81 protein-coding genes, 2 tRNA genes, 1 rRNA gene, 1 other RNA gene and 2 other annotated features (1 of these 87 only partly in view) are annotated in these 94,630 nt (G+C 36.4%); of the genes, 52 read left to right on the top strand and 33 right to left on the bottom strand.

From position 1 onward, the window contains the following. The 11 genes from BM121_RS08300 to tadA all read right to left on the bottom strand — a co-directional run. Positions 1–195 (bottom strand): 16S ribosomal RNA (locus BM121_RS08300); the annotation flags it as partial. Positions 196–515: 320 nt separating this feature from the next. Further along, positions 516–2,489: a hypothetical protein gene (locus tag BM121_RS08295; RefSeq protein WP_091483153.1), complete on the bottom strand. Its 1,974-nt coding sequence runs from the start codon at positions 2,487–2,489 to the stop codon at positions 516–518. An 18-nt stretch (positions 2,490–2,507) separates the two neighbouring features. Further along, positions 2,508–3,851: an ATP-grasp domain-containing protein gene (locus tag BM121_RS08290; protein WP_091483152.1), complete on the bottom strand. Its 1,344-nt coding sequence runs from the start codon at positions 3,849–3,851 to the stop codon at positions 2,508–2,510. 46 nt (positions 3,852–3,897) lie between these two features. After that, positions 3,898–4,746 carry a putative beta-lysine N-acetyltransferase gene (gene ablB, locus BM121_RS08285; protein WP_091483151.1) on the bottom strand — a complete coding sequence of 283 codons (849 nt, stop codon included), beginning with the start codon at positions 4,744–4,746 and terminating at the stop codon, positions 3,898–3,900. Between the two features lie 474 nt (positions 4,747–5,220). After that, a complete protein-coding gene (locus BM121_RS08280; RefSeq protein WP_091483150.1) occupies positions 5,221–5,481 on the bottom strand; it encodes a pro-sigmaK processing inhibitor BofA family protein in 261 nt (86 codons plus the stop codon). 72 nt (positions 5,482–5,553) lie between these two features. Continuing rightward, entirely contained in the window at positions 5,554–5,769 is a 216-nt protein-coding gene (locus tag BM121_RS08275) for a YaaL family protein (RefSeq protein ID WP_091483149.1), read from the bottom strand. 15 nt (positions 5,770–5,784) lie between these two features. Further along, positions 5,785–6,381, bottom strand: a complete 597-nt coding sequence (gene recR / locus BM121_RS08270; RefSeq protein ID WP_091483148.1) for a recombination mediator RecR — start codon at positions 6,379–6,381, stop codon at positions 5,785–5,787. Between the two features lie 10 nt (positions 6,382–6,391). Continuing rightward, positions 6,392–6,715: a YbaB/EbfC family nucleoid-associated protein gene (locus tag BM121_RS08265; RefSeq protein ID WP_091483147.1), complete on the bottom strand. Its 324-nt coding sequence runs from the start codon at positions 6,713–6,715 to the stop codon at positions 6,392–6,394. A 27-nt stretch (positions 6,716–6,742) separates the two neighbouring features. Continuing rightward, positions 6,743–8,449: a DNA polymerase III subunit gamma/tau gene (gene dnaX / locus BM121_RS08260; protein WP_091483146.1), complete on the bottom strand. Its 1,707-nt coding sequence runs from the start codon at positions 8,447–8,449 to the stop codon at positions 6,743–6,745. A 279-nt stretch (positions 8,450–8,728) separates the two neighbouring features. Continuing rightward, positions 8,729–8,995, bottom strand: an RNA gene (ffs, locus tag BM121_RS08255) — signal recognition particle sRNA large type. An 80-nt stretch (positions 8,996–9,075) separates the two neighbouring features. Then, complete coding sequence (tadA, locus tag BM121_RS08250) at positions 9,076–9,570, bottom strand: tRNA adenosine(34) deaminase TadA (protein WP_091483145.1); 495 nt, start codon at positions 9,568–9,570, stop codon at positions 9,076–9,078. 126 nt (positions 9,571–9,696) lie between these two features. Between tadA and BM121_RS08245 the strand changes: the two genes are divergently transcribed. Further along, the gene (locus tag BM121_RS08245; protein WP_091483144.1) at positions 9,697–10,218 is read left to right on the top strand and encodes a cysteine hydrolase family protein; all 522 of its coding nucleotides are present in this window, start codon (positions 9,697–9,699) and stop codon (positions 10,216–10,218) included. Between the two features lie 86 nt (positions 10,219–10,304). Beyond that, a complete protein-coding gene (locus tag BM121_RS08240; RefSeq protein ID WP_091483143.1) occupies positions 10,305–11,594 on the top strand; it encodes a glycoside hydrolase family 18 protein in 1,290 nt (429 codons plus the stop codon). Between the two features lie 99 nt (positions 11,595–11,693). Here the strand turns inward: BM121_RS08240 and BM121_RS08235 are convergent, their stop codons facing one another. Next, the gene (locus tag BM121_RS08235; RefSeq protein WP_091483142.1) at positions 11,694–12,137 is read right to left on the bottom strand and encodes an RrF2 family transcriptional regulator; all 444 of its coding nucleotides are present in this window, start codon (positions 12,135–12,137) and stop codon (positions 11,694–11,696) included. A 164-nt stretch (positions 12,138–12,301) separates the two neighbouring features. Between BM121_RS08235 and hmpA the strand changes: the two genes are divergently transcribed. Further along, entirely contained in the window at positions 12,302–13,528 is a 1,227-nt protein-coding gene (gene hmpA, locus BM121_RS08230) for an NO-inducible flavohemoprotein (RefSeq protein ID WP_091483141.1), read from the top strand. A gap of 190 nt (positions 13,529–13,718) precedes the next feature. Here hmpA and acsA read toward each other — a convergent pair whose 3' ends face one another. Continuing rightward, positions 13,719–15,437: an acetate--CoA ligase gene (gene acsA / locus BM121_RS08225; RefSeq protein WP_091483140.1), complete on the bottom strand. Its 1,719-nt coding sequence runs from the start codon at positions 15,435–15,437 to the stop codon at positions 13,719–13,721. 178 nt (positions 15,438–15,615) lie between these two features. Between acsA and BM121_RS08220 the strand changes: the two genes are divergently transcribed. From BM121_RS08220 to BM121_RS08210, 3 genes are read left to right on the top strand one after another with little or no spacing between them, the layout of a single operon-like run. Then, positions 15,616–17,103 carry a spore germination protein gene (locus BM121_RS08220; RefSeq protein ID WP_091483139.1) on the top strand — a complete coding sequence of 496 codons (1,488 nt, stop codon included), beginning with the start codon at positions 15,616–15,618 and terminating at the stop codon, positions 17,101–17,103. Positions 17,104–17,124: 21 nt separating this feature from the next. Then, positions 17,125–18,213 (top strand): GerAB/ArcD/ProY family transporter, encoded by a 1,089-nt coding sequence (locus BM121_RS08215; RefSeq protein WP_091483138.1) that lies wholly within the window; start codon positions 17,125–17,127, stop codon positions 18,211–18,213. Then, the gene (locus BM121_RS08210; RefSeq protein ID WP_091483137.1) at positions 18,210–19,457 is read left to right on the top strand and encodes a Ger(x)C family spore germination protein; all 1,248 of its coding nucleotides are present in this window, start codon (positions 18,210–18,212) and stop codon (positions 19,455–19,457) included. Before BM121_RS08215 ends, BM121_RS08210 begins: the two co-directional genes overlap by 4 nt. 209 nt (positions 19,458–19,666) lie before the next feature. Here the strand turns inward: BM121_RS08210 and BM121_RS08205 are convergent. The 17 genes from BM121_RS08205 to dnaA form a co-directional block, all read right to left on the bottom strand. After that, positions 19,667–19,740: transfer RNA gene (locus tag BM121_RS08205), tRNA-Arg, on the bottom strand. A 90-nt stretch (positions 19,741–19,830) separates the two neighbouring features. Then, a complete protein-coding gene (gene proC / locus BM121_RS08200) occupies positions 19,831–20,661 on the bottom strand; it encodes a pyrroline-5-carboxylate reductase (RefSeq protein WP_091483136.1) in 831 nt (276 codons plus the stop codon). Positions 20,662–20,821: 160 nt separating this feature from the next. Further along, positions 20,822–20,914: transfer RNA gene (locus tag BM121_RS08195), tRNA-Ser, on the bottom strand. Between the two features lie 100 nt (positions 20,915–21,014). Next, positions 21,015–22,289 (bottom strand): serine--tRNA ligase, encoded by a 1,275-nt coding sequence (serS, locus tag BM121_RS08190; protein ID WP_091483135.1) that lies wholly within the window; start codon positions 22,287–22,289, stop codon positions 21,015–21,017. Positions 22,290–22,942: 653 nt separating this feature from the next. Then, positions 22,943–23,156: a binding site (T-box leader), on the bottom strand. A 51-nt stretch (positions 23,157–23,207) separates the two neighbouring features. After that, positions 23,208–23,777: a pyridoxal 5'-phosphate synthase glutaminase subunit PdxT gene (gene pdxT, locus BM121_RS08180; protein ID WP_091483133.1), complete on the bottom strand. Its 570-nt coding sequence runs from the start codon at positions 23,775–23,777 to the stop codon at positions 23,208–23,210. Positions 23,778–23,797: 20 nt separating this feature from the next. Next, complete coding sequence (pdxS, locus tag BM121_RS08175) at positions 23,798–24,682, bottom strand: pyridoxal 5'-phosphate synthase lyase subunit PdxS (RefSeq protein ID WP_091483132.1); 885 nt, start codon at positions 24,680–24,682, stop codon at positions 23,798–23,800. Positions 24,683–24,785: 103 nt separating this feature from the next. Continuing rightward, positions 24,786–26,126, bottom strand: a complete 1,341-nt coding sequence (locus BM121_RS08170) for a D-alanyl-D-alanine carboxypeptidase family protein (RefSeq protein WP_091483131.1) — start codon at positions 26,124–26,126, stop codon at positions 24,786–24,788. Positions 26,127–26,276: 150 nt separating this feature from the next. Continuing rightward, positions 26,277–27,749 carry an IMP dehydrogenase gene (gene guaB, locus BM121_RS08165; protein WP_091483130.1) on the bottom strand — a complete coding sequence of 491 codons (1,473 nt, stop codon included), beginning with the start codon at positions 27,747–27,749 and terminating at the stop codon, positions 26,277–26,279. Between the two features lie 305 nt (positions 27,750–28,054). Then, a complete protein-coding gene (locus BM121_RS22015; RefSeq protein ID WP_175495366.1) occupies positions 28,055–28,195 on the bottom strand; it encodes a hypothetical protein in 141 nt (46 codons plus the stop codon). A 438-nt stretch (positions 28,196–28,633) separates the two neighbouring features. Then, positions 28,634–29,719 (bottom strand): HD-GYP domain-containing protein, encoded by a 1,086-nt coding sequence (locus BM121_RS08155; protein ID WP_245780768.1) that lies wholly within the window; start codon positions 29,717–29,719, stop codon positions 28,634–28,636. A gap of 23 nt (positions 29,720–29,742) precedes the next feature. Further along, entirely contained in the window at positions 29,743–32,217 is a 2,475-nt protein-coding gene (gene gyrA / locus BM121_RS08150) for a DNA gyrase subunit A (protein ID WP_091483127.1), read from the bottom strand. 62 nt (positions 32,218–32,279) lie between these two features. Further along, on the bottom strand, positions 32,280–34,187 hold the full coding sequence (gene gyrB, locus BM121_RS08145) for a DNA topoisomerase (ATP-hydrolyzing) subunit B (protein WP_425432216.1): 1,908 nt from the start codon (positions 34,185–34,187) through the stop codon (positions 32,280–32,282). Positions 34,188–34,229: 42 nt separating this feature from the next. Further along, entirely contained in the window at positions 34,230–34,523 is a 294-nt protein-coding gene (remB, locus tag BM121_RS08140) for an extracellular matrix regulator RemB (protein WP_091483126.1), read from the bottom strand. A gap of 14 nt (positions 34,524–34,537) precedes the next feature. Continuing rightward, entirely contained in the window at positions 34,538–35,650 is a 1,113-nt protein-coding gene (recF, locus tag BM121_RS08135; RefSeq protein WP_091483124.1) for a DNA replication/repair protein RecF, read from the bottom strand. A gap of 25 nt (positions 35,651–35,675) precedes the next feature. Further along, complete coding sequence (gene yaaA / locus BM121_RS08130) at positions 35,676–35,900, bottom strand: S4 domain-containing protein YaaA (protein ID WP_091483122.1); 225 nt, start codon at positions 35,898–35,900, stop codon at positions 35,676–35,678. Between the two features lie 261 nt (positions 35,901–36,161). Beyond that, positions 36,162–37,304 carry a DNA polymerase III subunit beta gene (gene dnaN, locus BM121_RS08125; RefSeq protein WP_091483120.1) on the bottom strand — a complete coding sequence of 381 codons (1,143 nt, stop codon included), beginning with the start codon at positions 37,302–37,304 and terminating at the stop codon, positions 36,162–36,164. 193 nt (positions 37,305–37,497) lie between these two features. Beyond that, positions 37,498–38,850 (bottom strand): chromosomal replication initiator protein DnaA, encoded by a 1,353-nt coding sequence (gene dnaA / locus BM121_RS08120; RefSeq protein WP_091483118.1) that lies wholly within the window; start codon positions 38,848–38,850, stop codon positions 37,498–37,500. A 621-nt stretch (positions 38,851–39,471) separates the two neighbouring features. Between dnaA and rpmH the strand changes: the two genes are divergently transcribed. From rpmH to serA, 18 genes are all read left to right on the top strand, one after another. Next, positions 39,472–39,606, top strand: coding sequence for a 50S ribosomal protein L34 (gene rpmH, locus BM121_RS08115; RefSeq protein WP_091483116.1), 135 nt, complete (start codon positions 39,472–39,474; stop codon positions 39,604–39,606). Between the two features lie 86 nt (positions 39,607–39,692). Beyond that, positions 39,693–40,037, top strand: a complete 345-nt coding sequence (gene rnpA, locus BM121_RS08110) for a ribonuclease P protein component (protein WP_091483114.1) — start codon at positions 39,693–39,695, stop codon at positions 40,035–40,037. A 115-nt stretch (positions 40,038–40,152) separates the two neighbouring features. Then, positions 40,153–40,941, top strand: coding sequence for a YidC family membrane integrase SpoIIIJ (gene spoIIIJ, locus BM121_RS08105; protein ID WP_091483113.1), 789 nt, complete (start codon positions 40,153–40,155; stop codon positions 40,939–40,941). Further along, positions 40,941–41,603, top strand: a complete 663-nt coding sequence (jag, locus tag BM121_RS08100) for an RNA-binding cell elongation regulator Jag/EloR (protein ID WP_091483111.1) — start codon at positions 40,941–40,943, stop codon at positions 41,601–41,603. The genes spoIIIJ and jag overlap by 1 nt, the downstream gene beginning before the upstream one ends. A 567-nt stretch (positions 41,604–42,170) precedes the next feature. After that, positions 42,171–43,547 (top strand): tRNA uridine-5-carboxymethylaminomethyl(34) synthesis GTPase MnmE, encoded by a 1,377-nt coding sequence (mnmE, locus tag BM121_RS08095; RefSeq protein WP_091483108.1) that lies wholly within the window; start codon positions 42,171–42,173, stop codon positions 43,545–43,547. A gap of 27 nt (positions 43,548–43,574) precedes the next feature. Then, complete coding sequence (mnmG, locus tag BM121_RS08090) at positions 43,575–45,467, top strand: tRNA uridine-5-carboxymethylaminomethyl(34) synthesis enzyme MnmG (RefSeq protein WP_091483106.1); 1,893 nt, start codon at positions 43,575–43,577, stop codon at positions 45,465–45,467. Positions 45,468–45,479: 12 nt separating this feature from the next. Continuing rightward, positions 45,480–46,193 carry a 16S rRNA (guanine(527)-N(7))-methyltransferase RsmG gene (gene rsmG, locus BM121_RS08085; protein WP_091483104.1) on the top strand — a complete coding sequence of 238 codons (714 nt, stop codon included), beginning with the start codon at positions 45,480–45,482 and terminating at the stop codon, positions 46,191–46,193. A 248-nt stretch (positions 46,194–46,441) separates the two neighbouring features. Then, the gene (gene noc, locus BM121_RS08080; protein WP_091483102.1) at positions 46,442–47,302 is read left to right on the top strand and encodes a nucleoid occlusion protein; all 861 of its coding nucleotides are present in this window, start codon (positions 46,442–46,444) and stop codon (positions 47,300–47,302) included. A gap of 217 nt (positions 47,303–47,519) precedes the next feature. Continuing rightward, the gene (locus BM121_RS08075) at positions 47,520–48,281 is read left to right on the top strand and encodes a ParA family protein (protein ID WP_091483177.1); all 762 of its coding nucleotides are present in this window, start codon (positions 47,520–47,522) and stop codon (positions 48,279–48,281) included. Further along, a complete protein-coding gene (locus BM121_RS08070) occupies positions 48,274–49,107 on the top strand; it encodes a ParB/RepB/Spo0J family partition protein (RefSeq protein WP_091483100.1) in 834 nt (277 codons plus the stop codon). Before BM121_RS08075 ends, BM121_RS08070 begins: the two co-directional genes overlap by 8 nt. A 75-nt stretch (positions 49,108–49,182) precedes the next feature. Next, a complete protein-coding gene (locus tag BM121_RS08065) occupies positions 49,183–49,887 on the top strand; it encodes a DUF554 domain-containing protein (protein ID WP_091483098.1) in 705 nt (234 codons plus the stop codon). A gap of 79 nt (positions 49,888–49,966) precedes the next feature. Further along, positions 49,967–50,977 (top strand): YkvI family membrane protein, encoded by a 1,011-nt coding sequence (locus tag BM121_RS08060; RefSeq protein WP_091483096.1) that lies wholly within the window; start codon positions 49,967–49,969, stop codon positions 50,975–50,977. A 42-nt stretch (positions 50,978–51,019) separates the two neighbouring features. Next, positions 51,020–51,214, top strand: a complete 195-nt coding sequence (locus BM121_RS08055; protein WP_091483094.1) for a DUF951 domain-containing protein — start codon at positions 51,020–51,022, stop codon at positions 51,212–51,214. A gap of 219 nt (positions 51,215–51,433) precedes the next feature. Then, positions 51,434–52,534: a redox-regulated ATPase YchF gene (gene ychF, locus BM121_RS08050; RefSeq protein WP_091483092.1), complete on the top strand. Its 1,101-nt coding sequence runs from the start codon at positions 51,434–51,436 to the stop codon at positions 52,532–52,534. A gap of 148 nt (positions 52,535–52,682) precedes the next feature. Further along, a complete protein-coding gene (gene rpsF, locus BM121_RS08045) occupies positions 52,683–52,973 on the top strand; it encodes a 30S ribosomal protein S6 (protein WP_091483090.1) in 291 nt (96 codons plus the stop codon). Between the two features lie 15 nt (positions 52,974–52,988). Beyond that, positions 52,989–53,522 carry a single-stranded DNA-binding protein gene (gene ssb, locus BM121_RS08040; protein WP_091483088.1) on the top strand — a complete coding sequence of 178 codons (534 nt, stop codon included), beginning with the start codon at positions 52,989–52,991 and terminating at the stop codon, positions 53,520–53,522. A 20-nt stretch (positions 53,523–53,542) separates the two neighbouring features. Further along, on the top strand, positions 53,543–53,773 hold the full coding sequence (gene rpsR, locus BM121_RS08035; RefSeq protein WP_091483086.1) for a 30S ribosomal protein S18: 231 nt from the start codon (positions 53,543–53,545) through the stop codon (positions 53,771–53,773). A gap of 772 nt (positions 53,774–54,545) precedes the next feature. After that, the gene (gene serA, locus BM121_RS08030) at positions 54,546–56,132 is read left to right on the top strand and encodes a phosphoglycerate dehydrogenase (protein ID WP_091483084.1); all 1,587 of its coding nucleotides are present in this window, start codon (positions 54,546–54,548) and stop codon (positions 56,130–56,132) included. Positions 56,133–56,200: 68 nt separating this feature from the next. Here the strand turns inward: serA and BM121_RS08025 are convergent, their stop codons facing one another. Continuing rightward, positions 56,201–56,974, bottom strand: a complete 774-nt coding sequence (locus tag BM121_RS08025) for an HAD family hydrolase (RefSeq protein ID WP_091483082.1) — start codon at positions 56,972–56,974, stop codon at positions 56,201–56,203. A gap of 278 nt (positions 56,975–57,252) precedes the next feature. Here BM121_RS08025 and BM121_RS08020 point away from each other — a divergent pair, with 278 nt between their 5' ends. The 13 genes from BM121_RS08020 (at position 57,253) to manA (ending at position 74,522) form a co-directional block, all read left to right on the top strand. After that, complete coding sequence (locus tag BM121_RS08020; protein ID WP_091483080.1) at positions 57,253–58,185, top strand: YybS family protein; 933 nt, start codon at positions 57,253–57,255, stop codon at positions 58,183–58,185. Between the two features lie 27 nt (positions 58,186–58,212). Continuing rightward, positions 58,213–60,192: a DHH family phosphoesterase gene (locus BM121_RS08015; RefSeq protein ID WP_091483078.1), complete on the top strand. Its 1,980-nt coding sequence runs from the start codon at positions 58,213–58,215 to the stop codon at positions 60,190–60,192. After that, positions 60,189–60,635, top strand: coding sequence for a 50S ribosomal protein L9 (gene rplI, locus BM121_RS08010; protein ID WP_091483076.1), 447 nt, complete (start codon positions 60,189–60,191; stop codon positions 60,633–60,635). The genes BM121_RS08015 and rplI overlap by 4 nt, the downstream gene beginning before the upstream one ends. Positions 60,636–60,722: 87 nt before the next feature. Beyond that, positions 60,723–62,084: a replicative DNA helicase gene (gene dnaB, locus BM121_RS08005; protein WP_091483074.1), complete on the top strand. Its 1,362-nt coding sequence runs from the start codon at positions 60,723–60,725 to the stop codon at positions 62,082–62,084. 607 nt (positions 62,085–62,691) lie between these two features. After that, positions 62,692–63,981 (top strand): adenylosuccinate synthase, encoded by a 1,290-nt coding sequence (locus tag BM121_RS08000; protein ID WP_091483072.1) that lies wholly within the window; start codon positions 62,692–62,694, stop codon positions 63,979–63,981. A gap of 766 nt (positions 63,982–64,747) precedes the next feature. Further along, a complete protein-coding gene (locus BM121_RS07995) occupies positions 64,748–66,154 on the top strand; it encodes a peptidoglycan DD-metalloendopeptidase family protein (RefSeq protein WP_091483070.1) in 1,407 nt (468 codons plus the stop codon). A gap of 183 nt (positions 66,155–66,337) precedes the next feature. Continuing rightward, positions 66,338–67,042 (top strand): response regulator YycF, encoded by a 705-nt coding sequence (yycF, locus tag BM121_RS07990; protein WP_091483069.1) that lies wholly within the window; start codon positions 66,338–66,340, stop codon positions 67,040–67,042. A 6-nt stretch (positions 67,043–67,048) separates the two neighbouring features. Further along, positions 67,049–68,878: a cell wall metabolism sensor histidine kinase WalK gene (walK, locus tag BM121_RS07985; protein ID WP_091483067.1), complete on the top strand. Its 1,830-nt coding sequence runs from the start codon at positions 67,049–67,051 to the stop codon at positions 68,876–68,878. Next, a complete protein-coding gene (gene yycH / locus BM121_RS07980; RefSeq protein ID WP_091483065.1) occupies positions 68,875–70,245 on the top strand; it encodes a two-component system activity regulator YycH in 1,371 nt (456 codons plus the stop codon). Before walK ends, yycH begins: the two co-directional genes overlap by 4 nt. Then, the gene (locus BM121_RS07975) at positions 70,226–71,185 is read left to right on the top strand and encodes a two-component system regulatory protein YycI (RefSeq protein WP_091483063.1); all 960 of its coding nucleotides are present in this window, start codon (positions 70,226–70,228) and stop codon (positions 71,183–71,185) included. Before yycH ends, BM121_RS07975 begins: the two co-directional genes overlap by 20 nt. A gap of 3 nt (positions 71,186–71,188) precedes the next feature. Further along, on the top strand, positions 71,189–71,986 hold the full coding sequence (locus BM121_RS07970; protein ID WP_091483061.1) for an MBL fold metallo-hydrolase: 798 nt from the start codon (positions 71,189–71,191) through the stop codon (positions 71,984–71,986). Positions 71,987–72,007: 21 nt separating this feature from the next. Beyond that, positions 72,008–73,240, top strand: a complete 1,233-nt coding sequence (locus tag BM121_RS07965; protein WP_091483059.1) for a S1C family serine protease — start codon at positions 72,008–72,010, stop codon at positions 73,238–73,240. 322 nt (positions 73,241–73,562) lie between these two features. Next, positions 73,563–74,522: a mannose-6-phosphate isomerase, class I gene (manA, locus tag BM121_RS07960; RefSeq protein ID WP_091483057.1), complete on the top strand. Its 960-nt coding sequence runs from the start codon at positions 73,563–73,565 to the stop codon at positions 74,520–74,522. Positions 74,523–74,579: 57 nt separating this feature from the next. On the opposite strand, the gene mgrA is transcribed toward manA, so the two are convergent. Beyond that, positions 74,580–75,572 carry an L-glyceraldehyde 3-phosphate reductase gene (gene mgrA / locus BM121_RS07955; protein WP_091483055.1) on the bottom strand — a complete coding sequence of 331 codons (993 nt, stop codon included), beginning with the start codon at positions 75,570–75,572 and terminating at the stop codon, positions 74,580–74,582. A 21-nt stretch (positions 75,573–75,593) separates the two neighbouring features. After that, complete coding sequence (locus BM121_RS07950) at positions 75,594–75,953, bottom strand: Lin0512 family protein (RefSeq protein ID WP_091483053.1); 360 nt, start codon at positions 75,951–75,953, stop codon at positions 75,594–75,596. 159 nt (positions 75,954–76,112) lie between these two features. Between BM121_RS07950 and rlmH the strand changes: the two genes are divergently transcribed. The 15 genes from rlmH to BM121_RS07870 form a co-directional block, all read left to right on the top strand. Then, entirely contained in the window at positions 76,113–76,592 is a 480-nt protein-coding gene (rlmH, locus tag BM121_RS07945; RefSeq protein ID WP_091483051.1) for a 23S rRNA (pseudouridine(1915)-N(3))-methyltransferase RlmH, read from the top strand. A gap of 153 nt (positions 76,593–76,745) precedes the next feature. Then, positions 76,746–78,344, top strand: coding sequence for an ATP-binding protein (locus BM121_RS07940; protein ID WP_091483049.1), 1,599 nt, complete (start codon positions 76,746–76,748; stop codon positions 78,342–78,344). Beyond that, positions 78,344–79,018, top strand: coding sequence for a response regulator (locus BM121_RS07935; protein ID WP_091483047.1), 675 nt, complete (start codon positions 78,344–78,346; stop codon positions 79,016–79,018). The genes BM121_RS07940 and BM121_RS07935 overlap by 1 nt, the downstream gene beginning before the upstream one ends. A 364-nt stretch (positions 79,019–79,382) precedes the next feature. Then, positions 79,383–80,429: a tripartite tricarboxylate transporter substrate binding protein gene (locus tag BM121_RS07930; RefSeq protein WP_091483046.1), complete on the top strand. Its 1,047-nt coding sequence runs from the start codon at positions 79,383–79,385 to the stop codon at positions 80,427–80,429. Between the two features lie 108 nt (positions 80,430–80,537). Then, positions 80,538–80,996, top strand: coding sequence for a tripartite tricarboxylate transporter TctB family protein (locus BM121_RS07925; RefSeq protein ID WP_091483044.1), 459 nt, complete (start codon positions 80,538–80,540; stop codon positions 80,994–80,996). 15 nt (positions 80,997–81,011) lie between these two features. Beyond that, positions 81,012–82,505: a tripartite tricarboxylate transporter permease gene (locus tag BM121_RS07920; RefSeq protein WP_091483042.1), complete on the top strand. Its 1,494-nt coding sequence runs from the start codon at positions 81,012–81,014 to the stop codon at positions 82,503–82,505. Positions 82,506–82,805: 300 nt separating this feature from the next. Then, complete coding sequence (gene pckA, locus BM121_RS07915) at positions 82,806–84,377, top strand: phosphoenolpyruvate carboxykinase (ATP) (protein ID WP_091483040.1); 1,572 nt, start codon at positions 82,806–82,808, stop codon at positions 84,375–84,377. Positions 84,378–85,112: 735 nt separating this feature from the next. Then, on the top strand, positions 85,113–86,081 hold the full coding sequence (locus tag BM121_RS07910; protein WP_091483038.1) for a LacI family DNA-binding transcriptional regulator: 969 nt from the start codon (positions 85,113–85,115) through the stop codon (positions 86,079–86,081). Positions 86,082–86,195: 114 nt separating this feature from the next. After that, complete coding sequence (locus tag BM121_RS07905; RefSeq protein ID WP_091483036.1) at positions 86,196–87,479, top strand: ABC transporter substrate-binding protein; 1,284 nt, start codon at positions 86,196–86,198, stop codon at positions 87,477–87,479. Positions 87,480–87,538: 59 nt separating this feature from the next. Then, entirely contained in the window at positions 87,539–88,414 is an 876-nt protein-coding gene (locus BM121_RS07900) for a carbohydrate ABC transporter permease (protein ID WP_091483034.1), read from the top strand. Then, positions 88,414–89,256, top strand: a complete 843-nt coding sequence (locus BM121_RS07895; RefSeq protein WP_091483032.1) for a carbohydrate ABC transporter permease — start codon at positions 88,414–88,416, stop codon at positions 89,254–89,256. Before BM121_RS07900 ends, BM121_RS07895 begins: the two co-directional genes overlap by 1 nt. A 25-nt stretch (positions 89,257–89,281) precedes the next feature. Beyond that, positions 89,282–90,763 carry a glycoside hydrolase family 32 protein gene (locus BM121_RS07890; RefSeq protein WP_091483031.1) on the top strand — a complete coding sequence of 494 codons (1,482 nt, stop codon included), beginning with the start codon at positions 89,282–89,284 and terminating at the stop codon, positions 90,761–90,763. Between the two features lie 2 nt (positions 90,764–90,765). Further along, positions 90,766–91,728, top strand: coding sequence for a carbohydrate kinase family protein (locus BM121_RS07885; protein ID WP_091483029.1), 963 nt, complete (start codon positions 90,766–90,768; stop codon positions 91,726–91,728). A gap of 514 nt (positions 91,729–92,242) precedes the next feature. Beyond that, complete coding sequence (locus tag BM121_RS07880; RefSeq protein WP_091483176.1) at positions 92,243–92,863, top strand: DUF3298 and DUF4163 domain-containing protein; 621 nt, start codon at positions 92,243–92,245, stop codon at positions 92,861–92,863. Between the two features lie 487 nt (positions 92,864–93,350). Beyond that, positions 93,351–93,619, top strand: a binding site (T-box leader). A 57-nt stretch (positions 93,620–93,676) separates the two neighbouring features. Further along, positions 93,677–94,630, top strand: the 5' portion of a protein-coding gene (locus tag BM121_RS07870) for a 2-isopropylmalate synthase (protein WP_091483025.1). It continues 708 nt past the right edge of the window; only the first 954 of its 1,662 coding nucleotides appear in the window; the start codon lies at positions 93,677–93,679; its stop codon lies off the right edge, out of view.

The following is a 94,630-nucleotide window of genomic DNA, read 5'->3' as shown; positions in this document are numbered from 1 at the left end:
GTTATCCGGTATTAGCCCCGGTTTCCCGGAGTTATCCCAGTCTTATAGGTAGGTTGCCCACGTGTTACTCACCCGTCCGCCGCTCGTTCCACTCGCTTCACTCCGAAGAGATCAGACAAGCTTCCCGCGCTCGACTTGCATGTATTAGGCACGCCGCCAGCGTTCGTCCTGAGCCAAGATCAAACTCTCAATAAAGTTGTCTTGCGCTCGCTTCTAAAAGCTAGCTTGTTTCATGTTTAAAATCATACTGGTTGTTTTGTTCAGTTTTCAAAGATCAATGTGTTGGCTGTTTTTTTCTTTTTCGACAGCTTATATATCATACCATCTCATTCATTTCATGTCAACAACTTTTTTTACTTTAAATTCTTGCTTGTTGTCGAAAGATGATATTTTTTGTCATGTCGTTTTCAGCGACAATTAATACTATAACACGATAAATATTCACTTTGCAAGAGTTTTTTTAAAAAAGTATATTCCAAGGAGAAAAGTGAATAAATCTCCTTGGAATAATGGAATTAAAGTTGCACCCACGTGTATTTCTGTCCCCAGCTTTCTCTTGCTAACTTCTCCACTTTTTCTACATATTTATTGTCTACAGCATATGCATCGCCTTGTTCATATGGATTATAATGAAAAGCATACAGCCTAGCTATAAACTCATGAAAGGGCAATGAAGACTCTCCAGGAAACTCTCCATGTCCTTTTACCGTTGGAGTAATCCCTTGTCCCCAGACTTGTGCACTATCATTATTTGGATTATAAAAATAGATGCGATATTTACCATCAGAGTTACGAGCAACACGTTGTATCGAAACAGCATGTAATCCTAATAGGTTTCCAAATGAATTCGTAATAAAGATCCCTACTGGATTTGGATAAATTAATTCATAACCATTATTGTAATCTGGATGATGTGTCGCATAAAATAGACGGACGAATCCGGGATAATCTGCAACTGAACCAGTTAATGGGTCAATAGTTGAGCTGAAACCTCTCGAGATCCAATCCCCATAAAAGGCTGGATTAACCCATTTATGAACGTCATCCCCTCTAAATTCAGATCTTCTAACAAGTTCACCATATATCCGATCAAGATGAGGCACTAAAATAAGTGAAACAGGATCTAGCTCTTCATGTAAATCTTGCACTAATCCTTGATGAAGATTTTTAGAATGGATAGTCTGCCCTTCAAATTGCACGTCGATATCGCCATCTCTTGCTGCTCGAGGAATTAATTCCAACAGATAACCAGGGGCATGCAAGGACCACAAGCTAATACCACGAGCTGTTTGACAAGTAGGATTCATTCCTTGACCAATTCCAAGTGGTTGCCCAAGTACACTAATCACGCCTGCAATCATAATATCATTAGCTGTTATTCCTTCATTATCGTTAATCGAATTTAATAATACTTTTCTAACTTCTGGTTTCAAATCAAGTTCTATCAACCTTTTCAAACCTGGTATAACTGGTGTCGAGGACAATACCCCTCTCTCCAGCATACAAGCAAGTCCATATAAAGATTGTCGCATTGGCAGATGAATAGCTACGGTAATTAAATCACTAACAATGTCGATATGTTCTTCTAAGTTCGCGTTACCTTTTTTATTCAATTGCATAGCGACAGGTAATAGCTTCTGATTATGTCGGTTTAAATAACGGGTAAGGACAGCATGATGCTTGGAGACGAGTCCAGTTTCCCGCATGCATTTGGCAAATGTTTTTGCTTCTTCTTCCAATTCCTGATCTGACATTTCCTTTAGTTGTTTTCGATATTCACATGGTTCCTGATATTTTTTGCTTTTCTTAGTTGGGCCTGACAAAGCATTTACATAACGCTTAATCGCCCGTTTCTCTTGCTCTTCAATAGTTTGTTTCAACAACTTCTTGGCATCCTTAATCATACTCACAATACGGTTAACCATAATCGGATGTTGAGCGACAAGGTCGTCAATTTCTTCTAATATCTTGCCTGAAATGGATGCTAGCGATAATTTATCCGCTAAGAACTGAAAAAGTTTTTCTGCTCTATTTTTTTCTTTTTGCTTTCCTTCGATTCTTGCTGCTTCTGTTTCTTCCGGAAATAGTATGTCTACATTCAAAGCCATCACTTCATCCAAAAAGTGTTTGGCAGCATCCTGTGTTACCACTTCATGCTTGTACTTCCCTTTTGCAATAGCCGCCATACGAAGTTCACTTAAGATTTCCACGATCGATGTCATACCACTATCCATTAAAGAACCGGTAACCAGTCGTGGTTCCAAGTGCGAAGGTTCTGCCCATGGCCCTCCTTCGAAAATCCCAGCCTTATCAAACCTGTCCGCATGTTGATAAAGCATTGCCATGCCATCCTGCTCATCCATCAATCGTGCGGCAGCCTGTAAAACATCTGCCTGATACATTTTTTTCGCATAGGGAACTGCATCTTCCATAACTTGCAATGCTTGCTTAAAAGATTCTGTTTGATTTGTTTCCACTTCTGTAGTCATTTAAGACTCACTCCTCCTTTACATAAAAAAATCATGTTCGACATAATCGGCTAATGGTTGCTTTACTTGTTGGTAATCTTCATGGTGGAAAAATACAGTCCCCAAATGATTACCATATCCCTCTTGATCTTGTACTTTTACTTGCATGGGCTTAAATAACGTATGTTTATCAAATCCCGGATGCTCTTCCAACTCATCAGGAATATTGATACCTTGCACCGTGTTTTTCTTCGGATAAACCAAGAAACTGCCGGCATGTCCATTCATTTGATCTTCCTTAGGGAAAAAACCTTTCACTTCTTCCGCTGGTGTATTCGGATCACTACAAAGAATATGTCCTTCATATGGATTAAAACCATATGTTTTCTGCATAAGATCAAAAATATGACCCCCTGGAATCCGATATGCTACTTCACCAAAATATAATTCTTCATCATCTGTAATAAAAAATTCAGGATGAATAATGCCGTATGATATATCAAATGAATCGACTAACTTTTGTACTTCTGCATGAATAGCTGGGCGATATTTTTCTATTTCTGGTGAAGGAGGTACCATCATTGAGTAGCCAAATACTATATATTCAGTAATGTTTAAAAACAATACATTTCCTTCATGAATAAAGGCTTCACAGGATACTTCAATTCCTTTTAAATGACTTTCCACTAAGCAAGGGAAATTATCATCGGCAAGTTTCGTATCAATGTCTCCCTCTGACCGAATCATTCGGTGACCAGCAGCTCCCGCTTTATTCAAAGCCTTCACATGAATCGGATCATAATCTTCTTCATGGTGACGTAATAAAGATGCATTAACTCTTCGGAAAAACTGATGAACTTGATCTTTATTGGTTGCTTCTTCAAATACTCCAACCTTAAGTCCACCCATATGAGCTCTACGCTTCATCATCGCTTTATCACGAAATAGAATGGAATGATGAAAAATTTTAGGTTCTTGTCTAAAATAGGCATTTAAAGCACCAGCCCACTCCACTGTTTCTTCAAATAATGGAATGGCATGATCAACATCAAGTTGCTGTAATGCTTTAAAAAGGGGATCAGCTTTCTGATATACTTGCTCATAATCGATATCCTTATCAAATTGCCAAGCATAAAAAGGAATTTCATGTTTATCTGCATAATCTTGAAATTCTGGCAAACTCACGACAATATATGGCCTCTGGATACGATCCATCGCCTCCATTGTTGGAATACTCCAACCGATAAGTGCTATTTTCTTTCCTTTTGCTGGTTTATCATGTTTTATTTTTATTGGTCCTGTTTGTTTTTGTTGAATCATTTTGCGATCCTTTTGATCATTTACTTTGAATGAAGTATCTTGAAATGGTAATTCAAATGTCATGTTTAACCCTTTCCTTTCTGTTCTATTCTATGATGAGTGTTTGATATTAAAGTGTTTTGTACCAAATGTTCATATTCTCCATGCTTCCGGCAATGTTACTATTTCGAATCATTTTCCCTCCATATTGAAATCCATGTTTCACATTTACCAGATTCATTCCAACTGAAACGGAACGTGAATACGAAAATAATACATTGATTCCCATCTGCTTTATTCTTGGTATCAAACGAGACACTTGATAAGATAACAATTGTTTACCACGATGATTCGGATAAGTGGCGCAATCAGATAACTCAGCCGCTTGATATTCAGACAATACATCTGCTGAGCAGGCACTAACGACAGAACCCTCTTTCTCGATAATGGAGAAATAGACCTGATTTTGCATCATCTCTTTAATAAATTCAGGATCGTTCATAGGAGTTGGGTAAGATTTGAATACCGTTTTATACAATAGAGCCATTTGAGGAGCATCTTTTTTCTCTGCCCATCTCATTGAATACCCTTCTGCCAAATCAAAAGTTAAACCTTCTTTCATTCGTTCTTTTATGTTTTGCATGACTTGTTTCTCTGCTTCTGAATCCTCTGATTGTTTACGATCAGAGTTTAGAAAAATAGCGTAAATGAGGGCTGTTTCACCGTAAAAAAAACCTTGAATCATACCTTCATAATCAGCATCATAAGACTTCATTACCTCTTGTTGGTTAGGTGATATATAAAAAATTAATTTATCACAATTAGTTTCCCTAGCGAGTTTTTCCAAACGATTCATAAAAGTATCCATATTGTTTTCTGTGGGTAGTTGATATACCTTTATTCGTTTGCTTGTAGGTTCTACTGTTATATGTTGACCAAAAAAGGTAAGATCATAAGCTGATTTTTGTAGCACTTTCATAAATAATTTGTACCTCCTTTGTGTTATTATGGCTACTCTAAAACCTAAGACTTAGTGTATTAATTTTAACCATAGATATACGTATCAAAATTTTTTATTTTTTATGTATAAAACCCGTCACTTCCTATTTTGTTTGATCAGATTCAAGTACTAGTGAAAATCTTTTGGGGTGATGGATTAAATTTTAATCAAGAGAAGAATGGAGGAAGTAAATCTTACAGGAGAATTACTACGCTGTTTATATTTCGATAAGAAAAGCGCAAAGCGCCCGTTTAAAAACGTAGTGACTGGAGCGAAACAACTGAGATAAAGGAATCACGGTGAGTTTACGAACCGATGATGACTTATCGCAGGGTGATTCGTGAAGTCGCCTAGTTTTTGGCGCTTGGAGCTAGACATCTCCGTTTATACTTTCTTACAAGACCAAAAAATGACCCTTCCTAAATAGAAGAGTCATTTTATAAAAAGATATAATTAAATTACAAAAACACTGATAGCAGTCAAACAAGCGATGCCTGGGATACCTAACATCCCAACCATTATCGCTGTAAATACATTGATGGGTATGTGCAACCCAAAAGAAGCTCCAAACAAGTTAAAGAAAAACAGAAATAAAATACCCACTGTAACCTTCATCACAACTTGTCCACTACCTTTGACCAAATTCAAAGGTATCCCTTTCGTTAGCAAAAGGACGATTAATACTGCTATTCCTGCTATAATCCACCAATTCATATACTTGTCCCCTTTAACATAAAATAATATTACTCTATTTATATGAAAAGGAAACAAGAAATAGAAGAAAAACTATTTAATAGCAGATAATCTTCGCACTTTAGCTTCTCTCAGCAAATAAAAATACTTTGCCTTTTTAATCGCCAGATCAAATTGCCCAGATTCACTCGGCTCAATGCTTCGATTCAAAATATCATCTAAATAATTCCATTCTTTCTTCAATTGAAATATTTTATCTAAACATTCTTGATCCAGTTCTGCTTTTTTTACCTTTTTGGAACGAAACATACTCTTCACCTACTATTACACTTCTCTTCTGCCTTCTAATGCTTTGGAGAGCGTTACCTCATCGGCATACTCTAAATCTCCTCCCATTGGCAGACCGTGAGCAATTCGTGTAGTTTTTATCCCTGAAGGCCTTACCAATCTAGAGATGTACATTGCAGTTGCTTCGCCTTCAATATTGGGGTTTGTTGCTAAAATTAATTCTTTTATTCCTTCATCTTTTAAACGGTTTATTAATGATGGTACATTAATATCTTCCGGGCCAATCCCATCCATCGGAGATATTGCGCCATGTAAGACATGATACTTGCCGTTGAATTCTTTCATTTTTTCCATTGCAATAACATCTTTTGGATCTTGCACAACACATATTAACGACTGATCACGCATGTCATCCTGGCAAATGGCACATGGGTCCTGATCAGTAATATGTCCACATATACTGCAATGTGTCAATTCGCGTTTTGCGTTGGCAAGTGCCTTCGCAAAGTCCAGCACATCATCTTCTTTCATATTTAAAACAAAAAAAGCCAGGCGAACGGCAGTTTTTGGACCGATCCCTGGCAATTTAGTAAAGCTGTCAATCAGCTTTGATATCGGTTCGGGATAATACATGTGAACCCTCCTAGAACATTCCTCCAGGTAAATTTAATCCTTTTGTAAATTTGCCCATCGTATCATTTGTTTTTTCCTCTACTTCTTTAAGTACTTCATTTGTAGCTGCTAAAACAAGGTCTTGTAGCATTTCGATATCATCTGGATCTACTACTTCTTCATTGATTTGAATATCTGTAATTTCTTTTTTTCCACTCGCTACTACTTTTACCATTCCACCACCAGCGGTAGCTTCAAACGTCATATCCTGTAATTCTTCTTGAGCTTTCTCCATATCCTTTTGCATTTTTTGCATTTGCTTCATCATTTTGTTCATATTTCCTCCACCACGCATGGAAAACCCTCCTACATAAAATTTATTTTAATCATGTATTTCTAATAAGTCATCACCGACTAGCTTTCTGGCAGCATCTACAACAGGATCCTCTTCTTCCTGAGATGAGGAAGTATCCGGTTCATCCACACCCTCATCTTGTTGTTTCTGTTTACGAACATATTCTTCACGTAAACTAGTCCATTCAGCTTCTGGGATCGGAATAAAAGTTATATTCTGCCCGATAGTCTCGGCTAACATTAATTCTATCGTTTGTTTATGTTCTAATGCAAGTGAACAGTGTATTTCATATCGAAAAGCAATAATAATAATATCTTCAGACGCTGCACTAGGCTTACTATTCTGAATGGTCGCATGTGCTGGGGCACTTTGTTTCTTTAAAGCATCCATAAAAGTTGGCCACTGTGCTCTAACTTTTTGAATCGCCGCCTTAGAAGCATCATTAAGAACATGTCTGATCCGATCATAAGGTACTTTAAAGCTGTTACGATTCGTTGGGGCACTTCGCTTTGGTGCAGGCTGCTGTTTTTCAGTTTGTGCACCTTGACTCGGCTGATTCTGAATATTCGTTAGTTGCTGTTCCAATTTTTGAATTTTATCATTTAACTGTTCAACAGCAGGCATGGAAGCAACATCTGCTTTGGCACCTGTACCTTGATTACAAATTTTTAATACTGCAACCTCAATAAAAACCTTTGGACTATTGGTCCATTTGATTTCCTGCTGGCATTGATTTAATTCTTTGATTGCCATTTGAATCCATTCTGCATCCAGCTTCTCTGCTAATTCTTTAAATGCATCGTCCACTATTGCCCGTTCCAGCACATTTTCAAGAGATGGAGCCGTCTGATATAGCAATATATCACGTAAATAATATATAAGATCAAATACAAAACGTCCAGGATCTTTTCCTTCTTGGATCATCCCATCAATCTCCAGTAACGTTTCCTTCACTTCATTTGTATTCATCGTACTGACTACTTTTGCCAGTTTAGCTTGGGAAACGGAGCCAGTTACAGCAAGCACGTCTTCAATCTCTACTTGATCTTCACTATAAGAAATAGCCTGATCTAATAAACTTAATGCATCACGCATACCACCTTCTGCGGATAATGCAACTGCCTCTAACGCTTTATCCGTCACGGCAATTTCCTCTACTTCGATAATCTTCTTCATACGATCAACCATAGCCGATTGGGAGATTCGTTTAAAATCGAATCGTTGACACCTGGAGATAATCGTTAGCGGAATTTTGTGTGGTTCTGTTGTTGCTAATACAAAGATAACATGTTTAGGCGGCTCTTCTAATGTTTTTAACAATGCATTAAACGCACCAATTGATAACATATGAACTTCATCAATAATATACACTTTATACTTCGCCGCACTTGGTGCATATTTTACTTTGTCACGAATATCCCGGATTTGTTCAACACCATTATTAGATGCCGCATCAATTTCTACCACATCTGGAATCGAACCATCTTGAATTCCAATACATGCACCACAATGGCCACATGGCTCTAGAGACGGACCGTTTTGACAGTTTACTGCTTTGGCAAAAATTTTAGCCGCACTTGTTTTTCCTGTGCCTCGGGGACCTGAAAAAAGGTAGGCATGGGTAAACTTATCTTGCATGATCGCATTTTGCAAGGTGCGTGTAATATGTACTTGTCCTACTACATCTTCGAAATTCTTTGGACGCCAGACGCGATATAATGCTTGATATGCCATAACTGATCCCCTTTACTAATCATCGTTATCTTCCTCATTTTATTGTAGCAAATCCCAGCACGAATGACGAGTAATAATTTGAGCAGGACATTGCCCTTTCTCTGTTACCTCAACTTATCGACACTTTGCTTAGATTTTGCTACTAGGATTGGTTCTTATAGACACTTTATTTGGATATTGCCATTTCTGTTCATATATAAAAACGGTTATTAGGGGCACTTCCTAATATAACAAAAACCTCTTGTATTCATACAAGAGGTTGAAACATTTTATTTAACGCCGTGCACCAAGCTTCGATGACATTACCTAAAGCGTTACTCAAGTTGATAGCTCGACCCAGGCTTCCCTGCGGCACACAGGAGAATTCGCTTAATGCTGCTTCCTTCCGGACCTGACATGGTTCACGAGTTCCTGTTGCGCAGGACCCGAGTGTCAACACTACTCCCTTAAGGCAGACCCTAAAGTAATGGCACCTCAGCAAGGTAATTCAGCCTCGCTATAGCGGATTGCGAGTACAGGGCACCGCTACCTCCCCACCTAGCACGGCAAATTTACTAACATATTCAATTGCACTCAATTAAAAGCGCAAATATTAGTATAACCCTTTTTAATAAAAAATGCAATTGTTAATCTATGGAATCCTCATTCAACTGTTTTTTAAGTTGTTTTTTCTTCTCACGCAACATCCTAAAAAAATCTGACAGCAATTGACTGGATGCCTCTTCCATGACACCAGAAACCACTTCTACCTGATGATTAAAGCGATCATCTTCTAATAAATTGAGCAGCGATCCGGCACAACCAGCTTTGCTATCTTGTGCCCCATATACAACACGAGGTATCCTTGATTGTAGGATCGCACCTGCACACATTGGACACGGTTCTAGTGTCACATATAATGTACAATCTTCTAATCGCCAACTTCCCATTACTTGATTTGCTTTATCTATTGCTAGCATTTCCGCGTGTGAGTTGGTTGTCTGCAATTTTTCACGTAAATTAAAGGCGGTTGCAATCACTTGCTCTTGATTGACGATTATAGCACCAATCGGTACTTCTCCCAGTACTTCTGCTTTTTTTGCTTCTTCCAACGCCATTAACATATATTCCTGATCCGTCATTATCATCCCACACTTTTTGTATTTATTACTATATTGCAGAAAAATCAGCTAAAATTCAAGTAACAGATGCATGATCTTAAGATATATAGGGTACCTTGTCAACAGAAGCAAAAATGAGGTGAAAAAATGAGAAAAACAGCTCTATTAATCATTGATTTAATTAACGACTTTACATTTCATGAAGGAGATTTACTTTTAGACCATACACGAAAGGTTTTACCGAACATTAAGAAGTTAAAACAATATGCAAGAGAACAAAATTACCCCATTATCTACGTGAATGACCATTATGATACATGGGAAACAGACTTTAAACAAATAGCCCAAGCATGTATATCTCCTAAAAATGAAGACATTATTGAACAGGGTATGCCTGATAAAGAAGATTTCTTTATTATGAAGCCTCAAATGTCAGGTTTTTTCCGTACCCCTTTGCGCTCTATATTAGAACAATTAGACATTCAACATTTAATGATCGCAGGTATTGCAGGAAATATTTGTGTGCTTTTTACTGCCAATGATGCCCATATGCGTGGTTACACACTACATATACCAGAAAATTGTGTTGCATCCAATACGGAAAGACATAACCAGGAGGCAATTAAACTAATGGCAGAAGTATTTAACGCCGAAACTAAACCTATCTAAATAATCAATAGCTCCCTGTTCTATTTCTCCTTTCTTATCATAAAGTAAAAAAGAGAACATCTTTTTATTAGAAAGGAGAACTTTTCGTGCAGATTTATGTGGTAAAACAAGGGGATAGTTTATACCAGATCTCCAATCAATTTGGAACATCTTATCAATCAATTGCAAATGCAAATGAAATAGATTCCGAACAGACATTAGTTGTAGGCCAAGCACTTGTTATTCCGATTTATGGAAGGTTTTATGTCGTTAGACCAGGAGATAGCTTATATACCATTGGGCAGAGATTCGGCATATCTGCTGCTGAACTTGCCAGCATTAATCAAATCAATATGTATCAGCCACTCTCTATCGGGATGACATTATATATACCAGAACCCGCTAAACCTACGATAGAAGTCAATGCATATGTTGAACCTTCTGGAGGGACGGTATCGGAAACACTGGAAAATGCAGCAAGGAAACATGCAAATAACTTAACCTATTTAGCTCCTTTCTCCTACCAAGTAGATCGGCAAGGCAACTTAATTGCTCCTCCATTGAATCAATTTGCCTCCATTGCTAATGAACACAATGCTACTCTCATGCTTGGCGTTACAAATCTCGAAGAAGGTGCTTTCAGTGCAGAATTAGGCCGAATCATTCTAACCAATGAAACGGTCCAAGATAATATGCTAAATCAAATTATTCAAACAGCTCAGGAAATTGGATATGGAGATATTCATTTTGATTTTGAATTCCTCCCACCTGAGAATCGCGAGGACTACCGTAGCTTTTTGGAAAAGGCAACCAATCGATTACATCAAGCAGGGCTATTAGTATCTACTGCACTTGCACCTAAAACAAGTGCTGAACAACAAGGAGCATGGTATGAGGCTCATGATTATGGAGCACATGGAAAAATTGTTGATTTTGTTGTATTAATGACCTATGAATGGGGATACAGTGGTGGTCCTCCAATGGCTGTTTCACCAATTGGTCCTGTCCGTGACGTGATTAATTATGCCTTAACGGAAATGCCGCCTGAGAAAATTTTGTTAGGCCAAAATTTATATGGTTATGACTGGACACTTCCTTACGAGCCTGGTGGTGATATTGCTCAAGCTCTCAGTCCTCAGCAAGCAATCCAATTAGCAAGGGAAAACAATCAGGCGATTTTGTTTGATGAAGAAGCTCAAGCACCTTATTTCAACTATTTTGATCAAAACGGAGATGAACATGAAGTCTGGTTCGAAGATGCCCGCTCAATTCAAGCTAAATTTGATCTAATTAAAGAGAAAAATTTACGAGGAATAAGCTATTGGAAACTAGGTCTAGCCTTTCCACAGAATTGGTTGTTACTTGAAGATCAATTTACAATACAAAAAAGAGGATAAGTAACTAACAATCCAGCACTTAAAACTGTTCCACGCAGTCTTAAGTGCTGGATTGTTCAATATGTCTCGCAAATAGTACGAAACAGAGGAGTAATCCATTTATGATTGCTCCTCTGTTATATCCATCAATGCTCGCAAATCATCTTTATTCTCAATCAAATCTGCTAAAGTATATTGATTTAATACTTCAAAAAATGCACGCATCGCTTCCCCAACTACTGATCGTAATTTACAAGCAGGTGTAATCACACATTGATTGTGATCCCCATCAAAACATTCCACTAAATAGAAGTCGTTTTCCATTAAACGAATAACTTCCCCTATATTTATCTCAATCGGATCGTTCATTAACAAAATACCGCCATTTCGTCCCCGCGTTGTATTTATATATCCTTGCACACTTAATTGGTGAACTACTTTACGTATGTGCTCGGTCGATATATAAAAAGTATCTGATATTTCTTTTATGCTTACTTTCCGTTCACTTGTTCCGGTATAAATTAAAACCCGCAAAGCAAAGTCTGTATATTTTTTTAAACGCATTGTATACTCCCTTTCTCTATCTTCATTTTACCCGAAAAGGATAAGTACCGCATCCCGTATTAACAAAATTGTCATATATATCACCAATAGACTATTGAAATACTTTCCAGACTACTTATATAATTAAACATGTATTTAAAATACATGTTTAGGGAGTGTTAGTTATGTCCAAATCTACTCAAGTGCTTGATGCAAAAACAATTGAAACAGTTAAAGCAACCGTACCCGTACTGGCTGAGCATGGTACAGCCATCACTTCACGGTTTTATCAATTACTTTTTAACAACCACCCCGAATTGAAAAATATTTTTAACCAGACAAATCAAAAAAAAGGGGAACAACCTCAAGCACTAGCAAACGCAGTCTATGCAGCGGCAGCACATATTGATCAATTAGAAAACATTTTTCCTGTTGTAAATAAAATAGCTCATAAACATCGGAGCCTGAACATTAAACCAGAGCACTATCCAATTGTTGGTGATAATCTATTAAAGGCAATGAAAGATGTCTTGAAAGAAACAGCAACAGATGAAATTATGGTAGCTTGGGCAGAAGCGTATGGTGTTATTGCTGATGCCTTTATCCAAGTTGAAAAAGTAATGTATGAGAAAACCGAACAGAAACCAGGTGGCTGGGTCGGATATCGTGACTTTCGTGTCATTCAAAAGGTCAAGGAAAGTGATGTGATCACCTCTTTCTATTTAAAACCAGCAGACAGTGGTCTTCTACCAGATTTTAAAGCTGGCCAATATATAACAGTGAAAGTCAATGTTCCTTCCATTCCATACACCTGTCAGCGTCAATACAGTTTGTCCTGCAAACCAAATAAGGAATTTTTCCGTATTAGTGTTAAAAGAGAAGATAGTATTGGTGATAGTCCTGACGGAGTAGTATCTACATATCTCCATGAGTCAGTAAATGAAGGGAATATTATAGAACTTAGTGCACCATCAGGAGATTTTGTGCTCAATCAGGAGAAAAAGCCCTTAGTATTAATCAGTGGTGGTGTTGGTTTAACACCATTAACAAGTATGTTGGAAACAGTAGTAACACAACAACCTAATCGTGAAGTATATTATATTCATGCAGCACAAAACGAAGGTGTACATGGTTTAAAGGATACTGTAAAACAAATTGCGGATCAGAATGACCATGTCCATACTTTTACCATTTATGAAAAGCCAGAAGATGTTAATGCTTGTGATAAGATAGGTTTTGTTGATTTAGCATGGTTACAGACTGTTTTACCAACAAATGAAGCCTCTTTCTACTTTTGTGGTCCTAAACCATTTATGAAGGTAATCTATAAGGCATTAAAGGATTGGCAAGTGAACGCAGAAGATATACATTATGAATTCTTCGGACCACAAGGGGATTTAGAGGCATGGTAAGAAAAAATGGATAAGCTCTCATCTACGAAGGAATGGAAGAAAGCAAATCTCAAATCTACGCAAAAGTTACTAAACAGTTTATATTTGGGTACATAATTATATATTCTTATCTTATTAAAAAGCTGATAGAGGAAATTTCTTCTTTCTCCACAAGCTAAAAGGCTAGCATCATTTATGCTAGCCTTCCTATTTATTCTTCTAATGTTGAGGTGTCGCCTGTTGGCAGGCCTAATTCCCATGATTTTAACAGTCTGCGCATAATTTTACCGCTTCGTGTCTTAGGAATACTATCCTTAATTTCAATTTCACGAGGAGCAGCATGGGCGCTTAAGCCTGTTTTCACAAACTGACGAATATCTTCTAATAATTCATCAGAAGACTCATAACCCGGATTTAGTGTAATAAATGCTTTAATAATTTCCCCACGTTCCGGATCTGGTTTACCAATAACACCAGCTTCTGCTACTGCTTTGTGCTCAATTAATTTACTTTCCACTTCAAATGGTCCGACTCGTTCACCAGACGTATTAATAACATCATCTAACCGACCTTGGAACCAGAAGTAACCATCTTCATCCATATAGGCACTATCTCCCGATACGTACCAACCGTTAATAAAATAACTCTCAAATTTACCCGGGTTCTTCCAGATTGCACGCATCATCGATGGCCAACCTTTTTTAATTGCTAAATTCCCCATTTGATTAGGTGGTAACTCATTGCCTTCATTATCAACAATGGCTGCTTCCACCCCTGGAATAGGTCTTCCCATTGAACCTGGGCGAATTTCCATACTTGGCAAGTTAACAATTAACATGGCACCTGTTTCTGTCATCCACCACGTATCATGGATGCGTAAATCAAGTACACGCAATGCCCATGTAATAACCTCTGGATTTAAAGGTTCACCTACACTCATGACATGGCGTAAACTTGATAAATCGTATTGTTTGACCACTTCATCACCAGCACTTACAAATTTACGTAAAGCGGTGGGCGCTGTATACCAAATCGTTACATTATGTTTATCTAAAGTTTCATACCAAGATTCAGGTGAAAAACGGCCACCTCTTATTACATTGGTCACACCATTTAACCATGGAGCAAAAATCCCATAACTTGTACCTGTTACCCAGCCAGGATCAGCTGTACACCAGTAAATATCGTCATCCTTAAAATCAATTACCCATTTACCTGTTGCGTAATGTTGAATCATCGCATTATGAACATGATAAACACCTTTTGGCTTACCAGTTGAGCCGGATGTATAATGAATAAGCATTCCATCTTCTCTATCTACCCATTCAATATCAAAGTTTTCAGATGCTTCTGCCATTTCTTCTTCAAAATTAATATAGTTATCACCTTCTGTATCACCATTAGCGCCTACTAAGACTATTTGTTTTAAATTCGGTAGATCACTGACAGGTACACGGCTTAATAATTCAGGTGTTGTAATTAACATCGTTGCTTCACTATCTTCCAAACGATCTCGAACCGCTTGTTCCATAAAAGCCTCAAACAATGGTCCAGCAATCGCACCTACTTTTAGAATACCAAAAAAGTTTGCATAAAACTCCGGACTCCTTGGCATGAATAAGAAAACACGATCCCCTTTTTGAATCCCATACTTTTTAAATATATTTGCGGTTTTATTACTTTGTTTGCTTAATTGATCAAATGTGATACTTTCTTCTCGGTCTGGTGCGGAATATAACAATGCCACTTGGTCTTTTTTATTAGGATTTTCTGCATGACGGTCAATTGCTTCATAAGCAGCATTCACCTTACCTGTTTTATACCAGCTAAAGTCTTTCTTCATTTCCTCCCAGTCGAAACCTTCTCTTAGTACATCAAGATCTTCTACATTATGCTTTCCTGATCTTGGCTGAACTTTTGTCATATCCATCCTATCACCTCTTCAAAAATTGTAATGTTTACCAACAAATGATTGAAACCCCTTACAATATATTGTAACGAATTCAGCTGAGAACGCAAGTAATACCATATTAATATTGGTAACCACATAATTTGGTTAAGTTTGCACATATTAACCTCTAGAAAGTTGTATAAATGAGGTGCTTAATGTGGTTCGATCTTTCAAACAATCAAAGAAGTCTCAGACACCATCAAAACACAAAAAAATATCTACTTCACTACAAGACAATATTCAAGAATCCAAACAATTATTCTCTTACGGAGTCAATAAAGATTTTGCAATGCGCACTATTCAAATACATTTTAATAAAAAGGACGCTTGTCTTTTTTATTACAGTTCGATAGTAAATGGACCAATGATTAACTTACATGTGATAAAACCTTTACTTGAAAGAAGCGGAGAATCGGTAAACAATGTTGTCTCGATTGAAAATATTGAAGAAGTGGATAACTTTGAAAAAATCATTCAAAACATCAATAGTGGGAAAATTATACTTCTTATCGATGGAGATGATACTGCTTATGCAATGGATGTCGCCGATTTTGCGCATCGAAACATATCAATTACCGAGAATGAAAACACCATTAAAGGACCACAAGAGGCTTTTACGGAATCATTAAATAGTAATATTTCTTTAATTCGCAAACAACTCCATAATAATCATTTGATTAATGAGGGAGTTCAAACCGGTGAACGATCGAAAAATGAAGTAAATTTAGTCTATATTAAAGATTTAGTAAATGAAGACATTCTAGAAAATGTAAGGTCACGACTGGAACAGATTGCAACGGATAACGTACGCAATATTGAAATTTTGGAACAATATATTGAAGAGCGTCCATACTCTCTAATTCCTACCGTGTTGTACACAGAAAAACCTGATAAAGCCAGTTCCTATCTGGAAGACGGGTTTATCATTTTATTAATGGATAGTTCGTCTGCCTGTTTAATTGTACCAGTCACCTTTTGGTCTTTCTTTCATTCACCTGAAGACCGTTATTTACGGTTTTTTTATGGGAATTTCACCAGAGCAATTCGACTATTTTGTTTTTATTTAACTTTATTAATATCTGCTAGCTATGTGGCAATTTCCAATTTCCACAGTGAAATGATTCCACCTGATCTATTATTAGCGATTACCGCCTCTAGGGAACGGGTTCCTTTTCCCTTAATAGTTGAAGTATTAATTATGGAGATTGCCTTTGAGCTCATTCGTGAAGCAGGTCTTCGTATCCCTAACCCATTAGGCCCAACCATCGGTATTGTAGGGGCTTTAATTTTAGGACAAGCAGCGGTACAAGCAAATATTATTAGTCCAATCATTGTAATTGTTGCCGCACTATCAGGTTTATCATCGTTTGCTTTAGCAGATATAAACATTAATTTTACCGTTCGACTTATGCGTTTTATATTCATTCTGGCAGCTGGGGCATTCGGAATGCTCGCATTAACAGGAGCCTTTTTACTATTTTTTATGTATGCTGCATCCATTAAATCATTTGGCATTCCTTTCTTTTCACCGATGTCTCCACATTTTTTATCATCTGAGGACACGGTTTTTCGTAAGCCAATAAAAAAAGAAATTTTCCGCCCGAATTATTTACATCCAAAAGATGTACAAAAAAAGTCTAAATAATACTTAAGCAGGTGAAACAGGATGCAAAACAAGGGATTTTTACGATTAAAAGAAATATTAGCAATGACCCTTATTTTAGTTGGAATTAAATTATCAGATTCAACTCCAGCTTTAATGGCTCAAAAAGCACAAAATGGATTTTGGTTGATCCCTTTACTTTCTTTTATCTGTATTTTACCTAGCTTTCTTATCATGCTTTACCTGCTTAAAAAGTATCAAGATAAAAATATTGTAGAGTTACTGGAGTCTTTAACAGGCAAATGGATAGGTAAATGCGTTGGTATCCTGTTATTTATATTTGCTTTTTTGACACTGACACTAGACAGCCGTAACTATATTGAACAAATCAAGTTACTGTATTTCCCTGAGTCTCCAACTGATTTGATTTATTTTGTATTTATTGCTGTTGTCTTTATCGGAGCCAAAAAAGGGATTGAAGTAATTGGATTTACATCTTGGATTACTCTTTTCACCATTAAGGCAGCATTCGTCCTAGTGCTCATACTTATTTACGGAGACATCGTTGTTCAACGTATCTTTCCTATTTTTGGTGCCAGTCTTCCAGTTGTTTTATCAGAAGGAGTTAAAAAGGCAGGCATTTTTGCGGAATTGTTTTTCCTATTAATTGCGTATCAATCTGCGAAAAGAACCTCCATGTTTCGAAAAGGGATTTTGCTAGCCAGTATTATTGTCCTCTTGGAAATTACTATATTTTATTTTGTCTATGCTTCTGTGTTTGACTATAATTCGATTAAAAAAATCCAATTTCCTTTTCATGACATTACTCAATATATTAATCTCGGTAATTTTTTAACTAATATTGAAACAATCTTTATGATTTTCTGGTTATTTGCAGCTTTTATAAAGTTCATTATCTTTATCTATATTACTACATGGATTTTTGGTGAGATATTTGCAATTCGTAATTTTGAACCTCTGCTTTTACCATTCAGTTTTTTAGTTATAATAATTGGTCTCTCACCATTTAATTCGGTTATAAACGAGTTAGTTTTTCGAGAAACTTTACTAACGATTATGTCACCCTTTTTTATTATTTTTCCATTTGTACTATGGATAATCGCATGGGGCAAAGGAGACTTAAAACAATGAAAAAAAAACTATTGATTGTATTAGGTTTTGTCATCCTGCTAGCAGGTTGTAATGATCGAATTGAATTAGAGCAACAATCTTATGTTATTGCAATTGGTATTGACAACACAGATCAAAAGGGAGTATATGCCTTTACTTATCAAATTGCCAACCCTGAAGTGGGTTCCTCTGCCATTCAAAGTGGGCCTGATGAACCACCGACTGAAATAGTAACGGTTAACGGAGCAGATATTTTAACTGCAACGTACACAGCAAATTCATTTGTTTCGAAAAAAATCACGTTAGATCATACAAGAATTATTATTGCTTCAGAAGAAGCAGCCCGATCCGAAGATTTCCTTCGTGTTATTCAGTCTGCTTCTAGAACACCTCAAATACGAAGAGGGGTTCAACTGGTTATATCTAAAGAATCAGCAACTGATTTTATTAATAACAATGAACCAATCATGGAAAAAAGACCACATAAATATTATCAATTTATGCTGAGCCGTGCGAACCAAACAGGTATCATTCCTCGAGCAACTTTACACCGTTTTTTTCAAATTACAGAAGGAGATGCAGATCTTTTCTTAGCTATTTATGCCACCACCGATCAATCGGATGAGAAAAAAAATGAGAGAGGTTTTGAAGATCAATATATTGCTGGAGAAATTCCACAAATCGGTGGTTCTCCGACACAATTTATGGGTTCAGCCGTCTTTAAAGAAGGACAAATGATAGATATTTTGAATGGAGAAGAAAGCAGGATTGCACAAACGTTAGATAACACATTAGAGATGGGGGATTATCTTGCTACGATTCCCGATCCTTTAATGCCCGAATACCGTATTTCATATGAATATTCGCAAAAACAAAAACCATCTATTAATATAAACTATCATAAAGATAAACCAACAGAAATTGACGTAAAAGTTCATTTTCAGGCGGAAATTATAGCTATCCCCAGTCTAATTGGATACACGCAAAACAAAGATAAACAAAAAGTTTTGGAAGAATCCATCATTCAACGATTAGAGGAAAAGACAAATACCTTAATTAAAAAATCACAAGAAGAATATCGGTCAGATCCTTTTTATTGGTCTTTATATATTCGCAAGCATTTTAAAGATGTTAAATCCTATGAAAAAGCAGACTGGCATAAAAAAATATATCCCAACGCAAAAATTAATGTCACTTACTATATAGACAAGTTAGAATTCGGAAAGATGTTAGATGATTCTCATTTAGATGAGGTGAGGGATTAAATTGTGGAATATCATGATAATATTAATAACCATTTTCATATGCTATCGGATGATCATTCATAGCAAAGAGACATTTCAAGAAGGAAATAAGACAGGCGGTATCGCTATCGTAATCCTCATGCCGATCGTAGCCTTCTTCTCCATCTGGTTCCTATTATTCAAATAAAAGTGGAACATAGGGATAAGGTTATTCATCTTTCTGAAAATAACGACCCCGAGAGGATTCGAACCTCCGACACCTTCTTTAGGAGAGAAGTGCTCTATCCTACTGAGCTACGGGGTCATGATACAAAATTGATCAAAGGAACAAGGGAAATGTCCCTTTATATCTTAATAAAACATAAGACAAAAGGCAAGACTTCCCTATCCTAATTTATTTTTCAAACATTTCTCTTAACTCTTTGGATCTTTCTGTTGTCCGCTCTAAACAAGCAATTACCGCTTGTTGAAATTCGTGTTGTGCTAATGTATTAATTCCTGCTTCTGTCGTACCACCAGGGCTTGTAATGTTTCCTCGTAATGTTCCCGGTGTATCATCCGATATGGCTAACATCTCCCCAACACCTTTAATCGTTTGTGTCATTAAAGGCATGGCTGTTTCTTTATTTAAACCTTGTTCTTCGACAAACTTCTCCATTGCTTCCACCATGTAATAATAAAAAGCAGGTGCACTGCCCGCTAAAGCAGTATAAGCATCCATTTCCTCTTCTTGTATCAATGTTGTGGTACCAATGGATGTCATAAGATTTTTTATTAATCCAACAGTTGGAAAGTCAACATACTGACCTCCAGTTATCGTCGAAGCTGATTGTCCGATCATTGCTGATGTATTGGGCATGACACGGACAACAGCATTGTTGGTTCCTAGTAATTGTTCAATATATTGCGTAGAGATCCCTGCCAATAATGACACAACAATTTTACTGTCACTTAAAAAATCTTTCATTTCAGCAATTCCAGATTGAATATCTTTCGGCTTCATCGCTAAAATGATGATATCACTTTGGCTCACCACATCCTCTCTGGATTGTGATGTTCGAATACCATATTTATTTTCTAATACTGCTAAACGCTTTTTATTGGAATGATTAGTTGCAATAATTCGGTCAGCAGATACCATTTCTTTAGCCGTCATTCCTGCAATAATAGCCTCTGCCATGGAACCCGCTCCTAAAAATGCAATCGTGTAATCTTTAATACTCATAAAAACCACCTTTTATATGTATGCTCTTCTACTATTATAAATCATTATCGGATGTGAGAACAGGAGAAAGACCCGCTTTTAAAGATCCAAATAAAAAAACCGCTATCTAATGATAACGATTTTTTATGTATATAATCTCTAATTTTGTGTTTAATTATAATGGCGGAGGAGGAGGGATTCGAACCCCCGCGGGCGGTAAAGCCCCTGGCGGTTTTCAAGACCGCTCCCTTCAGCCGAACTTGGGTACTCCTCCGTATTTGATGACGACAAGTAATAATATAGCATATTACATAAATAGAGTCAACAGTTTTTTTACCGTCTATCTTAAAAAAGTTAAGATAGACGGTAAGCTGTTATTTTATTTCTGTTTTTCCACCCATATATGGTACCAAAATTTCCGGCATTTTTACAGTGCCATCTTCTAGTTGATAATTTTCAATGATAGCAGAAACAGTACGACCTACTGCTAAACCAGATCCATTTAACGTATGGACAAATTCCGGTTTTTCTTTTTCCTCACGACGAAATCTGATACTAGCACGTCTTGCCTGAAAATCTTCAAAATTAGAACAAGAAGAAATTTCACGATACGTATCATTACTTGGCATCCATACTTCGATATCGTATTTTTTGGCCGCTGTAAATCCTAAGTCAGCCGTACACATACTCATCACACGATAAGGTAATTTTAAAAGTTGTAATACTTTTTCGGCATGACCTGTTAATTCTTCCAATACATCGTAAGAGTCTTCTGGCTTCACAAATTGCACTAATTCCACTTTATTAAATTGGTGCTGGCGAATCAAGCCTCTGGTATCTCTTCCAGCAGATCCTGCCTCAGAACGGAAACTGCTACTAAAAGCAGCAAATTTTTGAGGTAAATCTTCTGTTTTTAAAATTTCCTCACGATAATAATTAGTTACCGGTACCTCAGCTGTCGGTACTAAGAAATAATCCCAATCTTCCACTTTGAAGGCATCTTCTTCAAATTTGGGTAATTGGCCAGTTCCAGTCATACTTGTGCGATTAACCATGTATGGCGGTAGCATTTCCTGATAACCATGCTCATCTGCATGTAAGTCCATCATAAAGTTGATTAAAGCACGTTCTAAACGAGCGCCTAAACCTTTGTAAAAAACAAAGCGGCTTCCTGTTACTTTTGCTGCTCTTTCAAAGTCTAAAATATCCAGTTTCGTTGCTATATCCCAATGTGCTTTTCCTTCAAAGTTAAAGTTTGGGACTTCTCCCCATTTACGCACTTCTAGATTATCTTCCTCTGAATCGCCTACTGGTGTTGACTCATGCGGAATATTCGGAATAGACAGCATTAATTTTTCGAGATCTTCCTCTACTTGACGAAGTTCTTGATCAATAGTTTTGATTCGGTCTCCTACTTCACGCATTTCGACAATCATATCATCAGCATTTTTCTTTTCCTTTTTTAATAAAGAAATTTGCTTGGATACGTCATTACGTTTTGCCTTTAATTGTTCCGTTTCAGCGATCAGTTCCCTTCTTTTTTCGTCCAAATCACCGAAGCGATCCAAATCTGCTAAATCTTCTCCCCGTTGTGATAATTTCTCTTTTACTTCGGCAAAATTTTTGCGTAATATTTTCATGTCTAACATAGCTATTACCTCCTAGAAATTTGTTAAATTATATATTAAAAAATCATTTCACATACATTATTACTTTAAACCAGCACATTTAACATAAACTGCGAAATGACTCTTATATGGATTTGCTTTCTTGCATTCTGAATTTTGATGAGTGTTCTCATACACTCCGGCAGAATACTGCGCTTTCCATGGGCACGGCCTCAGCCTCCTCGCTCGTACCTCGCTGTGGGGTCTTCGGACACGTGCTGTTCCCATAGGAGTCTCCGTATTCTACCTCCGCTCATTTCAGTGTCCTGATTATTGGGAATATAGAATTCATGAAACTATAATATTGGATTTCCTGTCTTTTTAACAGAACACTATTCTAAGCTGCGGAAAAATGCGACACTCCTGTGGGAAAGGAACAGTCTGAAGACCCCGCAAGAAGCGATTTTGGCTTCTGAGGAGGCTGAAGCGTTCCCCACGGAAAGGGAGCGTTTTTCCGCAGCAATGGTTTACCACTCATCACAAAAGAATGGAAGGAAACTTCACTACAGACATTTTCATTAGTTTGCAGTTTGTATCTATTACTACGCAGGCCTGGATTCTTTAAATAGTATTTTATAAGCATCAATCTTTTGGAAACAACTTTTAAATATAAAAAACTCCCGTCCCATACTGTTAGTAGGGACGAGAGTTTACCCGCGATACCACCCTGATTGGAGAATAAGTCTTCTCCCGGCTTCATTATCTATAACGGCTTGTCACCGAGTACATGTACTATCATTTCCATGTACTGCTCCAGGGTGGATTCGCTTATCATTTATACCGGTTTACACCAACCACCGGCTCTCTGCCATAAAACAATAAGTTACTAGTTCCTGTCATCGCTTTTATATATTCGTTTTATAAATGATTCCATACCGATCTTTCACTGTTACTATTATATTATTTTTCCACCATTTTGACAAAGTATTCTGTTAAACGGTGATCATCCGTTAATTCCGGATGAAATGCACTACATAAGTAATGACCTTGTTTTGCTGCAACAATTTTATCCTGATAAGTAGCTAAAACTTCTACTTCTGGTCCAACTTCCACTACATATGGTGCACGGATAAAGACCGCTTCAAAATTATCTGCAACACCTTTTAAATCTATTTCGGCCTCAAAAGATTCACGCTGTCTGCCGAATGCATTGCGTTCTACCTTCATATCCATTAATGATAAATGTGCATAATCTTGTCCAACAATATTATTTGCCAATAAAATAAGACCAGCACAAGTACCAAAAATCGGCTTCCCATGTTTACCAAAATCAGCTAATGCATCCAAAAAATCATATTTATCAATGAGTCGACGCATTGTTGTACTTTCGCCACCAGGTATTATTAATCCATCTATATCAGATAATTGTTCTTTGTACTTAATAATGATACCTTCTGCTCCGGCTGCTTCAACGGAACGAATATGTTCGCGAATCGCACCTTGTAAGCCTAATACTCCGATTTTTACCATTATTTTTTACTCCTCACTACTTACCAACCACGATCTTGCATACGCTCTTCTGGAGCAATTGTACTAATTTCTAATCCTTTCATTGCTGTACCAATGCCTTTAGATACTTTTGCAATTAATTCGTAGTCTTCATAATGTGTTGTTGCTTCTACAATCGCTCTTGCAAAGTTAGCAGGATTATCTGATTTAAAGATACCTGAACCAACAAATACTCCATCAGCACCAAGCTGCATCATTAATGCCGCATCCGCTGGAGTAGCGATACCACCGGCAGCAAAGTTAACAACTGGTAAGCGACCATTTTCTTTAATTTCAAGTAATACTTCATATGGTGCTCCTAGATCTTTCGCATATGTCATTACTTCATCTTCATTCATGTTAACCAGCTTACGAACTTGTCCATTAACTTCACGCATATGACGAACGGCTTCGACAATATTACCTGTACCAGGTTCACCTTTCGTTCGTAACATCGAACTACCTTCACCAATACGACGAGCTGCTTCACCTAAGTGACGGCAACCACATACGAAAGGCACTGTATAATCACGTTTATTTAAATGATATACTTCATCAGCAGGAGTCAATACTTCACTCTCATCAATATAGTCAACACCCATTGATTCTAAAACACGTGCTTCCACAATATGACCAATACGAGCTTTTGCCATAACAGGGATGGAAACAGCATTCATTACTTCTTCCACAATGGTTGGATCTGCCATACGAGCCACTCCGCCAGCTGCCCGAATATCAGATGGTACTCGCTCTAACGCCATAACTGCTACAGCACCAGCTTCTTCTGCAATTTTTGCTTGTTCTGCATTGACAACGTCCATAATAACGCCGCCTTTTTGCATTTCTGCCATACCTCTTTTAACTCTATCTGTACCTATTTTAGACATTCTTATGTTCCTCCTAAAATTATGAACTCTAAACGATCGTTTCATCCTCTTACATTATATAACATAAAATGAACAAATGCCAACTGCTGTAATAGGAATTAAATTAGCTAAATAACCCTTTGAAAAAATCTACTACTGTCGTAAAGACATTTGCAAAGAAGTTACCAATCGCTCCTAGTGATAGCATAAACCAATTTTGTTTTTCAACCGCATCAGTTGTCACTAGATCTACGCGTTGGTCACTAGTGTCACCACCAATATAACCGTAATCTATATCACCATTATACTGAAGAACCGCTTCTCCTATTTTTTCGCCCGCTTCTAGTGGAGCTTCTAATGAGCCATCTGCTGTTAATTTATCTTCATCGATCTCGTATCGTATATCATATAATTCTTCTTCACCAGTTTTTATCATCGTTTCAAACGCTTCTGCTGTTTCAATCTCTACTTCCTTTTCTTCCCCTTTTGATACAGGTAAAGTAGATTCATCTTCTAACTGATAATTAACTGGAAATAGTTCTACTGTTTCAAATTTTGAGAAGCCATACTCCATTAAATTTTTCGTTTCAATAAAACGTTCTTCTTCACTACTCGTTTTCATAACTACTGTAATAATACGGCGATCTCCTTGTTGTGCCGTACCTGTAAAGCAATATCCAGCTGCATCAGTATGTCCGGTCTTTAATCCATCTACACCTTCATATCCATATTGAGTAAAATTATTTCCTTCCCATGGCAGCATCCAATTTAGATTTTGTAACTCTTTTTCATCTAATTCAGATGTCAATGTGCTAGAATAATCTAATGCTTCTGGATAATCATTAATTAGGTGGTATGCTAATAATGCTGCTGAACGAGCTGATAATAAATTATCGGCATCCGGTTCCGTTCCTTCCGGATGATGTTCCCCTAAATCCGTATTAGATAAACCAGTAGAATTAACAAATTTATATTCTTGTAATCCCATTTCTTCTGCTTTATCATTCATCATTTGGACGAATTCGCCTTCTGAACCTGCTACTAGTTCTGCTAGTGCTACAGTTGTCGCATTGTCAGAAATAATAGCCATTCCTTCATACAATTCACGAACCGTATAATCTTGATCTTGAATTAAACCAATCCCTGAAAAGGCATTGCTTGATGATATCCAATAAGGATAATCTCCAATTTGAGTAGTTGTATCCCAGTTGATTTGACCTTCACTAATAGCTTCAAGAACCAGGTATTCGGTCATCATTTTCGTCATACTAGCTGGAGGTAATTTTAAATCAGATTGTTTCTCAAATAAAACTTTCCCTGTGTTAGCATCGACAATGATAGCAGATTCTGCCTTGACATCTATATTTTCTGCTGCTTGTACTGGTAAACTATTCATAGAAAATGTAGTGATTGTTAATAATGTAATCACTACTAAAATGCTCATCTTTTTGATTATATCTTTCACTTTTCCTACCTCCGACTATTTTTTTGCATGAAACAATTTTATCATAACTACTGCAAATAGAAAATAACGCTATATGACTATAGTTCGTATACGCGGAAAAAGAAAACTTGGGTAACCCAAGTTTTCCTCAACCCTTTTTACTATATACGATTATGATAAGGAATAGTTTGGTGATTCTTTCGTAATCTGAACATCATGCGGGTGACTTTCTCGTAACCCTGCACCTGTCATACGAATAAATCTAGCATCGTTTCGTAATGCTTCAACATCAGCTGATCCACAGTAACCCATTCCAGATCGAATACCACCAATTAATTGATGGATCGTATCAGCTAAAGGTCCTTTATAAGCTACACGGCCTTCTATGCCTTCTGGTACTAATTTTTTGGCATCCTGTGTGTCCTGAAAATATCGATCGTTAGAACCAGATTGCATAGAAGTAACAGATCCCATACCGCGGTAAACCTTATATCTTCTACCTTGGAAGATTTCAGTCTCACCAGGGCTTTCGGATACCCCTGCAAACAAGCTCCCTAACATAACTGCATGTGCTCCTGCTGCGATTGCCTTAGCTATATCACCTGAATACTTAATACCACCATCAGCAATAACAGGAATATTATGCTTTTGTGCTTCCGTTGCACAATCATTAACTGCTGTTATTTGAGGTACACCGACACCTGCAACCACTCTAGTTGTACAGATAGAACCAGGACCAATACCTACCTTGATAATATTCGCTCCTGCTTCGATAAGTGCTTTTGTCGCTTCTGGTGTTGCGACATTTCCAGCAATAATATCTATGTCAGGATACTTAGCTCGAACTCGTTTAACTTGGTCAATAACACCTTGTGAATGGCCATGTGCTGTATCAATAACTAATATATCTACACCAGCTTCTACTAGTTTATCAATACGTGTTATGGAATCTGCTGTGACTCCAACAGCAGCACCAGCTAATAAACGTCCTTGCTTGTCCTTAGCAGAATTAGGGAATTCGATTACTTTTTCGATATCTTTGATAGTAATAAGTCCTTTTAATACATTATTATCATCAACTAATGGTAATTTTTCAATTCTATGTTCTTGTAAAATTTTACTTGCCTCTTTCAAGGTTGTACCAACTGGAGCTGTTACTAAGTTTTTACTAGTCATCACATCGGAAATTTTAATGGAATAATCCTCAATAAAACGCAAATCACGATTCGTTAAAATTCCGACTAATTTTTGGTCTTCCTCATTATTTACAATAGGTACACCGGAAATACGGAATTTACCCATTAAATGTTCTGCATCAAAAACTTGATGTTCAGGCAATAGGAAAAAAGGATTTGAAATAACTCCACTTTCAGAACGTTTCACACGATCAACTTGTTCAGCTTGTTCTTCAATGGACATGTTTTTATGAATAACACCAATTCCGCCCTGTCTGGCAATCGCAATCGCTAACTTCGCTTCTGTTACAGTATCCATCCCGGCACTTACAAATGGGATATTAAGCGTAATATTTTCGGATAGCTTTGTTTTAACTGATACATCTTTAGGTAGTACATTAGATTCTGCTGGTAATAATAACACATCATCAAACGTTAAACCTTCTTTACTAAATTTATCTGTTCTCATCGGTGAACCTCCTTAGATTTTTGTTTTTATTGTGAAATAATGGATGGGAAATAAAGCTCTCTATCACTAGAGTTTCATCTGTTTTTTGAGGGTCATATCCTTAACTATTGTTAATTACAATACGATATGTTTCAGGGTTTTTCAACCTTTTTTTTTTCTTATTTAATATACTGATAATAGCGATATGATAAAATCAATCATGTAAGAGGTTACAATTTGTAAATTTTTTTTACAAAGATGAATGATAAAAGTTATATGATCGATGTAAATAACGACGCTCATACACTTATTAGGAAAAAAATCCATCAATCCAAATCCTCTTGCTGATTCGAAGTAGATAACCGCAGCGCAACAGTGAAAATTTCCGGAATGAGACTTTCTTCCATTCTTTCCATGGAGAGTGCTGGAACATCGCTTCGGCAGAATACTGCGCTTTCCGTGGGCACGGCCTCAGCCTCCTCAAAAAGCAAAGTGCGCTTTTCTGTGGGGTCTTCAACTCGCGCTGTTCCCACAGGAGTCTCCGTATTCTGCCTCCGCTGGTTCTAATGTTCTGATTGTTTAAAGAAGAAAATCTTCGGATATATAATCAAGGGACTTCTTCTCACTATTCCAAAACACTAGTCAAAGCTGCGGAAAAATGCGACACTCCTGGGGGAGCAGCACGAGCCGAAGATCCACTTTGCAAAGTGACTTTCTTTGCAAAGTTAGCTGAGGCCGTGCCCCTGGAAAGGGAGTATTTTTCCGCAGCGATGGTTATGCACTCATCAAGAAAAGAATGGAAGAAAGCAAATGCATGTACACGGTTCGCAGTTTATGGATTATGCACATAATTTTATTCCTGCCTAATTTTATAAAAAAAACAGGCAACCGTTATGGTCACCTATCTATTCTGTAATAATATTTTCGATAAAGATTGCTTTTTTTTCATTTAATTTAATTATTTCGCCGCTATCCATTACTCTTACCATCGGCCTTGTTGGTTGATTATAGTCAACAAAAATAATATATGCTTCTTTACCAGTTGAGAGCATGACACGTGTACCAATCGTGTAATTCATGAGCGTATCAATAAATTTTTGCAGCACAGGATAATCAAATTTTTGATACTTCAACTTCAACATTTCTTCAACAACCTTAAAAGGTGATTGCTTTCTGCGATAAACTCGCTCTGATGTCATGGCATGATACGTATCACTAACTGCAATAATTTTAGCAAAAGGATGTATCTTCTCTGCTCTTACTCCAATTGGATACCCACTACCATCCATTCTTTCATGGTGCTGCAATATTGATAGTTTCATGTCTTGCGTTACATAAGGAATATCTTCTACCATTCGATAGGATAACGTTGGGTGCTTCTTTATTTCTTCATATTCGGCTATCGTTAATCTTGATTCTTTCATTAGCCAATTTTCATTTAATTTAGCCATCCCACTATCAGCCAAAATAGCTGCGATACCTACTTGGACCCACTCTTTTTCATACCCTAGTTTTTTAGCAAGGTGTGCTGATAACAAGGCAATTGATACGCCATGATGATAAAAGTAGTCTTGTTTAGAAGCAAATTTATGCAACAAAAATAAGTCTAAACTAATATCTTTTACATAATCAAATAATGGCATCATCATTTTTTGTACTTGATAGATATCAATAGGACTTCCACCTTGCCATTTTTGAAACATTGCTTTGTAACCTAAGACAGCATTAAGGTATAAATTCTCAAAGGAATCTCGTGATTTCCTTTGTACATTTTTTCGTGAAAAATGCTCAGGAGTCGTAACTTTTTCAGGGATAAAATGACTTCCTGACGCTAATTTTTCAGATACCTCTACCGAATCAATATTAAAGTGTTTTAGAACTTGAATATGTTCTTCATTAATTACCGTATTTTTATCTATGATTGGATGTCTAGTTTTACCAAAAACTTGCTTGGTAGTAATACATCCAGATATTAGCTGTTGTGGATGCACCTGCAACTGGATCACACCCTTTACTATTTTTCTGTCTCTGCTTCGTCATCCTCTTCGATTATCTCTTCTTCAGGATCAACCTTTGCGACTGTTGCAACTTTTTCCTCTTCTTGTAAACGAATGAGACGAACTCCTTGCGTGTTTCTACCTGTCGTTGAGATTCCCTCTACTTGCATACGAATTAGGACACCAGATACTGTCATAATCATAATATCTTCTTCAGTAGTTACATTTTTGACTGCTATTACTTTACCAGTTTTCTCGGTAATGTTAGCAGTAAATATCCCTTTACCACCACGATTTGTTCTGCGGTATTCTTCAACAGGTGTTCGTTTTCCATATCCATTCTCGGTTACGTTCAGTACATACTGATCTTCTTCCAGAATTTCCATCGAAACAACCTCATCATCTCCACGTAAGGAAATACCTTTTACACCTGCTGCTGTCCTTCCCATGGAACGGATTTGACTTTCTTCAAACCGAATCACATAGCCATTTTCAGTACCAATTAAAATATCTTTTTGGCCGTTTGTTAAACGAACAGAAATTAATTCATCATCTTCCCGCAAGTTTAGTGCAATCAGGCCACCTTTACGGATGTTTGCAAATTGAGGAAGCGATGTTCTTTTAGATACACCATATTTGGTCGTGAAGAATAAATACCAGCCTTCTTTATACTCACTAACCGTTATAACGGCATTAATCCATTCACCGTGTTCCACTTCTAATAAGTTAATGATTGGTATACCTTTTGCTGTACGGTTAAATTCAGGTACTTCATACCCTTTCGAGCGATATACCTTCCCTTTATTAGAGAAAAAGAGTACCGTATCATGTGTCGAACAAGAAACTAAATGTTCCACAAAATCATCATCATTCGTACCCATTCCCTGTACTCCACGGCCACCACGTCTTTGTGCCCGGTAAGTAGAGGCAGGTAGACGTTTAATATAACCTCTGTGTGTCAGGGTAATAACAATACTTTCCTCTGGAATTAAATCTTCATCTTCAATCAGATCTATTCCACCTGTTACAATCTCTGTTCTTCTTTCGTCATTAAACTTTTCCTTAATTTCTAATAATTCTTCACGTATGATTTCGAGAATTTTCTCTTCATTCGCCAAGATTGCTTTTAATTCTTTAATTAACTCAACGATCTGGCTATATTCATCTTCAATCTTTTCACGTTCTAAACCAGTTAAACGTTGTAAACGCATGTCCAGAATTGCTTGAGATTGTTTTTCAGAAAGATTAAATTGATTCATTAAGCCGTCACGGGCAATTTCCGTTGTATTGGATTGACGAATTAAGGTGATAATCGCATCAATATGATCAAGTGCCGTCCGTAAACCTTCAAGGATATGTGCACGTGCTTCTGCTTTATTTAATTCATATTGCGTTCTTCTCGTAATAATTTCTTTTTGATGCGCTAAATAATATTCCAGACATTGCTTCAAATTTAATACTTTCGGCTGTCCATCCACTAAAGCTAGCATATTGATACCAAAAGACGTCTGTAAAGGTGTCTGTTTATAAAGATTATTTAACACGACGTTTGGATTCGCATCTCGGCGTAGTTCAATTACAACACGCATACCATTACGGTCTGATTCATCACGTAAATCGGTAATACCCTCAATCCGTTTATCTCTTGCTAAATCGGCTATTTTTTCGACCAACTTGGCTTTGTTCACTTGGTATGGAAGTTCCGAAACAAGGATTCTTGATTTACCATTCGCTTGTTCTTCGATCTCCGTTTTGGAACGAATTGTAACAGATCCTTTTCCAGTCTCAAAAGCTCTTCTAATACCACTTCGTCCTAGAATTTGACCAGCTGTCGGAAAGTCAGGACCATGAATATATTCTTCCATTAACTCACTAATGGTAATCTCAGGATTTTCACTAATCGCAAGAATGGCATCGATTGTTTCCCCTAAATGATGTGGTGGAATATTTGTTGCCATCCCCACTGCAATACCAGAAGCACCATTAACTAACAGATTAGGGAACTTAGCAGGTAATACTTTCGGTTCTCTTTCCGAACCATCATAGTTATCCGTGTAATCAATAGTATCTCTATTAATATCTCGTAACATTTCCATTGAAATCTTAGACATTCTGGCTTCTGTATAACGCATTGCTGCTGGTGGGTCACCATCTACTGAACCAAAGTTTCCATGACCATCTACAAGCATATAGCGATAACTAAAGTCTTGTGCCATCCTTACCATTGCCTCATAGACAGCTGAGTCACCGTGTGGATGATACTTACCGATTACATCCCCAACAATACGAGCTGATTTTTTATATGCTTTATCCGCATGCATACCCTGGTCATTTAAAGCATATAATATTCGACGATGGACAGGTTTCATCCCGTCTCTGACATCAGGTAAAGCACGGGCCACAATGACACTCATTGCATAATCTAAAAAAGATGTTCTCATTTCGTTCCCTATATTGATTTCTTGAACTTGTGGACGGTTTTGATCCACCATATTTGATTACCTCCTATTTCACTGCAGGAAGACATGAAAATTGCTATTCTGAACAACCTGGCTTAGACATCCAAATTCTTAACATAAACCGCATTATCCTGAATAAAATTACGGCGTGGTTCTACTTTATCACCCATTAGCATGTCAAAAATTTGATCTGCTTCCATTGCATCTTCCAAACTAACTTGCAACAATGTACGTCCATCAGGATCCATTGTTGTTTCCCACAGCTGTGTTGCATTCATTTCTCCTAAACCTTTGTAACGTTGTAATCCTGGTTTTGGCTGTTTTGGTAATTCTGCTAGTAATTGTTCTAACTCTTTATCCGAATAAGTGTAATGAACAGCTTTACCTTGCTTTATTTGATAAAGAGGCGGTTGTGCAATATAGATATAACCATAATCAATTAACGGTCTCATGAATCGGAAGAAAAAGGTTAATAATAAGGTTCTAATATGTGCACCGTCAACGTCTGCATCCGTCATAATTACAATTTTATGGTATCGAGCTTTCGAAATATCAAATTCTTCGCCAATTCCGGTACCTAGTGCTGTAATAATGGAACGGATCTCATTGTTAGATAAAATCCTGTCTAACCTTGCCTTTTCAACATTAAGTATTTTACCTCTTAATGGTAAAATTGCTTGAAAATGACGATCTCGCCCTTGCTTGGCTGAACCCCCTGCTGAGTCCCCTTCCACAATATACAATTCACTTATAGACGCATCGCGTGACGAACAGTCAGCTAATTTACCTGGAAGATTAGAAATCTCCAAAGCACCTTTTCGTCTTGTTAATTCTCTTGCTTTTTTCGCTGCCATTCTTGCACGTGAAGCCATTAACCCTTTATCCACAACAATTTTTGCTGTATTAGGATTTTCAAATAAAAACTTTGAAAAAAGCTCACTAAAGGCAGAATCTGTAATAGTTCTTGCCTCGCTATTTCCTAGCTTTGTCTTCGTTTGACCCTCAAACTGTGGGTCTGGGTGTTTAATCGATACAATTGCTGTTAAACCTTCCCTAACATCATCACCAGTTAAATTGGGGTCGTTTTCTTTGAATAAATTATTCTTTCGCGCATAGTCATTAATAACACGAGTCAAACCGGTCTTAAAACCCGATTCGTGAGTTCCACCCTCATGCGTACTAATATTATTGGCAAATGAATATATATTACTTGCGAATCCGTCGTTGTATTGTAATGCGACTTCAACTTGAATATTATCTTCTTCTTTCTCTGCATAAAAAGGTTCATGCAGAACTTCTTTGGAACGGTTTAAATGTTCTACATAAGATCCGATTCCACCTTCATAATAAAAAGTTTCCGCTTCCTCATCTTCTCGATTATCCTGAATAGAAATGCTTAACCCTTTATTCAAGAAGGCTAATTCACGTAATCTGGTTGCCAATATATCGTAATGATAATCAGTTGATTCTGTAAATATTTCTGTGTCTGGTTTAAAACGGGTTCTTGTCCCCGTAATATCTGTATCTCCAATAACTTCTAAGCTATTGTTTAGCTTACCACGTGAAAAGCTGATGTTATATAATTTACCATTACGATGTACATACACATCCAATTCACTGGACAAGGCATTTACAACAGAAGCACCCACACCGTGCAGACCACCTGATACTTTATAACCTCCGCCGCCAAACTTACCGCCAGCATGTAAGACAGTCATAATTGTTTCTACTGCCGGGCGACCTGTCTTCTCATGAGTACTCACGGGAATTCCACGACCATTATCGATTACAGTTATACTGTTGTCTTTTTCAATAAAAACCTGGATATGATCACAATAACCAGCCAGTGCTTCATCGATACTATTATCAACAATCTCCCAGACTAAATGATGAAGTCCTCTTTCATTGGTAGATCCAATGTACATCCCTGGTCTTTTTCGCACCGCTTCTAAGCCTTCTAATACTTGAATTTGATCTGCATCATAGGCTTGTTCCAGTGGCATATTATCGTCCATTGTCAATTCAATCACCTACATTCTCTCTCATTATCTTTCTTCTTCATCACCATATTCAGAATAATCCTCTAACCTGCTAATTGTGGAAATCATACTTGCTCTTTTCTTTAACGTTAAGACTGATAACGGGCTATAAAATACTTTGTCAGCAGTTATTACCACTGCCTTTGTTAACTCTTCGTCCGTTACAACGACTTGTTGTTTCTCTTTCAGTTCTTTCAACATTTCCTCGTTTATTGAGGAGGAAGTTACTAAACTATAATCAATTATTCCTATCACATCTTTAGATTGAATGACATGTTCATCTCCAATGTGAATAAACATAATATCCCTACTTTTTACTCGATTATTTTTCCGTTATCTATTCTAAAAATCTCTGCCTTATCCAGTGTCTGATGATGAATACCCTCAACACTGGTTGTAGAGACAAAGGTTTGAACTTTTCCTTCAATCGTATCTAATAAATGGGATTGTCTAAAATCATCTAATTCACTTAAAACATCATCTAAAAGCAAAATAGGATAGTCATTAATTTCCTGATATATAAGTTCTATTTCTGCAAGTTTCAAAGATAGCGCGGTTGTTCTTTGTTGTCCTTGTGAACCAAACGTCTGGACATTCTTCTCATTCACATAAAAGACTAAGTCATCCCGATGAGGACCTATCAAGCTTGTGCCACGCTCTACTTCTTTCGTTTCTAACCTCGCAAATGACTCTGTAAGAACTGTTATTATATTTTCCTTTTTATCTGTCTCTGATACATCAATGGTAGAAGCATATTGCAGATCCAAATCTTCTATTCCTCTGCTGATTCCTCGATGTATCTCATTTGCCCAGGTACGCAGTCGTTTCATGAATATAAAACGTTTTTCTAAAATAATCGCAGCGTGCTCGATCATTTGGTCTGTCAGTACTCGCAGCATTGTGAGATCATTTGATTTTCGCTTTTGCATTTGCTTTAATAAATGATTTCTTTGTTTTAGGATTTTGACATATTGTCCAAGATGGTAGATATAGATTGGTTGGATTTGACCTATTTCCATATCAATAAAACGTCTTCTAATTTGAGGGCTTCCTTTCACAAGATTTAAATCCTCAGGTGCAAACATAACAATGTTTAGGGCACCTATATAATCACTAAGACGTTTTTGTTCTAAATGGTTTAATTTAGCTTTTTTACCTTTATTAGTAATTTGTATTTCCAGGGGGAACTGTTGTTTTCTTTTAAATACACTACCTTCTATTTTAGCATAATTTTGCTCCCATTGTATTAATTCTTTATCTTTTGTGGTTCGATGTGATTTGGAGAATCCTAAAACATATATAGCTTCCATTAAATTTGTTTTACCTTGTGCATTTTCTCCAATAATCACGTTTATTTTATCATCGAACTGAACAGACAAATGATCATAGTTGCGATAATTAGTTAAACTTAATTGTTGTATATACATTCGAATTTCCTTCCGAATTTCACCTTTATTCCGCGCTTTTTGTTACCACGAACGTACCAACATCTTCTATATAGACTGTATCCCCATGATAAAGTTTTTTACCACGACGTGTCTCCAATTCGTCATTTACGTAGACACCATTTTCCTGTAAAAAAACTTTGATCATACCACCTGATTCAAGTATATTGGCTAATTTTATAAACTGTCCTAAAGGGATATAATCTGTTGAAATTTCAATTTTTTCTTCCATCATTTCACCTACTTTATTATCTAGAAAGATATTGGTTATTAGTATAGCCCTTCTATCTATTTTACTAAACATTTGATAAATATAAAAGTAAACCTGCTAATTATTTTTTTATTATATTCAGTAGCGAAGGTTTACTACTCATCTATGAAAGAATGAGGGGAAGTTACATCGCGGTTTACGGGGGTTATATATTGTTCCCTGCATTTACACTCTTTCACTCTAAATAAAAGAGGAACAATGATTTATTGTTCCTCTTTCCGTCTAAAATGTTCTTACTGGTAAGATTAGTTGTAAAATTTGGTCGTGATCTATTGGTTTGATGATGAATGGTCGCATTGCTCCGGTAAATTCTATTTTCACTTGCTCTGTGTCCATTATTTTCAATGCATCGATCATATATTTTGAACTGAATGATATTTTTAATTCTTCCCCATCCATTTTTGCTACCGTAATTTCTTCTTCTACTTTCCCTATTTCTGGTGAATTACCTGAAATCTCAACAATTTCCTGTTCTTTGGTTTGTAATCGAATAACATTATTATGATTATCCTTTGCAAGTAATGATGCACGATCTACTGCTTGCAAAAGTGTTTTTGTGTCAGCATGAATCACTGTCTTGCTTTCTTCTGGAATTAAACGTGATGTTTCTGGATATTTTCCATCCAGTAGACGTGATACAAAGTATAAGTGATTACTTTGAAAGGCAATTTGATTTTCAGTGATGCTAATTTGAAGGTTATCTTCGGTATCATCCAGAATTTTGCTTAATTCATTTAAACTTTTCCCGGGAATAACCACTTGATCATATGGAAACTCCTCAACTACAGTTTGTAAAGGTAACTTACTTGCTGCTAAACGATGACTATCTGTTGCAACAAAATGAAGTTGCTCATTTTCCACTTTAATGTTAACCCCAGTTAAAATAGGTCGTGTTTCCGAAGTCGATACCGCAAATACTGTTTGTTTAATCATACTTTTTAATAAATTAATCGGTAATTCAAAATTTGTATCCGTGTGAATTTGCGATATTTGCGGGTATTCTTCTGCGTCTTGCCCATTCAAATGAAATTCAGCATGACCAGATTTTATCGTTATTTGTAATTGTTCGTCTACTTCTATTTGAACTGTTTGAGAAGGTAATTTTCTTATAATTTCTGGGAAATATTTTGCGTGAACAATAATTTCGCCTTGCTCAATCTCATCAATAAATTGAATTCCTTCTTCTTCTACGGGAATAAAAGATTCAATTGTAATATCGGAGTTACTCCCAGTTAATGTTATACCGTTATGTGTTGCTTGCATTTTTAATCCAGCCAAAATAGGAATGGCAGTTTTTGATGAAATAGCTTTTGTTACATGTTGAATACTTTCCATTAATTTATCTCTGTTAATTACAATTTTCATTTTAATCCTCCTTGAGGAATATATTTATTTATTATTAATATAATTACCGTAATAATAGTAATAGGGACTGTGAATATGTGGATAACTCAAGTTTCGCTGTTTTTGTAAAGTTATCCAGATGTGCATAACTTGTTTGCAGGTTTGCATCATTTATCCACATTACCCACAAGCATATAATAGCAAGTTTCGTAAGTTACATAGATTTTAATTGTTCTTTTATGGCTTCAATTTCTTTACTTAATAATTCATCCGTACCCATTAACTTGGAGATTTTTTCATGTGCGTGAATAACTGTAGTGTGATCTCTCCCACCAAATTCTTCACCTATTTTAGGAAGTGAAAAATCCGTTAGTTCTCTGGATAAATACATGGCAATTTGTCTTGGGAATGCAATAGATTTCGTACGTTTTTTAGCAGAGAATTCCTCTAATTTCACATTATACCGTTTTCCAATTTCTTCTTGAATATGCTGTATCGTAATTACTTTTGGTCTGGAAGAAGGGATAATATCTTTTAATGCTTCAGCTGCTAACGATGCATCAATATCTTGGTTGATAAGGGATGAATAGGCAACTACTCGTATTAATGCTCCTTCTAATTCTCTAATGTTGGTATCAATTTGATTTGCAATATACAGCATCACTTCATTAGGTATATCTAAACCTTCTGCTTTTGCTTTTTTTCTAAGTATAGCAATTCTTGTCTCCAAATCAGGGGGAGTAATGTCTGTAATAAGTCCCCACTCAAAACGAGAGCGCAGTCGATCTTCTAAAGTAGGAATTTCCTTAGGCGGCCGGTCACTGGAGATAATAATTTGCTTATTTTCTTCATGTAATGTATTAAATGTATGGAAAAATTCTTCTTGTGTTTGTTCTTTTCCCGCAAGGAACTGAATATCATCAATTAATAAGACATCAACATTACGATATTTATTACGAAAATTCACAGCTTTATTATCACGAATGGAATTGATGAATTCATTCGTGAACTTTTCAGATGAAAGATATACTACTTTCGCAGATGGATTGTGATCCAATACATAATGTCCGATCGCATGCATTAAGTGTGTCTTTCCAAGACCAACACCACCGTAAATAAATAAAGGGTTATATGCCTTTGCCGGAGCTTCAGCAACTGCTAATGATGCTGCATGAGCAAACCTGTTACCAGAACCAATGACAAATGTTTCAAATGTATATTTATCATTTAACATCGATTTAGGTGATTTTTCATTATTTTGAGCTGGTACAGTTTTTCTCTTTTTCATTTGAGTGAATTCTTCTGTTGTGTCATCTGTACTTTCAGGAATAACAAATTTTACAGCTAATTTTGCACCTGTTAGCTCGTATAGGGCATCTGAGATAATCATGGTATATCTTGATTCAAGCCAATCTCTTGTAAATTCATTGGGAGCAGAGATAATCACGGTATCTTCTTTTAATTGATCAACAGACGTATTTTTTAACCAGGTATCATAGCTTGGTTTACTTACTTTATCTTTGATTAACTCTAAAGTGTTTCTCCATAAATCTTCGATGTTTTCCACGATAAACCCTCCTTTCATAAGGCAACACTAGGAAGTATACATGCATAATAACTTGTGGATGGATGTACACTGATAAAAAAGCGGAAAACCTAAAAATTAAGTTTTCCACAATAATGTGTATAAACTAATATACAAGCTGTGAACATTTGTCCACACCATATCCACAAACTGTGGATAAGAGTATTTGCTAATAATTTTATGCACAAACTAAAACACAAATATAATATCAAATAAAGCCGAATAATGCAATGGTTTCTCGATACTTATCCACAACTTAGACAAATTGTTACTAAAATCTATAAACATGTTCTTATTTTGTGAGTAATTTGTCGATAAAGAGTTGATAAAGTCGTTTTGGTGATTTATACTTATCCACACGTTTCTGTAGTATAACAGATTTTGCGGATCCTTGTTGTAGTACAGATGAAGTACTGATTTTGTTTTGGGATTTTTATATGGTTAGAAACATAAGGCGTAGATATCTATAGCAAACAAGGAAAATAACGAGCTATTTGATGCTTTTTAGAAATAGGCATTGACATGAGAAATGATTTATAAGTATAATGAGTAAGACTGTCTTATGAATTAAGATTTTTAGATTCCTCAGGGAGGTGCATATAAATGAAACGTACATTTCAACCAAATAATCGTAAACGTAAAAAGGTTCATGGATTTCGTACACGTATGAGTACTAAAAATGGAAAAAAAATAATTGCTCGTCGTCGTAAGAAGGGTAGAAAAGTATTGTCTGCATAGGCCACTGACACACTCAGTGGTCTTTTCCATGTATGGCATAGCTTTTAAGAATGAGCATTGTTATCTTTAATGGAGGCGCGCTAGTAATGAAGAAAGCTTGGAGAATTAAAAAGAATAGTGAATTTCAAGAGGTTTTTAAGAAGGGCGCTTCTTTTGCTAATCGACAACTAGTCATTTATTATTTACATAAAGGACAACAACAACATTACCGAGTTGGGTTGTCTGTAAGTAAAAAAATTGGGAATGCTGTAGTACGCAATCAAGTAAAGCGCTATATTAGACAAGCTTTTCTTGATCTTGATATAAATATAAAAAGTGATTATGATATAATTATTATTGCTAGACAACCAACAAAAGATATGGATTTTCATCAAGTAAAAAAGAGTGTCAATCATTTACTTTATAAAACAAAGCTTTTATTAAATAAATGAACTTTTTGTTAATAATCGTGTTTTTATACCATTATCACTAGCTTGTTGATAGATGATAATGATAAAATGAGTAACGATAAACAACGTGAATGTGAAGGAATTAAGGAGGATAACGATGCGTAAGAAGCTCCTATTATTACTGGGCTTAGTCGGAGTGTTGGTATTACTATCTGGCTGTACCGAAATTGATCAGGATATTACTCCAGAAAGTGACGGGATATGGAATCGTTTTTTTGTATATCCATTATCATGGTTGATCGTACATGTTGCAGAATTTTTCAACGCAGAATACGGTTATGGACTTTCTATAGTTCTAGTCACTCTTCTAATCAGATTAATATTACTCCCGCTAAACATTAAACAATTGAAAAGTTCAAAAGCAATGCAACAAATTCAACCAGAATTAAAAAAAGTTAGAGAAAAGTATAGTTCCAAAGATCAAGAAACCCAGCAAAAGTTACAAAAGGAAACAATGGAGTTGTTCCAAAAGAATGGTGTCAATCCATTAGCCGGTTGTTTACCTATTATTGTACAGATGCCGATTTTAATTGCCTTTTATCATGCAATTATGCGTACGGGTGCACTTGATAATCACGAATTTTTATGGTTCCAATTGGATTCACCAGATCCTTACTATATCTTGCCGGTGCTTACAGCTGGATTTACTTTTTTACAGCAAAAGTTAATGATGGCTGGAACAACAGGACAACAAAATACAATGATGCCTCAAATGACAATGATGCTTTATTTAATGCCGATTATGATTGGGGTGTTTGCAATATTCTTCCCATCAGCATTGGCACTTTATTGGGCAGTAGGTAATATCTTTATGGTATTCCAGACACTATTAATTAAAAATCCAATGATGAAACGTGATGAGGCGAATGCAGGAGGAAATGAATAGTGAGACAAATAACTGCTACTGGACAAACTGTAGAAGAAGCGGTCCAATCAGCGTTAAGGCAGTTAAACATCATAGAGGACCAAGCAAAAATTGAGGTAATTGATGAGGGTAAAAAAGGGTTATTTGGTTTATTCGGCTCAAAGCCTGCGATTGTAAAAGTCGCAAAAGATGATCAACCAGTGGAAGATGTTCCAGTGAAGGAACAACAACCAGAAGAAGATCCTGTGGAAAAAATTCTAAAGTATGTAGAAACGATCATTGCTGAGTTTCATGTAGATGTAAAAGTTGATGCAGAAGTAAATCAGAATGTTGTTACATTGCAATTGTCTGGAGAAAAGATTGCGTTATTAATTGGAAAACGTGGTCAAACATTGAATGCTATTCAATATTTAGCACAATTGGCAATGCATCAATATGCTGATAAATATTATACGGTAATTGTTGATGCTGAAGGTTATCGTGAAAGAAGACAAGAAACACTTATCTCATTGGCAGAAAGATTGGCTGATCGTGCTAGTCAGACGAAGAAAGACGTAAGAATCGAACCAATGCCTTCATTTGAGCGAAAAGTGATTCATACAGCATTACAAAAAAGAACAGATGTCGAAACAGATTCAAAAGGAACAGATCCTAACCGCTACGTAGTCATTAAACCAAAATAAATAACTTGTCCTTAGACGCGAGTAATCAACCACGATTGCTCGTTTTTTTGTCGATAATATTTATTAAATGAGACACTCTAGAGAAAACACGAGCTGAAGCTCCCTTTGGAAAAGTGTTTTTCCGCAGCGATCGCTTAGTAGTCAACAATAATCAGACTGAAAGAAGCAAATCTAAATATTTACTGGTTCGTAAGTTTTATCAAGTTAGAATCAGTTAAGAAATCCTATTCTGAATTTGTCTAACTTTGATTGGAGGAATTTAGTAGTAGAGAATAAACAAGTAGTAAGGTCATGGGAGTATATTTTGCTATTTAAAGAAGAAAGGAAGGTAAGGAGCAATTTTCGACATAGAGTACATGTGAATAATTATCTTTTGGATGTTTGTGCATAACAAAATTCATAAAAAGTTATGCACATGTGGATAATATATGTTATATATAAAAGTGAAAACTCAGTGTGGATATCTTTTCAAGTGATATAGTTTTATGATATTCTAATAAGTTAGTGACACTAAATGAAAAATATCGTTAATTAATATAGAAAAAATGGAATAATGGGGGTGAGAGAGTGGAAAAAGATACAATAACAGCGATTTCGACACCGATAGGAGAAGGAGCAATTGCGATTGTACGATTAAGTGGAGAGGATGCAATTGCTATAAGTAATAAACTGTTTGAAGGGAAAGATCTCGAAACAGTCGAATCCCATACGATTCATTATGGAAAAATAGTTGATACCGAGACAAATGAAATAATGGAAGAAGTAATGGTTACCGTCATGCGTGCACCAAAAACGTTTACGAAAGAAGACGTAGTAGAGATTAACTGTCATGGTGGACTGGTATCTGTTAATCGATTATTAGAACATGTTTTATTCCACGGTGCACGTTTAGCTGAACCAGGAGAGTTTACCAAACGAGCATTTCTCAATGGCCGTATTGATTTATCACAAGCAGAAGCAGTCATGGATTTGATTCGTGCCAAAACAGATAAAGCCATGAATATAGCTTTGAAGCAATTAGATGGAAAACTATCGAAACTCGTTCATCAATTAAGGCAAAAGTTAATTGAAACGGTAGCGCATGTAGAAGTGAACATAGACTATCCGGAGTATGATGACGTTGAAGAAATGTCTCATCAGATGCTAAGAGAACGAACAGCAGAGGTATATCAAGAAGTTGATCGATTATTAAGTATGGCGAAGCAAGGGAAAATTTTACGTGAAGGTATTGGAACAGCGATCATTGGACGCCCAAATGTAGGAAAGTCGTCATTGCTTAATGCATTTGTACAGGAAACGAAGGCGATTGTAACGGAAATTCCAGGTACAACGAGAGATGTGATAGAGGAATATGTTAACGTTCGTGGTATTCCGTTACGGTTAGTTGATACGGCAGGGATTCGTGAAACAGAGGATATTGTTGAGCGGATCGGTGTAGAACGGTCACGTCAAGCCTTAAAAGAGTCTGACTTAATTTTACTTGTACTAAACTATGGTGAAGAATTAACAGAGGAAGACCGTAATCTTTTTAAAGCTGTAGAGGGCTTAGAATATATAGTGATTATCAATAAAACAGACCTAGATCAAAAGTTAGAATTGGAAGAAGTGAAGCAATTAGCCGGTGATCAAAAAGTAATCACCACTACCTTAATTGAAGATAAAGGTATGGATGCTTTAGAAGAAGCTATTGCAGATACCTTTTTTGCTGGAGATTTGGACAGTGGTGACTTAACGTATGTGTCGAATGTACGTCATATTCAATTATTGCAGCAAACTATAAAGGCTTTGGAAGATGCAATCGACGCGATGGATGCGGATATGCCTATTGACCTGGTACAAATTGATGTTACAAGAGCATGGGAGCTATTAGGTGAGATTATAGGAGATACGATGCAAGACAGTTTGATTGATCAACTGTTTTCACAGTTCTGTTTAGGAAAATAATTTTAACAACAAAAAGGAGGATCAGCGATGTCAACTTACGAAGCTGGTCAATATGATGTGATCGTCATCGGGGCAGGTCATGCAGGAGTAGAGGCTGCATATGCTGCTGCTAAAAGTGGAGCGAAAACATTAATATTAACATTGAACTTAGATTTGATCGCATTTATGCCTTGTAACCCGTCAATTGGTGGACCTGCCAAAGGTATCGTCGTTCGTGAAATTGATGCATTAGGCGGATTAATGGGTAAAGTGATCGATAAAACATATATTCAAATGAGAATGCTTAATACTGGGAAAGGGCCTGCTGTTCGGGCATTACGTGCACAAGCAGACAAACCACTTTATATTCAAGAAATGAAGCAAACATTAGAAGAAGAACCGAATTTAACTATAAGACAAGGAATGGTTGAGGAATTACTTGTTGAAGATAGTAAAGTAAAAGGAGTTATAACAGAGACTAAAGCATTATACCGTGCTGAATCTGTCATTATTACTACCGGTACGTTTATGCGCGGCCGTGTTATTACTGGAGATATTTCTTATGAAAGTGGACCAAATAACCAACGAGCAAGTGTAAAATTAGCGGAAAACCTGGAAGAGCTTGGGTTTGATCTTGTTCGCTTTAAAACAGGTACACCTCCAAGAGTTAATAATCATTCGATTGATTATGATAAAACGGAAATTCAACCAGGGGATGAAAATCCACAACACTTTTCCTATGAAACGACGGAGGAAATTCTGGATCAAATTCCGTGCTGGTTAACATATACAAATGAAAAAACCCACGAGATTATTAATGAAAATCTAGGTTTATCAGCTATGTATTCAGGCATGATCAAAGGAACAGGACCGCGTTATTGCCCATCCATTGAGGATAAAATTGTCCGATTCCATGATAAACCACGTCATCAAATTTTCTTAGAGCCAGAAGGCCGTAATACCGATGAAGTATATGTCCAAGGTCTATCTACTTCATTACCTGAATATGTACAACACGAAATTTTGCGCAGTATTCCTGGGTTGGAAGAAGCGGATATTATGCGTGGCGGTTACGCAATTGAATATGATTCGGTAGTACCAACTCAATTATGGCCAACACTTGAAGTGAAAAATATCAAAGGATTATTTACAGCAGGTCAAATTAATGGAACATCCGGTTATGAAGAAGCGGCAGGTCAAGGCTTAATGGCTGGTATTAATGCAGCTGCAAAGGCATTGGACAAAGATTCATTAATTTTAGATCGATCACAAGCGTATATTGGTGTATTAATTGACGACCTTGTAACAAAAGGTACCAATGAACCATATCGTTTATTAACTTCACGTGCAGAATATCGCTTATTACTACGTCACGATAATGCGGACTTGCGTTTAACTGATATTGGTCACCAAATCGGCTTAATTCCAGATGAACGATTTGCACGTTTTGAAGAAAAGAAACATTTAGTTGAGGAAGAAAAAGAACGATTAAGCAATATTCGTTTAAAACCAACAGAAGAACTGCAACAGCTAATGGAGTCTGTCGGTGGTACTAGGTTAAAAGATGGAATTCTTGCTTATGATTTAATGAAACGACCAGAAGTTACTTATGATGTAATAGAACAAATAGCACCATCTGAAAAAGTATTAGCGGCTGATGTGAAAGAACAAGTAGAAATTCAAATTAAATATCAAGGTTATATCGTGAAATCGAATCAACAAGTCGAACGCATGAAAAAAATGGAAAATAAATTAGTTCCAGAAGATATTGATTATGATGCGATTAGTGGTATTGCTACAGAAGCGAGAGAAAAATTAAAACAAGTACGTCCGCTATCAGTAGCTCAAGCATCAAGAATATCTGGTGTTAATCCAGCTGATGTTTCCATTCTTTTAGTGTATATTGAACAAGGGAATGTGGCTAAAGTATCGAACGAATAGAGGAGTGGCATGATGAATCTTCTTTCCTTTCAAGAACATCTAAAAAGAGAAGGTATAGAGATCACAGAAAAGCAATTACAGCAATTTGAAACATACTTCCACGTACTGGTGGAGTGGAATGAAAAAATGAATTTAACTGCAATCACAGATAAAGAAGAGGTCTATGCAAAACATTTTTATGATTCAATCACGGCTGCCTTCTATTTTGATTTTACTAATGAATTTCATGTATGTGATGTGGGTGCTGGTGCTGGTTTCCCAAGTATTCCACTCAAAATACTTTTTCCACAAATACAGGTCACGATTGTAGATTCATTAAATAAACGAATTACCTTTTTAAATCATTTAGCTACAGAACTAGAACTTGAAGGTGTAAGTTTTTACCATGATCGAGCAGAATTGTTTGGTAAAAACGAACAGTTCAGACATAAATTTGATGTAGTGATGGCTCGAGCTGTTGCCAGAACATCTGTTTTGTCTGAGCTTTGCCTACCACTTTTACGAACAAATGGTACGTTTATTGCCATGAAGGGATCTAATGTGGATGAGGAACTTGCCGATGCTGAGGATGCAATGGAATTATTAGGTGGAAAATTACAACGTGTTGGGCATTTTTCATTACCAGAAAATAATGGGGAAAGAAATATCGTTATCGTTAGCAAAAAGCGTAAAACACCAAAAAAGTTCCCAAGAAAACCAGGTGTTCCAAATAAAAATCCTTTATAAAAGATATTTTTATAAAAAATAAGTCATATTTTTTATCTCTTTCGCGATTTTTGTGATAAAATAAGAGTAACAGATTACTAGTTATGTTCCACGTGAAACATTTGGGATATAAAACGGCTTCTAAGACTTGCTTAAATTCTAGTTTTAAGCAAGTTTTCCCTTGTATTAAATTAATAAACAGGGATAAGTATTCGCTCTCATACAACATTATTTGAATTTGTTTAAGCAGAAAAAAGGTGGTGTTTTTTATGTTACACCCATTTGGTCGGATTTTTGGATTAGGTGATAAGGTGGATGACGAAATTGAGGACCAAGGAAACTATCAAGATGAAGTAGTTTTCATCAATATTGATGCTATTGAAGCAAATCGATACCAGCCTAGATCCATCTTTAATGAAGAAAAAATTAAAGAATTAGCACAAACTCTACATACACATGGTATGATTCAGCCGATTGTAGTCCGATCTATTGATCAGGAAGCAGAACAATATGAAATAATAGCCGGTGAAAGACGTTGGCGAGCCGCTAAAAGCTTGGATTGGGAAAAGATACCGGCAATTGTTCGCAATATGACAGATAAAGAGACTGCATCGGTAGCATTAATAGAAAACTTGCAACGTGAGGAACTTACAGTAATCGAAGAAGCGTCAGCATATGAGAAATTAATAGAAATGCACGAGTTAACACAAGAAGCATTAGCCCAACGCTTAGGTAAAAGTCAATCCACTATAGCAAATAAAATGCGCTTATTGAAATTGCCAGAACAAGTGAAACAAGCTATTTTGCAGAAGACGATTACGGAAAGACATGCTCGTTCATTGATCGTTTTAAAGAGTGAAGAACTTCAACTGAAAGTTTTAGAACAGATTATTGAACGGGATTTGAATGTAAAACAAACAGAGGCTCAAATAGAGCGACTGTTATCTGATAAGAAAAAGCCTGCTAAAAAGCCTAGATTAAAAGGTGTTAACAAAGATATGAGAATTGCCATGAACACGATTAGGCAATCACTAGACATGGTATCTGACACTGGGATTGACTTAGAGACAGATGAACAGGATCATGATGAGTATTATCAGTTCACGATCAAAATACCTAAGAAAAAATGATTACATGATGACCCATCTTTATAAGTTAGAAAGATGGGTTGTTTTTTGGCAAGATAGAGGGTAGCTTCCAAGGGTATAAAGTGAGACTGCTACAGTCGGGGCTTGGATGATTAGTACTGTGATAGATTAAACTATTTTGAAAAAATAAAAAAATCTTTATTTTAAATAGATTATTAGTGATAGAATAAGAGAAAAGATGCAAGAGGTAGGTGACACCATGGGTAAAATAATAGCCGTTGCAAACCAAAAAGGTGGCGTCGGTAAAACGACTTCTTCTGTAAATTTAAGTGCATGCTTAGCACATCTTAATAAAAAAATATTAATTGTTGATATAGACCCTCAGGGTAATTCTACAAGTGGGGTAGGGATTAATAAAGCAGATGTAAGTCATTGTATATATAATGTGTTAGTAGAAGATATTGAGACAAGTCAAGTATGTTTTCAAACAGATATCGAAAACTTAGACATAATACCTGCAACAATTCAGCTAGCTGGTGCTGAGATAGAATTAGTTACTACTATTTCACGTGAAGTTCGTCTAAAGAAAGCACTTGATAACATTAAGGATGACTATGATTATATTATTATAGATTGCCCTCCTTCATTAGGATTGTTAACAATAAATGCATTAACAGCGTCAGACACTGTATTAATTCCAGTTCAATGTGAGTATTATGCATTAGAAGGATTAAGTCAGTTATTAAACACGATTCGGTTAGTGCAAAAACATTTAAATAAAGAACTAATGATTGAAGGCGTTCTGTTAACCATGTTAGATGCAAGAACGAATCTTGGTTTACAAGTAATAGATGAAGTAAAAAAATATTTTCAAGATAAAGTTTATAATACGGTGGTGCCACGTAATGTTCGTTTAGGTGAAGCACCAAGTCATGGAAAACCAATCATATCATACGATTCTAAATCAAGAGGGGCAGAAGTTTACCTTGATTTAGCAAAGGAAGTGATTGCAGGTGGCTAGAGGATTAGGTAAGGGATTAGATGCATTTTTCCCGGAAATCGAAGAAAAAGAATCTGACAAGATTGAGGAAATAGAACTGACAAAATGCCGGCCAAACCCATATCAACCACGAAAAGTATTTGAAGCAGATGCACTAGAGGAGTTAAAAGAGTCTGTTTTAGAACATGGTATCCTACAACCTTTGATAGTAAGAAAGAGTATTAGAGGATATGAGATTGTAGTAGGGGAACGAAGGTATAGAGCGGCAAAAGAGGCAAATTTAGGAACCATCCCTGTTATTATTAAAGAGTTAACAGACGAACAAATGATGGAGTTAGCATTATTAGAGAATATTCAGCGTGAAGATTTAACTCCAATAGAAGAAGCAACCGCATATGATCGCTTAATTAATGAGTTAGGTACCACACAAGATCAACTTGCTAAGCGATTAGGAAAAAGCAGGTCACATATTGCGAACCTTGTAAGGCTCCTCAGCTTGCCACAGGATGTTATGGCACAGATTAATCACGGAGCACTGTCCATGGGACATGGTAGAGCGTTATTAGGTTTAAAGGATAAAACCAAAGTCAAACCAGTAGTGAAACGGATTACAGCAGAGAAATTAAATGTTCGGCAAGTGGAAGCGTTAATAAATGAATTAAATAATCAGCAACCAAAGAAAAAGAAAAAACAAAAGAAGGATATTTTCATCACAGAAAAGGAAAATCATTTAAAAGATTACTTTGGAACAAACGTAAAGATTAATAAGGGTAAACGAAAAGGTAAAATTGAAATTGATTTCTTTTCAGAAGAAGATTTAAATCGTATTTTAGATAAGATGGAATAACATTTGGTCTGATTGTTTGCTAGTGCAAATGATCAGGCTTTTTCATGTGAAAATATTGGTGAAGGTGGCTGTACAATGGCTTTGTTAGGAACTTTAGTAAATGGTTTATGTATTATTATTGGTACAATTTTAGGGATTGTTTTTTCGAATATTCCTGGAAGGATTAAAAATACAGCTTTACAAGGAATTGGGTTGGTGGTAGCCCTTATCGGTATTCAGATGGCGATACAAGCAGATAATATTATTTTAATTCTCCTCAGTCTTTTAATCGGATCCATTATTGGTGCAAGTATACATTTGGAAGATAAATTAAATGTCATCGGGCAAAAATTAGAAAAGAAAGTAAGCAAGAGAGGAAATGGTAATCTCACGGAAGGATTTATTACGGCTACCTTAATTTTTGTCATTGGTGCAATGTCTATTGTAGGTGCATTAGATGGTGGCTTGAGTGGAGACCATGAAGTCTTGTACACGAAGGCTTTCTTAGATGGTTTTCTGGCCATGGTACTAACTACTACATTAGGTTATGGTGTGATTTTTTCTGTTATACCAGTTATTTTATATCAAGGATCTATTGCATTACTTGCGGTACAGATTAATAAGTGGCTCCCGCAACATGTATTAGATGGATTTATAAGTGAAATGACGGCAATAGGAGGGCTATTAATTTTAGCGATAGGTTTAAACATATTACAAATCACTAAAATAAAAATAGGTGATTTTCTTCCAGCTGTTTTTATTTTCATTATTTTTTATTTTAGCTATGTCTTTTTAGTGTAAAATGATGTAAGTTTTTTTCATACCTTTGTCCCAAGTCGCATATTTTTAATATATCTAAAGCTTTTTTGGAGGCAAAGTTATGTGGAAATCGGGTATGAAGTGGATGTTTTTAATTATAGGAACAATGGTTGGGGCAGGGTATGCTTCAGGTAGAGAATTATGGCAATTTTTTGGTCATGAAAGTGGACTAGCCATCATATTATTTTCTTTATTATTTATTTGTGCTGTTGGTATTACGATGAAAATAAGCTATCAAAATCAAACGTCCAATTATTATGCGTTACTGCAGATTATCCTTGGTAAACGTATTGCCCGTTTTTATGATATTTTAATTTTTTTCTACCTTATGTCTACAACGGTGATTATGATTGCTGGCAGTGGAGCAACGTTTGAAGCTTTTCAACTATCCAAATGGATTGGGATTCTATTTATTGTTGCCTTTATCATTCTAATTTTTATCAAAGGTGTCAAAGGGGTTCTCACATTTAATGTCATCATTCTACCATTATTAATCGTTGGTTTATTATCCATATTATTGATTTATACAATGGATGAACAATTAACGTTTATTTTATCTTTAGATCATCAAGCAAATTGGACAGCAGCTTTTACTTTTACAGCTTTAAATATATTATCTATTCTCGCTGTATTAGGAGCAGTAGGGGAGAAAATCGAATCAAATGGTGAAATAGTGATTGCTAGTGTTGGTAGTGGTTTTATTCTAGGAATTATCTCCTTTTTGTATAATAATTCTTTAATACAAATATCCGAGATTATCATCTTATATGAAATTCCTTTATTCGCTATTCTAAAAAATTACCCTAGCTATACGTATATTTTAATGTCAATTTTATTATGGTGTGCGATATTCACTACTGCTATCTCCAGTGTGTTAGGACTTGTTACAAGAATTACCCGATTTTTAAAGTATCATATGTGGCAAATCGCACTACTTTTATTAGTCGTGCTAACACCGTTAACTAATATTGGTTTTTCTACGCTTGTTGCCTTTTTATATCCAATCTATGGTATTGTAAATTTATATCTGCTTTGTGCTATCTTACTATTTCCTTTTTATAAAAGAATCTAATATAATAGTACTAGACCATCGTGTTAAGATAGAGGTGATAACATGGAGCGCAAGGAATTTCAGTTAAATGATGTAGTCGAAATGAAAAAGTCACATCCATGTGGAGTAAACCGCTGGAAAATAATCCGCATGGGCATGGATATTCGAATTAAGTGTGAAGGATGTGGGCACAGGGTCATGTTACCACGTAAACAATTCGAACAAAAAATGAAGCGAGTACTCGAACATATGGAATGAAAAAACTTTCATAAAATTGTTTCACGTGAAACAAAATCATTTTTTCTGGTATACTAAAAGGTAGAAAAACGTTTTATCAATAAGAGAAAATCGGAAAATCAAGGGCTTTAATCCCTTGATTTTCGCATTTAGATAACTTGTCATTTTGGTCAAGTATCACTATAATTGTTATGACAGATACGTTCATATGGACGGAATCCTTAAGGAGTGAAAGTTAACATGGCATTAACAGCAGGAATTGTTGGTTTACCTAACGTGGGTAAGTCAACGTTATTTAACGCAATAACACAGGCGGGCGCAGAGTCGGCGAATTATCCATTCTGTACAATTGACCCAAATGTTGGAATTGTAGAAGTACCAGATGTAAGATTGCAAAAACTAACAGAATTAGTAAAACCAAAAAAGACGATCCCGACAGCCTTTGAGTTTACTGATATTGCAGGAATTGTAAAAGGTGCGAGTAAAGGAGAGGGATTAGGAAACCAGTTTCTTTCTCATATTCGTCAGGTAGATGCTATTTGTCACGTTGTTCGTTGTTTTCAAGACGAAAATATTACACATGTATCAGGAAAAGTAGATCCTATCTCTGATATTGAAACGATTAATTTAGAGCTTATTTTAGCGGACCTAGAAACTGTTACAAAACGAATGCAACGTGTGGAAAAAATGGCAAGACAGAAGGATAAAGAAGCAATGGCTGAATATGAAGTGCTTTCAAAGTTAAATGATGCATTTGAAGAAGAAACGCCAGCACGTGCTGTTTCTTTTACAGAAGAGCAACAAAAGCTTGTCCAAAGTCTGCATTTATTAACAAGTAAATCAGTACTCTATGTTGCCAATGTAGGAGAAGATGAATTACTGGAAGCTGATAACAATGAATATGTACAGCTTGTAAGAAATTTTGCTGCAAAAGATGAAGCAGAAGTAATTGTCGTAAGTGCAAAGGTGGAATCTGAGATTGCCGAGTTAGAAGGAGAAGAAAGAGAGATGTTCCTAGAGGAGTTAGGGATTGCTGAATCCGGCTTAGATCAATTAATAAAGGCAACTTATCATCTGCTTGGATTGGCAACATACTTTACGGCAGGGGAGCAAGAAGTACGAGCATGGACATTTGAAAAAGGTATCAAAGCACCACAAGCAGCAGGTATCATTCATAGTGATTTTGAAAAAGGTTTTATTCGTGCTGAAACAGTCTCTTATGATGATTTAGTTGAGGCGGGTTCTGAACAAGCTGCAAAAGAAAAAGGAAAAACAAGATTAGAGGGTAAAGATTATTTGGTGAAAGATGGAGATGTTATGCATTTCCGTTTTAACGTATAGCAGGATCACTTGTAATATGCAAAATTATTGTTTGCATTAGTAGTCGAAAATTGATATAATATCTTATTGTGAGTAATGAGACTATACTATTACTCCTTGCTCTATTCTTAGAAATAGAGCCGCCAAGACCAAAAGGAGGTGTAAACGGATGAATAAATATGAAATCATGTACATCATCCGCCCAAATATCGAAGAGGAAGCACAAACTGCTCTAATCGAGCGTTTTAACTCTTTCCTTACGAATAGTGGTGCGGAAATTGAAAAAGTTGAAGAAGTAGGTAGGAAACGTCTTGCTTATGAAATCAACGATCACCGTGATGGATATTATGTAATTATTAAATTTGCAGGTGATGAAACAGCTATTAACGAATTCAATCGTCAAGCGAAATTCTCTGACGACATTATACGTTATATGACAGTTCGTGAAGACGATCAATAATAAGGAGTGGTTCTGATGTTAAATCGTGTCGTGCTTGTCGGCAGGTTAACGAGAGATCCTGACTTACGTTACACACCAAATGGCGTAGCCGTAGCTAATTTTACGGTAGCTTCTAATAGACCTTTTACTAATCAGCAAGGACAACGAGAAGCAGACTTCATTAATTGTGTAGTCTGGAGAAGACAGGCAGAAAACCTTGCAAATTATATGAATAAAGGAAGTCTTGTCGGTGTAGACGGTCGAATCCAAACTCGTAGCTTTGATGATCAAGAAGGAAAAAGAGTGTTTATTACAGAAGTTGTAGCAGAATCGATTCAATTCTTGGAATCTAAGGGTGGATCAACTGGTGGACAGTCTAACACGCAAGGATCTCAAGGATATAATCAAAATCAGAACCAACCGAGTCAAGCAAATCAAAATCAATTTAACCAAAACAACAATAATCAAAATAATAACAATCAAAATACTCAAGGAAATAAAGATGGCGAGAATCCATTCCAAGATAGTGGAGAGCCTATTGATATTTCTGATGATGATTTACCATTTTAAATTAAAGGAGGTTTTTGAATATGGCAGCTCGTCGTGGTCGCGCAAAGCGTCGTAAGGTGTGTTATTTCACAGCGAACGGTATTACACACATCGACTATAAAGATGTTGATTTATTAAGACGTTTCGTATCTGAACGTGGAAAAATTCTTCCTCGCCGTGTAACAGGAACATCTGCAAAATATCAACGTAAATTGACTAAGGCAATTAAACGCGCTCGTCAAATGGCGCTTTTACCTTACGTAAGTGAGTAAGAAATGTCAAAAGCTTGAAGCACTAAGAGTGATGCTTCAAGCTTTTTTTATAATTAAAGAAAGTATAAAATCCTTGGTATAACAGCGTTTTGTCTTATAGAAGCGACATAAATAAAGAGTGTTTTGAAATGTAAAGAGTGCTGGGCACAGCTCCGGAAAAATGATTCTATATAATAAGTTGTAGAACATAACAATAGCGCAGGCCGACCGTTTCGACTCCTGGGGAATTAGCTGAAGAGCATGCCCCCGGAAAGCGAAACGGTCAGCCGAAGCGGTTGCCGTAGCAGATAAAAACATTTCATCAATTCTAACTTTTCGGGGTCACCTTACTTTCCCGGTTTTTCTTATGTAATTTTTCGTGAAATCTCCACTTTATAAAAATGTCGTCTCTATATTTTACCTCACTGGACTAGACAACTTATGTATGCTTATATAAAATATTCATTCCTCTTAATGTTCGTGTTTTAGTGAAAAATAACACATTTATCAGATGTAAGAATAAATAATATCTAATAAAAGACGAACATTATCGTAGAATATGGTTGTTTTATATTGACAATCTCTTGTAATTTGCTATGATAGAGAAAACTTAATATTACTAACATTTCTAAAAATTAAAGTGTCAAAATTTTCTCAATTCAATTCTATTTATTAAAGTTTAAAAGTGCTATAATAATATTAATTAATAGAAAAAGTACATAAGTGAAGTATTTCACTTATTCTTTAAGTTTGATGCTTTTTTACAAGAAATACATTTTTGGAGGGGACAACTGTGACATTTAAAGTACTAATTAGTGATCCGTTAAGTGAAGATGGGATTAAACCGTTACGTGAAGCAGATAATATCCAAGTCGACATTGACACTGGCTTATCTCCTGACGAATTGACAGAAAAAATTGGAGAATATGAGGCATTACTAGTAAGAAGTCAAACAAAAGTAACCAGAGATATTATTAGCCAAGCATCTAATCTGAAAATTATTGGTCGTGCCGGTGTTGGGGTAGATAATATTGATTTGAGTGCAGCAACAGAATACGGAGTTATTGTAGTAAATGCACCAGATGGAAATACGAATTCTGCAGCAGAGCATACTGTTGCGATGCTCATGTCATTGGCAAGAAAGATACCACAAGCATTTTTAGCATTGAAAAATGGTAAATGGGATCGCAAAACCCATGTTGGGGTAGAATTAAAAGGTAAAACACTTGGTGTTGTTGGTATGGGGCGTATTGGTGCAGAAGTAGCGGCTCGTGCGAAAGGTCAACGAATGAATATCATTGCCTATGATCCATTTTTAACCAAGGAAAGAGCAGACAAGCTTGGTGTTGATTTTGGAACGGTTGAGGATGTTATAGTGGCATCTGACTTCATCACTGTTCATACACCATTGATTAAAGAAACAAAGCATTTAATTAATAAAGATGCATTCGCAAAAATGAAAGACGGTGTACGCCTTATTAACTGTGCTCGTGGCGGTATTATTGATGAAGAAGCACTCTACGATGCCATTAAATCCGGGAAAGTAGCAGGCGCTGCCTTGGACGTGTTTGAAGAGGAACCAGCAACAGATCATCGTTTATTAGAACTTCCAGAAGTGATTGCAACACCACACTTAGGTGCAAGTACCGTAGAAGCACAAGAAAATGTAGCGATTGATGTCAGTCATGATGTTGTTCGTTACTTAACAGAAGGTGTAGCTAAAAACCCGGTTAACTTACCATCTGTACCGAAAGAAATTATGAATAAAATTGAGCCATACTTCTACTTGTCAGAAAAATTAGGAACGTTCTTAACTTACTTAACGAGTGGTGTTATTGAAGAAATCAACATTTCTTATTCTGGTGAATTAACGGAGTTAGAAGTAGCGCCATTAACGCGAAATACTATTAAAGGTTTATTAAAACGTCATCTGGGTGACCATATTAATGATGTTAATGCTTCTTATTTAGCTGAAAAACGAGGTATTCAAGTAAATGAAAATAAATCTTCTTCTACAAAAGCATTTACGAATTTATTAACAGTAGAAGTGAAGACAAAGGATGTTACACGTTCAATTTCTGGTACGTTACTAAATGGCTTAGGTCCTCGCATTGTACAAGTTGATGCTTATACTGTTGATGTGGTACCTGCTGGTAATCTAGTTGTTATTAAACACAATGACCGTCCAGGTGTCATTGGTAAGGTTGGTAGTATGTTTGCAGAGAAAAACATCAACATTGCGGCCATGCAAGTCGGTCGTTCTGATGTCGGTGGCGAAGCAATCATGATCTTAACAATTGATAAATATTTAGAAGACGCAGAAATTGAAGCTTTAAATGAATTTGAAGAAATTGAAAAACTAACCGCTATGGAACTATAAATATAACAAGAGCTCTTCTTTAGTCACTAAGAAGAGCTCTTGTTTTGTAATATATGTTCACCATTAACTTAAATGAGATCAAATAGTTCTTCGAGATGTTTGATTTCATATGTTGGTTTCACTTCTTGCGGCGGTTTATTTTCACGGTTGATCCAGACATTTTTAATTCCTGTACGGTTTGCACCAAGAATATCTGTCATCAAATTGTCTCCAACCATTAATGCTTCTCCCTTTGTTACACCAGCAGTTTCTAAAACATGCTCAAAAATACTGGGATCTGGCTTACCTCTACCAAAGTCACCAGAAATAATAATATGATCGAAATAATCCTTTAATTCGGGAGTAATCGTTAACTTCGTATTTTGTAAGTCTGGTGAGCCATTAGTTAGCATGATTAATTGATAGTCATGTTGTAATTTTTTTAAAATAGAAAACGTTTCTTCATAAATGAAAGGGTTCTTTTTGCGGTTTTCAGGAAATTGTTCTGCCAAGTCAGCAGCGAATTCCTCATCTTCAATCCCTAGTTGTTTTAAACCATTTGTCCAAGCATCCTTGCGGTAATTAGGGACAATCTCCGCCATTTTTTTAAAGTATGTATGGTCATCTAAGAAATTTCCCCAAAGTCCTTCAAAGGGGTTAATGCCGATCATTTGTGTGAATTCATAGGTTTCGTATCCTTGATATAGCTTACGAGCTTCCTCACGAACGGCCTCTTCTAATTTTTCAGGATCTACTCCATATTTATGGTTTGCTAATTGGCAAGTTTCTTCAAAAGCGGTTTTGACACTTTTTTTATCCCACAACAGTGTATCGTCAAGGTCAAAAATAATCGTCTTAATCATCTGATGCTCCTCCTCTAATTATTCTCCTTATAGTATACTGGATAAAAGAGGTTCCCGCATTTCTTTTTTAAATCGAATGGATAAATGCTGGTCAATCTCCATTCTGTCCAATTTTCAGCTATTTCAAATTAGTAATGGGCGAAGTTTATCCCGTTTTAAAACTCTTTAATTTGTCGTGGTTATATTGTTCGTATATAATTAGTATATAAAAAGTGTACGAAGAAAAAGCACAGCGCTTTCTTGCTGTGCTTTTTCAGTCAAAGTAAAGGTGGTTTCTCATGGATCAGCAACCGGTTAGGAAGGATTTTTATATATATGAAGGTATCTTTTTGCTACTTCTGTTAGTAACGATACTTATTCCGTTTATACAAGTAGTTACCATGTTTTTGTTGCCAATTCCAGTTATATTGTTAATGAAAAATTATACAATAAAGTGGACAATATTAGGCATGCTACTTTTGTTATCTTTTTCTTTATTTATTGTCCCTGTATTCTCATTTCCACTAACAATGTTAGCTTTGATAAGTGGAGCTATGATGGGATGGTCTATTAAGCAAGGGCAACATCCTTATGAAACCTGGGCTAAAGGTACGGCTGGTTTTGTTTTAGGATTGGCGCTGATATACGCTTATATTGAAGTGGTACTCCAGTTCTCGATTATGACTGCCTTTGAGAATGCAACGGATGATTCTATCCAAATGACAGAGGGCATATTCCAGGCAGTAGGTATGGGGCAACAGAATTTGGATCTGATACGAGAACAAATGATGAACATGTTACAGTTAATGCCGGTGATGTTAGTAGTGGTTTCCATGGGTTTTGCGATTGTAACACAATGGGTATGCTATAAAGTAATGAATAAAGTACAACAAGAACGATATTATTTTCCACCTTTTCGTAGCTTTAACCTACCTAAAATAATCTTGTGGCTTTATTTCATCATGTTACTTATTTCCTTTTTTGCTGCGGGAGACTATTCTACGAGGTCTTCTGTTATAATATGGAATGTGTATCATTTAACAGGAATATTGATGGCCATTCAAGGATTGGCATTTGTTTTCTTTTATACGCATGCAAAGAAGCGGTCACTTGCTTTACCAGTTATTAGCATCCTTTTCATTATATTTTTTCCCTTTATGGGACTTTATTTGATAAGAATCTTAGGTATAATTGATTTAGGATTTGAGTTAAGAAAAAGAATGGCAAAGTAAAGGGACTTTAGTTAGGAGTTGACAACCATGCCAAAAATTAAGGATAAACCAGTGGCAATGGGAAGGCATATCATAGGCATATATGTTTTATCCTTTATCTTATTAGTATTTCTATTTTATTTCCATTGGATTATTGGTAGTGTGATGACCGTTCTGTTTGCTGGATCATTGTATTACAGTATGGAGCGGGAAAAGCAACTAGTGAATCAGACAGAAGCATATATATCAACCCTTTCTTATCGTGTCAAAAAGGTCGGAGAAGAAGCCCTATTAGAGATGCCGATAGGAATTATACTATATGGAGATAATTATCAGATAGAGTGGGCGAATCCCTATATGAATCACTTTAACGAAGCTGACTCATTAATAGGTGAAAAAATAGACGTCTTAGCGAAAGACATTCCATCTTTTTTAAAGGATGAAAAGGAAACATTTTGGATTACAATTGGTCCATATGATTTTCAGGTATATAACAAAAAAGAAGAACGATTATTATATTTGTTTGATCGAACGAAACAAACAGAACTTCACACGCTTTACCAGCATGAAAAAACAGTGTTAGGGATCATCTTTTTAGATAACTACGAAGAAATAACTCAAAACATGGATGATACTGCCAAAAGTCAAATTAATTCACAGGTTACATCTATTTTAAACAAATGGTCGAATCAACAAGGGATCTATTTAAAACGAACATCACAAGAGCGATTTATGGCGCTGATGAATCAGAATATTTTGAGTGAGTTAGAAAAATCGAAATTTGAGATTTTGGATGAAGTACGTGAATTAATTACGGATAAGAATGTACCATTAACGCTAAGTATTGGCATTGGATTAGGCAGTGAAGAATTACCTGGCTTGGGCGAATTAACCCAATCGAGCCTTGACTTAGCACTAGGTCGCGGTGGTGACCAAGTTGTTATTAAAGATGATAACTCTGGAAAAGTCCGTTTTTATGGTGGTAAAACAAATCCAATGGAAAAACGAACCAGAGTAAGAGCAAGGGTTATTTCTCATGCCTTGAAAGAATTAGTCAAAGAAAGCGACCAAATTTTAGTGATGGGGCATAAAGCTCCGGACATGGATTCCATTGGTGCTGCAATTGGTGTGTTAAAAATAGCAGCAGCGAATGATGTAGAAGGTTTCATTGTCTTAGATGAGGATGATATTAATACAGGGGTCAAGCGATTAGTTGATGAAATGAAAGAAAGTGAGGAATTGTGGTCATACTTTATTGATCCCGGTTCAGCATTAGATATCGTGACAAAAGACACGCTTTTAGTTGTTGTAGATACGCATAAGCCTTCCTTGGTTCAAGAGGAAAAATTAATCCATAAAACAGAACATGTTGTAGTCATTGATCACCACCGTAGAGGTGAAGAGTTTGTTGATCACCCTACACTTGTTTATATGGAACCATATGCATCATCGACATCAGAGCTTGTAACAGAATTGCTGGAATATCAGCCTAGTAAGCTTTCTTTAAATATGTTAGAATCGACAGCATTATTAGCAGGTATTATTGTAGATACCAACAGTTTTACATTAAGAACAGGGTCAAGAACCTTTGATGCTGCTTCCTATTTACGATCCAAAGGTGCGGATACGGTTTTAGTACAGAAGTTTTTAAAAGAAGATTTAGATATTTATGTAAGACGAAGTAGATTAATTGAAAATACGAATATTCATCGTGGTCATATTGCAATATCCGTTGGGAACTCAAGGGAAAGATATGGTCCTGTGGTTATTGCACAGGCAGCTGATACTTTGTTAATGATGACTGGAGTCGAGGCGTCATTTGTGATTTCGGAGCGAGAAGATGGACGTATTGGTATTAGTGCAAGGTCACTTGGAGATGTTAATGTCCAGGTTATTATGGAAAAAATGAATGGTGGCGGGCATCTAACGAATGCTGCTACCCAATTAGATGATATGGCTGTAATTGATGCCTATGAATGGTTGAAAGAAATTATAGATGAGTATTATGAAGGAGGAGAAACAGAATGAAAGTCATTTTTACCCAAGACGTAAAAGGAAAAGGAAAAAAAGGGGAAGTAAAAAACGTGTCTGATGGATATGCACGCAATTACTTGCTGAAAAATAACGTTGCAATCGAAGCAAACCAAGCAAACATGAAAGCACTCAACGCCAAGAAAAATAAAGAAAAGAAACTGGAACAGGAAGAAGTAGATGAGGCAAATCAATTAAAAGAAAAGCTAGCTAATTTAGAAGTGAAATTAACAGCAAAATCTGGTGAGAGTGGCCGCTTGTTCGGATCCATTACAAGTAAACAAATTGCTGAAACATTAAAGAAAGAACATCAGATTAAAATGGACAAACGAAAAATTGAACTAGATCAGCCAATCCGTTCGTTAGGTTATACAAACGTACCGGTTAAAATTCATCCAGAAGTAACAGGTACTATAAGAGTTCATGTTGTGGAAGTTTAAAACAATGGGAAGTTTACATTGCTTCCCTTTTTCTAATGAACTAGGAAAGTTTAGAGGGGTTTGGAAAGTGAGAAAGGGTGCAGTGAAATGACTGAAATGATACAAGGGAGAACACCACCTCATAATATAGAAGCAGAACAAGCGGTACTTGGTGCCATTTTCTTGGAACCGGATGCTATTTCCAGTTCTTCGGAAATATTAATGCCGGAAGATTTTTATCGGGCTAGTCATCAGCTTATTTTCCGTGTGATGCTAGAACTGTCCGATAAAGGGGAGCCTATAGACATTGTTACTGCTACAACTATTTTGGCAAATAATCAACAGTTAGATGATGTTGGCGGTGTCTCTTATTTAAGTGATTTAGCCAATGCTGTACCTACTGCTGCAAATATTATTTATTATTGTAGGATTGTAGAAGAGAAATCGATCCTCAGAAGACTTATTCGTACAGCAACCGATATTGTAACTGACGGTTATTCCAAAGAAGATGAAGTAGAAGAAGTGCTTAATGAGTCTGAAAAACGAATATTAGAAGTATCGAATCGAAAGAATGCTGCTTCTTTTAAAAATATCAAAGATGTTTTAATGGAAGTCTATGATAATATCGATCTATTGCACAAAAATAGCGGTGAAGTTACCGGAATTGCTTCTGGATTCCGCGATTTAGATCGCATCACATCAGGTTTTCAGCGTAATGATCTTATCATTGTTGCTGCACGACCTTCTGTTGGTAAAACAGCTTTTGCCTTAAATATTGCACAAAATGTAGCGATTAAAACGGATGAAAATGTAGCTATTTTCAGTCTCGAGATGGGGGCAGATCAGCTCGTGTCACGTATGCTTTGTGCAGAAGGAAATATTGATGCACAACGGTTAAGAACGGGTTCTTTAGAGGAAGAGGACTGGGGGCGATTGTCGATGGCAATGGGTAGCTTATCTAATGCCGGTATTTTCATCGATGACACACCAGGGATCAGAGTGAATGAAATTCGTTCTAAATGTCGTCGTTTAAAACAAGAACACGGTCTCGGTATGATTTTAATAGATTATTTGCAATTAATTCAAGGTAGTGCCGGTTCACAAGAAAACCGACAACAAGAAGTATCGGAAATCTCTAGGTCATTAAAGGGATTGGCAAGGGAATTGAATGTGCCATTAATCGCATTATCACAGTTATCTCGTGGTGTTGAATCCCGTCAAGATAAACGGCCAATGATGTCCGACTTACGTGAATCGGGAAGTATTGAGCAGGATGCGGATATTGTAGGATTCTTATATCGTGATGATTACTATGACCAAGAGTCTGAAAAACAGAATATAATAGAAATTATGATAGCCAAACAACGTAACGGTCCGGTTGGCAACGTCGAATTAGCCTTTGTAAAAGAATATAATAAATTCGTGGATTTAGACCACCGTTACCAGTCAAGTGATATACCACCAGGATAAGGATATTTTCATCCTTATCCTTTTTTGCGTGGTAAGAAAATTAGGGGATTTGTTTAGCTCCGAACGCCCAGAAACTAGGCGCCTGCGCGAATCGCCCTAATGCCTTGGGCGAAAGTATAAATTGTCAGCCTAAAAAAATAAGTACCAAAATATCAAAGTGAAAAATTAAAATAGTACTTAAAAGACAATTAAGAACCAAAACCAGAAAGCAAACGATCAAATATGGTAATTAAAGCCGGTTTAAGTACCAAAGTGAAACCCAATATCTTAAATTTGGAACTAAAAAAGAGGATAAGTACCAAAATTTATAATGAACAAGCTGAATTGAAATTGATGAGATAATCCTTATTATGAATATACGAGCGCTCTGAGAGATCTCTAGCCTTTAGATAAAAAGCCTGATTTTTAAAATTCAAAAAATAGAGTCTCTCAAAGTCTTGAGTAGTATATTATGCATACGGGATGTTAATAATATTTAAAAGGTTACACTTTTCACGAACAATAATTACAAAACCGTTTAAAATGTTCGTAATTGAATTGACATTGCTCGGTAAGATTGGTAGAATTAATGTGGGATGAATAAATTGCTAAGGCGGAGGTGCCGTTTATGTCTTCAGTAGTCGTTGTTGGAACACAATGGGGAGACGAAGGAAAAGGTAAAATTACAGACTTTCTTTCACAAAACGCAGAGGTAGTAGCACGTTATCAAGGTGGAAATAATGCAGGTCATACCATAAAATTTGATGGTATTACATATAAACTACACTTAATACCTTCAGGAATCTTTTTTAAGGATAAAACCTGTGTATTAGGTAATGGTATGGTTATTGACCCAAAAGCAATGGTTGAGGAATTAAAATATCTACATGACAAAGATGTCAATACAGATAATTTACGAATTAGCAACCGTGCACATGTCATTTTACCGTACCACTTAAAACTAGATATCTTACAAGAAGAAGAAAAAGGCGTAAATAAAATCGGTACAACACGTAAAGGTATTGGACCAGCTTATATGGATAAAGCGGCTCGTGTTGGGATTCGTATCGCTGATTTATTAGACAAAGATGCTTTCCGTGAAAAATTAGAAACCAACTTGCAAGAGAAAAACCGTTTTTTTGAAAAAGTATATGAAACGGAACGTATGGAAGTAGAAGATATATTAGAGGAATACTATGAATATGGACAACAATTGAAACATTATGTGGCCGATACATCAGTTGTATTAAATGATGCATTGGATGAAGGGCGTCGAGTACTTTTTGAAGGAGCACAAGGGGTTATGCTTGATATTGATCAAGGTACGTATCCTTTTGTTACTTCATCAAACCCAATCGCTGGTGGTGTTACGATTGGATCTGGTGTAGGACCTTCTAAAATTGATCATGTAGTGGGTGTATCCAAAGCTTATACATCTCGTGTTGGAGACGGGCCATTCCCAACTGAATTACATGATGAAGTTGGAGATCAAATCCGTGAAGTAGGTAATGAATATGGTACAACAACAGGTCGCCCGCGTCGTGTCGGTTGGTTTGACAGTGTTGTAGTGCGTCATGCTCGTCGTGTTAGTGGTATTACGGATTTATCATTGAACTCGATTGATGTATTAACCGGAATTGAAACATTGAAGATTTGTACAGCTTACAAATATAAAGGTGAAATAATGGAAGAATTCCCGGCAAGTTTAAAAACCCTAGCGGAATGTGAGCCCGTGTATGAAGTATTACCAGGATGGACAGAAGATATCACTGGTGTGGAAAGCTTACATGAGTTACCGAAAAATGCTCGTCACTATTTAGAGCGTATTTCACAGTTAACAGGCATTCCATTATCCGTTTTCTCTGTAGGACCGGACCGTTCACAAACAAATGTTGTAAGAAGTGTTTATAGTAATTAATCAGAAACTGATAAATAAACTCAGCAGGTATAGACTCGTTTCATTAATGTGAAACGAGTCTATACCTTTTTTGTGCGCATAAACTGCGAAATACCTCTTTTGTGATTTGTTTTATTCCATTCTGCATTTTGATAAGTTCTAGGATACGCTACGGCAAGATACTTCGCTTTCACCCAAGGGCCAAGTTCGACATCTGATCAAACAAGTTTTCCCAGTGTCTTCTATGCCACTGGGCACGGCGATCAGCTTCCTCAGAAAACAAAGAACGTTTTCTTGCGGGATCTTCGGCTCGCACTGTTCCCGTAGGAGTCTACGTATCTTGCCTACGCTAAGAGCAGTGTTCTGATTATTGAAAGAAGAGAACACATGGAATTGTATTCTATGGATTTCTTCTTATTTGATAACAATCCAGAAAGATAAACCCAAATATAATTAGCTTATCTCTAATTTATATGAAAAGAAGAAGAATGATAGCAATGATTAGGGTGCTTGTTTTTTCTTTGTTAAAAGTGTGTCATAAATTAATTGATAATCTTTGATGAATTGTTGATATTTCTAGCGGAATTGCTGTAGGTATATTTACTTATTATTACAACTGGTGTAAATTTATGGGTTTTATTATACAGTTTTGTTACATTCTCATTAAAAATGTTTAATGCTGTTTTGTTTTATGGTAGATTGGTTAAGGTAGAAAGATTTGAATTGAAGATAAATAGAGATAAATAGATAGATAAATAGTATCTGGGGTTATAGGAGGAAGTTAGAAATGCAGTTTAATATGAAAGGATTCGTTAAGCATCTGACGGTTGTTGGTGTTGTGGCATTAGGCTTTTCATCACAAGTTGCTTTTGCAGATGATGAGGAATTAAGCAAAGTCTATCATGTTTATGTAGACGATGAGCATGCCGGAATTGTAGAAAACAAAGACGTAGTAGAGGATTACATTGCTGAAAAAATCTCTGGTCATCAAGACGAGAATGACTTTACATATACAGTAAACGAAGAGATTGACTATGTTACAGAGACAGTTTTTTCTCCACAAGCGGATAGCCATGAGGTATTGGATTATTTAGACGAGGAATTAACAGTAGCTGTAGAAGCACAAGCTTTAACGATTGGTGCTGATGTAGTTGGCTATTTTGCAGAGGAAGAACAAGCAGAACAAGTCATCCAGGAATATAAAGAAAAATATGTTAGTGCAGACGTATTAAAAAAAATAGATAATGATTCAGAACCGGAATCTGAACCATTATCAGTAGGGGAGTCTCACATTATAGACGTTTCACTAACAGAAGAGGTTTCAATAGAAGATAAAAAAGTTTCCGAAGATGAAATTTTATCTGTTAAAGAGGGTGTTACCTTATTAGAAAAAGGCACACTCGAAAATAAAAAACATGTGGTCGATGCTGGAGATGTTTTAGGAAGTATTGCCAGCAAGTATGATCTTTCATTAGATAAGTTACTAGAACTGAATGAAGACCTAACAGAAGACTCTGTCATCAAAATCGGTGATGAATTAAATGTAACTGCATATGAACCATATGTAGAAGTAGTTGTTACGGAAGAAAAACTTGAAGAAGATGAAGTTGCTTATCAAACAGAAGTAGAAGAATCAGAAGATATGTATAAAGGCGAAGAAGAAGTGGAACAAGAAGGCGAAAAAGGTACCGTAGAAACACATTACCGTATGGAAAAAGTCAATGGTAAAACAGAAGATATGGAAGTTTTAGAGGAAAATGTAACAAAAGAGCCGACAAACAAAGTCATTGTTAAAGGTACGAAAGTGGTTTCATCACGTGGTAGTGGAGAATTCGACTGGCCAGCAGTAGGAGGGTCTATCACCAGCCGTGTTGGAGAACGTTGGGGTTCTTACCATAAAGGTATAGATATCGCTGGTGTAAGTGACCGCTCGATTTTAGCTGCTGATAACGGAACAGTTACTTCTGCTGGATGGGACGATGGTGGATATGGTAACAAGATTGTCATTGATCATAACAATGGTTATCGTACTATTTATGCCCACTTATCTTCGATTGATGTTTCATCAGGTCAAACAGTAGAAAAAGGGCAACAGATTGGTGTAATGGGATCAACAGGTTTTTCAACAGGAACTCATTTACACTTTGAAGTATACAAAGATGGTTCATTAGAAAATCCAACTGACCACTTATAAACACCTATAAAAACATACCCAAAATCTGATAAAACCAAACCCTTGTTACAGTGTTGTAGCAAGGGTTTTTTGCAAATATAACATGATAAACGGAACCAAATATAGTAGCGATAAGACATTTTTGTTAATTTCGGTTAGAATAGAATATAAGGAAAAATTTAATGAAAAAAGGACGTGCTTTTTATGAGTCAAAAAATATTAGTAGTAGATGACGAAAAGCCAATTGCAGATATATTAAAATTTAATTTAGAAAAAGAAGGTTACGAAGTATTGTGTGCGTATGATGGAGCAGATGCGATTGAACTAGCAACCAATGAGGATCCAGATTTAATTTTGTTAGACATTATGCTACCAAAAAAAGATGGTAATGAAGTATGCCGGGAAGTAAGAAAAACACATAGTATGCCAATCATTATGCTTACTGCAAAAGATGCAGAAATTGATAAGGTTCTTGGTCTTGAGCTTGGAGCAGATGACTATGTGACCAAACCTTTCAGTAATAGAGAGTTAATTGCTAGAGTGAAGGCTAATTTAAGACGCCTGGAAGTAGAACCTGCTAACCAAAAGAATGAAACACGAGATGTTTCGATTGGTTCATTGGTTATTCACCCAGACGCATATACGGTTACAAGAAATGGTGATTATATTGAGCTAACACACCGGGAATTCGAGTTACTTCATTATCTTGCACGTCATATTGGTCAAGTCATGACTAGGGAGCATTTACTAGAGACTGTTTGGGGTTATGACTATTATGGCGATGTCCGTACTGTTGATGTAACGGTAAGAAGGCTCAGAGAAAAAATTGAGGATAATCCGAGTAACCCATTATGGATTGTAACAAGAAGAGGTGTCGGATATTATTTGAGAAATCCTGAACAGGGGTAATGTTACATGAATAAAGTTAGTTTTTTTCAATCAATTCGGGTAAAGATCATTGTCATACTTAGTTTATTTCTATTATTGGCAATCCAGGTGATTGGTACGTATTTTGGCCAAAAATTAGAAGATAGCCTCTTAGAAAATCACAAAGACAGTGTAGATGAACGTCTACAGTCATTGGAAACTAATTTAGAGGACGCGTTTAGCAAAGAGCGATCAGATGATGGTGAAGGATTAACTCTGCAAGAAGAAGTTAGTGATATTACAGCTAGATACTCAAGTGAACTTTTTTCGGAACTACAAGTGATTGATTCACAATTCAGAGTCTTAGGTTCTAACCAAATTGATATGGTTGGAAAAAAGATCTCAGGAAACAGTGATATACGTCTTGCTTTGGTACATGGACAAGCAGGCAAAGGAGATATCAGAAGAAAAGAGTATACACAAAATCGCGTATTTGTCCGCACATTACCTATTTTAGATGGTGATGAGTCTGTAGGGGCGATTTATTCCGAAGCTTCCGTAGAGGAAGTATATAAACAATTACGGGAGATTAATCAAATTTTCTTAAACGGGACAATCTTGGCAATTATTGTTTCCATTGTCTTAGGTGTTCTAGTAGCACGAACAATTACCAAACCTATTACTGAAATGCGGAAACAAGCTAGGGGGATGGCCCGTGGTGATTTCTCGAAGAAAGTAAATGTATATGGTCAGGATGAAATTGGACAATTAGCAACCACCTTTAATGACATGAATGACCGGTTAAGGCTCGCGAATCAAACGACAGAAGAAGAACGTAGAAAGTTAAGCTCGGTTCTTTCCAATATGTCTGATGGTGTCATTGCTACCGATGAAAATGGCAATATTACGTTAATGAATGATCCTGCAGCCCACTTAATTGGCGTGTCTTTACATGAAGCTAAGGGTCAGCCAATTGCGGAAATATTACAGATTGAAGATAAAGTGGTTGATGTGAAGGAATTAGAAGAAGTAGGTTCTTTAACGGTAGACTTTAGTGATGAGGAGCAACTCTTTTTAATAAAGGCAAACTTTTCTATTGTCCAGGATGAAGAGGGACATTTTATGGGATTGATCACGGTAATTAGTGATGTAACCGAACAGGAGAAAGTAGACAGAGAACGTAAGGAATTTGTCTCCAATGTATCGCATGAATTAAGAACACCATTAACAACGATGAGAAGTTATCTCGAGGCCATAACAGATGGTGGTGCATGGGAAGATAAAGAGTTATCACTGCAATTTTTAAAAGTTACACAAAATGAGACGGAACGAATGATCCGATTAGTAAATGATTTATTGCAATTGTCGAAAATGGATCATAAAGAAAAAGAGACGTACAAGAAAAGAATTGATATTATACCGGTGTTTCATCATATTTTGGATCGGTTTGAAATGAACAAGGCCGAATTAATACATTTTGAGCGAAAAATTCCAAATGAGCGGATATTTGTTTGGGTAGACCAAGATAAAATTACTCAAGTAACAGATAATATTGTGTCTAATGCTATCAAGTATTCTCCAGAAGGTGGAAAAATCACATTCCAGGTTGTGAAGGAACCCCATCGCCTGAAGATTAGCATTAGTGACCAGGGATTAGGTATTGACAGGGAAAAAGTAGATAAGATTTTTGAACGCTTTTACCGTGTGGATAAAGCACGTTCAAGAGAATTAGGTGGAACTGGATTAGGACTTGCTATTTCCAAGGAAATAATAGAAGCACACCATGGTCAAATTTGGGCATCGAGTAAAGAAGGTCAAGGAACCACCATTTATTTTACGCTACCGCTCACGAAACGAAAGCGAGGTAGTAGAAAATGAAATTAGATTTTGAGCTCGTTAAAACGGTGTTACTCGTTCTCTTAGTGTCATTGAGCTTATTGTTAACATTAGGTATATGGAATTATCAAGGGGATTATGAATCTTCTAGCGATAATGCAGCTGCCGATGCTGAGTTAAATGGAGCAGATGAAACAAAGAAAAATTTAGTGCAACCATCACAAATCGTTATTCACGATAATGGATCACTCTCAGGATTTAGTGAGAAGCAGGATGAAATAGAAGTGTTCCGAGACATTTCAGAATGGGCACTGTATAATTTTGAAATGATTCCGGAAGACGAGGATGTTGATATACATGAAACGGCACATTCGATAGAGCTTATTTTCCCAACCTCTATTCCATCCTCCATTATAAGTGAAATTTTTACGACTGATGATAGTATGGTGTATGATAGTAAATTCAAGCGTGTTTATGTATTCATTGATGAAAACAAATCTAGTCAGCAGATAGTCTTTGAAAATAGTGATCAAGATGGATTTGATATCCGAGCAAGTGTACAAAACATGTCGCAGGTTGTGGAGTACTTCGATCGTTTGCAGTTAACCTATGATTTTAATTCTTACAGAAATGTTGAGCTTGCAAATGATAGTAAAGTTTATATACCTGAAGAAGCCAATATTATAGGGGAAAATTTCCGTTATGAGACTATTAATCCGGACAACACGAATTTTCGAACAATCTTTTTCCCTAAGCCATCATCGATTGCAGTCTCAAGAAATTCAGAGGGAAATCAAATATTTCGTGCGTATCAAGGTGAAGTCTTGTTAAATGGTTATGCAATGGAATATACCAATTTTTATACATCAGAAAGTCAACAAGAACAGAATTCTTCCTTTGAAAGAACAGGTAACCAAGGAAATTTCTTGATTTCAAGTTCGATAGAGTATATTAATTCACATAACGGTTGGCTTATCGGACAAGGCATTCAATATCGCTTATATAACTTAAATGAAATATCGAATAAAGTTGATTACCGAATGATTTATCAAAATTATCCGGTGTTTTCAAAGGAAAACGAAGGGTTATCATCCATGTCTGTCATATATAAGAACATGACTGAATATCAATATGTCCGGCCATTAATGCAATTAACCTATCCGTATGATCGTGGACCGACTGATTTAATGTCTGGTACAGAATTGATAGAGTATCTTCATACTACAGACCGTTTTTCATTTAACCAAATTACAGATATTCAATTAGGATATCGAATTCAAAAACATGCTCAATATATTGATTTGATTCCAACCTGGTGTGTTGAGACTTATGCAGGCTGGGATTATGTAACAGGTGATGTTAATGATGTAACACAAGGAGGGGAGACAAATGCAATGGGGTCAAATTAAAACACTGTTCATTCTTTGTTTTCTTATCCTTGATATTTTCCTGTTGCATCACTTCATTAATAATCCGATAGATTATGCATTTACAGAGGATTTTTCAAGTGAAGAGAATGTACGAAACAATATAAGTGGCTTAAACAATTTATCAGAAGATTCTCCATCTGAAGAGGCGATGTTATTTGCTGAACAGAAGGAATTTTCTGCTGCCGAGGTAACTAAAATTGGGGAGTTGCCGAATCAGACAAGCATTATTCTTAATAGTCAATTAATTTTATCTAAATTTGATGAGCCATTAGCAATTAATGTTGAGGAAAACCCGGAAGCATTAAGTGAAAATATATGGAATTTTGATCAATACCAATACTTCGGCAAAGATGAAGCGTCAAATACCTATATTTTTTTCCAAAAGTTAGAGCGCCCTATTTATTTTAATCTTAGCGGGGTACTCTTGGTACAAGTTAACGAAAAAAAAGAAGTCACAAAGTATGTTCAAACCATACTGGAAAAAGCAGAACCGAAAAAAGATGAAGAACAACCAGAACCAGAGGAGATTGACACACCTTTTGACGCACTATCGGGATTGTATTTCAGTGAGGGTTTCATCAGTTCTGGTGATGAAATCACAGAGAAGGTGGCATTAGGCTATCAAAACTTAATGCCTTTACCAAATGGTGCGCAAGTACTTGCACCAACTTGGGAATTTGTAGTAAATAATGAGAGTTATTTTTATGTGAATGCAATAGAAGGTCATTTAGCAACTAGAAAAAAAGCAGAATTTATTCAAGAAATGAAGTCTCAGATTAATGACTATTTTGTAGAAGGTAGCACAACCAAAATGGAGATTACAGATGAAGAATGGGATGAAGAGGATCTAGATTTATTCTTGGAACAACTTTTAGAAAGCCAAGTAGACAAACAAGTAGAACCAAATGGAGTGGAGTAAGATATGACGTTACATTTTAGTGTACTAGCATCCGGTAGTACGGGGAATGCTTTTTATATAGGAACGGAAAAAGAAAAGATTTTAGTAGATGCAGGATTGAGCGGGAAAGAAATGACTCGTTTATTCTCAGAGATCAATGTTGATCCTAATAGTCTTTCCAAAATATTAGTGACGCATGAGCATAGTGATCATATTAAAGGTTTAGGTATATTTGCCAGAAAGTATCATTTACCAATCTATGCTAACGAAAAAACTTGGAAAGCGATGGATAGTGCCATCGGTAAAATTGAGCTCGATCAGAAATTTATATTTAGAACGGAAGAGACAAAAACCTTTGGGGATATCGATGTAGAGTCTTTCGCTGTGTCTCACGATGCGGCTGAACCAATGTTTTACACCTTCCACCATAATGGCAAAAAAGTAGCACTGGTAACCGATTTAGGCTATGTTTCAGAACGAATTAAGAAAACCGTTCAAGGAGCAGATGCTCTGATTTTTGAATCCAATCATGATGTGGAAATGCTAAGGATGGGCCGTTACCCATGGAGTGTAAAGAGACGTATTTTGGGAGATAATGGTCATGTATCCAATGATGACTGTGCCATTGCATTGAAAGATATTATCGATAATGAAACAAAGCGTATTTATTTAGCACATTTAAGTAAAGATAACAATATGAAAGATTTAGCGAGAATGTCAGTGGAAAATGGTTTAAATGATTATGGTTTCTCGGTGGGGGATCACATTACACTGCATGATACGGATCCTAAGTCACCAACACCTATTTATGATGTAGTCTAAGTCAGGAAAGAGGGTGAAGTGATGGGCTATTATGATGACCATTACATTTCAAGGCAAAAAACGAAAAGGAGAAATTGGCTGACTCCTTTTGTCATTGGATTAGTTTTAGGTGCGTTTCTATTTGCTATTTTACTGCCATCGTTAGTGAATAATAATCTTTTACCGTATCAGATAATGATCAGTGATAATACGGCAACCAATCAACATCAAACGGACAGTTCAGGAGAGGACTTACAACCCTCAGACATTCGTAATGTGGAGGTTGACATCTCGACAAAAATTTCAGAAATAGTTGGAGAGGTATCACCAGCTGTTGTAGGTGTTATTAATGTTCAAGATCAGTCGGATATTTGGCAACAAGAAGAATCTGGTGGTGGAGGAACAGGCTCTGGTGTCATTTATAAGATAGAGAATGACTCAGCGTTTATTGTAACGAATCATCATGTTATTCAAGGGTCCGATCAAGTAGAAATTGTCTTACCAGATGAAACACAAGTAGAAGCTAGCGTTGTTGGCAGTGATATGTTCACAGATTTAGCAGTCATAGAAATGGATGCAAGCAATGCAGAAAAAGTCATCGAAGTAGGACAGTCAGAAGACGTCCATGTAGGAGAACCTGCGATTGCTATTGGTAATCCATTAGGTCTGCATTTATCTGGTTCTGTCACGCAAGGAATCATTAGTGGCAAACAACGAGCGATTCCGCAAGATTTTGATATGGATGGCCGTGCTGATTGGCAAGCGGAAGTAATTCAAACAGACGCTGCGATTAACCCTGGTAATAGCGGTGGAGCCTTATTAAATTTGGATGGGCAGTTAATTGGTATTAACTCGATGAAAATTGCAGAATCTGCGGTCGAAGGTATCGGTTTTGCGATTCCAGTAGATGATGTGATGCCTGTCATTCAAGAGTTGGAAGCTAATGGAGAAATGATGAGAGCTTACTTAGGGATTGAAGCTTATTCATTAAATGATATTGCAAAAGTAGAATGGGAACGTAGCTTGAATCTGCCCGATAGTGTAGAAGGCGGTATTTATATACGAAGTGTAGAGCCAATGTCACCAGCTGCAGAAGGAGATTTAGAATCTTACGATGTCATTACCGAGCTTGATGGAAAGGCCATTCAAGATATTGTGGATTTACGAAAACATCTCTACTCAGAAAAATCAGTCGGTGATGAATTAACGATTACTTACTACCGTGAGGGAGAAGAAAACCAAACTACTGTAGAATTAACGTCATTATCGTATTAAAACGGTGTGGATAAGAGCTTTCACAAGTTTTTATCCACACTTTTTGTTAGTTATTCACATCTTGTGGATGAAATTCTGGATAAATGTCCATATATGGTGTAGAACATAAATTCTTATACGATATATACAAGAAAAATGTGAGTATGTTAATAACTATGTGGATAAACTGCTTATATGGCCGTTAAATGGCGGAATATTTGATAAAATTCGTACATTGTGAACAAAATTGTGGATAAATAATAGGGATTAGATTGATTTAACATGTAGAAGATAGTATCTTTAAAGAAGTACACATATAGAAACGATAAGGGAGAGTCTATTTATGTATCAAGAACCAATTTTTCTGCAACCGATTTTTCAGGAACGGATATGGGGTGGCCAGAAGTTACATACAGAGTTTCACTATACCATTCCTTACGAGCAAACAGGTGAAGCATGGGCGATTTCTGCTCATAAGAATGGACCAAGTAAAATTATAAATGGTGAATTAAAAGGTCAAAACTTATTAGATGCATGGAATGATCATGCTGAGTTATTTAATAAATCTGTGGATAACAAGGAAGCTTATCCACTGTTAATTAAAATTCTGGATGCGAATGACAACCTTTCTGTACAAGTGCACCCTGATGATCAATATGCAAGAGAAGTAGCTAATGAAGCTTATGGAAAAACAGAGTGCTGGTATGTATTAAGTGCAGAAGAAGATGCTGAATTAATTATCGGCCATCATGCACAAACAAGAGAACAATTAGAAAAGATGATTGATCAAGGCGAGTGGGATGATTTGTTACGCCGCGTTAAAGTTAAAGCAGGCGATTTTGTTTATGTACCAAGTGGAACGATTCATGCTATTGGTAAAGGGATCGTTATTTTAGAAACGCAGCAAAGCTCTGATATTACCTACCGGGTTTATGACTATGATCGAACAGATGCAGCAGGTAATACAAGAGAATTACATTTAAAAGAAGCAAAAGAAGTGACCACTGTTCCACATGAAACACCAACATTAACGCAAGAAGTTGTGGAAAAACAGGGATTAACAGAGAAAAAATTAGTAGAAGAAAAATATTTCACCGTTTATCATTGGGATTTAAATGGTGAAGTAGAGCTGGAAAGAACAGCAGATTTCTTGCAAATAAGTATCGTAGACGGAGAAGCTACTATTACAACAGGAAACCAAACACACCATATCAAAAAAGGTGACCACTTCATCATCCCGGCAACTATTCAACAATATAAACTAAGCGGTAACGCATCATTCATTGTTTCCCATACTTCCTAACAATCAGAGGGGAATTTTGATCATAAAAGAACTCGAGTGACTATCACTCGAGTTCTTTTATTTTAGAATGTCATTAATCGTATCAAGTTCTGCTTGTGTAAAAGTAGAGTTATTTAATGCTTTTACATTTTCTTCGATTTGACTAACTCGACTAGCACCGATTAGTGCTGAAACAACTGATTTTTCCTGTAATACCCAGACGAGCGCCATTTGTGCTAAGGTTTGCCCACGATCCCGGGCAATAGTATTTAATGCTGTTATCTTCTGTAGCTTATCAGAAGAAACATCTCGTTCATTTAAAAATGGTATAAATTCCTTTGCTGCACGAGAATCCTTAGGAATGCCCTTTAAGTATTTGTTTGTTAGTAGCCCTTGTGCTAAGGGCACATATGCGATACAGCCAGTACCGTGTTCCTCAAGCACATCTGTCAGACCATTTTCTATCGTACGGTCAAACATCGAATAAGCGGCTTGATGAATGATAAAAGGTGTACCTTGTGCTTTTAAAATGTCAATCGCTTGTTTCGTTTGTTCAGCGTTATAGTTGGAGATGCCGACGTATAGAGCTTTTCCTTGTCGGACTGTTTGATCGAGAGCGGCCATTGTTTCTTCAAGAGGGGTCTCTGGATCTGGACGGTGATGGTAAAATATATCAACATAGTCGAGGTTCATGCGCTGCAGGCTTTGATCAAGGCTAGAAATTAAATACTTTCGAGATCCCCAATCACCATATGGCCCATCCCACATCCTGAATCCTGCTTTTGTTGAGATGATCATTTCATCCCGATAACTGGAGAAGTCCTCGTTGAGAATACGTCCAAAGTTTTTCTCTGCTGCTCCTGGTGGTGGACCATAATTATTAGCAAGGTCAAAATGAGTGATACCTAAATCAAATGCTTTCATTAACATTCTGCGCTGATTCTCTAATGTATCCTCTCCACCAAAGTTATTCCAAAGGCCAAAGGAGATGGCCGGGAGCTTGATACCTGAGTTGCCACAACGGTTATACGGTATTTCATGGTAACGTTTTGGATTGGCAATAAACGTCATACACATTCCTCCCTATTATTTTTAATAGCCTACTTCTACAGCTGCATTGACAATATACATCTGATCGCTCTTATCTTCTTTGTCTTCGAGAATGATACCCGATGTCGTTGCCATGCCACCATCAATCACTTCTACTGTCACAGTTCCATAAGGTATTTCATTTTTGACTAGTTCGATATCAACTTTTTCTTTATCGGTTGGAACGGCTAGTCTTACATTGACTTTCATGTTGTGAAGTTTTTTTTCTGGCAGATATTCTGCAATACCAGGCATGGAATTGTAGTGAATGGCATTTTCAACAGCGCGAAGACAGGCTTTGGTCACATTTTGTCCATGTACATCGATTCCGGTCCCTGTTTCAATAAATATGAATTTTTCCATGAAATTGCCTCCAGATAGTAATAGTAGAGACACGAATGTAATCGTCCCCACTTCTAATGTTAAGCTAAAAGGCTTAATAAAGCAATGGAGAACAATTCGTATCAGATTGATGAATTTGGTAAAATAGTAATAATGATAGTTTTCGGAAGGATGACACACATGAAGGTTTCGATTGTAACAGTAGGAAAATTAAAAGAGAAATATTTAAAACAGGGTATACAAGAGTATATGAAAAGATTGAGCGCTTATGCCAAAATGGAAATAATTGAAGTGCCAGATGAGAAAGCACCAGAAAATATGAGTGAAGCGGAACAAGAAGAGGTAAAACGAAAAGAGGGCGAACGAATTTTGTCGAAAATCTCCCCAGATGCTTACGTTATTTCCCTGGAAATAATGGGGCAAATGCCAACGTCCGAGAAATTTGCCGAAAAAATAGAGCAATTAATGATTCATGGCAAAAGCAAAATCGTTTTTGTTATCGGTGGTTCGTTGGGGTTGAGTAAGGAAGTTAGCGAGAGGAGTGATTATGCGCTGTCTTTTTCTAAGATGACGTTTCCTCATCAGTTGATGCGATTGGTTTTGTTGGAGCAGGTTTATCGGGGGTTTCGGATTGTTAAGGGGGAACCGTATCATAAATAGAGGCAAAAGTTTAAAATAAGTGGGTGTTTTGCCTTTTGAATTGGGAATTGATGAGGAATCTTCCTCTGTGTTATCTGATTCATGATAAAGTAAATCATCATTACATGTTATTTTGTACATAAGTAATAGAGACTTCACGGAGGAAAGACAAATATGGCTAAAAAATTTTCATTAAAAACAAAAATTTTAACCTTAATCATCTCGCTTTTACTATTTGTAACTTTTTTGATTACAGGGATTCATGGTTATATAGAATGGAAACAGACGAAAAACACCATGGGAGAGCGTGCTTTAGGTATTGCAACATCCATCTCGTTGATGCCTGAAATCATTAACGCGTTTGCATTAGACGAGCCATCTGAAGTCATTCAGCCGATAACAGAAAAAATCAGGACAAAGGTTGGTGCAGAATTTATCGTTGTTGGTAACAAGAATAGTGTTCGTTATTCACATCAACAAGAGTCTAGAATTGGTCGGAAAATGGTCGGAGGCGATAATGATCAGGCACTTATACATGGTAAGTATTATAAATCTGAAGCCGTAGGGTCGTTAGGTCCATCTCTTCGAGGTAAGGCACCTATTTTTAACGATCAAGGTGAGATTATAGGTATTGTTTCTGTTGGATTTCTGTTGGAAGATATTCGTGGAACGATTTATGATCGGCTGAAAGTTTTATATATAAGCGGCTTAGGTGTATTAGGCTTAGGGATTATCGGAGGAGTATTTTTAACCCGAAGTATACGTAATGATATTTTAGGGTTAGAACCTCATGAAATTGTGTCTTTATATCGTGAACGTAAAGCTGTATTGCGCTCAGTAAAAGAGGGCATTATTGCAATTGATTCTGAGGGTATTATTACGATTTTAAATTATTCAGCTAGAAAAATGTTAGGTTTGACTGAAGATGTGAAGTTTAAACATATTAATGAAGTTCTACCAAATACCAAAATGTTTACAGTACTTCATGAAGGAAAAGCAGATGTAGATGATGAGATGATACTAAGGGATCGGGTAGTAATAGTTAACCGCACGCCGATTTATGAAAATGGAGAAGCGGTTGGGGTGGTCGCTAGTTTTAGAGATAAAACTGAAATCCAACAGATGTTAAATGCTCTATCTGAAGTGAAAAGTTATTCCGAGGACTTACGTGCTCAAACACATGAATATACCAATAAACTATACGTTATATCGGGGTTATTACAGCTTGGAAATTATCAGGAAGCGATTGATTTAATTCAAGAGGAGTATGTACAACATCAACACCAAACGAAAGCACTATTCCAACATATTGAGGATCAAACGGTCCAAGCTATTCTTTTAGGGAAAATAGGCAAGGCCTCAGAGAAAAAAGTAGAACTAGTCATTGATGAGAATAGTTCATTAACTCAGTTACCTAAACACATTAATACATCTAAAATGATTACAATCCTAGGCAATCTATTAGATAATGCCATTGAAGCGGTAAGTGACGGTGGTAATAAGAAGGTTAATTTCTTTGCGACAGATATAGGGAATGATATTATTTTTGAAGTAAGCGATGAAGGTTTTGGCATCCCAACTGATCTACAGCGTCTAATCTTTGAAAAAGGTTTTTCAACTAAGGGAGCTGATGACCGAGGTTATGGATTATCTATTGTGGAAGAAGTTGTAGAAGAACTACGTGGAAATATTGAAGTACAAAGTGAAGAAGGAGAAGGTACAGTTTTCACTGTGTACTTACCAAAGCAAGTGGAAGAAGGTGACGATGCGTAATGTTGAAAGTAGCGATTACGGAAGACGATTATCGTGTGGCGTCTATTCATGAAGGTTTTCTTAAACATATTGAAGACTGTGAAGTGGCCTTTAAATCACTGACAGCTGACGACACATTGAAAAAACTACAGGGTACGGATGTTGATTTGATTTTACTCGACACTTATATGCCTGACCGATTGGGAACTGATATTATTGAGGAAATTAAAGAAATTAAATCAGACATAGGGATTATTATGATTAGTGCGGGAACTGATAAAGAAATTGTCCGAGATGCCTTAAAAAAGGGTATATTCGATTATATTATTAAGCCTGTCACTCTGGAACGTTTTGTTGATACGGTTAAAAAGTTCAAACAGTTTTATGAAGAGATAGACAAAAAGGACGAGGTGGACCAAAAGTTACTAGACACATATTTCGGGCGAAGTAGCACAGTCTCAAATGAACCTGATCAAAATACTCCTAAAGGAATCGATCCCCTAACATTGAAAAAAGTAAAAGAGATTCTAAAGGAATCTAAAGGTGTTACAGCTGAAGAAATGGGGCGTCAAATGGGGGCATCTCGAACAACAGCTAGAAGGTATCTAGAATATTTAATCTCAGAGGGTGAGTGCCAAGCGGAATTAGAATATGGAATTGTTGGCAGACCCGAACGGAGATATTATCAGAGGTAGGACCATTTATATGGTTCTTTTTTTTGTTTGAAAATAAACATGCCTAGACAGGGTTGGCTGAATTTTGTTGTACCCCCACCCATCTTAATGAATCCCCGGCTATTCTGGGCAATGAGTAGACGATGACACCTTATTAGTTGATCATTACATATCCATCTCGTGAACAAAATGAACAAAAAACATTTAAGGTTTATAATGCGAGTTATTTTGCAAACGATTACATTTAAGGGGTTAACAATTACCATAGTAATCAACACTTTGTAACACTCTTTAAATGAGGGGTGAGAATATCTCGACTTAGCATTGCTTCTTTTCGTTAAGTCGAGTTTTTCTTATCAAAATTAAAATTATTAGGAGGTTTATCATGAAGAAATTATTAGCTTTATCAATATTTTTATTAATGTTACTGTTCTTAGCCGCATGTGGTGGTGAAGACACGTTATCAAATGATGACAATGCAAACGATGAAGATACTAAAGAAAACTCTGGCGAAGACAATGGTGGATGGACACCTTCAGAGTCTATCGAAATGGTTGCTCCAGCAGGTGCTGGTGGCGGTTGGGATACAACGGCTCGCATGTCAGCACAAGCTTTAACTGAAGAAAGTATGATCGATCAAGACATGGGTGTTGTTAACAAAGAAGGTGCCGGAGGTGCTATCGGTTGGGCTTACATGGCTGAACAAGAAGGTAGTAATCACGACTTATTCGTATCATCTTCACCAATTTTATTAGTACCATTAAATGGCCAGTCTGAATACGGACATGAAGATTTTACTCCAATTGCAAACGTGATTGCTGACTACGGTGCTTTTGCAGTTGCTGAAGATGCAAAATGGGATAATTTAAATGAACTATTTGAGGATATGAAAGAAGACCCGCAAAGTGTAACAATTGTTGGTACATCTGCTCCTGGCAGTATGGACCACATTCAGTTCGTACGCTTTGCTAAAGCGGCAGGTGTAGATATTACAAAAATTAAATATGTTTCTGCTCCAGATGCTGGCGGTGTGACTCAAGTATTAAATGGAAGTGCTGATGTATTCTCAACAGGTGTAGCTGAAGTTGCTGAGCAAGTTCGCGCGGATAAACTTAAAGTCCTTGCCGTAACATCTGAAGAACGTTTAGACGGTGAAGTCCTTTCAACATTCCCAACGGCTAAAGAGCAGGGAATCGATGAAACATTCGTAAACTGGAGAGGCTTCTTTGGTCCAAAAGATATGGATCCGGCAGCTGTTGAATATTACGAAAATAAATTTAAAGAGTTAAGTGATTCCGAAGCGTTCGCTGATGTTCGTTCTAACTATGGTTGGAACGAAATGTACATGGGCAGTGAAGAATACAAACAATTCTTAGATGAAGAAAAAGAGAATCTAAAAAGTATTCTTGAAGAATTAGGTTTATTAGAATAATGTCTTTAATGGAAGTCAACAGGATGCTTGTTGACTTCTGATACTTTTAGCGAGTTATTAAATAAAATTAATTCCGAGCGGGTTTTGATTAGGAAGGGGTGAATTCCAATGTTACAAGGGGTTAATCGTAAAATTGGCTTAATCTTAGCTATATTATCAATAGGTTATTTATATATGAGTTATCAATTGCCAACCTATTCTTATATTCCAGTAGATGCTGATGCCGTTCCAAAGACATTGGGATGGGTTTTATTAGTATTATCGGTTGCTCTAATTTTTTCTAAAGATAATGATTCAGAAGAGCAAAAGGCAAAGCGTCGAATTCCTAAAACAGATGTTAAAGCCTTATTGGGTGTAGTTGCATTACTTTTAATCTACATTATGTTATTTGAAACACTTGGTTTTATCATTATGACCGTTTTGTTCGTTTATTTTTGTTCATGGTTTTTAGGTTATAAAAGCCATATTGTGAATGCAATTGTATCAATTGTGTTTCCGGTAGCTATATATAGTATTTTTGTTTTTATGCTTCAAATTAAACTACCACAAGGAATACTACCGTTTTAAGAGAGGAGGGGAAGCATGGGAGCTATTGAAGGAATTTTAACAGGTTTTGAAGTGGCCTTTAGTTGGGAAGGTATTCTATTCGTATTATTAGGTGTGTTTGTAGGTACATTTATCGGAATGCTACCTGGACTTGGTCCTATTAGTGCGATTGCGATAATGATTCCGATAACGTATGGAATGGATCCGACTTTAGCGCTTGTTATGATGGCAGGTGTTTATTATGGTGCAGTATTTGGTGGTTCAACATCCTCTATATTGTTGAATGCGCCAGGCATTTCAGGAACTGTTGCATCATCATTTGATGGATACCCGATGGCGCAGCAGGGTAAAGCAGGGAAAGCACTAGCGATTGCGGCTATCTCCTCATTTGCCGGTGGAACCATTAGTGTTGTATTACTGATGATTTTTGCACCGATGTTGGCGAGTGTGGCGATATCGTTTGGACCACCTGCTTATTTCGCTTTAATGTTGCTAGGTCTTACTGCCATTGCTAGTTTATCAGAAGGCTCAACGATTAAAGCACTTATTTCAGCAGTTGTTGGTTTCATGATTGCAACAATTGGAATTGATCCTCAAACAGGAACAGGTCGCTTCACATTTGGTAGCATGAATTTATTAGATGGTATTGATTTTCTAGTCATTGCTCTAGGGTTATTTGCCATTGCAGAAGTTTGTTATTTAGTTATGAATCGTCATAAATCTTCAGCTGGTTCTGGAAAAGAAATTGGCAGTTTAAAATTATCTAAAGATGATGCGAAGGAAATGAGTGGTCCAGTGGGCCGTCAATCTTTACTTGGATTTATCTTAGGTATTTTACCAGGTGCTGGTGCAACTATTGCATCGTTTATTAGTTACATTGCTGAGAAGCGAATTGCTAAGAAGCCAGAGGAATTTGGAAAAGGATCGGTTAAAGGGCTAGCTGCTCCAGAAGCGTCTAACAATGCTGCGACTAGTGGTGCGTTTGTACCGTTATTAAGTCTTGGTATTCCAGGTTCAGGTACGACAGCCGTTATGTTAGGTGCATTCTTAGTATTAGGATTAGAACCAGGACCAATGTTAATGGGAGATCACCCTGAAGTTTTTTGGGGTATTATTGCTAGTATGTATATCGGTAACATTTTTCTATTGGTCTTAAATTTACCGTTAATTCCTTATATCGCTAGAATTTTAACGATTCCTAGACCACTATTAATTTCGTTAGTCTTAATGTTTAGTTTAATTGGGGTGTATGCAATTAGTTTCAGTGTTTTTGACTTGTATTTATTATTAGCATTCGGTGTCATCGGTTTCTTAATGCGAATGTTTGCATTCCCAGCTCCACCTTTTATTTTAGCATTTATCCTAGGTGGTATGATGGAACAATCATTTAGACAATCGATGACGATTTCCAATGGAAGTATTTCTATTATGTTTGAAAACAATATTTCACTCGTTTTAATTATTTTATCTGTGCTTTCATTTTCCTTCCCGATTGCCAAAAGTATCTGGTCTAAAAAAAAAGTTAGTTAAAGGTAATTGTATATGAGAAAGTTATGGCTAATGTTCGTGTTAGTACTGGAGGTCAGGCTATCATAGAAGAAATGGGGTGGGAAATTTCATTTTATATTAGATGTTTTCGCTTGTATTGATGGAGATCATATAAAAGTTTTACCCTGGCATGATGTTGAAAGGGTTTACAAACATCTTCCTGATTTGGGTGTTGTTGTCTGTGCATATTGTGAAAGTGTTGTAGAAACGTTCCCTTTTTCAAAGTAACCACTCTTTATGCTATGTGCAGTACGAATTGCATAGAACAAGAGAACGAAAGGAATGAGAAATATGAAGACGCTTAATGAGATTGATGCGCTTTATCCTAGAAAGGTATACAATAACTTATCTGTATCAGAGTTAGTTGAAAAGTCCATTTCGCGAAAGGAAGCAATACTAACAGAAAAAGGAGCGCTTCATGCCTATACAGGAGAGTTTACAGGTAGGTCACCAAAGGATAAATATATTGTTGAAGATTCCGTTACAAAAGGACGGGTGAAGTGGGGGAAAATCAACCAACCGATTTCTGAGCAAACATTTGATTCACTTTACATAAAAGCGTTAGCCTATATGTCTGATCGAGAGCTGTTTATGTTTGAAGGAGCAGCCGGTGCTGACACAAACCACCAACTCTCTATTAGGGTGATCAATGAATTTGCCTGGCATAATCTATTCGTGAAGCAACTATTTATTCAACATGATTCAGAAAAAAAGGAACCTGATTTTACCATAATTTGTCTGCCTGGATTAAAAGCCGATGCAATGAAGGATGAGCTTCATTCAGAAACATTCATATCTATTTCATTTGAAAGAAAAATCGTGCTTATTGGCGGTACTGCCTACGCAGGTGAAATGAAAAAATCTGTATTTAGTGTGCTTAATTTTTTGTTGCCATTTAAAGGCATATTGCCAATGCACTGTTCTGCTAATATGGGTGAAAGTCCTGATGATGTGGCTTTGTTTTTTGGCTTATCAGGAACAGGAAAAACAACACTGTCAGCAGATCCAAACCGTCAACTTATCGGTGATGATGAGCATGGCTGGTCCGATACTGGTGTCTTTAATTTTGAAGGGGGCTGTTATGCTAAATGTATCGGGCTATCTCAAGAACAAGAACCACAAATATGGAGGGCAATTAAATATGGTTCTGTTTTAGAGAACGTAGTGATTGATCCTGAAACTAGATTGTTAGATTTTGATGCTAACACATATACGGAAAACACCCGTGCTGCTTATTCGATTGAAAACATCCCTGGAGCGGTTAGCTCGAGTATTGTGGGTCATCCGAAAGTGATTATTTTTCTTACAGCGGATGCTTTCGGTGTACTTCCGCCAATTTCGAAGTTGAAGAAAGAACAGGCTATGTATCATTTCTTGAGCGGGTATACGTCGAAACTTGCTGGTACGGAGAGGGGCATTACGGAACCGGAAGCTACTTTTTCCGCCTGTTTTGGTGAACCATTCCTACCGCTTGATCCTAATGTATATGCTGAGTTACTTGGTAAAAAAATTGATGACCATGATGTAAGTGTTTATCTTGTAAATACTGGGTGGTCCGGCGGTGCATATGGAGTCGGTGAAAGAATAAAATTAGAATACACTCGTACCATGGTTCGGGCAGCAATTAATGGTGATTTGGAGAAGGTTAATTACCAACAAGATTCTCATTTCGGTTTATTCATTCCAGAAACAATAGCAGGGGTTCCGACAGAAATATTAAATCCTCATCAAACATGGAAAAACAAAAACGCTTATGACAAAAAAGCACAAGAGTTAGCAGAAAGGTTTATTTCCAATTTCGAACGCTTTTCTAATGTAGTGCCAGAAATAAAACAAGCAGGACCGCAAATTTAATCAATAGGTAGAACAGGTAGAAATATATAATAAAGAGTTTTAAAAAAATTAGAGTTGTGTAAAGGATTTTAACTTTAAGTGGAGATATAAAATTAAGAAGCTCTACAAGACGAACATAAATTAATACAAAGTCGCTTCAAAAAGAGAATAAAAATGTAATAAAAGCGTAAAAATTTAATACCGTCAAAAAAAGTAACAAGTCATTATTCTGATGAACAAGGAACCTTTCTCTACAGTAAAAGGGTATTACCCGTAGACGTTTATGAGGTGAGTTTGGTAGTCAGTTTGATGGTGAATGGATTTCATAAGCAAAAAATTGAAAGCGAAATAATGTTTTAAAAAGGTAGGAGTTCAGAGGTTTGAGCTCCTTTTTTTTATACAAAACAATATGAAATAGGTGTTCACTATAAAATGACAACAAATTGTTGAACAAGTAATCGATCATAACTTTTATGTCTTCCTATATATTGTAAGCACAAAATACTGTATAGAACTTGTTAAAGACTAGACTAGGAGAATTCGGTATATTCCATTAAATATGGATAAGGGTACCCTCCGTGGACATGTCTATATACATGTACTTGGCCCCTTTGCTAGAAGTCAAATCGAATTAAGCCCCCTTTTCTATCTTTTCTTATGGTTACCACATTTAATTGAAAATGTGATAAGATTACACCGACTTAGCTAAATGTAACCGCTAAATATTTTGGGGAATTGCCGATAGGAGAAATTAATTTGAAGCCGAAAATTTCAGATGTTGCTAAAGTTGCTGGTGTATCACCAACAACTGTTTCTAGAGTTTTGAATAATCGAGGTTATATAGGAGAAAAGACTAGACAAAAAGTAGATGAGGCGATGAAACAACTTAATTATTTTCCTAATGATGTTGCAAGGTCGTTATTTATAAAGAAAACATTCTTAATTGGTGTTATTTTTCCTACTACAACGAATCCATTTTATGGACAACTTATTTTTCATATTGAGAATATTGCAGCGTCTTTAGGATATAAGATTTTGTTGTGTAATAGTCAAGGGCAAGAAGATAAAGAGAGAAGTTATTTGAGGATGCTTCAAAGAAATCAAGTAGATGGAATCATAGCTGGAGCTCATAATCGAGGAGTAAAGGAATATGATATACCAACTCTCCCAGTTGTTGGAGTTGACCGTTATTTGTCGGAAAATATTCCTGTTGTTTCAAGTGACAATTATGATGGTGGAAGGCAAGCCACCCAGTTATTAATTAACAAAGGATGTCGAAACATCATTCATATTAATGGCCCAATTTATTTAGAGACACCAGCCAATTTAAGAAGAAAGGCATATGAGGATGTTATGAAGGACAACCAATTGCCTCCTATTACCTATGAAACAGACGGAGATAATCAAGCGGTCATTAAACAATTATTCGATGAAAACCCACGAGTAGATAGTATTTTTGCCAGTGATGATCTGATTGCCTCAGCGGTCATAAGAGAAGCTAAATTGAGAAAAAGAAACATACCCTCAGATTTTAAAGTTATTGGCTATGACGGGACAGAGACAACTAGATTACTATTACCTGAGTTAAGTACGATCCAACAACCGATACGTGAGATTGCTGAGAAAACGATTGATATTTTAACTAAAGAAATAAATGAAGAAGGGGACCGTAGTCAGATGGAAACCATCTTACCTGTTAGATTGATAGAAAGCGAGACAACCTAACACAGTGGGTGGTCTATTTTTTTGAATTATATGTCATCCGGTTGACATATGAAACCGGATGACATATAATTTTGTTGTAGGCGGTTACATATTAATGCGAGGAGGTTATTAGAAATGAAAAAGGTTATGTTTTTAACTGTTTTAGTTTTGATGGCAATTATTGTTACAGCTTGTGGTGGAGGGAATGAATCATCAAATGCTAGTGATGATGAAGTATCTCTTTGGGTTCACACTTCAGATGAAACTCCTGAAGGGGAAGCAATGCAAAGCACTATTGATCGATTTAATAAAGAGTATGAAGGAACATATTCCGCTACGATTGAGTTTATTCCGAGGAGTGGAGCTGGAGGCGGGTACGAAGATAAAATTAATGCCGCTTTAACCACAGATACATTACCAGATGTTTTAACTTTGGATGGACCTAATACAGCGGCATATGCAGATGCCGGAATGATTGCACCAATCGGTGATTATATAACTAATAAAGATGACTTATTACCAAGTATTATTCAACAAGGTACCTATGACGATCAATTATATGCGGTGGGGTATTCAGAATCTGGTGTTGGAATCTTCTATAATAAACAAATGCTCGAAGAAGCAGGCGTTGATTTATCTACGTTACCAACAGTTGAAGAACCTTGGGATTGGGATCAATTTATGGAGCTTAGTAAAACGTTAGTTAATACTTACGATACTGCTGCAATTGATATGGGTTTTGATGATAAAAGTGAATGGTTAATGTATGCCTTCTCACCATTCTTATGGTCGCAAGGTGGAAATTTAGTATCTGAAGACGGATCGACAGCGGAAGGTCATTTTAATGATGAAAACTCAGTCAAAACATTTAGTTTTATTCAGGAAATGGTCAAGGAGGGATACACAACAATTACTCCAGTTGAAAAAGGATTCCATACTGGTGAGTACCCAATGAAGTTCGGCGGATCGTGGACAATTGCTGAAATGGAGGACTATCCCGATGTGGAATATGGTGTTATGCCATACCCAGCATCTCCGGATACAAACGAATTAGTTTCTCCATCAGGTAGCTGGCAATATGCAATGGCTGCATCATCTGAAAAACAGGAAGCTGCTGGTGCATTGATTGATTTTATGACATCCACAGAATCATTAACGGAAATTACATTAGCGAATAGTGTTCTTCCGGCAGCTCATTCAGTTGTTGAAGAGGTGCAAGATAAAGTGTCACCTCAAATGAATGTCTTAATTCAGCAGAACCAAAACTCGGCGCATGCTAGACCAGTTTTACCTAACTATCCGCAGGTAAGCAGGGTTTTCCAACAGACGGTCAGCGATGCCGCTTATTATGAAGAAAATAGTGATGTACAAAAATTGTTAGATGAAAAAACCGGTCAAATGGAAAAAGCGTTGAAATAAGATAGGGTACTCCGGCTTGGTCTTATCCAAGTCGGAATCTTTAAAAGGAGTTTTGACTGATGAATACTAATAAAAGGGAGAATGTAGCAGCATATTCTTTTTTAGCACCTGCACTAATATTATTAGGAACCTTCCTAGTTATACCTGCTTTAATGGCCATTTATTATGCTTTTACGGATTATTATTTATTAACACCAGATCAGCGTCAATTTATTGGATTGCAAAATTTCATGGAAATCTTTAAAGATCCAATTTTTATTCAAAGTTTAAAAAACATCGTCCTATTTGTTGTATTCGTAATCCCAATACAAGTAGGTGCAGCTTTAGGATTAGCGTTATTAATTAATAAACCTAGAAAAGGAAATATATTTTTCAAGGTTGCCTACTTTTCTCCAGTAGTTTTGTCATTAGTTGTTATATCCGTACTGTGGTTATATCTATTAAATCCATCAGAAGGTTTGATTAATAGCTTACTAGCAAATATCGGAATGGAAGCTCAACCATTCTTAAGCAGTCCAAAGCAAGCGATGATAACAATTGTGTTTGTTTCCGCATGGCAGGGTGCAGGCTATCAGATGTTAATTTTTCTAGCGGGGCTCCAAAATATCCCATCTACCGTGTATGAAGCAGGCAAAATTGACGGGGTTAACAAATGGCAAAACTTTTTTCATATTACGTTGCCTTTGTTAAAGCCCACTTCTGTTTTAATTATGATTACGACCTTAATCTCTGCATTTAAATTAATCATCCAACCAATGGTTATGACACAAGGTGGACCAATGAATTCTACAATGACACCGGTCTATTATATTTACCAATCTGGATTCTCCGATCGAATGATTGGATACGCGAGTGCGATGACAGTTATTTTTGGAATAATAATTGGAATCATAACATTGCTGCAAAGCAGGTTAACAAAGGAGGATGACATGTAATGCACAAGAAGCTTAAGAAATCAATTGAATATTTTTTACTGATTTTGTTAGCTTGTATATTTATCTTTCCTATGTTGTGGATGGTAGTTTCCTCCATGAAGCCTGAAGCAGAGATTTATCTTGATATGGGTGGCATACAATCCTTGCTTCCTTCACTTGATGTTTCTCAATGGTTTCTAACATATAAAGAATTATTTTCAAGGTTTAATGTTCCTCAATATGTAATCAATAGTATTATCTATGCGGTAACCATTACTGTGGGTTCTATTATGGTTAATGCGATGGCAGGGTTTGCTTTTGCAAAATTTGAATTTAGAGGGAAGAAGTTGTTATTCGGTCTATTACTAGTTTTGTTAATTGTACCCGTGGAAACAATTATCATTACTCAGTTTACTGTGGCACACACGTTAGGCATTCTTAATACACGATTAGCGGTTGTTTTACCGATGATTGGAAACATGTTTTTCATTTATTTGTTTAGAAACTTTTTTAGGGCGGTACCAGATGAAATTATTGAATCTGTCAAATTAGATGGAGCAAACAATTGGATTGTTTTTTGGAAGGTTATATTACCAATGTCTAAACCTGCAGTTGCTACTGTCGGAACACTGTCCTTTATCGCTAGTTGGAATGATTATTTATGGCCATTAATGGTATTAACAGATACAGATAAGTTCCCACTCCAAGTAGCTATTACAAATATTAATACAACCCAGCCTGTTTATACCAATCAGGTAATGGCAATCCTTACGATTTCAACGATACCACTAATTATTGTATATATATTTGCTCAGAAGTATATTCTTCAGGGACTTGGTGGATCTGGAACAGGAATTAAATAGAGAAATTATTTACAGGGGGATAATTATGTACACACTAAAACAAGCAAATACTTATATTGAGAAAAATAGGAAGCGTGTCATAGCTGACTATAGAAATGACTATCATGCAATGGCACCGATTGGGTGGATTAATGATCCAAACGGATTTATATACTATAAAGGTGAATATCATTTATTTTATCAATATTACCCGTATAAAGCGGTGTGGGGACCCATGCATTGGGGTCATTCAAAAAGTAAAGATTTAGTAAAATGGGAAACTGTCCCAGTCGCACTAGCCCCAGATCACTCATATGACAAAGATGGTTGTTTTTCTGGAACAGCTATCGAAAAAGATGGAAAACTCTATCTGATGTACACTGGCCATATTGAGGGTGAGACAGAAGAAGATATTAGACAAGTGCAATGTATAGCTGTTTCCTCAGATGGCATTCATTTTGAGAAAGTAGAACAAAATCCTGTTATAACGGAAGCTGATTTGCCGGAAAATGCAAAACCACAGGACTTCAGAGACCCGAAAGTAGTAAAGAACGGTGATTTCTATTATTCCTTAATTGCTTCCAAAAAAGAAGATGGTGGAGGACAAATTCTACTATATAAATCGAAGGATTTCCTTGATTGGGAGTTTGTTTCTGTCATGTTAAATGGAGAAAAAGAGGAAGGTCCAATGTGGGAGTGCCCTGATATATTCGAATTAGACGGTAAGGATGTTCTACTGCTCTCAGTCGATGGATTACCTAAAAAAGAAAATAATTTCCTTAATACGCACTCCGTTCTCGCTATTGTTGGAGAAATGGATTGGGAAAAAGGAATTTTTCATAAAGAAACGGTGGAAGAGTTGGACTATGGTCTAGATTTCTATGCTCCACAAACGATTGAAGATGACAAAAATAGAAGAATCATGATTTCCTGGATGCAAATGTGGGGAAGAAACATTCCAACAGAAACGGAACAACATGGTTGGGCTGGTTCAATGACATTACCAAGGGAACTTTTTATAAAAAACAATCATGTCTATCAAAGACCTGTTGCAGAAATCAAAAATTACTATACCAATAAACAAAGTTACAAGACTATTAAATTATACGATGAAACAAAGGCGTTTGAGGAGCTATCAGCTGAAGTTAGTGCGATTGAATTAGTATTAGATGTTAAAGCTGGGAAAAGATTTGACATAGAAGTTCGTTCCAATCAGATTGAGAAAACACTAGTAAGCTATGATTGTGAAACGAGCTTTCTAGAGCTAAATCGGATAAATAGTGGTATCGAGCTTGTGGGTAATGAAGAGGAGCATGTGTATAAACGCTCTGTTTATTGTGAGCCAGAAAATAATAAAATTGAATTAGAGATTTTCCTGGACCGGGCATCAATGGAAGTATTTGCAAATCAAGGCAAATACACGTTAACGTCTACTATTTATCCAACACAAAAAGCGGATAATATAAAAATCACCGCTGAAGGTCAAGTAGAGGTTGATCGTCTAGATACATGGGATATTGAGGTTTAATGATGAAAAAAGTATATACAATTGGAGAGGCACTCATCGATTTTATTCCTCATGAAGTAGAAGTACCTATGAGTGAGGTAGAAAGTTTTAAAAAACGACCTGGTGGTGCACCTGCTAATGTTGCAGCTACCATTGCAAAAATAGGAGGAAAGAGTGCTTTTATTGGTCAAGTTGGTGAAGATATGTTTGGCTACTACTTAAAAAAAGTCTTAGCTGAAAATAGAGTAGATGTTACCCACATGTTACACACACATGAAGCCAACACGGCATTAGCTTTTGTTGCGTTAAAAAAAGGTGGCGAACGAGAATTTGCCTTTTACCGGAAACCTAGTGCTGATATGCTTTTAGATAGGGAATATATAAAAACGATTACCTTTACGGACAATGATATCTTACATTTTTGCTCTGTTAGTTTGATTGAGAGTGAAGTTAAATATGCGCATATCGAAGCAATCAAAAAGGTAAAGGAAGAAGACGGATTAATAGTTTTTGACCCGAATGTTAGAAAAAACCTTTGGGATGATCAAGTAGTATATGCTCAAACAATTCAAGAATTTGTCCCTGATGCAGATATTTTGAAAGTAAGTGATGATGAGCTAAGATTCATTACAGGAGAAGATACTGAAGAAGAAGCAATTTATCATCTACTGTCTCAACCTATTACGTTATTAATTCTAACAAAAGGCAAAGAGGGTGTGACGTTTTTTATAGGTGACAAGAAAATAAATGTGCCAGGATTTGATGTTCCGTCCATTGATACAACAGGAGCAGGAGATTCCTTTATCGGGGCCTTCTTATATCAGTTTTCATTAATCGATAAAAAACTTACAGATTTAACGCCAGATGAATTAGTTTCTATGGGTAGCTTTGCTAACGCTGTAGCAGCAATGGTCACAACGAAACATGGTGCGATTAGTGCTTTACCAACGACGGAGGAAGTAGAAACCTTTGTTTCCGGTGAGTAAGATATGATAATTCAGAGCTTGTTGTCAAAGGGTCAGGGACTACATTAGACAAATGTCTTTTGTGGTTTCTGGCTTTTATGTATTATTGGTACTTAAAATTAATAGCTAATAATAAATGAAATCTACAAATTATACTAATTCACAGGCGGTTACAGACATTATTAGCCACAACACTTCTTATTGAATCTATTGAGCAAGAACAACAACGCAGAATTGTGGAAAATGTACATGCTACCTTTATTAAAAGAGAGTCTTGTAAAGCTATAAATCCTATTTTGTAGTTTTTATTAGGTGCAACTCAAGATAAAATTAGAATTATGAAATGGTTTTGGGATGTCACAAAACAGAGAGAAGAGAAATCGTCTAATGATGATGATTTCTCTTCTCCTTTATAATTTAATGGACCTATAAAAATTGCAATATGTATAAAGCAATTCAATTCTTTACATAGGCAATTACACACATTTCTTTCTAGAAGAATACAATGAGTAAAAACAGGAGAGGATGGGTGATGATGCCTTATATATTTCCAGTCCATATAGAAACGCACAAAATCAGTGACGATTACAATAAAACCGTTTTTTACCCCCAAGTAGCAGCGTTGCAAAATCAGGAATTGGAAGGGTTGATTAATCATGCGATTATTGATCAAACCCAACAGCTGATAAACGAACAAATTGGAAATATGCCAACAGCAGTGGAAGAAATGATTGGATTATATGAAATAAAAAACAACCAGCGTCAAGTACTGAGTTTATCACTTTCCAATTATACGTATCACTACCAGGCGGCACATGGGATGACCTATATCAAGTCGCTAACATTTGATCTGGAAAAAGGGGAGAAATGTGAGCTGAGTGAATTATTTAAGCCAGGAAGTAATTATGTGGAGAGACTCTCCAGATTAGTTGATCAACAAATAAAGCAACGGGATATTCCTCTTCTGGGCGAATTCACTGGTATTCGACCTGATCAAGACTTTTATATTGCGGACAAAACCCTTGTTATTTACTTTCAACTATATGAAATTACTCCATATGTTTTTGGTTTCCCTATGTTTCCAATTTCGGTATATGATCTCCAGGATATTATCGTTGAAAATGGCCCACTCGGACGATTGGCTGTAAATAATTAATGTTCCTATTATAAGGGTAGGAATAGGTGAAGATTGACTATAGCTGAAAATGGTTCATTAAAAATGCTTTATTTGTTCTTTAACTTTACTCTGAAATTTATCACTAATCCTATGGCTAAACTAATAGCCGCAGTTGATATATTTATTAGTATCTTTACATATAACAGAATTTCTTCTGCAAAAAAGTATTCTGTGGCCAAAACAGTACAAAACACTAGGATAGCCGCAAATATAAGGATAAAAAAGTTCTTTCATATGATATTCCTCCATATTAAAGTGAGAGTGTAAAATAAAGTATGTATGCAACTGTTTTTCTATTTAACATTCTATTGAGGTTATTAAGATCTATCAACAATTAGACAACGCGAATAAGTGATTATTTTTAGTGATTATTGATTCCAATAAAGTGCAAAAAATCAACTCAAGAAATTATCTCCATCACTAGCTCGTTTTTAATTAGTTTGCTATAATGAGCATAATAAAAATTGGAAATGCGTTGATAAGGAATAGTACTTGCTAACTTGTTTTTAGAAAGTTGCTGGTTGATGAGAAGCAATAACAGGGAAGCAGGGAACTCGCCTTAGAGCAGACTTAGTGAAATCTGAACCCATGTAGAGATTAGCTAAGGACGGAACCTCGCCGTTACACGGGAAAGATATAAGGCAAATCTGTCTGTATCTGGATAAGTGCATGATAATAGCTGATTATCATGAAATCGGGGTGGTACCGCGTAAGCATAAGTCTTTCGTCTCCATAGCAATTGCTGGAGATGAAGGGCTTTTTTTATATTCAAATTTAGGGGAGGAATGTACAATGTTTAATCATCAAAAATACGAAAAGCAATACTTTTTGCCGCCGATTCTTACTTATGACTGGGTGAAGAAAGAAACGATAGAAAAAGCACCGACATGGTGCAGTGTGGATTTGCGGGATGGAAACCAGGCATTACCGATCCCGATGAATTTGGAAGAAAAGATAGAGATGTTTCAACTGTTGGTAGATATCGGCTTTCAAGAAATAGAAGTTGCATTTCCAGCTGCCTCTGATACAGAATTTAATCTGGTGCGGACACTGATTGACAACAATATGATCCCTGACGATGTGACGATTATGGTGATCACGCAGGCGAGAGAGCACATTATCCGTAGAACGTTTGAAGCGGTTCAAGGTGCGCCCAATGCCATTATTCATCTATACAATTCGACTTCAGAAGCCCAGCGCAGACAGGTCTTCAAGAAAACCAAGGATGAGATCAAGCAAATTGCTGTAGATGGAGCCGTTTTAGTAAAAGAGCTTGCAGAGGAAACAGAAGGTAATTTTTATTTCCAATACAGTCCGGAAAGTTTTCCAGGAACAGAAGTGGATTATGCGTTAGATATTTGTAATAGTGTTTTAGATATTTGGAAGCCAACACCTGAGCATCAAGCAATCATTAATATTCCGACAACTGTAGAGAATGCGATGCCTCATATTTTTGCAAGTCAAATTGAATATATTCATAAAAACTTGTTTTATCGCGATGGTGTCAGGTTGTCTATTCATCCACATAATGACCGCGGCTGCGGGGTAAGTGATGCGGAGTTTGGCGTTTTGGCTGGTGCAGAAAGAGTAGAAGGAACCTTGTTTGGTATAGGAGAACGTACAGGAAATGTTGATCTGGTTACGTTAGCAATGAATATGTATTCTCAAGGATATGATCCAAAATTGAATTTTAATAACTTAGAAGCGATTCGAAAAAAATATGAAGTACTGACAAGAACGGCAGTA

The organism is Gracilibacillus orientalis, from assembly GCF_900114645.1.
GTDB lineage: Bacteria > Bacillota > Bacilli > Bacillales > Amphibacillaceae > Gracilibacillus > Gracilibacillus orientalis.
The sequence above is the reverse complement of the archived record's forward strand: the minus strand, read 5'-3'. Positions and strand labels throughout refer to the sequence as shown.

Coding starts and splice junctions, on each gene's coding strand:
- BM121_RS08295 (WP_091483153.1), bottom strand. CDS start 2,489: ATGACTACAGAAGTGGAAACAAATCAAACAGAATCTTTTAAGCAAGCA.
- BM121_RS08290 (WP_091483152.1), bottom strand. CDS start 3,851: ATGACATTTGAATTACCATTTCAAGATACTTCATTCAAAGTAAATGAT.
- ablB (WP_091483151.1), bottom strand. CDS start 4,746: ATGAAAGTGCTACAAAAATCAGCTTATGATCTTACCTTTTTTGGTCAA.
- BM121_RS08280 (WP_091483150.1), bottom strand. CDS start 5,481: ATGAATTGGTGGATTATAGCAGGAATAGCAGTATTAATCGTCCTTTTG.
- BM121_RS08275 (WP_091483149.1), bottom strand. CDS start 5,769: ATGTTTCGTTCCAAAAAGGTAAAAAAAGCAGAACTGGATCAAGAATGT.
- recR (WP_091483148.1), bottom strand. CDS start 6,381: ATGTATTATCCCGAACCGATATCAAAGCTGATTGACAGCTTTACTAAA.
- BM121_RS08265 (WP_091483147.1), bottom strand. CDS start 6,715: ATGCGTGGTGGAGGAAATATGAACAAAATGATGAAGCAAATGCAAAAA.
- dnaX (WP_091483146.1), bottom strand. CDS start 8,449: ATGGCATATCAAGCATTATATCGCGTCTGGCGTCCAAAGAATTTCGAA.
- tadA (WP_091483145.1), bottom strand. CDS start 9,570: ATGACGGATCAGGAATATATGTTAATGGCGTTGGAAGAAGCAAAAAAA.
- BM121_RS08245 (WP_091483144.1), top strand. CDS start 9,697: ATGAGAAAAACAGCTCTATTAATCATTGATTTAATTAACGACTTTACA.
- BM121_RS08235 (WP_091483142.1), bottom strand. CDS start 12,137: ATGCGTTTAAAAAAATATACAGACTTTGCTTTGCGGGTTTTAATTTAT.
- hmpA (WP_091483141.1), top strand. CDS start 12,302: ATGTCCAAATCTACTCAAGTGCTTGATGCAAAAACAATTGAAACAGTT.
- acsA (WP_091483140.1), bottom strand. CDS start 15,437: ATGGATATGACAAAAGTTCAGCCAAGATCAGGAAAGCATAATGTAGAA.
- BM121_RS08215 (WP_091483138.1), top strand. CDS start 17,125: ATGCAAAACAAGGGATTTTTACGATTAAAAGAAATATTAGCAATGACC.
- BM121_RS08210 (WP_091483137.1), top strand. CDS start 18,210: ATGAAAAAAAAACTATTGATTGTATTAGGTTTTGTCATCCTGCTAGCA.
- proC (WP_091483136.1), bottom strand. CDS start 20,661: ATGAGTATTAAAGATTACACGATTGCATTTTTAGGAGCGGGTTCCATG.
- serS (WP_091483135.1), bottom strand. CDS start 22,289: ATGTTAGACATGAAAATATTACGCAAAAATTTTGCCGAAGTAAAAGAG.
- pdxT (WP_091483133.1), bottom strand. CDS start 23,777: ATGGTAAAAATCGGAGTATTAGGCTTACAAGGTGCGATTCGCGAACAT.
- pdxS (WP_091483132.1), bottom strand. CDS start 24,682: ATGTCTAAAATAGGTACAGATAGAGTTAAAAGAGGTATGGCAGAAATG.
- guaB (WP_091483130.1), bottom strand. CDS start 27,749: ATGAGAACAGATAAATTTAGTAAAGAAGGTTTAACGTTTGATGATGTG.
- gyrA (WP_091483127.1), bottom strand. CDS start 32,217: ATGGTGGATCAAAACCGTCCACAAGTTCAAGAAATCAATATAGGGAAC.
- gyrB (WP_425432216.1), bottom strand. CDS start 34,187: ATGCCACTGGAACAAGCCTATGATGCAGATCAAATTCAAGTATTAGAA.
- remB (WP_091483126.1), bottom strand. CDS start 34,523: ATGTTTATTCACATTGGAGATGAACATGTCATTCAATCTAAAGATGTG.
- recF (WP_091483124.1), bottom strand. CDS start 35,650: ATGTATATACAACAATTAAGTTTAACTAATTATCGCAACTATGATCAT.
- yaaA (WP_091483122.1), bottom strand. CDS start 35,900: ATGGAAGAAAAAATTGAAATTTCAACAGATTATATCCCTTTAGGACAG.
- dnaN (WP_091483120.1), bottom strand. CDS start 37,304: ATGAAAATTGTAATTAACAGAGATAAATTAATGGAAAGTATTCAACAT.
- rpmH (WP_091483116.1), top strand. CDS start 39,472: ATGAAACGTACATTTCAACCAAATAATCGTAAACGTAAAAAGGTTCAT.
- rnpA (WP_091483114.1), top strand. CDS start 39,693: ATGAAGAAAGCTTGGAGAATTAAAAAGAATAGTGAATTTCAAGAGGTT.
- spoIIIJ (WP_091483113.1), top strand. CDS start 40,153: ATGCGTAAGAAGCTCCTATTATTACTGGGCTTAGTCGGAGTGTTGGTA.
- mnmG (WP_091483106.1), top strand. CDS start 43,575: ATGTCAACTTACGAAGCTGGTCAATATGATGTGATCGTCATCGGGGCA.
- rsmG (WP_091483104.1), top strand. CDS start 45,480: ATGAATCTTCTTTCCTTTCAAGAACATCTAAAAAGAGAAGGTATAGAG.
- noc (WP_091483102.1), top strand. CDS start 46,442: ATGTTACACCCATTTGGTCGGATTTTTGGATTAGGTGATAAGGTGGAT.
- BM121_RS08075 (WP_091483177.1), top strand. CDS start 47,520: ATGGGTAAAATAATAGCCGTTGCAAACCAAAAAGGTGGCGTCGGTAAA.
- BM121_RS08065 (WP_091483098.1), top strand. CDS start 49,183: ATGGCTTTGTTAGGAACTTTAGTAAATGGTTTATGTATTATTATTGGT.
- BM121_RS08060 (WP_091483096.1), top strand. CDS start 49,967: ATGTGGAAATCGGGTATGAAGTGGATGTTTTTAATTATAGGAACAATG.
- BM121_RS08055 (WP_091483094.1), top strand. CDS start 51,020: ATGGAGCGCAAGGAATTTCAGTTAAATGATGTAGTCGAAATGAAAAAG.
- ychF (WP_091483092.1), top strand. CDS start 51,434: ATGGCATTAACAGCAGGAATTGTTGGTTTACCTAACGTGGGTAAGTCA.
- rpsF (WP_091483090.1), top strand. CDS start 52,683: ATGAATAAATATGAAATCATGTACATCATCCGCCCAAATATCGAAGAG.
- ssb (WP_091483088.1), top strand. CDS start 52,989: ATGTTAAATCGTGTCGTGCTTGTCGGCAGGTTAACGAGAGATCCTGAC.
- rpsR (WP_091483086.1), top strand. CDS start 53,543: ATGGCAGCTCGTCGTGGTCGCGCAAAGCGTCGTAAGGTGTGTTATTTC.
- BM121_RS08025 (WP_091483082.1), bottom strand. CDS start 56,974: ATGATTAAGACGATTATTTTTGACCTTGACGATACACTGTTGTGGGAT.
- BM121_RS08020 (WP_091483080.1), top strand. CDS start 57,253: ATGGATCAGCAACCGGTTAGGAAGGATTTTTATATATATGAAGGTATC.
- BM121_RS08015 (WP_091483078.1), top strand. CDS start 58,213: ATGCCAAAAATTAAGGATAAACCAGTGGCAATGGGAAGGCATATCATA.
- rplI (WP_091483076.1), top strand. CDS start 60,189: ATGAAAGTCATTTTTACCCAAGACGTAAAAGGAAAAGGAAAAAAAGGG.
- dnaB (WP_091483074.1), top strand. CDS start 60,723: ATGACTGAAATGATACAAGGGAGAACACCACCTCATAATATAGAAGCA.
- BM121_RS08000 (WP_091483072.1), top strand. CDS start 62,692: ATGTCTTCAGTAGTCGTTGTTGGAACACAATGGGGAGACGAAGGAAAA.
- BM121_RS07995 (WP_091483070.1), top strand. CDS start 64,748: ATGCAGTTTAATATGAAAGGATTCGTTAAGCATCTGACGGTTGTTGGT.
- yycF (WP_091483069.1), top strand. CDS start 66,338: ATGAGTCAAAAAATATTAGTAGTAGATGACGAAAAGCCAATTGCAGAT.
- walK (WP_091483067.1), top strand. CDS start 67,049: ATGAATAAAGTTAGTTTTTTTCAATCAATTCGGGTAAAGATCATTGTC.
- yycH (WP_091483065.1), top strand. CDS start 68,875: ATGAAATTAGATTTTGAGCTCGTTAAAACGGTGTTACTCGTTCTCTTA.
- BM121_RS07975 (WP_091483063.1), top strand. CDS start 70,226: ATGCAATGGGGTCAAATTAAAACACTGTTCATTCTTTGTTTTCTTATC.
- BM121_RS07970 (WP_091483061.1), top strand. CDS start 71,189: ATGACGTTACATTTTAGTGTACTAGCATCCGGTAGTACGGGGAATGCT.
- BM121_RS07965 (WP_091483059.1), top strand. CDS start 72,008: ATGGGCTATTATGATGACCATTACATTTCAAGGCAAAAAACGAAAAGG.
- manA (WP_091483057.1), top strand. CDS start 73,563: ATGTATCAAGAACCAATTTTTCTGCAACCGATTTTTCAGGAACGGATA.
- mgrA (WP_091483055.1), bottom strand. CDS start 75,572: ATGACGTTTATTGCCAATCCAAAACGTTACCATGAAATACCGTATAAC.
- BM121_RS07950 (WP_091483053.1), bottom strand. CDS start 75,953: ATGGAAAAATTCATATTTATTGAAACAGGGACCGGAATCGATGTACAT.
- rlmH (WP_091483051.1), top strand. CDS start 76,113: ATGAAGGTTTCGATTGTAACAGTAGGAAAATTAAAAGAGAAATATTTA.
- BM121_RS07940 (WP_091483049.1), top strand. CDS start 76,746: ATGGCTAAAAAATTTTCATTAAAAACAAAAATTTTAACCTTAATCATC.
- BM121_RS07935 (WP_091483047.1), top strand. CDS start 78,344: ATGTTGAAAGTAGCGATTACGGAAGACGATTATCGTGTGGCGTCTATT.
- BM121_RS07930 (WP_091483046.1), top strand. CDS start 79,383: ATGAAGAAATTATTAGCTTTATCAATATTTTTATTAATGTTACTGTTC.
- BM121_RS07925 (WP_091483044.1), top strand. CDS start 80,538: ATGTTACAAGGGGTTAATCGTAAAATTGGCTTAATCTTAGCTATATTA.
- BM121_RS07920 (WP_091483042.1), top strand. CDS start 81,012: ATGGGAGCTATTGAAGGAATTTTAACAGGTTTTGAAGTGGCCTTTAGT.
- pckA (WP_091483040.1), top strand. CDS start 82,806: ATGAGAAATATGAAGACGCTTAATGAGATTGATGCGCTTTATCCTAGA.
- BM121_RS07905 (WP_091483036.1), top strand. CDS start 86,196: ATGAAAAAGGTTATGTTTTTAACTGTTTTAGTTTTGATGGCAATTATT.
- BM121_RS07900 (WP_091483034.1), top strand. CDS start 87,539: ATGAATACTAATAAAAGGGAGAATGTAGCAGCATATTCTTTTTTAGCA.
- BM121_RS07895 (WP_091483032.1), top strand. CDS start 88,414: ATGCACAAGAAGCTTAAGAAATCAATTGAATATTTTTTACTGATTTTG.
- BM121_RS07890 (WP_091483031.1), top strand. CDS start 89,282: ATGTACACACTAAAACAAGCAAATACTTATATTGAGAAAAATAGGAAG.
- BM121_RS07885 (WP_091483029.1), top strand. CDS start 90,766: ATGAAAAAAGTATATACAATTGGAGAGGCACTCATCGATTTTATTCCT.
- BM121_RS07880 (WP_091483176.1), top strand. CDS start 92,243: ATGCCTTATATATTTCCAGTCCATATAGAAACGCACAAAATCAGTGAC.